The 112789-nt window shown below is 66.3% G+C and carries 106 protein-coding genes, 2 tRNA genes, 1 other RNA gene and 4 pseudogenes (1 of these 113 cut by a window edge); 24 read left to right on the forward strand and 89 right to left on the reverse strand.

Translation table 11 applies throughout. From position 1 onward, the window contains the following. Positions 1-202: 202 nt before the first annotated feature. The 3 genes from HTY53_RS13290 to HTY53_RS13300 all read right to left on the reverse strand — a co-directional run bounded on the left by HTY53_RS13290 (position 203) and on the right by HTY53_RS13300 (position 3572). Positions 203-1726: a fumarate hydratase gene (locus HTY53_RS13290; protein ID WP_174107005.1), complete on the reverse strand. Its 1524-nt coding sequence runs from the start codon at positions 1724-1726 to the stop codon at positions 203-205. A 218-nt stretch (positions 1727-1944) separates the two neighbouring features. Then, positions 1945-2493 (reverse strand): TIGR00645 family protein, encoded by a 549-nt coding sequence (locus HTY53_RS13295; RefSeq protein ID WP_174107006.1) that lies wholly within the window; start codon positions 2491-2493, stop codon positions 1945-1947. Between the two features lie 98 nt (positions 2494-2591). Further along, positions 2592-3572, reverse strand: coding sequence for a DMT family transporter (locus HTY53_RS13300; protein ID WP_368040992.1), 981 nt, complete (start codon positions 3570-3572; stop codon positions 2592-2594). Between the two features lie 338 nt (positions 3573-3910). Between HTY53_RS13300 and acs the strand changes: the two genes are divergently transcribed. Continuing rightward, positions 3911-5893 carry an acetate--CoA ligase gene (gene acs / locus HTY53_RS13305; protein WP_174107007.1) on the forward strand — a complete coding sequence of 661 codons (1983 nt, stop codon included), beginning with the start codon at positions 3911-3913 and terminating at the stop codon, positions 5891-5893. A 96-nt stretch (positions 5894-5989) separates the two neighbouring features. After that, positions 5990-8041, forward strand: a complete 2052-nt coding sequence (locus tag HTY53_RS13310) for a VC_2705 family sodium/solute symporter (RefSeq protein ID WP_174107008.1) — start codon at positions 5990-5992, stop codon at positions 8039-8041. On the opposite strand, the gene HTY53_RS13315 is transcribed toward HTY53_RS13310, so the two are convergent. The 9 genes and pseudogenes from HTY53_RS13315 to HTY53_RS13355 all read right to left on the reverse strand — a co-directional run bounded on the left by HTY53_RS13315 (position 8038) and on the right by HTY53_RS13355 (position 25148). Further along, a complete protein-coding gene (locus HTY53_RS13315; protein ID WP_174107009.1) occupies positions 8038-9210 on the reverse strand; it encodes an HlyD family efflux transporter periplasmic adaptor subunit in 1173 nt (390 codons plus the stop codon). The two genes, HTY53_RS13310 and HTY53_RS13315, sit on opposite strands and share 4 nt — an antisense overlap. A 4-nt stretch (positions 9211-9214) precedes the next feature. After that, entirely contained in the window at positions 9215-11530 is a 2316-nt protein-coding gene (locus tag HTY53_RS13320) for a type I secretion system permease/ATPase (RefSeq protein WP_174107010.1), read from the reverse strand. Beyond that, positions 11523-12875, reverse strand: a complete 1353-nt coding sequence (locus HTY53_RS13325) for a TolC family protein (protein ID WP_438820959.1) — start codon at positions 12873-12875, stop codon at positions 11523-11525. The genes HTY53_RS13320 and HTY53_RS13325 overlap by 8 nt, the downstream gene beginning before the upstream one ends. 329 nt (positions 12876-13204) lie before the next feature. Further along, positions 13205-19921, reverse strand: a complete 6717-nt coding sequence (locus HTY53_RS13330) for an Ig-like domain-containing protein (protein ID WP_174107012.1) — start codon at positions 19919-19921, stop codon at positions 13205-13207. A gap of 294 nt (positions 19922-20215) precedes the next feature. Then, positions 20216-21178 (reverse strand): AraC family transcriptional regulator, encoded by a 963-nt coding sequence (locus tag HTY53_RS13335; protein WP_174107013.1) that lies wholly within the window; start codon positions 21176-21178, stop codon positions 20216-20218. Positions 21179-21648: 470 nt separating this feature from the next. Further along, complete coding sequence (locus HTY53_RS13340; RefSeq protein ID WP_174107014.1) at positions 21649-21978, reverse strand: DMT family transporter; 330 nt, start codon at positions 21976-21978, stop codon at positions 21649-21651. 112 nt (positions 21979-22090) lie between these two features. Then, entirely contained in the window at positions 22091-22579 is a 489-nt protein-coding gene (locus tag HTY53_RS13345; protein ID WP_174107015.1) for a GFA family protein, read from the reverse strand. A gap of 197 nt (positions 22580-22776) precedes the next feature. Then, positions 22777-24015 carry an NAD(P)/FAD-dependent oxidoreductase gene (locus tag HTY53_RS13350; protein WP_174107016.1) on the reverse strand — a complete coding sequence of 413 codons (1239 nt, stop codon included), beginning with the start codon at positions 24013-24015 and terminating at the stop codon, positions 22777-22779. A gap of 213 nt (positions 24016-24228) precedes the next feature. Continuing rightward, positions 24229-25148, reverse strand: a pseudogene (locus tag HTY53_RS13355) (LysR family transcriptional regulator). Between the two features lie 189 nt (positions 25149-25337). On the opposite strand from HTY53_RS13355, the gene HTY53_RS13360 reads away from it, so the two are divergent. Together HTY53_RS13360 and HTY53_RS13365 are read left to right on the forward strand one after the other, a co-directional pair. Continuing rightward, complete coding sequence (locus tag HTY53_RS13360) at positions 25338-26330, forward strand: Bug family tripartite tricarboxylate transporter substrate binding protein (RefSeq protein ID WP_174107017.1); 993 nt, start codon at positions 25338-25340, stop codon at positions 26328-26330. Between the two features lie 6 nt (positions 26331-26336). Continuing rightward, positions 26337-27860, forward strand: coding sequence for an amidase (locus HTY53_RS13365; protein WP_174107018.1), 1524 nt, complete (start codon positions 26337-26339; stop codon positions 27858-27860). 134 nt (positions 27861-27994) lie between these two features. Here HTY53_RS13365 and HTY53_RS25045 read toward each other — a convergent pair whose 3' ends face one another. Then, positions 27995-28693, reverse strand: a complete 699-nt coding sequence (locus HTY53_RS25045; RefSeq protein ID WP_174107019.1) for a DUF4145 domain-containing protein — start codon at positions 28691-28693, stop codon at positions 27995-27997. A 233-nt stretch (positions 28694-28926) separates the two neighbouring features. Between HTY53_RS25045 and HTY53_RS13375 the strand changes: the two genes are divergently transcribed. Beyond that, on the forward strand, positions 28927-29766 hold the full coding sequence (locus tag HTY53_RS13375) for a glycosyltransferase family 2 protein (RefSeq protein ID WP_174107020.1): 840 nt from the start codon (positions 28927-28929) through the stop codon (positions 29764-29766). 21 nt (positions 29767-29787) lie between these two features. Here the strand turns inward: HTY53_RS13375 and HTY53_RS13380 are convergent. From HTY53_RS13380 to HTY53_RS13630, 51 genes and pseudogenes are all read right to left on the reverse strand, one after another. Beyond that, positions 29788-30588: pseudogene (locus HTY53_RS13380) on the reverse strand (DNA adenine methylase). Between the two features lie 162 nt (positions 30589-30750). Next, positions 30751-31044, reverse strand: coding sequence for a hypothetical protein (locus HTY53_RS13385; protein ID WP_174107021.1), 294 nt, complete (start codon positions 31042-31044; stop codon positions 30751-30753). Positions 31045-31052: 8 nt separating this feature from the next. Then, on the reverse strand, positions 31053-32345 hold the full coding sequence (locus HTY53_RS13390; protein WP_174107022.1) for a hypothetical protein: 1293 nt from the start codon (positions 32343-32345) through the stop codon (positions 31053-31055). A 2-nt stretch (positions 32346-32347) separates the two neighbouring features. Beyond that, positions 32348-32917, reverse strand: coding sequence for a YmfQ family protein (locus tag HTY53_RS13395; RefSeq protein ID WP_174107023.1), 570 nt, complete (start codon positions 32915-32917; stop codon positions 32348-32350). Further along, complete coding sequence (locus tag HTY53_RS13400) at positions 32914-33978, reverse strand: baseplate J/gp47 family protein (RefSeq protein WP_174107024.1); 1065 nt, start codon at positions 33976-33978, stop codon at positions 32914-32916. Before HTY53_RS13400 ends, HTY53_RS13395 begins: the two co-directional genes overlap by 4 nt. Next, positions 33978-34328: a phage GP46 family protein gene (locus HTY53_RS13405; protein ID WP_174107025.1), complete on the reverse strand. Its 351-nt coding sequence runs from the start codon at positions 34326-34328 to the stop codon at positions 33978-33980. Before HTY53_RS13405 ends, HTY53_RS13400 begins: the two co-directional genes overlap by 1 nt. A 50-nt stretch (positions 34329-34378) precedes the next feature. After that, the gene (locus HTY53_RS13410; protein WP_174107026.1) at positions 34379-34744 is read right to left on the reverse strand and encodes a hypothetical protein; all 366 of its coding nucleotides are present in this window, start codon (positions 34742-34744) and stop codon (positions 34379-34381) included. Between the two features lie 59 nt (positions 34745-34803). Then, positions 34804-35409 carry a phage baseplate assembly protein V gene (locus HTY53_RS13415; protein ID WP_174107027.1) on the reverse strand — a complete coding sequence of 202 codons (606 nt, stop codon included), beginning with the start codon at positions 35407-35409 and terminating at the stop codon, positions 34804-34806. After that, entirely contained in the window at positions 35399-36532 is a 1134-nt protein-coding gene (locus HTY53_RS13420; RefSeq protein WP_174107028.1) for a phage baseplate assembly protein, read from the reverse strand. Before HTY53_RS13420 ends, HTY53_RS13415 begins: the two co-directional genes overlap by 11 nt. Then, entirely contained in the window at positions 36516-37832 is a 1317-nt protein-coding gene (locus HTY53_RS13425; protein WP_174107030.1) for a DNA circularization protein, read from the reverse strand. The genes HTY53_RS13420 and HTY53_RS13425 overlap by 17 nt, the downstream gene beginning before the upstream one ends. Then, complete coding sequence (locus HTY53_RS13430) at positions 37832-39949, reverse strand: phage tail tape measure protein (RefSeq protein WP_174107032.1); 2118 nt, start codon at positions 39947-39949, stop codon at positions 37832-37834. Before HTY53_RS13430 ends, HTY53_RS13425 begins: the two co-directional genes overlap by 1 nt. Positions 39950-40080: 131 nt before the next feature. Continuing rightward, on the reverse strand, positions 40081-40461 hold the full coding sequence (locus tag HTY53_RS13435) for a hypothetical protein (RefSeq protein ID WP_174107034.1): 381 nt from the start codon (positions 40459-40461) through the stop codon (positions 40081-40083). Further along, positions 40461-40835: a phage tail protein gene (locus HTY53_RS13440; protein ID WP_174107036.1), complete on the reverse strand. Its 375-nt coding sequence runs from the start codon at positions 40833-40835 to the stop codon at positions 40461-40463. Before HTY53_RS13440 ends, HTY53_RS13435 begins: the two co-directional genes overlap by 1 nt. Before the next feature lie 27 nt (positions 40836-40862). Then, positions 40863-42296: a phage tail sheath subtilisin-like domain-containing protein gene (locus HTY53_RS13445; protein WP_254599945.1), complete on the reverse strand. Its 1434-nt coding sequence runs from the start codon at positions 42294-42296 to the stop codon at positions 40863-40865. Further along, on the reverse strand, positions 42293-42484 hold the full coding sequence (locus tag HTY53_RS13450) for a DUF2635 domain-containing protein (RefSeq protein ID WP_174107037.1): 192 nt from the start codon (positions 42482-42484) through the stop codon (positions 42293-42295). Before HTY53_RS13450 ends, HTY53_RS13445 begins: the two co-directional genes overlap by 4 nt. Continuing rightward, on the reverse strand, positions 42465-43127 hold the full coding sequence (locus tag HTY53_RS13455; RefSeq protein ID WP_174107040.1) for a DUF1834 family protein: 663 nt from the start codon (positions 43125-43127) through the stop codon (positions 42465-42467). Before HTY53_RS13455 ends, HTY53_RS13450 begins: the two co-directional genes overlap by 20 nt. Then, positions 43124-43549: a gp436 family protein gene (locus tag HTY53_RS13460; RefSeq protein ID WP_174107042.1), complete on the reverse strand. Its 426-nt coding sequence runs from the start codon at positions 43547-43549 to the stop codon at positions 43124-43126. The genes HTY53_RS13455 and HTY53_RS13460 overlap by 4 nt, the downstream gene beginning before the upstream one ends. 3 nt (positions 43550-43552) lie before the next feature. Then, positions 43553-43987, reverse strand: a complete 435-nt coding sequence (locus HTY53_RS13465) for an HI1506-related protein (protein WP_174107044.1) — start codon at positions 43985-43987, stop codon at positions 43553-43555. 120 nt (positions 43988-44107) lie between these two features. Next, on the reverse strand, positions 44108-45178 hold the full coding sequence (locus HTY53_RS13470; protein ID WP_254599946.1) for a Mu-like prophage major head subunit gpT family protein: 1071 nt from the start codon (positions 45176-45178) through the stop codon (positions 44108-44110). 37 nt (positions 45179-45215) lie between these two features. Beyond that, positions 45216-45626 (reverse strand): hypothetical protein, encoded by a 411-nt coding sequence (locus HTY53_RS13475; RefSeq protein WP_174107046.1) that lies wholly within the window; start codon positions 45624-45626, stop codon positions 45216-45218. 35 nt (positions 45627-45661) lie between these two features. Continuing rightward, positions 45662-46798 (reverse strand): phage protease, encoded by a 1137-nt coding sequence (locus HTY53_RS13480; protein ID WP_174107048.1) that lies wholly within the window; start codon positions 46796-46798, stop codon positions 45662-45664. 181 nt (positions 46799-46979) lie between these two features. Then, on the reverse strand, positions 46980-47636 hold the full coding sequence (locus HTY53_RS13485; protein ID WP_174107050.1) for a DUF4145 domain-containing protein: 657 nt from the start codon (positions 47634-47636) through the stop codon (positions 46980-46982). A 54-nt stretch (positions 47637-47690) separates the two neighbouring features. Next, positions 47691-48266, reverse strand: coding sequence for a phage virion morphogenesis protein (locus HTY53_RS13490; RefSeq protein ID WP_174107052.1), 576 nt, complete (start codon positions 48264-48266; stop codon positions 47691-47693). Positions 48267-48375: 109 nt separating this feature from the next. Further along, positions 48376-49680: a phage head morphogenesis protein gene (locus HTY53_RS13495; RefSeq protein WP_174107054.1), complete on the reverse strand. Its 1305-nt coding sequence runs from the start codon at positions 49678-49680 to the stop codon at positions 48376-48378. Then, positions 49667-51277, reverse strand: coding sequence for a DUF935 domain-containing protein (locus tag HTY53_RS13500; RefSeq protein WP_174107056.1), 1611 nt, complete (start codon positions 51275-51277; stop codon positions 49667-49669). Before HTY53_RS13500 ends, HTY53_RS13495 begins: the two co-directional genes overlap by 14 nt. 6 nt (positions 51278-51283) lie before the next feature. Continuing rightward, a complete protein-coding gene (locus tag HTY53_RS13505) occupies positions 51284-53056 on the reverse strand; it encodes a hypothetical protein (RefSeq protein WP_174107057.1) in 1773 nt (590 codons plus the stop codon). After that, entirely contained in the window at positions 53049-53549 is a 501-nt protein-coding gene (locus HTY53_RS13510; protein WP_174107059.1) for a DUF1804 family protein, read from the reverse strand. The genes HTY53_RS13505 and HTY53_RS13510 overlap by 8 nt, the downstream gene beginning before the upstream one ends. Positions 53550-53557: 8 nt before the next feature. Further along, entirely contained in the window at positions 53558-53779 is a 222-nt protein-coding gene (locus tag HTY53_RS13515) for a hypothetical protein (RefSeq protein WP_174107060.1), read from the reverse strand. Beyond that, a complete protein-coding gene (locus HTY53_RS13520) occupies positions 53776-54009 on the reverse strand; it encodes a TraR/DksA C4-type zinc finger protein (RefSeq protein WP_174107061.1) in 234 nt (77 codons plus the stop codon). Before HTY53_RS13520 ends, HTY53_RS13515 begins: the two co-directional genes overlap by 4 nt. Further along, positions 53996-54613 (reverse strand): lysis protein, encoded by a 618-nt coding sequence (locus tag HTY53_RS13525; RefSeq protein ID WP_174107063.1) that lies wholly within the window; start codon positions 54611-54613, stop codon positions 53996-53998. The genes HTY53_RS13520 and HTY53_RS13525 overlap by 14 nt, the downstream gene beginning before the upstream one ends. Beyond that, positions 54600-54833 (reverse strand): hypothetical protein, encoded by a 234-nt coding sequence (locus HTY53_RS13530; RefSeq protein ID WP_174107065.1) that lies wholly within the window; start codon positions 54831-54833, stop codon positions 54600-54602. Before HTY53_RS13530 ends, HTY53_RS13525 begins: the two co-directional genes overlap by 14 nt. Continuing rightward, complete coding sequence (locus HTY53_RS13535; protein ID WP_174107067.1) at positions 54830-55267, reverse strand: structural protein; 438 nt, start codon at positions 55265-55267, stop codon at positions 54830-54832. The genes HTY53_RS13530 and HTY53_RS13535 overlap by 4 nt, the downstream gene beginning before the upstream one ends. A gap of 133 nt (positions 55268-55400) precedes the next feature. Continuing rightward, complete coding sequence (locus HTY53_RS13540) at positions 55401-55841, reverse strand: Mor transcription activator family protein (protein ID WP_254599947.1); 441 nt, start codon at positions 55839-55841, stop codon at positions 55401-55403. Then, positions 55838-56236 carry a gp16 family protein gene (locus tag HTY53_RS13545; protein WP_174107069.1) on the reverse strand — a complete coding sequence of 133 codons (399 nt, stop codon included), beginning with the start codon at positions 56234-56236 and terminating at the stop codon, positions 55838-55840. The genes HTY53_RS13540 and HTY53_RS13545 overlap by 4 nt, the downstream gene beginning before the upstream one ends. Positions 56237-56241: 5 nt before the next feature. Beyond that, positions 56242-56544: a hypothetical protein gene (locus HTY53_RS13550; RefSeq protein WP_174107071.1), complete on the reverse strand. Its 303-nt coding sequence runs from the start codon at positions 56542-56544 to the stop codon at positions 56242-56244. A gap of 3 nt (positions 56545-56547) precedes the next feature. Continuing rightward, positions 56548-56614: hammerhead ribozyme type II (locus HTY53_RS13555), an RNA gene on the reverse strand. A 7-nt stretch (positions 56615-56621) separates the two neighbouring features. Beyond that, positions 56622-56894 carry an HU family DNA-binding protein gene (locus HTY53_RS13560; RefSeq protein ID WP_174107073.1) on the reverse strand — a complete coding sequence of 91 codons (273 nt, stop codon included), beginning with the start codon at positions 56892-56894 and terminating at the stop codon, positions 56622-56624. A gap of 48 nt (positions 56895-56942) precedes the next feature. Next, positions 56943-57386 (reverse strand): hypothetical protein, encoded by a 444-nt coding sequence (locus HTY53_RS13565; RefSeq protein ID WP_174107075.1) that lies wholly within the window; start codon positions 57384-57386, stop codon positions 56943-56945. A 16-nt stretch (positions 57387-57402) separates the two neighbouring features. Next, the gene (locus HTY53_RS13570) at positions 57403-58029 is read right to left on the reverse strand and encodes a DUF3164 family protein (RefSeq protein WP_174107077.1); all 627 of its coding nucleotides are present in this window, start codon (positions 58027-58029) and stop codon (positions 57403-57405) included. Positions 58030-58048: 19 nt separating this feature from the next. Then, positions 58049-58396 carry a hypothetical protein gene (locus tag HTY53_RS13575; protein WP_174107079.1) on the reverse strand — a complete coding sequence of 116 codons (348 nt, stop codon included), beginning with the start codon at positions 58394-58396 and terminating at the stop codon, positions 58049-58051. Further along, entirely contained in the window at positions 58393-58986 is a 594-nt protein-coding gene (locus tag HTY53_RS13580) for a hypothetical protein (protein WP_174107221.1), read from the reverse strand. Before HTY53_RS13580 ends, HTY53_RS13575 begins: the two co-directional genes overlap by 4 nt. Further along, positions 58986-59411, reverse strand: coding sequence for a hypothetical protein (locus HTY53_RS13585; RefSeq protein WP_174107081.1), 426 nt, complete (start codon positions 59409-59411; stop codon positions 58986-58988). The genes HTY53_RS13580 and HTY53_RS13585 overlap by 1 nt, the downstream gene beginning before the upstream one ends. 11 nt (positions 59412-59422) lie before the next feature. After that, positions 59423-59575, reverse strand: a complete 153-nt coding sequence (locus HTY53_RS13590) for a hypothetical protein (protein WP_174107083.1) — start codon at positions 59573-59575, stop codon at positions 59423-59425. Next, positions 59572-59898 (reverse strand): hypothetical protein, encoded by a 327-nt coding sequence (locus HTY53_RS13595; protein ID WP_174107085.1) that lies wholly within the window; start codon positions 59896-59898, stop codon positions 59572-59574. Before HTY53_RS13595 ends, HTY53_RS13590 begins: the two co-directional genes overlap by 4 nt. Continuing rightward, a complete protein-coding gene (locus tag HTY53_RS13600) occupies positions 59895-60389 on the reverse strand; it encodes a MarR family transcriptional regulator (protein WP_254599948.1) in 495 nt (164 codons plus the stop codon). Before HTY53_RS13600 ends, HTY53_RS13595 begins: the two co-directional genes overlap by 4 nt. Next, entirely contained in the window at positions 60379-61017 is a 639-nt protein-coding gene (locus HTY53_RS13605) for a hypothetical protein (RefSeq protein WP_174107087.1), read from the reverse strand. The genes HTY53_RS13600 and HTY53_RS13605 overlap by 11 nt, the downstream gene beginning before the upstream one ends. After that, positions 61007-61288, reverse strand: coding sequence for a hypothetical protein (locus tag HTY53_RS13610; protein WP_174107089.1), 282 nt, complete (start codon positions 61286-61288; stop codon positions 61007-61009). Before HTY53_RS13610 ends, HTY53_RS13605 begins: the two co-directional genes overlap by 11 nt. Then, entirely contained in the window at positions 61288-62052 is a 765-nt protein-coding gene (locus tag HTY53_RS13615; protein WP_174107091.1) for an AAA family ATPase, read from the reverse strand. The genes HTY53_RS13610 and HTY53_RS13615 overlap by 1 nt, the downstream gene beginning before the upstream one ends. Before the next feature lie 20 nt (positions 62053-62072). After that, the gene (locus HTY53_RS13620; RefSeq protein ID WP_217435610.1) at positions 62073-64241 is read right to left on the reverse strand and encodes a DDE-type integrase/transposase/recombinase; all 2169 of its coding nucleotides are present in this window, start codon (positions 64239-64241) and stop codon (positions 62073-62075) included. Positions 64242-64330: 89 nt separating this feature from the next. After that, complete coding sequence (locus HTY53_RS13625) at positions 64331-64843, reverse strand: hypothetical protein (RefSeq protein WP_174107095.1); 513 nt, start codon at positions 64841-64843, stop codon at positions 64331-64333. 27 nt (positions 64844-64870) lie between these two features. Continuing rightward, on the reverse strand, positions 64871-65236 hold the full coding sequence (locus HTY53_RS13630; protein WP_254599949.1) for a helix-turn-helix domain-containing protein: 366 nt from the start codon (positions 65234-65236) through the stop codon (positions 64871-64873). A gap of 165 nt (positions 65237-65401) precedes the next feature. Between HTY53_RS13630 and HTY53_RS25050 the strand changes: the two are divergent. From HTY53_RS25050 to HTY53_RS13640, 3 genes and pseudogenes are all read left to right on the forward strand, one after another. Further along, positions 65402-65611 (forward strand): annotated as a pseudogene (locus tag HTY53_RS25050) (helix-turn-helix domain-containing protein); the annotation flags it as partial. A gap of 15 nt (positions 65612-65626) precedes the next feature. Next, positions 65627-65854: a hypothetical protein gene (locus HTY53_RS13635; RefSeq protein WP_174107096.1), complete on the forward strand. Its 228-nt coding sequence runs from the start codon at positions 65627-65629 to the stop codon at positions 65852-65854. Positions 65855-66048: 194 nt separating this feature from the next. Next, entirely contained in the window at positions 66049-66675 is a 627-nt protein-coding gene (locus HTY53_RS13640) for a hypothetical protein (protein ID WP_174107098.1), read from the forward strand. A 284-nt stretch (positions 66676-66959) separates the two neighbouring features. Here HTY53_RS13640 and HTY53_RS13645 read toward each other — a convergent pair. Both HTY53_RS13645 and HTY53_RS13650 read right to left on the reverse strand, forming a co-directional pair. Beyond that, a tRNA-Ser gene (locus HTY53_RS13645) sits at positions 66960-67050 on the reverse strand. Positions 67051-67150: 100 nt separating this feature from the next. Further along, on the reverse strand, positions 67151-67552 hold the full coding sequence (locus tag HTY53_RS13650) for a VOC family protein (protein WP_174107100.1): 402 nt from the start codon (positions 67550-67552) through the stop codon (positions 67151-67153). A 416-nt stretch (positions 67553-67968) separates the two neighbouring features. Here HTY53_RS13650 and HTY53_RS13655 point away from each other — a divergent pair, with 416 nt between their 5' ends. Together HTY53_RS13655 and HTY53_RS13660 are read left to right on the forward strand one after the other, a co-directional pair. Further along, complete coding sequence (locus HTY53_RS13655; RefSeq protein WP_174107102.1) at positions 67969-68637, forward strand: copper resistance protein CopQ; 669 nt, start codon at positions 67969-67971, stop codon at positions 68635-68637. A 47-nt stretch (positions 68638-68684) separates the two neighbouring features. After that, positions 68685-69299, forward strand: a pseudogene (locus HTY53_RS13660) (TetR/AcrR family transcriptional regulator); the annotation flags it as partial. 121 nt (positions 69300-69420) lie between these two features. Here HTY53_RS13660 and HTY53_RS13665 read toward each other — a convergent pair. The 13 genes from HTY53_RS13665 to glpK form a co-directional block, all read right to left on the reverse strand. Further along, entirely contained in the window at positions 69421-69690 is a 270-nt protein-coding gene (locus HTY53_RS13665) for a hypothetical protein (protein WP_174107106.1), read from the reverse strand. Beyond that, positions 69687-71348, reverse strand: coding sequence for a cellulose biosynthesis protein BcsG (gene bcsG, locus HTY53_RS13670; RefSeq protein ID WP_174107108.1), 1662 nt, complete (start codon positions 71346-71348; stop codon positions 69687-69689). Before bcsG ends, HTY53_RS13665 begins: the two co-directional genes overlap by 4 nt. Positions 71349-71427: 79 nt before the next feature. After that, on the reverse strand, positions 71428-73995 hold the full coding sequence (gene bcsA / locus HTY53_RS13675; RefSeq protein WP_254599950.1) for a UDP-forming cellulose synthase catalytic subunit: 2568 nt from the start codon (positions 73993-73995) through the stop codon (positions 71428-71430). Further along, positions 73992-74813 carry a cellulose biosynthesis protein BcsQ gene (bcsQ, locus tag HTY53_RS13680; protein WP_174107110.1) on the reverse strand — a complete coding sequence of 274 codons (822 nt, stop codon included), beginning with the start codon at positions 74811-74813 and terminating at the stop codon, positions 73992-73994. The genes bcsA and bcsQ overlap by 4 nt, the downstream gene beginning before the upstream one ends. After that, positions 74810-75013, reverse strand: a complete 204-nt coding sequence (locus tag HTY53_RS13685; protein ID WP_174107112.1) for a hypothetical protein — start codon at positions 75011-75013, stop codon at positions 74810-74812. Before HTY53_RS13685 ends, bcsQ begins: the two co-directional genes overlap by 4 nt. A gap of 7 nt (positions 75014-75020) precedes the next feature. Continuing rightward, positions 75021-76973, reverse strand: a complete 1953-nt coding sequence (bcsE, locus tag HTY53_RS13690; protein WP_174107114.1) for a cellulose biosynthesis protein BcsE — start codon at positions 76971-76973, stop codon at positions 75021-75023. Positions 76974-76991: 18 nt separating this feature from the next. Continuing rightward, on the reverse strand, positions 76992-80825 hold the full coding sequence (locus HTY53_RS13695) for a cellulose synthase subunit BcsC-related outer membrane protein (protein ID WP_174107115.1): 3834 nt from the start codon (positions 80823-80825) through the stop codon (positions 76992-76994). Continuing rightward, on the reverse strand, positions 80807-82000 hold the full coding sequence (gene bcsZ / locus HTY53_RS13700; RefSeq protein ID WP_254599951.1) for a cellulose synthase complex periplasmic endoglucanase BcsZ: 1194 nt from the start codon (positions 81998-82000) through the stop codon (positions 80807-80809). Before bcsZ ends, HTY53_RS13695 begins: the two co-directional genes overlap by 19 nt. A 16-nt stretch (positions 82001-82016) precedes the next feature. Continuing rightward, the gene (bcsB, locus tag HTY53_RS13705; RefSeq protein ID WP_254599952.1) at positions 82017-84302 is read right to left on the reverse strand and encodes a cellulose biosynthesis cyclic di-GMP-binding regulatory protein BcsB; all 2286 of its coding nucleotides are present in this window, start codon (positions 84300-84302) and stop codon (positions 82017-82019) included. 638 nt (positions 84303-84940) lie between these two features. After that, positions 84941-85324 (reverse strand): hypothetical protein, encoded by a 384-nt coding sequence (locus HTY53_RS13710; protein WP_174107121.1) that lies wholly within the window; start codon positions 85322-85324, stop codon positions 84941-84943. A gap of 83 nt (positions 85325-85407) precedes the next feature. Then, positions 85408-85788: an MliC family protein gene (locus tag HTY53_RS13715; RefSeq protein WP_174107123.1), complete on the reverse strand. Its 381-nt coding sequence runs from the start codon at positions 85786-85788 to the stop codon at positions 85408-85410. Between the two features lie 57 nt (positions 85789-85845). After that, entirely contained in the window at positions 85846-87489 is a 1644-nt protein-coding gene (locus HTY53_RS13720; protein WP_174107125.1) for a glycerol-3-phosphate dehydrogenase/oxidase, read from the reverse strand. 122 nt (positions 87490-87611) lie between these two features. After that, entirely contained in the window at positions 87612-89234 is a 1623-nt protein-coding gene (gene glpK, locus HTY53_RS13725) for a glycerol kinase GlpK (RefSeq protein WP_438820960.1), read from the reverse strand. Positions 89235-89308: 74 nt separating this feature from the next. On the opposite strand from glpK, the gene HTY53_RS13730 reads away from it, so the two are divergent. Continuing rightward, positions 89309-90175 carry an NUDIX hydrolase gene (locus HTY53_RS13730; protein WP_174107225.1) on the forward strand — a complete coding sequence of 289 codons (867 nt, stop codon included), beginning with the start codon at positions 89309-89311 and terminating at the stop codon, positions 90173-90175. A gap of 72 nt (positions 90176-90247) precedes the next feature. Beyond that, positions 90248-91114: a formyltetrahydrofolate deformylase gene (gene purU / locus HTY53_RS13735; protein WP_149319792.1), complete on the forward strand. Its 867-nt coding sequence runs from the start codon at positions 90248-90250 to the stop codon at positions 91112-91114. Between the two features lie 196 nt (positions 91115-91310). Here purU and HTY53_RS13740 read toward each other — a convergent pair whose 3' ends face one another. Beyond that, positions 91311-92078, reverse strand: a complete 768-nt coding sequence (locus HTY53_RS13740; RefSeq protein WP_174107142.1) for a DeoR/GlpR family DNA-binding transcription regulator — start codon at positions 92076-92078, stop codon at positions 91311-91313. Between the two features lie 205 nt (positions 92079-92283). Between HTY53_RS13740 and HTY53_RS13745 the strand changes: the two genes are divergently transcribed. The 7 genes from HTY53_RS13745 (at position 92284) to waaC (ending at position 99721) form a co-directional block, all read left to right on the forward strand. Beyond that, complete coding sequence (locus tag HTY53_RS13745) at positions 92284-93453, forward strand: ABC transporter ATP-binding protein (protein ID WP_174107144.1); 1170 nt, start codon at positions 92284-92286, stop codon at positions 93451-93453. A gap of 4 nt (positions 93454-93457) precedes the next feature. Next, on the forward strand, positions 93458-94606 hold the full coding sequence (locus HTY53_RS13750; protein ID WP_174107145.1) for an ABC transporter ATP-binding protein: 1149 nt from the start codon (positions 93458-93460) through the stop codon (positions 94604-94606). Then, entirely contained in the window at positions 94603-95484 is an 882-nt protein-coding gene (locus HTY53_RS13755; RefSeq protein ID WP_174107147.1) for a carbohydrate ABC transporter permease, read from the forward strand. Before HTY53_RS13750 ends, HTY53_RS13755 begins: the two co-directional genes overlap by 4 nt. Then, positions 95477-96298, forward strand: a complete 822-nt coding sequence (locus HTY53_RS13760; protein ID WP_006576490.1) for a carbohydrate ABC transporter permease — start codon at positions 95477-95479, stop codon at positions 96296-96298. Before HTY53_RS13755 ends, HTY53_RS13760 begins: the two co-directional genes overlap by 8 nt. Positions 96299-96326: 28 nt before the next feature. Beyond that, on the forward strand, positions 96327-96635 hold the full coding sequence (locus HTY53_RS13765) for a DUF2160 domain-containing protein (protein ID WP_174107149.1): 309 nt from the start codon (positions 96327-96329) through the stop codon (positions 96633-96635). A 138-nt stretch (positions 96636-96773) separates the two neighbouring features. Further along, positions 96774-98525 (forward strand): ABC transporter substrate-binding protein, encoded by a 1752-nt coding sequence (locus HTY53_RS13770; protein WP_371557296.1) that lies wholly within the window; start codon positions 96774-96776, stop codon positions 98523-98525. Positions 98526-98725: 200 nt separating this feature from the next. Next, positions 98726-99721 carry a lipopolysaccharide heptosyltransferase I gene (waaC, locus tag HTY53_RS13775; protein WP_174107151.1) on the forward strand — a complete coding sequence of 332 codons (996 nt, stop codon included), beginning with the start codon at positions 98726-98728 and terminating at the stop codon, positions 99719-99721. Between the two features lie 77 nt (positions 99722-99798). Here waaC and HTY53_RS13780 read toward each other — a convergent pair whose 3' ends face one another. Beyond that, entirely contained in the window at positions 99799-100776 is a 978-nt protein-coding gene (locus HTY53_RS13780) for a tripartite tricarboxylate transporter substrate binding protein (RefSeq protein ID WP_174107153.1), read from the reverse strand. A gap of 58 nt (positions 100777-100834) precedes the next feature. Then, a complete protein-coding gene (locus HTY53_RS13785) occupies positions 100835-102037 on the reverse strand; it encodes a M20 aminoacylase family protein (protein WP_174107155.1) in 1203 nt (400 codons plus the stop codon). Positions 102038-102164: 127 nt separating this feature from the next. Here HTY53_RS13785 and HTY53_RS13790 point away from each other — a divergent pair, with 127 nt between their 5' ends. Further along, positions 102165-103091: a LysR family transcriptional regulator gene (locus HTY53_RS13790; RefSeq protein ID WP_174107157.1), complete on the forward strand. Its 927-nt coding sequence runs from the start codon at positions 102165-102167 to the stop codon at positions 103089-103091. A gap of 96 nt (positions 103092-103187) precedes the next feature. On the opposite strand, the gene HTY53_RS13795 is transcribed toward HTY53_RS13790, so the two are convergent. Next, positions 103188-103934 (reverse strand): hypothetical protein, encoded by a 747-nt coding sequence (locus tag HTY53_RS13795; protein WP_174107159.1) that lies wholly within the window; start codon positions 103932-103934, stop codon positions 103188-103190. Between the two features lie 143 nt (positions 103935-104077). After that, positions 104078-104824, reverse strand: coding sequence for a hypothetical protein (locus HTY53_RS13800; protein WP_174107160.1), 747 nt, complete (start codon positions 104822-104824; stop codon positions 104078-104080). A 232-nt stretch (positions 104825-105056) separates the two neighbouring features. On the opposite strand from HTY53_RS13800, the gene HTY53_RS13805 reads away from it, so the two are divergent. Next, positions 105057-105569, forward strand: coding sequence for a DUF1801 domain-containing protein (locus HTY53_RS13805; protein WP_217435611.1), 513 nt, complete (start codon positions 105057-105059; stop codon positions 105567-105569). A 27-nt stretch (positions 105570-105596) separates the two neighbouring features. On the opposite strand, the gene HTY53_RS13810 is transcribed toward HTY53_RS13805, so the two are convergent. Next, entirely contained in the window at positions 105597-106532 is a 936-nt protein-coding gene (locus tag HTY53_RS13810) for a LysR family transcriptional regulator (protein ID WP_174107162.1), read from the reverse strand. Positions 106533-106642: 110 nt separating this feature from the next. On the opposite strand from HTY53_RS13810, the gene HTY53_RS13815 reads away from it, so the two are divergent. Beyond that, positions 106643-107809, forward strand: a complete 1167-nt coding sequence (locus tag HTY53_RS13815) for a mandelate racemase/muconate lactonizing enzyme family protein (protein ID WP_174107164.1) — start codon at positions 106643-106645, stop codon at positions 107807-107809. A 251-nt stretch (positions 107810-108060) separates the two neighbouring features. Here the strand turns inward: HTY53_RS13815 and HTY53_RS13820 are convergent. The 4 genes from HTY53_RS13820 to HTY53_RS13835 all read right to left on the reverse strand — a co-directional run bounded on the left by HTY53_RS13820 (position 108061) and on the right by HTY53_RS13835 (position 110387). Next, positions 108061-108135: transfer RNA gene (locus tag HTY53_RS13820), tRNA-Val, on the reverse strand. A gap of 125 nt (positions 108136-108260) precedes the next feature. Next, a complete protein-coding gene (gene dnaQ / locus HTY53_RS13825; protein ID WP_174107166.1) occupies positions 108261-108986 on the reverse strand; it encodes a DNA polymerase III subunit epsilon in 726 nt (241 codons plus the stop codon). Positions 108987-108996: 10 nt separating this feature from the next. Then, a complete protein-coding gene (gene rnhA, locus HTY53_RS13830; RefSeq protein ID WP_174107168.1) occupies positions 108997-109446 on the reverse strand; it encodes a ribonuclease HI in 450 nt (149 codons plus the stop codon). A 137-nt stretch (positions 109447-109583) separates the two neighbouring features. Next, complete coding sequence (locus tag HTY53_RS13835) at positions 109584-110387, reverse strand: class I SAM-dependent methyltransferase (protein ID WP_174107170.1); 804 nt, start codon at positions 110385-110387, stop codon at positions 109584-109586. 10 nt (positions 110388-110397) lie between these two features. On the opposite strand from HTY53_RS13835, the gene gloB reads away from it, so the two are divergent. Both gloB and HTY53_RS13845 read left to right on the forward strand, forming a co-directional pair. After that, a complete protein-coding gene (gloB, locus tag HTY53_RS13840; protein WP_174107172.1) occupies positions 110398-111198 on the forward strand; it encodes a hydroxyacylglutathione hydrolase in 801 nt (266 codons plus the stop codon). 204 nt (positions 111199-111402) lie between these two features. After that, positions 111403-112789, forward strand: the 5' portion of a protein-coding gene (locus HTY53_RS13845) for a transglycosylase SLT domain-containing protein (protein WP_174107174.1). It continues 299 nt past the right edge of the window; 1387 of the gene's 1686 nt are visible here — the first part of the coding sequence; the start codon lies at positions 111403-111405; its stop codon lies off the right edge, out of view.

Genomic DNA, 112789 nt, shown 5'->3' on the forward strand with positions numbered 1-112789 from the left:
GCGCAGAAGAGGGGGGATGCGGGGTTTGCCCTATCCCCAACCCTCTCCCGCCAGCGAGAGAGGGAGCACGCCCTGGCAGTCGATAGACCGATCGGTTTGCTCCCCTCGCCCGCTTGCGGGAGAGGGGCCGGGGAGAGGGCCAGGGCCAGGGGCCAGGGCGGTCGCCTGCACCACAGCGACTTCCCTGCAGGACAAACGCTGCTTAAACCGCCGCGACCGGAATCTTGCCGATCTTGGCCTGCCATTCCGCCGGGCCGGTCTTGTGCACCGACGTACCGCTGCTGTCGACCGCCACCGTCACCGGCATGTCCTTGACGTCGAACTCGTAGATCGCTTCCATGCCGAGGTCTTCGAACGCCAGCACCTTGGCGCCGCGGATCGCCTTCGACACCAGGTAGGCCGCGCCGCCGACCGCCATCAGGTAGGCCGACTTGTGCTTCTGGATCGCCTCGATCGCCACCGGGCCGCGCTCGGCCTTGCCGATCATCGCGATCAGGCCCGTCTGCGACAGCATGGTCTCGGTGAACTTGTCCATCCGCGTGGCGGTGGTGGGGCCGGCCGGGCCGACCACTTCGTCACGCACCGGATCGACCGGGCCGACGTAGTAGATCACGCGGTTGGTGAAGTCGATCGGCAGCTTCTCGCCCTTGGCCAGCATGTCGGCGATACGCTTGTGCGCGGCGTCGCGGCCGGTCAGCATCTTGCCGTTCAGCAGCAGCGTCTGGCCGGGCTTCCACGAGGCGACTTCCTCGGGCGTCAGCGTGTTCAGATCGACGCGCTTCGACGTCTCCGTGTTCGGCGCCCACTCGACCTGCGGCCACTGCGACAGGTCCGGCGCTTCCAGCCTGGCCGGGCCGCTGCCGTCCAGCGTGAAATGCACGTGGCGGGTGGCGGCGCAGTTCGGGATCATCGCCACCGGCTTGGACGCGGCGTGCGTCGGCGCGGCCATGATCTTGACGTCGAGCACGGTGGCCAGGCCGCCCAGGCCCTGCGCGCCGATGCCCAGCGCATTGACCTTCTCGTACAGCTCGACGCGCAGTTCCTCGATCCAGTCCTTCGGACCGCGGGCGATGATGTCCTGGATGTCGATCGATTCCATCAACGATTCCTTGGCCATCACCATCGCCTTCTCGGCGGTGCCGCCGATGCCGATGCCCAGCATGCCGGGCGGGCACCAGCCCGCGCCCATGGTCGGCACGGTCTTGAGCACCCAGTCGACGATCGAGTCGGACGGGTTCAGCATCACGAACTTGGACTTGTTCTCCGAGCCGCCGCCCTTGGCCGCGACCTGGATGTCGACCTTGTCGCCCGGGACGATCTCGTAGTGGATCACCGCGGGCGTGTTGTCCTTGGTGTTCTTGCGGCCGCCTTCGGGCGGATCGACGATCGAGGCGCGCAGCACGTTGTCGGGATGGGTATAGCCCCGGCGCACGCCCTCATTGATCATGTCGGTCAGGCTCATGGTGGCGCCGTCCCAGCGCACATCCATGCCGACCTTGACGAAGACGGTCACGATGCCGGTGTCCTGGCAGATCGGGCGCTTGCCTTCGGCGCACATGCGGCTGTTGGTCAGAATCTGCGCGATCGCGTCCTTGGCCGCCGGACTCTGTTCCAGCTCGTAGGCACGGCCCAGGCTGGTGATGTAGTCCATCGGGTGGTAGTAGCTGATGTACTGCAGGGAGTCGGCGACGCTCTGGATCAGGTCTTCTTGCTTGATGACGGTCATGTCTTGTGGGGGAGGGCAGTCGGACAAAAGCGGACGAAAATTCCGCCCGAATCATACACCCCCTCGCCAAACGCGTCCCGGACGCCGGGCGGCTGCCTGCCATTAAAAGTGGCGTTAATTCCACATCGTGCGCGAATAGCGGACAAACGGCCGACGACCGCGGCGCAATAAAAAACCGCGGCGCCGGGCCGCGGTTTCTGCTCCAGTCGCAGTCCGGGTTACAGCCCCCGATCCTGCAGCGCCGGATGCGAATGCGTGATCAGCTTGTCGACCCACGCCATCGCGATCGCCGAGAACAGGAAGGCGACATGGATCACCACCTGCCACAGGATCGTATGGGTGTCGCGCTGCGGCGCGTCGATGAAGGTCTTGAGCAGATGGATCGACGAGATGCCGATCAGCGCCATCGACAGCTTGACCTTCAGCACGCCGGCATTGACGTGGTCCAGCCATTCGGGCTCGTCAGGATGGTTGTCGATGCCCAGCCGCGACACGAAGGTCTCGTAGCCGCCCACGATCACCATGATCAGCAGATTGGAGATCATCACCACGTCGATCAGGCCCAGCACCACCAGCATGATCTTGTTCTCGTCGTACTCGGTGACGTGGGCCAGCAGGTGCCAGACCTCCATCAGGAAGTGATAGACGTAGACGCCTTGCGCGACGATCAGGCCCAGGTACAGCGGCAGCTGCAGCCAGCGCGAGGCGAAGATCAGACGGGGAATCGGGCGCATCCGATGCGGCTCCGGCGATAAGTTCGATGCCATGGTCCTTGCTTGATGGTTGCGTTGGGGTTTGCGTTGCTTGGGTGCGCGATACGCAGGGGGCGATGCGCCGTCCGGCGTCCCGATGAGGCGCGCGCCGGTCAGCGGCCGCGGGATTGTACCGTGGCGCCAGGCTCGGGCTCGATGCCCGCGGTCTCGTCTGTGCCGGCGCCTCGTTTTGCCGCGGCACGCGCCAGCTTTCCTGGCCAGCTCGCCAGCGCGATGCCCGCCAGCACGCACACCAGCGCGACGCCGTGGGCCCAGCCCGGCGTCTCGCCGAGGAACACGATCCCATAGAGCGCCGCCGCGATCGGCAGCACCGAGGTGAACACGCCGGCCAGCTGCGCCGGCACATGGCGGATGCCCTTCATCCACAGCCAGAACGAGAACACGCTGGCCGACAGCGCGTACCACAGCACCATGGCCCAGACATGCAGCGGCACGGCGCTCGCGTCGAAGTGGAACAGCGGCACCACTCCGAGCGGCAGCATCAGCAGGCCGCCGATCAGATGCGTATAGGCGCAGATCTCGATCGCGGCCAGCGTCTGCGCCAGCCGCTTGGACAGGATCACGTAGATCGATTCGCAGACCACCGCGCCCATCACCATCAGGTTGCCGAGCAGCGCATCGCCGCCGCCGCTGCCCTGCTGGCCGCTGCGCGCGATATTGAGCACCGCGATGCCGGCCACCGCCAGCAGCACCGACAGCACGGTCCGGCGCGACAGCCGTTCGCGCAGCACCAGCCAGGACAGGATCGCCACGGTGGCCGGGATGGTGCTGGTGATGACGCCGGCGGACATCGCGCTGGTCAGACGCACGCCGCCGAGCATCAGCAGCGTGAACAGAAAGGTTCCGAAGAAGGCCTGCAGGAACAGGTTCCACCATTCGTGGCGGGTCACGCGGCGCATGCGCGCGGGCCGATACCAGGGCGACAGGCAGACGATGGCGATCACGAAGCGCAGCAGCGCGAACAGCAGGATCGGCACATGGGCCACGATCGCCTTGCCGAGGCCGACATTGCTGCCGACCAGCGCCATCGAGGCGGCCAGCAGCAGGGCATTGAGGGGAACGGAAGGGGGCACGGGTTCGTTGATCGGTGGCACGCCGCGCGATGGAGGCGATGGACGCGATGGACGCGATCGGAGCGCAATCGCAGCGCAATCGGCGCGCCATCGCACGCGCCGGGCGATTATAGCTGTGCTAGCCTTAAGGCTTAGGCTTCACATGCAAACGCTGCGCGCGCCATGCGCTGGCGCCACCATTGCTGCAATGCAATGCGCCTTCCGCCCAACGGCGCGCGTGCGGATCGCATGCCGATGCGCGTGACGATGCCAGGACACCGTCAGGTTGCAGTAAGCCGCGCAGCGTAGCGTTGCGGCCAAAGTATCGAAGCCATATCCGGCCTTTCAGGAGACGAGCTATGTCCGCCATCGAATCGGTGATGCAAGAGCATCGCGTATTCCCCCCACCCGAATCGTTCGCCAAGAGCGCCGCCATTTCCGGCATGGACGCCTACCGCGCGCTGTGCGAAGAGGCCGAGCGCGACTACGAAGGCTTCTGGGCGCGCCATGCCCGCGAGCAGCTGGTCTGGGCCAAGCCCTTCACCAAGGTCCTGAACGAGAGCAACGCACCGTTCTACAAATGGTTCGAGGACGGCCAGCTCAACGCCTCGTACAACTGCCTGGAGCGCAATCTCGAGAACGGCAACGCCGACAAGGTCGCGATCGTGTTCGAGGCCGACGACGGCACGGTGACCAGGGTCACCTATCGCGAACTGCATGCGCGCGTGTGCCAGCTGGCCAATGGCCTGAAGGCGCTCGGCATCAAGAAGGGCGATCGCGTCGTCATCTATATGCCGATGTCGATCGAGGGCGTCTGCGCGATGCAGGCCTGCGCCCGCATCGGTGCTACCCATTCGGTCGTGTTCGGCGGCTTCTCCGCCAAGTCGCTGCAGGAGCGGCTGGTCGACGTCGGCGCGGTGGCGCTGCTGACCGCCGACGAGCAGATGCGCGGCGGCAAGGCCCTGCCGCTGAAGGCGATCGCCGACGAGGCGCTGGCGCTGGGCGGCTGCGAGGCGGTCAAGCACGTGGTGGTCTATCGCCGCACCGGCGGCAACGTCAACTGGGTCGAAGGCCGCGACCGGTGGCTCGACGAGGTCTGCGCGGGCCAGCCCGAGACCTGCGAGGCCGAGCCGGTCGATGCCGAGCATCCGCTGTTCGTGCTTTACACCTCGGGCTCGACCGGCAAGCCCAAGGGCGTGCAGCACAGCACCGGCGGTTATCTGCTGTGGGCGCTGATGACGATGAAGTGGACTTTCGACATCAAGCCCGACGACCTGTACTGGTGTACCGCCGACATCGGCTGGGTCACCGGCCATACCTATATCGCCTACGGCCCGCTGGCGGCCGGGGCGACCCAGCTGATGTTCGAGGGCATCCCGACCTATCCGAACGCCGGCCGCTTCTGGGACATGATCGCCCGCCACAAGGTCAGCGTGTTCTACACCGCGCCGACCGCGATCCGCTCGCTGATCAAGGCGGCCGAGGCCGACCAGGCCGTGCATCCGAAGCAGTACGACCTGTCGAGCCTGCGCCTGCTCGGCACCGTCGGCGAGCCGATCAACCCCGAGGCGTGGATGTGGTACCACGAGAATATCGGCCGCGGCCGCTGCCCGATCGTCGATACCTTCTGGCAGACCGAGACCGGCGGCCACATGATCACGCCGCTGCCGGGCGCGACGCCGCTGGTGCCGGGCTCGTGCACGCTGCCGCTGCCGGGCATCATGGCCGCGGTGGTCGACGAGACCGGCCAGGACGTGCCCAACGGCAGCGGCGGCATCCTGGTGGTCAAGCGCCCTTGGCCGGCGATGATCCGCACCATCTGGGGCGATCCGGAGCGCTTCAAGAAAAGCTATTTCCCGGCCGACCTCGGCGGCAAGCTCTATCTGGCCGGCGACGGTGCGGTGCGCGACAAGGAGACCGGCTACTTCACCATCATGGGTCGCATCGACGATGTGCTGAACGTGTCGGGCCACCGCATGGGCACGATGGAGATCGAGTCGGCGCTGGTGGCCAACCCGATCGTCGCCGAGGCCGCCGTGGTCGGCCGACCTGACGACACCACCGGCGAGGCGATCTGCGCCTTCGTGGTGCTCAAGCGTGCGCGGCCGACCGACGAAGAGGCCGTGCAGATCGCCAACGAGCTGCGCAACTGGGTCGCCAGGGAGATCGGGCCGATCGCCAAGCCGAAGGACATCCGCTTTGGCGACAACCTGCCGAAGACGCGCTCGGGCAAGATCATGCGCCGTCTGCTGCGGTCGCTGGCCAGGAATGAGGAAATCACGCAGGACACCTCCACGCTGGAGAACCCCGCCATCCTCGAACAGCTGCGCCAGCCCAAGTAAGAGCCGCCGCGCGAAGCGGGCGCCGCTGTCACGGCGCCCGCTTGCGTTTCGCCGCCGCGCGTCGGTTCGCTTTCCGTTCCTTCCACGCCCCCGCCCATGGCCCAAGCCCAGTCGCGCTTTCGCCGCCGGCTGCTGCTGTACTACGGCCTGTTCACGCTCGGACTGTTCGGCTTCATCGGCATGATGGGGCTGCTCGAGCGTTCCAACGCCGATGCGCTCTGGCTCGGCTACGTCTTCCTGTTCATCACGATCGCGATCTACGCCTGCATCGGGTTGATCTGCCGCACCGCGGATCTGCACGAATACTATGTCGCGGGCCGGCGCGTGCCCGCGATGTTCAACGGCATGGCGATCGCCGCCGACTGGATGAGCGCGGCATCGTTCATCGGGCTGGCCGGCATCCTGTTCGCCTCGGGCTACGAGGGGCTGGCCTATGTGATGGGCTGGACCGGCGGCTACTGCCTGGTGGCCTTCCTGCTCGCACCGTATCTGCGCAAGTACGGCGGCTACACCATCCCGGACTTTCTTGCCGCGCGCTACGGCAACGGCAAGCCGGGCGGCAATCTGCCGGTGCGCGGCATCGCGGTGCTGGCCGCATCGCTCTGTTCCTTCGTCTATCTGGTCGCGCAGATCCAGGGCGTGGGCCTGGTGGTCACGCGCTTCATCGGCGTCGACTTCGCCGTCGGCGTGTTCTTCGGCCTGGCCGGCATCCTGGTCTGCTCCTTCCTTGGCGGCATGCGTGCGGTGACCTGGACCCAGGTCGCGCAGTACATCGTGATGATCGTGGCCTTTCTGGTCACGGTGTCGATGATCGCGTGGAAGCATCACGGCGAGGCGGTGCCGCAGCTCGGCTACGGCACGGTGCTGACCGATATCGGGCAGCGCGAGCGCGAGCTGCTGCGCGATCCGGCAGAGCTCGCTGTGCGCGAGCATTACCGGCAGCAGGCGATCGAGCTGCAGGAGCGCATTGCGCGGTTGCCGCAGTCGTTCGACGAGGTGCGCGACCAGCTCAATGCACGGCTGCTCGAGCTGCGCGCCCGCAACGCGCCGTTGCGCGAGATGAAGGCCGTGGAGCGCGAGCGCACCGAGTATCCGGCCGACCCGGCCGCGGCGCTGCAGCAATGGACGCAGCAGCGCGAGGAGGCGCTGGCGCGCAGCCAGCCGCCGGTGCCCGCCACCGAGCCCTATCCGTCGCCGTCGGAGGCCGAGCGCAAGACCGAGCGGCTGAACTTCGTGCTGCTGACCTTCTGCCTGATGCTGGGCACCGCGAGCCTGCCGCATATCCTGACGCGGCTCTACACCACGCCGTCGGTCAAGGAGAGCCGCAATTCGGTGGCCTGGGCGGTGTTCTTCATCGCGCTGCTGTACGTCAGCGCGCCCACGCTGGCGGCGCTGGTCAAATACCAGTTCCTGCATCATCTGGTAGGCACGCCCTATACCGATCTGCCGGCCTGGGTCACGCAATGGCGGCGCATCGATCCGCCGGTGTTCGGCATCCGCGATGTCAATGGCGACGGCATCGTGCAGTGGGCCGAGATCATGATCCAGCCGGACATGATCGTGCTGGCCGCGCCGGAGATCGCAGGGCTGCCGTACGTGATCTCGGGCCTGGTCGCCGCCGGCGCGCTGGCCGCCGCGCTGTCGACCGCCGACGGGCTGCTGCTGACGATCGCCAACGCGCTGTCGCACGACGTCTTCTATCACATGGTCGATCGCGGCGCGAGCCAGCAGCGGCGCGTGACCACCGCCAAGATCCTGCTGCTGGGCGTGGCGCTGTTCGCCGCGTACGTGACGTCGCTGCGGCCCGGCAACATCCTGTTCCTGGTCGGCGCGGCGTTCTCGCTGGCGGCGTCGAGCTTCTTCCCGGTGCTGGTGCTGGCGATCTTCTGGAAGCGCACCACCGCGGCCGGCGCATTCGCCGGCATGCTGGCCGGGCTGTCGGTGTCGATCTACTACATCTTCGTCAACTACCCCTTCTTCACGCGGATGACCGGCATTTTCGGCGACCGCTGGTTCGGCGTCGATCCGATCGCCTCGGGTGCGTTTGGCGTGCCGGCCGGGTTTGCCGTGGCCATCCTGGTCAGCCTGATGACCCCGCGCAATGCGCCGGTGATCGATCGGCTGGTGACCTATCTGCGCAAGGGCTAGCGTTCGCGCAGGGCCTCCGCCGCGCGGTTCAGCGGCTTGATCAAATAGTCCATCACGGTTCGGCGTCCCGTGCGAATCTCCGCCGTCGCCACCATGCCGGGCAGGATCGGATGGCGCTTGCCCTCCTTCGTTTCCAGATACGCGTGCTCGGTCAGCACATAGACGCGGTAGTAGTAGATGCGCCGATCGACCTGGTCCTCGATGGTGTCGGGCGAGATGCGGTCGACCCTGGCCGGCAGCGTTCCGTAGATCGACGGCTCGAACGCGGTGATCTTGACCGTGGCCTCCTGGTCCGGATGGATGAAGGCGATGTCGCGAGGCGACAGCCGCGCCTCGATCAGCAGTTGGTCGCCCAGCGGCACGATCTCCATCAGCACGCCGCCCGGCGTGATCACGCCGCCGATGGTGGAGACGCGGATGTCCTTGACGATGCCGCGCGCCGGGGACGTGATCGCGGTGCGCCGCAGCTGGTCGGCGCGTCCCTCGCGCACCTTCAGCAGCGGGCCCAGGTCCGCCATCGTCTTGGCGTAGTCCGCCTTCAGTGCGACGTAGTACTCGCTCTGCGTCGAGTCGAGCTTGGTCGCGAACTCCGCCACCTTCTGCCGCAGCCGCAGGATCTCCACTTCGTTGGTGGCGCCGGTGCGCAGCAAGGGCAGGGCGATCTGCAGTTCCTGCTCGGCCAGGCGCAGCTGCTGGCGCAGATTGGCCAGGTTCTCGCGGAAGGCGCGGCGGTTGGCGACGAACAGCTGCCTCTCCCGTTCGACCACGGCGGTATCGCGCGCCAGCTCGGCGGGGAAGTTGACCGAGTCGGCATCGTTCATCTCGGCATGCAGCCGCGCCGCCCGCGCCTGCAGCGCGGCGATGCGCTCCAGCGTTTCCTCCATCGACGAGCGCGCCTGCACCGGGTCCAGCGTGGCCAGCTGCTGGCCGGCCTCGACCACATCGCCCTCGCGCACCGCCAGTTCGGCCAGGATGCCGCCCTCCAGGCTCTGGATGATTTGGCCCTTGGAGGCGGGCGTCACCTTGCCCTCGCCGACAGCGACTTCATCCAGGCTGGCGAAGGCCGACCACAGCAGGAAGGCGGCGATCGCACCGATGCCCAGCCACAGCAGCAGCCGCGCACCGCCGGCGCCGTCTTCGAATCGTGCACGCATCGAGAACTTGTCCATGGGGCTACTCCGCGGCCGGAGCCGCATGGGCGGACGCCCGTGACGATGGTTGCGCGGAGGGTTGTGTCGACGCTTGTGCCGATGCCTGTGCCGACGGATTCGCGGAAGTCTGCGATGCCGCCGGCCGCGGCGCCGCCGTGCGCTTGAGCGCGGCCAGCACCTCTTCCTTCGGCCCGTCGCGCACGATGCGCCCGCGATCGACCACGATGATGCGATCGACCAGCGACAGCACCGGATAGCGGTGCGTGGCGACGATCAGCGTGCGGCGGCCCATCCATTGGCGCATCCGCTCGATCACCGCCAGCTCGGTGCCTTCGTCCAGCGATGCGGTCGGTTCGTCGAGCAGCAGGATCTGCGGATCGCGCAGGAAGGTCCGCGCCAGAATCAGCACCTGCTTCTGGCCGCCGGAAAGACCGAGGCCGTTTTCGCGGATGCGCAGGTCCAGCCCGTGCGGCTGGTTCAGCAGCAGCTGGTCGGCGCAGGCGATGCGCAGCGCGCGCAGCAGCTGTTCGTCGGTGGCCAGCGGATTGGCGATCAACAGGTTGTCGCGCAGCGTGCCGTAGAAGGGGCTCGATTCCTGCAGCACGCTGCCGATGTCGCGCCGGAGGTCGGCGACATCGATCAATGCCATCGGCGTGTCGTCGAGCACGATGCGTCCCTGCGTCGGCGTGGCCAGCCCGCCGGCGAGCCGCAGCAGCGTCGACTTGCCCGCGCCGACGCGCCCCAGGATCGCGATGCGCTCGCCCGGCACGATGCGCAGCTGCGGAATCGTCAGCACCGGCTTTTCCTGCGCATCGAAGCTGAAGGCGACGTTCTCGAAGCGATAGCCGCCGCGCAGCACCGGCTTGTGATAGGTGTCCTTGTCGGGATCGTGGTCCACCGGCAACCGCAGCAGTTCGTCCAGCGCCTTCTTGCCGACGCGCGCGTTCTGGATGCGTCCGAGTACCGCGGGAATCTGCGCTAATGGCGCGATGGTGCGGCTGGTCAGGATCGAGCAGGCCAGCACCGCGCCGAACGACAGATTGCCGTCGAGGATGCCGTAGACGCCGGCGATCACCACGCCGACATAGGCGATCTGCTGCACCGTCTGCGAGACGTTGACCAGCAGCCCCGCGATAAAGCGCTGCTTCAGCCCGATCGCGCCATTGACCTCGTTGGCGTGGTCCCACAGCCCGCGGAAGCGCGGCTCGGCCTGCAGCGACTTGATGTCTTCGGCGCGGTAGATCGACTCCATCAGGATCGCGTTGCGCAGTGCGGCCTCGGCCATCCCTTCGCGCGACAGCCTGGCCAGCGGAATCTGCGCCAGCAGCCCCGGCAGGATCAGCAGCGGAATCGCCGCCAGCGGAATCATCACCAGCCAGCCACCCAGTACCCAGATGATGAACAGGAAGGCGGCCACGAACGGCAGGTCGATCAGCACGCCCAGCGTGCTCGAGGTCAGCAGCTCGCGCAGCTGTTCGAGGTCGCGCAGCTGCGCGATCAGCGTGCCGGGCGAGCGCGGCCGCGCATCGTTGCGAATGTCGAGCACGCGCGCGAAGAACATGGCCGACAGCTTCATGTCGACGCGTTTGCCGAAGTGGTCGGTGATTGAGACGCGCGCGGTGCGGATCAGCAGTTCCAGCGCCAGCGCGAGCGCCACGCCCGAGGCCAGCACCCACAGCGTATGCAGCGAGCGCGCCGGCACCACGCGGTCCCACACCTGCATCGCGAACAGCGAGGTGCCCACCGCCAGCAGATTGCCGAACAGCGAGCCCAGACCCAGGTCGAGCAGCGTGCGCCAATGCGTGGTGAAGATGCCGCTCAGCCAGGAAGCGGGCGCCGCGCGCAGATAGGCGTCGAGCCGATCGCCGCGCCGGGTTGCGCGTGCCTGTACCAGCAGCAGCCGGCCGCTCGCTTCGCGCGACAGCGTGTCGAGCGTCATGCTGCGCTCGACCGGCTTGCCGTCGAGCGGCAGCAGCAGGGTCGCCACGCCGTTGATGACGGCGATCACCATGCCGACCTGCCGGCCGAGCGGCACCAGCACCGGCAGCATCACGGGCGACAGCGATGCCGCCGGCAGATCGACGAATTGCGCAGCGAGACCACCGGACGCTGCCAGCTCGACGATGGCGGACTCGGAAGCCTGCTTGCCGGCCTCGGCCCACGCGGCGGCATTGCGCAACTGCTCCGGCGAACTCTGCACGTTCAATTGCCGCGCCGCCATCAACACGGCATCGATCCACGGCTGCAGCGCCGCATCGGCCGGCGCGGGATCGCCGGCTGCGCGGGCCGGCGCTTGCTCCGCCTGTGCCAGCGCGCTCAATGGAGTGGGGTCATTCATCGCGTGTCCCTTCCTGCTGCCGCAGCAGCTCCACGAACTTGCCGACTGCCGCGTACGCCTTGATGCGGGCGCGAATGCCGTCGGCCATGGCGTTGATCCATTCTTCCTCGGCCAGGAAGATCTCGCGGTCGCGGGTGATGACCTCGGTCAGCGAGCGCTTGTTCAGCATGTATTCCTGCCAGTAGAGATTGCGCGACGAGCGCGACAGCTCGATCACGTTGCGGTAGCTGGCCAGCCGCGCGGCCGCGCCCTCGGCCTCGGTCTGCGCGGCATACAGCGCGGTGCGCGTGCGCAGGCGCTGGTTGTCCAGCGCATCGGCGGCGGCGCGTTCCTGCGCCTGCGCGGCGGCGATGCGATGCTGGGCGAGCCGGCCCAGCGAGAAGTCGCCGCGGATCGACAGGCCGACCCAGGTGTCGTCGTTGGCGTTGGCGCGCCCGGTGGACAGCGAACGGCTGACGCCGACGCTGACCGATGGATAGCGTTCGGCCTTGGCGAGATCGACATTGGCGGCTGCGGCTTCGACGGCGGCGCGGGCGGCCAGCACCGATGGCGTCTCGTCGATCTGCTCGTCGCGTCCGCCGCCGCCGTCGCGCGTGATCCGCTCGATCACGCCGCCGGTGTTGGCCAGGTCCGCCACCTGCTGCGGACGCGTGCCGATCAGTTCGGCCAGTTTGGTGGCGGCCACATCGAAGCGGTTGCGTGCCTTCAGCACTTCGGCATTGGCACGCAGCGTCGCGACCTCGGCCAGGTCACGGTCGGACGACACCGACAGGCCGGCGCGCACCCGCTCGCCGATGCGCGCGCGGGTTTCCTCCATCGATGCCACCTGGCGTTGCGCGGCGGCGATCACGGCCTGGCTCGCGGCCAGTTCGACAAAGGTATCCGCGGTATTGGCGGCCACCGTCTCGACGGTGTCGGCGAGTTGATGCTGGCTCTTGCCCAGATTGGCGTCGGCCGCGGAGATCTTGCTGCGTGTGCGGCCGAAGTCGTAGAGCAGTTGGCTCGCGCCGACCGAGGCGCGCGAGCCGAGATCGTTGCCGCCGCTGCCGAAGCTGCCGCCATAGCCGGGCTGCACGCCGTACTCGATCTTCGGATACCAGGCGGCCTTGGCCACGGAGATCTCGGACAGGTTCTGCGTGACCACCGCGTTGGCGCGGCTGATGTCGGGATGGCGCGCGATCGCGATGCCGACCGCGTTGCGCAGCGTCAGGCCGTCGAGGGCGATGCGTTGGGGAGCCGATGGGCCGGGCAGGCCGGCGGCGCTCGCCGGGGCCGGGGAAGCGGTATAAGGTGCGGCCGATGCCGTCCCGGGGTAGGGCGCCGCAAGCAATGCCAGTGCGGTCAATGCGGACAGCGTCGCCGATGGCGGCAGGGTTCGCAGCGTGTGCCCGGCGGGATGCCGGGAAGGGAGCGGGCGCTGCCGGGTCCGCGCTCCGTTTGAAAAGAGGGCCACGATGGATCTCAACGATGTCGGTTTCACGGAATCACCACGGTCCGCGGTGAAGGCTTTTGACATGTGGCCGCGCATCGGTCGCGAGGCAGCGTCGCGGCCGACGGGGTAGTGCAAGGTATTGAACGGCGGTCGATGCAGTCTGGCCGGACTCCTTGTGGCAGGTGAGGTGAAAAAGTCCGGCGAAGCGGGCGGCGGGACGGGGAACCCGCCGCCCGCTTCGCTCAGACGAGAACCTGGCGATTGGCCAGCAGCGTTTCCAGATCGGTGTTGACGTTGTTCAGCGTGACCAGCGTTTCCATGCCGAAGGCGGTGCCGGCGCCGTCGCGGTCGATGTGGATGACCGTGTTGGTGCCGTCGCTGGTGGCATCCAGGAATTGCTTGATGCTGTCGCCGTCGTCGACCTTTGCCACGCCGTCGACGTAATGCGCCGGGCCATCGCCGTCGCCGGTGTAGCCGACCAGCAGGCTCGACAGGTCGATCACGTCGGAGCCGGCTTGCCCCGGCGCCGTCCCGACCGTGAAGTCGGTGATGATGTCGCTGCCGTTGCCGCCGGTGCCGTCGTTGGCCACGACTTCGTACAGGAACACATCGCTGCCGGCGCCGCCCGTCATCGTGTCGTTGCCGGCACCGCCGATCAGCAGGTCGTTGCCCGCGCCGCCGCGCATCGTGTCGTTGCCCGCGCCGCCGCGCATCGTGTCGTTGCCCGCGCCGCCGCGCAGCAGGTCATTGCCGTCGCCGCCGTCGAGCGTGTCGTCGCCCGCGTAGCCGTAGAGCCGGTCGCTGCCGCTGGTGCCGGTGCGCGTATCGGAGCCCGACGTGCCTTCGATGATCGCGCTGGACTGGCTCGATCCCAGCAGACCGGCGAGCACCTCGGCGCTGGCGAGCTGGGCTGCGTTGGCGGTATCGCTCAACCCGGTGGTGTCGGTCGCGGTGATCGTGAAGTTCGACAGCAGGTCCAGGCTGACGCCCAGCAGGCCGCCTTCGATCGTCACCGAGCCGAGCAGCTCGTTGAGCCGCAGCGTATCGATCGGTCCGCCGTCGGCCGACGTGATGGTCAGCGTGGACGAAGCCGCGATAATGCCCCCAATGCCACTGTTGTGATTCGGCACGACGGTAATACCGAGCTCCGCGGCAAGGTCGGCGTTGTATCCCAACCGCTGCAGCGGCAGGCCGAGCAGGCCGCCGTAGCGCAGCACCACCTGCTGGATGTTGTTGTTGTAGTCGCTCGCCCCGAACACCTGCTGCGAGCTCAGGTCGATCAGCCCGAGCACATTGGCGTCGACGATGCCGAGCAGCCCACCCGAGTCCTGCGCCGATACCTCCGGCGCGACGTTGGTTGAGATCGTGAAGGCCTGCGTGTCGCTGGTACCGAGATTGCCGGCCGCGTCGATCACACGCACCGTCACCGAGTGGCTGCCGTCGGCGAACTGATGATTGCTTGCCGACCATGACCACGTCGTGCCGTCGACGGTCGCCTGGGTCCAGGTATTGCCGCCGTCGTAGCTGACTTCGACCCGGTCGCCGGCGGCCAGCGGGGCGCCGAGTGTGCCGGAGAAGGTCGGCGTGGTGTCGCCGGTGATCCAGTCTCCAGCGGCGCCGGTATCGTCGGTGACGCCGGTGATGGTCACCGTGGCGGTCGGCGCCGCGGTATCGACGGTCAGGTTGAAGGCCGCACTGGCCGGGCTGGCATTGCCGGCCGCATCGGTCGCAATCGCCGTCAGCGCATAGCCGCCGTCCGTCAGCGGCGTGGTCGGCGTGAAGGTCCAGTTGCCAGTGCCGTCGGCGGTTGCCGTGCCGATCAGCGTGGTGCCGTTGAAGATTCGCACCGTGCTGTTGGCCTCGGCCGTGCCGGCGATCGTCGGCGTGCTGTCGTTGGTGCTGCCGCCCGAGGTCAAGGCGCCGCTGGCCGGATCGACATCGTCGGTCACGCTGACGATGACCGGCGCGGTCGGCGCCACGGCGTCGACCGTCGCGCTGCCCGGGGCGCTGGTGTTGCCAGCGGCGTCGGTCGCGGTGGCGCTGACGACGGTGCCGTCGGCCAGCGGGGTCGTGGGCGTATAGGTCCAGCTGCCGCTGCCGTCCGCGGTGACGGTGGCGTCGGGCGTGCCGTCGCCATTGGTGTCGATCGCGATCGTGCTGTTGGCCTCGGCGGTGCCTTCGATCACCGTGCCGTTGGTCGGCGCGATGACCGGCGCGGCCGGCGGCACGGCATCCACGGTCGCGGTGGCCGGCGCGCTGGTGTTGCCCACGGCATCGCGCGCCGTGACGCTGACGACGGTGCCGTCAGGCAGCGGCGTGGCCGGCGTATGGGACCAGTTGCCGCTGCCGTCGGCGGTGACCGTGGCATCGGGCGTGCCGTCGCCATTGGTGTCGATGTCGACGGTGCTGTTGGCCTCGGCGGTGCCCTCGAGCAGCGTGCCGTCGGTCGGCGCGATGGTCGGCATGGCCGGCGGCAGCGCATCGACCGTGGTGGTCGCCGGAGCGCTGACGTTGCCGGCGGCATCGCTCGCGGTGACGTTGACGACGGTGCCATCGGCCAGCGGCGTCGTGGGCGTATAGGTCCAGTTGCCGGTGCCGTCGGCGGTCACGGTGGCGTCGGGTGTGCCGTCGCCGTTGGTGTCGATATTGACCGTGCTGTTCGCGTCCGCGGTGCCCTGCAGCAGCGTGCCGTCGGTTGGCTGGATCGTCGGCGTGCCCGGCGCCACCGCGTCGACGGTGGCGCTGGCCGGTGTGCTGGTGTTGCCGGCAGCATCGGTCGCGGTGACGTTGACGACGGTGCCGTCGGCCAGCGGCGTGGTGGGCGTGTAGGTCCAGTTGCCGGTGCCATCGGCGGTGACCGTGGCATCGGGCGTGCCGTCGCCGTTGGTGTCGATATTGACGGTGCTGTTGGCCTCGGCGGTGCCTTCGAGCAGCGTGCCGTTGGTCGGCGCGATGGTTGGCGCGGCCGGCGGGACCGAATCGATGACGATCGTCGCCGGTGCACTGGCGTTGCCGGCGGCATCGGCCGCCGTCACGCTGATGGTCGTGCCATCGGCGATCGGCGACGTGGGCGCGTAGGTCCAATTGCCGCTGCCGTCGGCGGTCACGGTGGCATCCGGCGTGCCGTCGCCATCGGTGTCGATGGCGATGCTGCTGTTGGCTTCGGCGGTGCCGGCGATCGTGCCGCCATTGGCCTCGGTGATAACCGGGGCGGCCGGCGCAGCGGTGTCGACCGTGAAGTCGAATCCGCCGCTGACCGGGCTGGTGTTGCCGGCCGCGTCGGTCGCGGTGGCCGTCAGCGAGTAGCTGCCGTCGGTCAGCGGCGTGGTCGGCGAGAAGGTCCAGTTGCCGCTGCCATCGGCGACGACGGTGCCCAGCAGCGTGGTGCCGTTGAAGACCTGGATCGTGCTGTTGGCTTCCGCGGTGCCGGCGATCGTCGGCGTGGCGTCGTTGGTGCTGTCGCCGGAGGTCAGCGGCGCCGAGACCGGATCGACATCGTCGACGACCGACGTGATGGCCGGTGCGGCGGGGGCCGCGGCATCGACCGTGGCGCTGGCCGGTGCGCTGGTGTTGCCGGCGGCATCGGTCGCGGTGACGTTGACGACGGTGCCGTCGGCCAGCGGCGTGGTGGGCGTGTAGATCCAGTTGCCGGTGCCATCGGCGGTGACCGTGGCATCGGGCGTGCCGTCGCCATTCGTGTCGATATTGACGGTGCTGTTGGCCTCGGCGGTGCCTTCGATCACCGAGCCGTTGGTTGGCTCGATCGTCGGCGCGGCCGGTGCGGCGGCATCGACGGTGGCGGTGGCCGGTGCGCTGGTATTGCCCGCGGCATCGGTGGCCGTGACGCTGACGACCGTGCCGTCGGCCAGCGGGGTCGTGGGCGTGTAGGTCCAGTTGCCGGCGCCATCGGCGGTGACCGTGGCGTCGGCAGTGCCGTCGCCGTTGGTATCGATACGGACGGTGCTGTTGGCTTCGGCGGTGCCCTCGAGCAGCGTGCCGTTGGTCGGTGCGATGGTCGGTGCGCCAGGGGGCAGGGCATCGACCGTGGCGGTGGCCGGGGTGCTGACGTTGCCGGCGGCATCGGTCGCCGTCACGCTGACTGCCGTGCCGTCGGCGAGCGGGACACCCGGCGAGAAGCTCCACACGCCGCTGCCATCGGCGGTCACGGTGCCGTCCGGCGTGCCGTCGCCATTGGTGTCGATGGCGATGCTGCTGAACGGGTCGGCCGTGCCTGTGATGGTGTCGGCGCTGGCCTGCAGGATGACCGGCACGGCGGGCGCGGCGGTATCGACGGTGAAGTCGAAGGCGGCGCTGGCCGGGCAGGTGTTGCCGGCGGCGTCGGTGGCAACGGCGGTCAGCGAATAGCTGCCGTCGGCCAGTGGCGTGGCCGGCGAGAAGGTCCAGTTGCCGCTGCCGTCGGCGGTCGCCGTGCCCAGCAGCGCGGTGCCGTTGAAGATCTGCACGGTGCTGTTGGCTTCCGCGGAGCCGGCGATCGTCGGCGTGGCGTCGTTGGTGCTGTCGCCGGAAGTCAGCGGCGCGGAGACCGGATCGACGTCATCGACCACCGTGGTGATGACGGGCGCGGCCGGCGCGGCGGCATCGACGGTGGCGTTGGCCGGCGCGCTGACGTTGCCGGCGGCATCGGTCGCGGTGACCTCGACGACGGTGCCGTCGGCCAGCGGCGTGGTCGGCGTATAGGTCCAGTTGCCGGAGCCGTCGGCGGTCACCGTGGCGTCGGCGCTGCCGTCGCCGTTGGTGTCGATATTGACGGTGCTGTTGGCCTCGGCGGTGCCCTGGAGCAGCGTGCCGTTGGTCGGCGCGATCGTCGGCAGGCCCGGCGGCACGGCGTCGATCGTGGCCGTGGCCGGGGCGCTGGCGTTGCCGGCGGGATCGGTGGCGGTGACGCTGACCGTCGCACCGTCGGGCAGCGGCGTAGCCGGCGTATAGGTCCAGTTGCCCGAGCCGTCGGCGGTGACCGTGGCATCGGGCGTGCCGTCGCCATTGGTATCGATCGCGATGGTGCTGTTCGCGTCCGCGGTCCCCGCGATCGTGTTGCCATTGGCCTGGACGATGACCGGGACTGCCGGCGGCGCGGTATCGACCGTCAGCTCGAACGCCGTGCTGGCCGGGCTGGTGTTGCCGGCGGCATCGGTCGCGGTGGCCGTCAGCGAGTAACTGCCGTCGGCCAGCGGCGTGCTCGGCGTGAAGCTCCAGTTGCCGGTGCCGTCGGCAATCGCCGTGCCCAGCAGCGTGGTGCCGTTGAAGATCTGCACGGTGCTGTTCGCCTCCGCGGTACCGGCGATCGTCGGCGTGGCGTCGTTGGTGCTGCCGCCCGAGGTCAGCGGGCCACTGACCGGGTCCATATCGTCGGTGACGCTGGCGATCGCCGGTGCGACGGGCGCAACCGAGTCGATGGTGGCGGTGACCGGCCCGCTGCTGTTGCCCGCGGCATCGACCGCGGTCACGCTGACCGTGGTGCCGTCGGTCAGCGGCGTGGTGGGGGTATAGCTCCAGTTGCCGCTGCCATCGGCGATGACGGTGGCATCCGCCGTGCCGTCGCCGTTCAGATCGATCGCGATGGTGCTGCCGGCTTCGGCCGTGCCGGCCAGCGTGGTGCCGGTGGCCTGCGTAATGGCCGGGGCGGCAGGGGCGGCGGTATCGACGGTGATGACGAAGGCGGTGCCGGGTCCGCTGACATTGCCGACCGCGTCGGTGGCCGTCGCCGTCAGCGAATAGGTGCCGTCGGCAAGCGGCGTGGCCGGCGTGAAGGTCCAGTTGCCGCTGCCGTCGGCGACGACGGTGCCCAGCAGCGTGGTGCCGTTGAAGATCTGGACCGTGCTGTTCGCTTCCGCGGTGCCGGCGATCGTCGGCGTGGTGTCGTTGGTGCTGCCGCCCGACGTCAGCGGGCCGCTGACCGGATCGGTGTCGTCGGTGACGCCGGAAATCGCCGGCGCGGCGGGCGCGGCCGCGTCGACGGTCGTCGTCGCGGGGCCGCTGGTATTGCCTGCAGGGTCGGTCGCGGTGACGGTGACCGTGGTGCCGTCGGGCAGCGGCGAGGTCGGCGTGTAGGTCCAGTTGCCGTTGCCGTCGGCGATGACGGTCGCCTCGGGCGTGCCGTCGCCGTTCAGGTCGATGCCGACCGTGCTGCCGGCCTCGGCGGTGCCGCTCAGGGTCGCGCCATTGCTGGGATTCAGCGTCGGCGTGGCGGGCGCCGTGGTGTCGATCGCCACGTCGATCACCGTGGGCTCGCTGGTCTTGCCATCGGTGCCGGTCTGCGTGACGACGATCTGATGCTGGCCAGCGGCGAGCGCCGGCGGCGTGTAGCTCCAGTTGCCGTTGCCGTCGGCGTTGACGGTCACCGGCGGCTGGCCGTCGATCGAGATGTGGATGCGGCCGTTCGGTACGGCGCCCGTGCCCTGCAGTGTCGGCGTGGCGTCGTTGGTTGCGCTGCCGTTGGCGATCGTTCCCGTACCCGGCGCCTGGTCGTCCAGCAGGCTGACGGTCGGCCTTCCGGGCGCCGGGCGGCTGTCACCGCCGCCGCCACCACCGCCGCCGCCGGCCGCTGCGGCGATTACGCCGGCACCTGCCGCAACACCCAGGATGCCGAGCAGCGCCGCGCTGCTGCCGTCGGCGATCGGTTCGTAGACCACCGCCGATTCGAGGACGTTGTCGCCGCCTGCCATCAGCGCCTGGTCGAAGGTGGCCAGCCAGCGCGACTCGCCCTCGACGAACACCAGATTGTTGAAGTTCACGCCATTGGCGAAGAAGCCCTGGATGCGCAACGTTTGCCCATCCTTGAACTCGATCAGCAGGTCATTGCCTTCGCGCGCATAGTTGGCGACGTTGTCCTTGTTGCCGGCGACCAGGAAGTTGGCGGCACCCTCCGGTGCCGCGACGGTACTGGTCCCCGCGGGCACCGCGACATCGATGTGGTTTTGCAGAACAGCTGACGAGGCCATGCCTATCTCCTTGGATCGATCGGGACTACTGCTCACTATTGGAAATGCAGGGTATAAGTGATTTCCAAGTGGCGGTATGGCTTCGTCTGTGCGGTAAGCGATATAGTGCGTGCGATTGATATGGCTTGCGTTTTTTTGATAATGATTCGCTGAAAAGCCATTAATGCCGGTAGGTACTTTAAAAGAAAAAAACCCCTACGCCGGTAGGCGCAGGGGTATTGATTTTCCGACTGGATTAATTCTGATCTGAGCGATATTTATTTCATTGCCGGCAATTCAGTTGGACAATGCCGGTCAATCGCCGCGACGGGTCTCGGAAGGCGTTTCGCCAAACGCCATGCGATAGTCCCTGGCGAATTGTCCGAGATGGCTGAAGCCCCAGCGCCGTGCGATCTCGGCGATCGACTGCTCCGCGCCAGCGGTACGCAGGTCGGCGTGGGCGCCCTCCAGGCGCACCCGTTTCACATACCCCATCGGCGTGAAGCCCTTGAACTTGGCGAAGCCGGCCTGCAGCGTGCGGATGCTGACGCGGGCGGCGGTCGCGATGTCGGCCAGTCCGAGCGCCGCGGTGGCGTTGGCATGGATGTATTCGATCGCCCGGCGCACATGCCGCGGCGAAGGGCCGCTATGCCGGCGCGCCATATAGACCGAGTAGTTGTGCGGGATCTCCTTGAGCATGGCGAAGATCACGGCGTCCTGCACGCTCTGCACGATGTCCGGGGCGATGGCGTGCGGGCCGCCATCCGCGTTGAAATAGCGCCGCGCCGCCCGCACCAGTTCGCCCGCGAAGCGCACGCCGGAAGGCACGCCGCTGCCGGGCGAGAACTTCACGCGGTGCGTCACCGGGCGTTCGATCGACTGCGATAGCCGGCCGTGCAGGCGCGCCGCATCGATCCGGATGATTTCGTAGCGGCCGGGGCCGAATCCCCACGCGGTAACGCGCCTGGCGTCGGCGATGGTGGTGCCTGGCGGCAAGGGCCGCAGTCCGTCCTGCTCGGTCGCGAGCGACAGCTGACCTTCGGCGTGGGTGACCAGCAGATAGCCGTCGTGCTGACAAGGCAGCCGCAGGCAGAGCGTGGTGTCGGTGGCCAGCGTATGCACGGCCATGCCGTCGAGATAGTCGATCTGGATATCGAGCCTGGGCCGGCTGCCATCGGCCTCGATCGTGATGCCGGGATAGTGGCGGCCAAGCCAATCCTGCGCCTGCGTGACGCTGGACGCGACGATTGCGTCCGTTCCAATGCGGGTTTGTGCCATACGCCAGATTCCGTCCTGCCAAAAAACGAGCGCACGCCTGGCCGGCTAACGCTACAGGCGATCCCACAAAGGGCCGCGGCAAACACCGCGGCAAAACGGGTTGGCTGAATCAGGCGATGGCAACAGACCGCGACAATGACCCTCGATATTCCATGGCAATGGAATATCCATCAATTGGCATGGGCTGTGCCCGGATGCCCCCCCGGAATGCTTCGGTCAAAATTGGCACCGGAATGCGATCGTGTACCGCTGCAATGGAATGCGTCGCTTCGTCGAATTACCGTTTGCCAGTTGGTTGACTTTAGTTTTGTTTATATCGATATTGAATAATGTCTTAATCGATTGTTATTAGCGTACTGCATTTTTTACAAATGGTGGAAGCTTCCAACGCACTTTTTAAAGCGCTTACATTTGTTTGCAGTTGGTAGGGTGTCGGTAGGGGTAGCGTACGAGGCGGCGGTGTCGCCGATTCAATGCGTGACCGACTTCGACCACAGATTGATAACCAGCACGCCGGCCATGATCAGCGCGATGCCGATCAGCGCCGGCAGATCCAGCCGCTGGCCGAACAGCAGCCACGCCGCCACCGACACCAGCACGATGCCGACGCCGGACCAGATCGCGTAGGCGATACCGATCGGCACGCTGCGCAGCGTCAGCGACAGGCAGAAGAAGGCAATCGCATAACCGGTCACGACGACCAGCGAGGGGAGGGGACGGGTAAAGCCGGCGGCGGCCTTGAGCGCGGTAGTGGCGATGACTTCGGCGACGATGGCGATGGACAGGTAGATCCAGTGCATGGGATGGCGCGGTCTCGTATGTCGACGGAGGCCGAAGAATAACAGGCGTGTCGATGCCGCTCTCGCTTCGCGGCGCGGGCCGCGGCGGCGATCCATCCCGTGCGACAACGGCTCAGCGCTGCTCGAGGCCGTGTCGCTGATGCCATTGCGCCAGCGATTCCTCGGGCCACTGCGCGCAGTGCACATGCCCCTTGCCGCCTGGCACCTCGACCCACGGCGCCGCGGAGTCGAGCTCCGCTTCGACGATCTCCGGCGGGCGCGGCAGCGGCGTATCGATGGCCGAGGCATGCGGATAGACGCGCTCCGGTTCGTCCGGATTGCGTATCCATAGCGCACTGCCGCATTGGATGCAGAAATGCCGCTCCATCGGCGAACGCCTCGCGCGCTTGCCCGGCTCGCGTATCACCGCGTGATAGATGCCGATGTGCTGGCGGCCGCGTACGCGCAAGGTGTCGTTCAATGCGCCGATATTGGCCGCGTATCCGCCGGCGCCGGCGGTCTTGCGGCAGATCGAGCAGTAGCAATGCAGATAGGGATAGGGCCAGGGCGATTCCACGCTGAAGCGGACCGCGCCGCAGTGGCAGGAGCCTTCGAGATGCATGCGACCTCCGATAGGTTGGCGCGAGCGTCGCCGACGCGTCGCTCGCCGTGGCTGCCATCGGATTTTGCATGACATCGGAGCGAGGTGGCAGGCCCCGGCGTCACAGGATCGCGCCCTTGCATGCCTTGCTTCCAGGCGTTGCCAGGGGGCTCGTTCGGGCCCTGGTTTGAGCCGTCTTTCGAGTCCCGATTCGCGCCTTATTCGAATCGCGCAGGATCGTAGGGCTGCGGATCGACGTAAGGCGTCTCGCCGTCGATCAGCTCGGCGAGCAACCGCGCGGTCGCAGGGCCCAGCGTGAAGCCCTGATGCGCATGCCCGAAATGGAACCACAGGCCGCGATGGCGCGGGGCGCGGCCGACCACGGGCCGCATGTCGGCCACGCACGGCCGCGCGCCAATCCAGGGGTTCGCTTCGACCGCCGCGCCGAGGTCGACGAGGTCGCGTGCGTAGCGCTCGGCCGCCGCCAATTGCACCGGCGTCGGCGGCGCATCGTGGTGAGCGAATTCCGCGCCCGTGGTCAAGCGAAGACCGCGGCGCATCGGTGCCAGCACGAAGCCGCGCTCCGCGTCGAGCAGCGGCAGCGTCGGCATATGCGCGCTGGCGTAGTGCCGGTGGTAGCCGCGCTTGATGAAAAGCGGCAGCCGATACCCCAGCGGCCGCGTCAGCGCCGACGCCCACGGCCCCAGCGCAATGACGGCCTGCGCGGCAGACAGTGGACCGGCCTCGGTCATCACGCGCCAGCCGCTGCCGTCGGGCTGCAGCGTCGTGGCATCGCCACGGCGCACGATGCCGCCTTGCCGCTCGAACAGCGCGGCGTAGCGCTGCACCAGTTCGCCGGGATCGCTGACTGTCCACGGGTCGCGCCAATGGATCGCCCCCGCGAGGCCGCCACGCAGCGCGGGCTCGGCGGCGCGCAGCGCGGCTTCGTCGAGGACGGCGCAATCGAGTCCATGCTCGCGCGCCACGATCGTCGCGGTGCGCACCGTGTCGTCGAACGCGCGTCGGCTGCGGTATGCCTCGAGCCATCCCGCCTTGCTGACGAGGTCCTCCGCGCCGGCGGCGGCGATCAGCTTTTCATGTTCGCTGACGCAGTGCCTGACCAGTGCCGCATAGGCGGCGATCGTGCCGGTGTAGCGGTCCGGCGCCGATTCGCGCCAGTAACGGGCCAGCACGGGCAACAGGCGCAGCATCGCACCGGGGTGGTAATGCACGTCGTTGCCCCGGCGGGCGATCACACGCAGGATCGTTTTCCAGTCGCGCGGGAACGCATACGGCTGCACCGCCTCGCGCTGGATGAAGCCTGCATTGCCGTAGGACGTTTCGGAGCCCGGTGCGGCGCGATCGACGAGGACGACCTGGTGCCCGCGATGACGCAGCGCGAGGGCGGTGCTGACACCGACCATGCCGGCGCCGAGAACGAGGATTTGCTGTGACATGAAGGCAGCGGTTCGCGCGAAAGGTGGATCAGGTGGATCAGGTGGATCAGGTGGATCAGGTGGATCAGGTGGATCAGGTGGATCAGACCGGGATTGCGATTTTCGCCGCGCCGCGCCTGGGCGGGGGCATGCGATGCGCGCAATATTCCGAACGCTCGATTGCCTATTCGGCAATCACGAATGCGGTAATCGCGAAAGCGGCAATCACGACAATCACGAATGCGGAAGCTCGATCAGGCCCTGCCGTAGATGCTCGACGAAGGCGCGCGCCGCAGGCGGCAGCTTGCGGTTGGCCAGCGTCTGCACCTCGATCTGCCGCTCGTTCATCTCGCGATCGCGCAGCGGCACCGCGGCGATGGTGCCCGCCTTGAGCCTGCCGCGGATCGATACCTCGCCGTAGAAGCAGATCGCTCCGCCGCCGGCCGCCGCGAAGCTGACCAGCGAATCGAGCTGATTGCTCGAGAACACGGTCTGATAGCGCAGGCCTTGCCGGCTGCAGCCGGCGTCGAGCAATTGCCGCACGGAGCTGTCCTTCGGCGGCAGCGCCAGCGGATAGGTGGCGACCTGCGCCAGCGACAGTTGCCGATGCCGCGCCAGCGGATGGTCCGGCGCCATCACGGCCAGCACCGGAGCGGGGTGCCGCAGCTCGACGTGGATTTCCGGCTCGGGCAACCACGCCAGCGTGATGCCGATATCCGCCTCGCCATCGCGGATACGTCGCGCGATATCGCCTTGCGGACAAACCTCCAGTTCGAAGTGAATGCCCGCATGGGTCTCGCGAAAACTGGCGGCAAGGTTCGGCAGGAACTCGTGCGCGATGCCTTCCACGGCCGCCAGCCGCACGCGCCCGACACGCAGCCCACGCAACGCCTGGATATCGCCGGCCACGCGCTCGATGTCCTGCTGCGAACGCTTGGCGAAAGCGGCCAGCAACTCGCCCGCCGCATTCGGTACCAGACCGCGCGCGCGTCGATCGAAGGCAGCGTGTCGAGCTCGCTTTCCAGCTTGGCGATCTGCCGGCTGACGGCCGACGGTGCGACGTTCAGCTTGATCGCCGCATCCTTGACCGAACCGGTGCGGACCACTTCGAGGAAGTAGCGCACCGCGGTCTCCTGCAGGGCTCGATAGGACATGGAATATCGACGTCAACGTGGCCGAGCGACTTGGGGAAAACCCGCTCCGGGATTGCGCGGATGATTGCCGTTTCGGCAATCGAGTGTTCGAAACATTGCGACGATTCTATGCGAAGTTTGACATTAGGATGACATCGAGCCGATGCACTTCCACCGGCATCGCCTTGGATTCTTACGAGAGAGCATTCCATGCGTCCTTCCGCCTCACCCGTCCGTTTCCTGTTTGCCGCCACCGGCCTGGCGCTCGTTGCGATGGCGCCGTCGGCGGCCTTTGCGCAGGACAGCTTCCCCGCCAAGCCGATCCAGCTGGTGCTGCCATTTCCGCCCGGCGGCGCTACCGATGTGGTCGGGCGCATCGTCGCGCAAAAGCTCGGCGAGCGGCTCGGCAAGACCGTCGTGGTCGAGAACCGGGCGGGCGCAGGTACCGTCGTCGGCGCCAGCTACGTCGCCAAGGCCGCGCCGGACGGCTACACGCTGCTGGCCAGTTCCGGCACGACGTTCACGGTCAATCCCGCGGTCTATCCGAAGCTGCCGTACGACCCGCAGAAGAACTTCGAACCGATCGGCCTGATCGGCGTGACCGGCCTGATCCTGCTGGCCAATCGCGATGTGCCGGTGAACAACCTGAAGGAGTTCGTGGCCGCGGCGAAGAACGAGCCGGGCAAGTACTCGTACGGTTCGTTCGGCGCCGGTACCACCGCGCATTTCGCCGGCGAGCAATTGCTCAATCTGACGGGCGCCAGGCTGCTGCACGTGCCGTACAAGGGCAGTGCACCTGCGATGACCGACCTGATCGGCGGCCAGATCCCGTTCAGCATCGACACCGTGGCCGCGGCGCTGCCGCAGGTGCGCGCCGGCAAGGTCAAGGCCATCGCGGTGACGACGGCGAAGCGCTCATCGCTGCTGCCCAATGTGCCGACCGTCGCGGAGGGCGGCTATCCCGGCATGGATGCCAGCACGTGGATCGCGCTGGTCGCGCCGCGCGGCCTGCCGGCCGACGTGCATGCCAAGCTCGAGAAGGCGCTGGCCGATACGATCGCCGATCCCGACACGCGCAAGAAGCTCGCCGACAACGGCATCGAGCCGTCGTTCGCATCGGGCAAGCAGGTCAGCGCGCTGATCGAGAAGGAAATTCCGCAGATGCGGGCCATCGCGCAGCGCGCCAACATCAAGCTCGACTGACCCGCCATGTCCGACCACAACGCACTGACTTCGCTGTCCGCCGTCGAACTGCGCCGCCTGATCGGCGCCCGGCAGATATCGCCAGTGGAACTGCTGGAGGCCTGCATCGCGCGGATCGAGCGCTACAACCCGCTGATCAACGCGATCACGGCCACCTGCTATGAGCGCGCACGTGCGGAGGCGAGGGCGGCCGAACAAGCCGTGATGCGCGGCGAGTCGCTCGGCCTGCTGCATGGCCTGCCGCTCGGGGTAAAGGACCTGGAGGCGACAGCCGGCCTGCTGACGACCTACGGCTCGCCGCTGTACCGAAGCAATGTGCCCGCGCAGGACAACACACTGGTCGCGCGGTTGCGGCAGGCCGGCGCGGTGGTCGTCGGCAAGACCAATATTCCCGAGATGGGCGCGGGCGCGAATTCGCGCAACGCCGTGTGGGGTGCCACCGGCAATCCGTTCAATCCGAATCTGAATGCGGGCGGATCGTCGGGCGGGTCGGCTGCCGCGCTGGCAGCGGACTTTCTGCCGGTCTGCACGGGCTCCGATACGGGCGGGTCGTTGCGCATTCCCGCCGCGAAATGCGGGGTGGTCGGCTTTCGCCCGTCGCCAGGCCTGGTGCCGAACTCGCGCAAGCTGCTGGGATGGACGCCGATCTCGGTGGTCGGCCCGATGGGACGCACGGTCGCCGATGCCTGTTTGCAGCTGGCCGCGTCGGCTGGAGAATCGGCGGGCGATCCGCTCAGCCACACGGTCGATCCGCTGTCGTTCCTGACGCCGTCGCGCGTCGATCTGTCCGGACTGCGCGTGGGCTGGACCGAGGACTTCGGCAGCTGCGCGGTCGATCCCGATATCCGTCGCGTCTTTCGCGCGCGCATCGCCGCGATGCGGCATCTGTTCAAGTCCTGCGAGGAAGTCGCGTTCGACCTAGGCGACGTGCATCGCTGCTTCGACGTGCTGCGCGCCGAGAGCTTCGTGGCCTCGCTGCGCGACACCTACGAGCGCGATCCCGACAGCCTCGGTCCCAATACACGCGCCAACTACGAGATCGGCGCCCGCATGTCGCTGGTCGACAGCGCGTGGGCGCAGGCCGAACAGACCCGCATCCTGCAGCGCTTCCAGCAGGCCTTCCGCGAGTACGACGTGATCCTGTCGCCGACCACGCCGGTGTCGCCGTTCCCGTGGACCACGCTCTACGCCGACGTCGTGGAGGGTGTCCAACAGGAGAACTACTACCGGTGGCTGGCGCTGACCTATGTGGTGACCTTGACCACCCATCCCTGCATCGCCTTGCCCTGCGGCCTCGACGAGGCGGGCATGCCGTTCGGCCTGCAGATCACCGGCCCGTTCCGCGGCGATATGCTGACGCTGGGCGTGGCGCAGGCGATGGAATCGGCGTTTGCGTCGATGCCTGGCTTGTCGCGTCCCAGACCGGACCTCGACAGGCTGACGCCGGCCGAACCGGACTTGCGGTCGATTGTTACGGCGCCGCCGGAGTTGTTGGGGGAGGCGGCCCCAGCGCAAGTCTCGGCGGTGTAGGCGAACGGAACACCACCGGGCTCGGGGGCGGAATGCCCCCGATAGTCAAAAAAAAGCGGACCGCTGTAACGTCGCGGCGCGCTTGGCACGTTTTTGCACGTCCTTTGGCGTATTGCCTGACGTGCAAAAACACCTTAAGGGTCTTCGTCTGAGCCCTTTTTCGACTTAGCCGTGCTGGGGGGCCTGGGTGGCACCCTCTCCGCCATGCGTTTTACCTCGGGCTCGTGGATGTAGAGGGATTCGATGACGTGCTCCATGATGTCGACGAGGGTCGTCAAATCGGACTCGCTTGGGGTATGTCCCCGGTGGATCGTCGCGCTCCCAACATCCAGGACCGATTCAAGCCTTTGGCGCATGAGCAGGGAGACGTGTCCTTGGTTGTAGAGCTCGTTCAGATTGCTCGAAAAGGAGCGACGATCGCCGCCGATCTTGTCGATCATTGCCTGCTCCAGCACTGCTCTGACACCCATGGCCGCTAGGTGCGGTTGGTTGTTCTGAAGTGCTCGATACACCTCTTTGCATATCATGAGTGTGGGGTTGCCAAATAGCGGCGACTGCAGCCACCACTTGGCCATCCAGCTAGGTTCTTTCCGAAATGACGGCGGAGGGTAATAGGTAATCGCATCGGCGCCGTGGCCGCTTGCATACCAGTCCTCGCGCAACTTAACACTGTGACATCCACCGCATTGCAAGGTGTAGTACGTCGTCGTCTCGACGTAATGGTCCTCTTCGTCCTCGTACCGTTGCGTGGCTATATGAAGGACGTGGTGCCACTTCTCCGGACCACAACTGTTGCAGAACGCCGTGACCTTTTGGCCAATTTGCAGCCCCATACGCCCCCCGATATCTAAGTCTTGCGCTCCATCGCAAACCGCTGGCGCATTGCGCGGGCGATGGCAGCACAATCCGTGGTGCAGGCCCACAGCTGTCTGGCGATGGAGCCAACGCGCCGGCCATGTACAATATGGCCCGCCAGCGGCCTGGTCAGCCGCTCTTTAGCGAACCTCATGCATTGGTTAAGAACCGATGATGGCCCGAATCTTACTCAAAAAAGAGAGCCGTCCCGATGCCAACCGTATCAATCGTTGTTCCATGCTTTAACCAGGAACGATTCATTGCGGAGTGCCTTGAATCCGTTCTGTCGCAAACGTATCCCGATTGGGAGTGCATCGTTGTAGACGACGGCTCGACAGACGGCTCCGGCCGCGTAATTGAAGCCTTCGTGAAGCGCGACGCGCGATTCACCTATGTCCGCAAAGAAAACGGCGGCGTTGCTTCGGCCAGAAACACAGGCTTTGCCAAAGCAATCGGCGAGTACTTTCTTCCGCTGGACGGTGACGACAAGCTGCATCCCCAGTATCTGTCCAGCGTGATGGACTGCTTCGTCAGATATCCTGAAACGACGCTTGTCCACTGCAGGACAAAGCTTTTCGGGGCCAAGAACAAAGTTTGGCGTCTTCCGTCCTACAGCTACGAAAGGCTGCTCTGGAGGAACATGCTGGTCAACTCCTCGGTGTTCCGCCGTGCCGCCTTTGAGCGCTCCGGCGGATATTCCGAGGAGATGGTCCATGGCTTCGAAGATTGGGAGTTCTTCATCAGACTCCTCGACCGTGACTCGGTAGTGAAGGAGGTTAAACGGCCGCTCTTTTACTACCGCGTTAGCGAGAAGTCCCGGACCAATGAGCAGATCCAGTCGGGAAAAATCGAACAGTCCATGCGGCTGATCTACGCTCGCAATGTGCCGATCTACGAAAGCCATTTCGCCAATCCGCTGCAGAGCTTTTCGAGAATGCTGGACGAATTTGCGCCGACGTACACCGGTCGCTACAAGCGACAGCTTGCCATCGTCCATAGCTCTTATATCGCGGCGCTAACCCTGCTGGGAGCGGCCCTTCTGTTTAGGTGAGCCAGAGGGGCCGCGCCGCCGTTAGAAGAGCTGCCCAAGGGCCTCGGGCGTCCAATTCATGATCACCAGTTCCTTGCTGATCTCCGGGCGTCCGTAGGCGTTTGCAACGCTGTACTTGATGTCCAGCTCCATCATGTGGTGCCCGTCAAAAGCCGCTCGGATGTCTGGGTGGTCATTGATGGAGACCATGACGCGCCCTTTACAGGTGCGCATCATTTCGCACATCTCCACATAGTTTTCGAACTCAAACGGCACGCCATATCCCTCCGTCTGCCAGTACGGCGGATCAAGGTAGAAGAGGGTGTGCGCTCGGTCGTAGCGTCGCATGCATTCTTGCCAAGGTAGATTCTCGACGTTAGTGCCGGCGAGACGCAGGTGCGCTGCGGATAGATTTTCCTCAATGCGACAAAGGTTGATCATCGGCGCGGTGGTCGCCGTACCGTAAGTCTGGCCGTCGACCTTTCCGCCAAAGGCGTGATGCTAAAGGTAGAAGAACCGAGCAGCCCGCTGAATATCGGTGAGGGTTTCGACCCGTGCCATCTGCGCCCACTTAAACACCTGCCGACTCGATAGCGCCCACTTGAACTGGTGGACGAACTCTTCCATATGGTGCTGCACGACGCGATACAGGTTGACCAAGTCGCCGTTGATGTCGTTGATCACTTCCACTGGCGCAGGAATTTGCCGCAGGAAATACAGCGCCGCGCCGCCACAGAAAACCTCGACATAGCATTCGTGAGCAGGGAAAAGAGGGAGCAGCTTGTCAGCCAAACGGCGTTTGCCGCCAAGCCATGGAATGATGGGGTTGGGACTGCCAATCATGGGTAATGCGCAAGCCTTTTCTTAACGGTTAAACACTGGTAGGCTTTGCCCCGCTGCGTCGACGCGGTCGGGGGCTTGGCCTTGGCTTGCAGGCTGGTTCTGCGGGCCCGGGATGCGGCGGGATGCGCCAACATCCCGCCGTAACCCCGTTATTTGCGATGGCTATCCAGCCTGGATCATCTCGGCGACATCGGGATTGGCCGCAAGAAACGCGCGCAGCTTCTCCATAGGGTCGATTGGCGAGTCGTTTGATGGCGGCGGCACGTAGTCGCCTATGGCGCCAAAATCGCCTGCAATCAATCGCTCGAAGATTTCGCGTCCATGGACCTCCGAGTCGTCGGGCGACGCATTGAAATCCAGCACACGGTCCAGGTGAACGAACTTGACCTTGCACTGGATCATCGTTTTCTCGGCGTTGATCCAGCGCGGTTCAGTGACTTCTGTGTATTTCAGCATGGTGGTCCTTATGCAATGCGACAGAGCAAACGCACAAGCATCCCTCCGCCAGCGTTCACAGTGCCCCGGTCCTCCCACGATCCCGGTCCAACGGGCGGGTTGTTCGCGGAGTTGTCCAAGCGGTACGAACCAACGCCGTTGTTTTGCATGACGGACAGCGGCGCCTTTCCGGCCATCGCACCATTGAGGTTGCCGACAGCCGTGTTGAGGCTTCCGATGGAGCCCCAAATCCATCCTCGGCCAGCACAATGAATGTCGCCGTCTCCCTGAAACCGGAACACTTCGACACCTGGTGTCATCAGCACCATCGAGGAGCCGTCACCCGCCTCAACCAAGCGCCATTCGAAGTCTTGGTTCGCGTAGCGCTTGAAGTCGACAAAGGCGCCTTCCGGTCTACATAGCTCCATCGTGCCGGACTGGGTCGCAAGGACGAAGTTGTTCGCGTTGTCCTTGCCCGTGCGGAGATCGCCTCGAATGGCCAGGCCACCATCATCGTAGAAGCTCATGACGATGAGCTGGTACGCGTTGTTGACCATCTCGAAACCAGAATTGCCACCTCGGAGCCAAGCACGGCCACCGTTGGTGGTCTTAAGGGCGATCTGCCCGTATGTCCCCGCGGCCGATGGCGCGATGAGCAGATCTCCGGTCATCGTGTCGCCAGTGCGGTTGACCTTGTTGGCCGCGCCCTCGACGTCGGCAACGGTCCGCCACGTATTCCACGCCGCGGCGACTCGCGTCCGGAAGACCAAGTTCTCCGCATTTGCGGACAGCTGAACGGCGGTCACACCGGCCCCGAAACGCCGCTCAATATGGAGCATCACCGAGGTGCCGTTCGGGACGTTCTTCGTGCCCACCAACGTATAGATGCCTGTGATATTGGCGTCGTTCGCATCGTTCGACGCGATGAGATCGGCAAACTGCGCCGCCGTTGCCAACCCGCCTCCGATGCCGAATCGCAACAGCTTCTTGAAGACGTGCTCGGTGTTGGCGATCGCAGTACTGTTGCTCTCCACCGCGGCCGTCGGCGCCTTCGGGGTACCTGTCAGTTCGGGCGATTCAAGATTGGCCTTCTTGGCCAGCGCGTTGGCCAGGAGAGTCTTGATCTGGTCCTCTTTGGCCGGATCGATCTGACCTCCCAGGCCGGTGATGAGGTTGATCAGCTCGCCTTGCACCGAACGGACCGCATCTTGAACAGCGTTCAGCCACAAGGCTTTGACGATGGTTCCGAGCGTCCCGTCCACGGGATTGCCATCGTGAAATTTGCCGTCCGGGGATTCGATCGGCTCCAACTTGTCGAGCATTGCTATGCCTCCTGATAGGCGAAATAGACAAAGGTGTGCGCCGGCTTCAGATCCTGGAACATCCCCTCGATCACTGGATCACCAAACACCGACAGCGGCTCACCCGCCGATGACTGGCCGGCGCGGAAACGGTAGAGCCGGAGCTGACCGCTCTTAACAACCACCTGCCACACCCAGATGATGTCTTCCGCCCAGAGGCGATCGCCTGCGCGATTCACGCCCGCACGAAAGGGCTGCGGCTCATTGATCGAGATTTCATAGCCGAGCCCTGCGGCCAGCCGTTTGAAGTACGGGATGGATAAGCCGCCCACCTCCGCCAGCTTGGCCAGGACAATCTGCAGCCGCTGCTGATAGGACGCGCCGGCCGCGGGCGTGATGCCGCAGACCCGCTCCCAATCCGGCAACAGCTGCTCAGCGAAGAATGGCGTGATCGCGCCCTCGATGCGGCGCACAGCGGCCATGGCCTGGTCGAGCGCCTTGCCCTCGACAGCCAACTCCACTGCGAGCGCTGGCTCACGGGGCGCATAGCTCTCCGGTGGCAACAGACGCCCCAACAGGGTCGCGTGCATCATGGCATCTTCCTGACCGTTACGGCTCCGAGGCGCAGCCATTCCACCTTTGTGGCGTCGACCACCGGCACGACGTTACTTGCAGGCGTCGGTAGGGACCGGTCAACGACGCCTGGGATGTCGGAGATAAGCGCTTCCATCCGACTTCTGTATGCAGTCTCCCCGGGTATCAACGCACCGAAGTAGAAGCCCAACGCGGATTCGATCTGCGCCTTGGCGGCTGCCTCGTTGACACCGTCCAGCTTCACCGCCGTATCGACCGCCACAACCTTCTCGGTGGGGGCTAGCACTAGGCTGTTCTTCGCCGTAACCGGGCGTACATCGTCAATGTGGGCCTGCACCCTTGCGATCGTTTCCGCTGAAGGCAGGGCGCCACTGGACGTGATGACCACGTCGACGGTTCCGAGGCCGCGCCGCAACGGATAGACATATGCCGCAGATACGCCGGGCACCTCCATCGCCCAACGCCGGTAGTCGTAACGATTTCCGCCAGCGGGCGGACGGCGGATCAGCTCAAGCAGTCGCAGAAGCAGCTCGGCATCAGTTTCCTTGTCGACGCCGCCTGTCATCGTCACGACGGAGATCTCTGTCGCGATTCCAGGGGGCGGCGCCATCAGCGTCCCCGATGTTCCGGCAGGGGCGTTGCCTGCGACGCCGGCAATGACGGCCATGGCAGCGACTTGCCCCATTCCATCTGCGCCAATGGCTCCGGGCTCGGTCGTAACGTACTGGCGATCGCCGATCTTGCCGGCCAAGCCGGCGGCGACTGCGGAGCCAGGGGTCCCGCGAACTGCGAATTGACCTCGCGATGCAACAGCCGGCTTATGACTCAGGCCGCGCACGCGGGCATGCAGCGCCAGGTACTCCGAATCAGCGGTGTCAGGGAAGATCTGCTTAACGACCCATGCCTGGTGCTCGTACAGTCCTTCAATGGCGCTAGCAATCGAGCTGTAGCGCACGTAGTAGTCGCTATCGACGCTCGTGTCTGCTGTCGGACGGAGCGACTTCAGGTCACGCAGGAGATCGTCGCGGATCTGAGTGAAGCCTGGAATGACTTGCGGCATCAGATGACCCTCACAGGATGCGTGAAGTGACGGTCCTCGCCGGAGGCTTGCGTGACGGTGATATGAAGTAGCAGCCAGCCGGAGCGCGGCCGGGACGTGCGGACGGTGATGGCGGTGGCCCGCCCATCATCGAGCAGCGGTTGCAGTGCTTGCTCCGCGTACTGGCGCGCAAGCACTGCGACGCGGGCCACGTCCTTTTCGCGCTTTAGTTCGTGAAGGCGGGAACCCAGAGTTGGATCGGCCCACCAGCTGCCAAGCGGGGTGGCTAGACGCAGATACACCGCATTGGCCAGCGTGTCTGTTTGCCGGCCGGTGTAATCGCCAGTGGTGGGGTGGAGAAGCGCGTCCATGCCCCGATTCTCGGGGCATGCGCGTTATGGTGTGATGGTGAGATGTGTCACTACTCGTCGTACTCGCGGCCAATCAGCTCGAGGCCATTTGGCGCAAGTGCGATGTTGAAGCGCTTAAAGTGCTTAAAGAATTCGCTAATGGACAAATCCAAATCCACGGATTCAAGAGGAAGCTTTCTCTCGGGGTGTTGCAAAGCCTCCTCGAATTCATCTGCACGGTGGCCGCGGACAACAAGAGCCGAGATGCTAATGAAGTTCTCCCCACCCGCATAGAACGTTACACCAACCACGGTATCGCCGTCCTTGATTAGTCCTGATTCCCGGACATAGTCTCGAATGCCCGCCAGGTCTGCATCGTCGGCAGCAACTTGCCCCCGCCAGTCGTCATACTGCACCCCCGCCGAAAAGTATGCCATTTTGGCCTCCGTTGTTAAGGAGCCTTGATGGTACGCCATTCGAATCTCGCCAGTGGCGACTATGGCCGCGGCGGGTCCGTAATGGTCCCATTCTCGACGTGCCTATGGTTCACAAGACTGACGTTACTCGCAGTGACGTCGACTGTTGCATGCAGTGAGCCATTTACCTTGGTGCCGTCCCCTCCCGAAACCTCGAGCCCGCCTTTCCCTGTCATTTTCCCCTCGGCCAGTACTTCCTTAGCGGCGCGCACCTTGGGAGTATTGAAGTCGACCATCGTACTGGCATTAACGCGGAAGATGTCTGTGGTCACCTCGACGACACGGCCTCGTCTTAGATGCACGGCATCTCCCTCGTCGGTATAGAGCGCGACCTCGCCGCTCTTCAAGCCCTTGAGCCGATACTGGCCGTGCTCGGTGGCGATGATGATGCCGTGGCTGGTCTTCCCGCCCACCGGCACGATGACAGCCATCGTGCCAGGCGGCGGGTTCGAGGTCAGGCCATAGTGCTGCATCAGTTCATTGTCCTGCAGTGCTTCGCCAGCCAATCCTTCTGCCTGGACCAATTGCACCGCAGGCGAGCTGTTCACGCGACCAATCACGCCGCGGAACGTCTGACGGATCGCCCCGACGGCTCGCTTGATCCGTGCATCGACGTCACGCCACATCGATGATCTCCAGCTCTTCGCCGCTCTTGGTCCGGGCACGGCCGCGCTTCTTGGCACGCTTGTGCGGATGCGCGTCCAATATCCAGACACCGTCTTCTTTGAGCGTCAGCGCTGTCGTCGTGCCGCGGCCACGGCCTCCCGTGAACTTGCGGGCCATCAAAAAGAACACCGCGTCGATCTCATGGGGTTCGCTCAGTACATGGACTCGCTGTCCAGGCGACCACAGCACACCGCCACTGGTGCGATGCCCCCGCACGGTGGCCGTCAACGTGCGGCCACGCAGGCGTGCGTCGGACAACAACTTGCGGGCGCGGGACCTCGCGATCGCTGTATTATCAGCATCGTGGTCGATATAGACCCGTGGTCGGTAGATGCCGCGGTTGGCCAGCGCCGCATCACGGACTGAAGCTCGCAAGGCATTGCGACCGACCTCCACGCTGGTGCCATGAGCCTGGCCAAGTACCGTGATGTCTGAGTACCGGTCTGCGATCGATCGGACATGCTGTAGCGATTCCACGTTGTTGCCTTTGCCATCTCGACGCATCACCAGCGAAGCGACGGGCGGCGCGGCATAGTCCGGGCCTCCGACCACCAGCGTTCCATCAGGCTCGAACCATGGCCACAGACCGTTTGCCTCTGCCGCGTGTACCAGTGCATCCCATGCGGACTCGCCTGGCTCGACGTTGACCTTCTCGCGGGTGGCGACGGCTGCGGCATCAATCCGGATGCGGGAGATTCCCAGCGGCTTAACGACATTGGCAACGATGTCCTGCAGCGACGCCTGTTTCGAGACAAAGATCGGCGCGGAACAGTCCACCAGGATGGCGGCACCGTCGCGGCCGCTCAGGGACAGCGTATGCCCGCCTCTCGAGACGCGGTGTGCGATCTCGTCGATACGACCAGTCATGACCTTGTCCTGGCCAATGCGCACTTCGACGCGTTCCCCTTCCGTCACGATGGGCGGGAATTCGCCTCGAGGCAGACCCAGCTCCACCTGCCAGGCGTCGGCTGGAATCAGGAGATCCGAGTCGATGTCGTAGCTGCTCCAGGTGCTGTGGACCTTCCCGCCAATGAGAAGGCTCACCTGTTCGTCGACGCGCGAGTGGTCATCGTGCGTAGGCATTGAGCAGATCTCCGGGTTCGAGGAAATTCGGATTGCGTAGTGCCGGGTTCAAGCGCAGCAGTTCCCCCGCTCGGCGGTAGTCCCCGTACCAGCGGAAAGCGACCAGATGTAGGTTTCCTGCTACCTCGACGTTTCGCCGGATCAGCGGCGGCCGGACGTCGATCACGGCGATCGCCGCCTCCTGGACGCCATGCGCAGCGTCCCGCAGCGCTTCGATCACCGGCCGCGCGGTTTCGATGGGGTAGATCTCGCGATGGATGTCGATCGCATCCTGGATGGCCGTGCGGGCATCGCTTGCGATCAGTTCGACGTCGACGGGCGACAGGCTCGGTTCGTCGGCCTGGCCAGCAAGGATCTCCCCGGCCGTGGCAGCCTTGACCGTGGCCACCGCGGTCTTCACCAATGCCGTTACCACGGCGACATCCTCGGGCCGCGCCGGGATCGGCTTAAGCGCGGCCACGACGCCAGGGTTGCCGGAGCCATCGCCTGGCGCACCGCCGGGAGTACCGGGCGCCGAGCCCCCTAGGTCAGCGCTGGATGCCGTGCCGGCCGCGACGCGCGCCGGCAGCTCCACGATCTGCCCAAGCTGCCGATCCAAGTCCTTCCAGTCGCTGAGCAACGAAGCGCGGTCGAACGAACGCAGGTCCACCAGGTGATGCAGCATGCCAACTACGTCGGCGACGAATGCCCGCGGAAAGTCGATCAGGTCCATCGTCGTGCCGGTGAAGCCCTGCACCACGCTGCGAAGCCCCCCCAGCGTTCCTGTCAGGACCGAGCGCAGATTGTTCAAGCGCGTCAGGTTCGTCTTGACCGTCTTGACGCCTTCCAGGGCCGTCGCGAAGATGCTGGTGCCAGACTCCTGCGCCACCTCAGCCAGTTGCGTGGCTGCGGTGGCTGCCTGCGCCGGCAGCTGCTGCACAAAGAACGGATTGCCAGGCGTGGCTTCCTTGAAGGTCAGATCGACGGTACAGAAGTCGGGAGCCTCGGCGTCATGCACGACCTGGTAGTCGAGCACTTGCACGCTCGGGATGCTGCCGTAGATGGGATGCACCAGCTCGGCCGGCCCCCGCTCATCGCAAGCCTTCAGAAACGCTTGCAGCCGCGCTTCGTAGTCCTCGCCGAAGAACACGGCGCTGATGGCGAACCGGCGCGCCTTACGGCCGAGGTCCTCTGTGTCTTCGCCGTCGACGTAAGGGTACTCGTGTCCGGCCACATCGCGCGGGACGTCGTCTTGCGTGCGCCGGCAGTCGAATCGCACGCCCCGGAAGGACGCCTCCTGCAAAGTATCAGACCAAGCCATCAGTTTCTCCTTGCCGCGACGGCGTTCGTCTGGTTGACGGCTTCGGCGACCTGCCGGCCGTCGATCGTCAGCGTGCTGTGCACCGTAATGGGCTGCGGTTGCTTGGCGGCTTCGGCCTTGAACAAGGCATCGCCGAGCAGCTTGCCTAGCTTATCGCCGCCGAGCTGGCCCAGGATGCCACCGGCGATCGCACCGATCGCGGTCCCGATGCCGGGCACTACCGAGCCAGCGGCCGCGCCCGCGGCGGCGCCGGCGATCGCGCCGCCGGCGCCGCCAGCTACGCGGGTGTATTCGCTGCGCTTCTGCGCGTCCGACAACATCTGGTTGTTGCTGACTGAGTACGCCTCCAGCCCAGCGCCGGCCAGCGCGAGGGCGCCGCCGAACCGAGCGGCACGGGTTGCCGCCGCCGCTGCGCCGACGCGGCCCGTCGCTTCGCTGGCCAGGCGGGCCGATCCCGCCCCGCCCATGCGGCCCGTCAGTACGCTGGCCAGGCTCCCGGCCATCGCTGCCGCCGCCAGCGCCTTTATGGCCGTGGTGGCGCCGACGAGCGACGCCGTCAGACCGGGATACTGAGCGCCGTACTCGGCCAGTTTGCTCGCTACGTCTCCGACCGCGCTGTTCAAGCCGCCCAGCGCGTCGTACTGACCCTTCTCCCATGCGTTCTGTCCCTGTTGGAACTTGAACGCAGCTTGCTCGCGGATAAATGCCTGGTTGACGTTGAGCGTGCTTTCATCGCCCTGCAGAATCCCGGCCTTCAGGTCGGTGTACTGCTTGGGGTTAAACAGCATCGGCAGCAGCGCCAGCATGGCTTGGCGGTCCTGGATTGTCTTGCCGACGCCGCGGGACTGCAGGATGTCGGCCATGCTGCCGTACATCGCCGACTTTTCCTTATCGTCGCCGCTGGCTGCCGCCATCTTCTGCAGCCGGACGAACTCCTTGTCCGCCTCTGCGACTCGGCGCACCAGGCGCGTGAAGGCTTCGATGGGGTCGACACCTTCGCTGCGCGCCTGCGCGAGCGTGCCGTACAGATCGATGCCAGCCTCGCCCTTGCGCTTGTCGCCCATGGTGCGCGACGACAGCTTGGCAAAGTCCTTGGCCGTATCGGCCGAGGTGATCTTCTGCAGGAAGTTGACGACATTGTTGCCGGCGTCGTCGCTGCTGCCAGCGGCCGTCATGGCCAGTTGGCTCGCGGCCAGGATCGACGCCATGCCGTCGGTTCCGCGCAGGCCGGGCAGCCCGCCCATAGCCAGCATCTTGGGCAGCCAGGTGGCCATGTCCTTCAGCTCGAAACCGCCGAGCTGGCCGGCGCGCAGCGCCATGCCCAGCGCCTTCGGGATCTGCTCGATCGGAATCTTGGCGTTCTGGACTGCCGCCATGACCACACCGGTCATCTCCTGGGCACTGGAGCCGGCGGCGGTCGCCGCCTTGGTGATCATCGGCAGCAGCTGGCCAGCCTCGTCCGGAGAGAAGATCCCGCGCGCGATGAGCATGTCCAGGGCGCCGGCCGCGTCCTCGCGCGTGCCGCCTTGCGCCGTGGCGTTGGTGATGTAGCTTTCGAGCTGCGCCTTGCCGGCCCGCCGGCGGGCAAGCTGCTCTTCCTCCGTCAGACGCCGGCCGTTCTCCTCAGTGTCCGAGAAGGCGGTGTTGGCCATCTGCGCCAAGCGCATGTCGTAGCTGGCGACTTGCCCCATCGGTCGGGCCATCATGGCGGTACCCGTGCCAACTGCAGCGCCGACAAGAGGCAAACCACGCGCGCCGGCGACCATGCCACGCTGGAGCTGGTTGACGCCGGCCATTTCGCGTCGCAGCTCCGCCACGCGGGTGCGCATGGCATCGTAAGCTCGGGACTGCTCGCGGGCGGACATCGTGCCGGCGTTGGCCAGGCGCCGGTATGCTGCCTCCGTTTGCCGGATTTCGCGCTGGATCGTCTGCTCGGCCCGCACGCCGAGCACTGCGCGGGCGTCGCTCATCCGGCGGGACTCGCGGGCGAGCCCAGACATCGAGCGTTCGGCACGCTCGCTTCCGGCGGCGACTTCGGTGAAGACCCGCGTCATCGCGCGCGTCGCCTCATCGGCTCTAGCCCGTACCCGCAGGCCGACTTCCATCTCGGTCGCCATGGCTTACTTTCGCTTCCTATTGCGCTTGCTGACGATACGACGCTGGGTGACGCCGCCTTCCGGCGGCGCCGACTTACCGCCGCCGTGCAGGCGGAGGATGGCGGTCAAATAACCCTCCAGCTCCTGGGCCGTCAGCTGGCGGACGCCGGACTCGGGAAAGCCGTATCGCCCAAGGAGGACGACGGCTGCCCGGTAGTCGGAGAGGTAGCGCTCGCGCGCCTCCGCTTTTTTTTGAGCGCCTCCCGCTTCTCGACCAGGACGTCGTAGTCCTCGTCCACCAGCCCGCCTACCAGCTTGGCCGTGATCGCTTCGGCCGGGATATCACCCAAGCGCACCAGGCACCGCGCGAGCATCGCAACGTTAAGGCGCAGCGTCGACGTCGCGCCCACCTCGTCAATCGCGGCGATGTTGTCGTCGATCGTCGGCAGGCGCAGCTCGAAGTCATAGTGCAACTGGCCCGAGCCCGCCGGATACTCGGCGCCGTACAGCAGTTCTCCGGTTTCGGTCAGCATCACTCGATCACCTCACGCAGAGCCGCCATACGGATATCGCGGCGGGCTTCGTTGTCGACGCTGTACTTCGCACCCACTTCGGTGGTGAAGCAGTCGTAGTAGCTGGTCCGCTGGCCGACGCCTTCCAGCGGGTGAACAGTGACCTTGGCGCCCTCGATCTTCGACCAGGCCGGCTCCCCCGATTCCGGGATGGCGACCGTCACGGTCAGGTCGATCTCAGAGATACCCCGGGCGAAGCCCTTCGCCCGGCCGGTACGGTTCATGGTCTTGACCAGTTTGCGGCCGGTCTTCGTGGACACGTTCAGATCGAGGACCTCCACCTCTTGGCCGTCGATCTCAAGCACGATCGCGCCCGCGTATTCTTCCAATGCCATATGGCTCTCCTAGCGTTGTCCTTAGCGTTACAGCAGCAGGTCGATCCGGCCGGCGAACACGTGCAGGCCATTGACGACGTCGCACGGGATCTTGGCGTTCAGGCGGTTGACGTCCTGGCTGTCGTCTTCCACGATCAGGCCGTCCTTGTTGGCCTCGACGTTTTCGACGATCTCCAACTCTTCGAGCTTCGTCAGCACGTCGAGCAGCTCGCTGCGCACGCGCGGCGCGGTTCGCCGTGACTTCTTGTCACGTGGGAACCGCAGCGCGATCCGCTCCCGGCATGCCTTGCGCACGTAATCGAGCGTCCCGATCGTGGTGATGTCGAGCAGCGAGACGTCATCGACGCCTTGCGGGTCCTTGATGTAGGTGGAGATCGCTCGCACGATCTGGACCTTGTCGCCAGGGCCAATCTCGAACGGCGACAGGCCGTTGTAGAGCGCGTTCTCCTGCTCGGTGCGGCCGGGCCGGTCTTCCGGGTCCGTGACGTCCAAGCCCTCCAGGGGCAGCGTGTTCAGGGGCCGCGCCGGGTCTTCCTCGCTTGCGATGACTGCCGCATACGCTGCGGCAATCTCGCACGGCAGCTTGCGCGATCCGGGATGCCAGCCCATCGTGACGCGGCCACCATTGATGGCCTTGGCCAGCGTCGAGGCGGCGGCCAGCGTGCCAGGATGGCCGGCGGCACCGCGGGCGCCGCGCATTTCCATCGGGCCGGACACGGCGTCGAGATGGGCGCGAAGCGCCGTAAGCGCAGTGGCCGTCGTGAACGGCGACGCGATGATGTTGTGGCCCGCGGCGAAGACCGCCGCCAACGCGGGCGCGAGGTCCGGGTCGTTGAGACCGCCGGCCATCGGGACGACCGTAGCCGTCACACCGTTGCCGGTCGACGTCGCGCGCAGCTTGATCCCATTGCCGGCTTCGCCCTTGTTCCGTGCCGTCAGCACCACCTTGGTCTTGTCGTTGACGTCCAGGGCGGCGACAACTGGTAGGTCGGGCTGCTTGCCGAACTGCTCAACCAGGTTCGCTGCCAACGCTTCGGCCGTATCGTTGGCTGCGAAGGCGATATCGACGCGGGTGTCACCGATCCGAACCGTCAGACCACCACTACCGCTAGCCGGTCCGGCAAGCGCCACGGAGCCCGCCGCCGCCACGCCGGCTTCCGCATCGTCGACTGCGATCATGGTCAGTTGCACGTAGCGGTTTGCCGTGATGGCAGCTGTCGCCATCAGGTGAGCATACGAGCCACGCCCAAACAGGTCCGCGGCTTCCTGGTCGCTGAACACGTCGACGGGGACGAGCGCCGGATGGGCGCCGGACGCCAGGCGTTGGCCAACCAGCAGCACTTTCTGCAGATTGGTCGGCAGGGTGCGCACCGCCAGCTTGGTGTTGTACTCGAAGTACTTGCCGGGCTTGCGGATGCTCGACGGGATCGAATCGAAGCTGATATTGGGGCTGGCCATCATTTGCCTCCGGTGGCCCGCTTGCGGGCGTTGGGTTCGTTGACCTCGACCAGGTCGCCGTCGCGCAAACGACGCAGGTAGTACGCGGTGCGATCGACGGTCTGGGCCTCGGCGTCCGAGATGTATTGGCGCGGGTTGTGTTCCTTGGGAACCAGCACGGCGGGCGCCGCTTTAACGCGGATCTGTTCCATGGGTGATTTCGTCCTTTGCGTCCGGCTCCGACTGGCCCGGATGCAGGTGGTAATTCAGCGTGGTACGCAGGAGATCAGGAGTCGGTGGGTCGAGCTGGCCGTCGTAGTCCTCGAACACGCGGTCCGGGTGATCCGTTCCGACCGGCTCCGGGAAGGCTCCGAGCGGCAATACTTCCTCGGTCCAAGCGGTGTGGAACTCCAGCGCAAAGCAGGAGAACGATTCCCTGGACACGATGATGTGGCGCAGGGTGCGGACCCGGCCCGGTACCAATTCCCGAATGGGCAATCCGAGATCCTGCTGCGCCAGCAAGCGCCGGACGGCGTAGATCAGCTGGTTGGTGCCGACCTCGTGCTTGCTGGCACCGCCGTGGCGCGCAGCCTGCTCATTGCGCAGGCTGCGCGCACCGACCATGACGGCAAACAGCGCTTCGTCTTTCCATGCCTGTTTGCTGGTGCCGGTCCAGCGGGCCTCACGGACACCGCCGAAGGTCACCCAGGCGGCAGGAAAGCGACGGACCACCTCGCCGATCTCGTCGTCCAGCTCCCCGCCATAGGTTTCGACCGAACTGACCATGCGACCGAGGCCACGACGCAAGCGGTCGACCAGGGCTAGCTCGACAGCCGTGATGATGGGCACGCTCACATGTTGCTCCAGCCGCGGCGAAACACCTTCTCGCCTGCGTTAAACATCACCGGGTTGTCGGCCGCCGGCACCTGGCCAGTGGCAGGCGCTGGACCGATCGACACCGCGCCGCTGGCGACCTTCTCCAGGAAGCGCACCGCGTTCTTGTAGCGGTCGTTGATCTCCTCGGTCGTGCGCATGCCCGTGCCGCAGAGCCGGTACCGGGCGATGTCACAGCACAGGCCCGCCAGGAACCGCGGGGCCTGCGCAAGCGGAACGGCATAGCGGCCGGCCAGATAGGAATCGATCTCAGCGCTGGCGTCTGCCAGTCCAGACTCCAGCACGGCCACGTCGATCTGTCCGGCGCGCTCACGGTCGGTCAGCTCGATCAGCTCGTCTTCACCGAAGCGGGCCGCCATGTCGCTCTGCGTTGCGTAGGCCATGGCTTACTTGCCGTTGCGCGCCTTTGCGGGCGTGCCGGTCTGGCCGGAGGCGGCTTCTTTCGCGACCAGGGCCGCTTCGCGGTCTGCCACGGCGCGCTCGGCGGCTGCCACGGCTTCCTCGCGGTCCTTGATCTCGCTTTCGCGCATGTCCAGGTCATTGGCGCGGTCGTTCAGCTCGGCCGCCCACTGGCGCAGGCGCGCTTCGGCACCGTCGATCGTGGCCTGCGGCACGTCGACCACGCTGCCGTCTTCGCCGATCACGACTTCAGCTTCGACAGCGACCAGACTCGGGTCGCCCTTGATCGCGGCCAGTTGTGCCGCAGAAAGCTGTTCCAGCGGGATATTTTTCGGCTCGGCACCGAACTCGAATCCAGCGCGGCGAAAGGTGTGCTTGCGGCTGACGACGCGGAGCACCTTCACATTCTTGGTGGCCATCATGGCTCTCCATGCAATCGGTTTAACCTGCCGGAACCCAGTCACTACTGCCGAAGGTTCCGGGTTGCCTTCCTCCGTGCTTACGGCGTTGCGCGGCAGTGTCTCGGTGGGAGTGCTATCCCGTCAGCCCAGCCAGGGCGTGTTCAGCAGCTGAGCGGTGTTGCGGTAAATGTTGGTCGCGCCGTTGGCGTTCTTTTCGGCCTGCAGGATCTCCAACGCCTTGCCTTCCAGCGACGGGGGCACCACCAGGAGCGACGGCCGCACACCCAGGGGCTTGCCGTTGTCGCCCTTCATTTCCATCAGCTTGGCGCGCGCGGCGCCGTAGGTCTCGGCCGTCAGCTCTTCCTTGGAGGCGTAGGCCAGCTGCCACAGACCGAAGCCGACGTTGGAGCGCGCGTCCACGCCGTAGCGGAACTTCTTGCTGGTGAAGACCTGCTCGTCCGTCTCCTGGTCCATCGCCACGAACTTGTAGTCCTTGCGCACCTGGTAGATCAGCGGCTTGACCATCTTCGAGGTGTCGAGCAGGTACCAGGCCGTGCCGGAGCCGCCTTGGAAGTTGGAGACCGAGGCAGTCTTGCCGTCGGCGCCCAGCACCGGGTGATCGGTATCGAAGAAGTACTGGCCGTCGTAGCAGGGGTTGGAGAAGCCACTGGCCAGCAAGCCGAAGACCAGTTCGTCGGGATGCTGCTTCGCGTCCTGGCCCAGCTGGGAGATCATCGGTCCGTAGACGTTGTAGGTGTCGTCCTCGATCTCGTCGCGGTCGATGGTGATCGTGTTTTCCCACGGCTTGTTCTTGATGGTGAAGTCGTGGACCATCAGGTTCTGCAGCACGCGATCGCCGATCCATTCCCGGAAGCGCGTGGTCTGGCCCAGCCAGGGATATACCTCCTTCGAGGTGGTCGACGGCACCCGCATGGCGATCTTGTCCCAATCGCTCGGTACGCCCTCGAAGGCTTTCTGGAACAGGACCTTGTAGCCCTGGAACAGGGCTTGCAGGTTGCCGCGGTTGACCACCAGGCCGGCCACGCCCACGCCCATCAGGCGCTGGTCCACATCGGCGAACTGCAGCGGAACTGCAGCCGCCACCACAGCGGCGGGCATCTCGGCGAAGGCGTAGTTGGCGATCAGCAAAGCCACCGTCGCTACCGCCACCGCGACCGCCACGATGTGCCACTTGTTTCGGATGAATTTCATTGAAGTCTCCGGGTTGGGAAAAAGGGAATGGCGTGGGTCAGAACTCGACCCAAACGCCGGTTGCGTCGACGTCGCGGACCTTGCCTGCGACGGCGCGCGTGTCGGTGCCGTTGGTCTTGGCCACGGTCTGGTCGTCGACCAGGTAGCAGTCGGCGCCCACATCGGCGAGGGTCAGCTGATCGGCGCCGCCGGAGTTGGCAACGTGCCAGACGCCGCGGCGGACCTTGACGCGGTTCGCGCCGTCCGGCTGCCCGGTGTTGTCGACTTGCTCCTGCGCAATGCCAACGGCGCGAAGCGTGGCGGCGGTCGCCCCCTTGGTGGCCAAGCCAGTGGCCGAGTCGATCGCGACGATGGCGCCCGCGAAAATCTTGGTGTTGGCGGTCACCGGAAATTCGAAGTCGGTTCCGGCGCGGAAGGTGGTGTTGCGATCGGCGGTCAGCGCGGTCATGCGGATCTCCAAACGTTAAGAAAGGCGGGTACGCGTCAGGCGACGGCCTGGCCGGCCTGCGCGTATTCGCTCGGATCGATGCCCAGCGCGCTGCAGATCGCCAGCGCGTTACCGTCGTGGGCACCAGGCGCTTGCTGGGTGTTCACGGCCGGCTTCACAACCACGGTTTGCGTGGTGCGCAAGGCGGCGATCGGCGGCGTGTTGTCGACGTAGCTCTTGAGGGCCGCGAAATTCGACTTGCCCAAGTCGCGCGCCCATTGCTCTTGCGCCGGCAGCAGTCGACCATCGCTGAGTGCCTCCTGGACCAGCGCCTCGACGGATTGCTGGCCAGACTGGGCCTGCGCCTCGGCCAGTTGGGCCGTCAGCGCGGCCACTTGCTCGCGCAGGCCATTGCTGACCTCGATCGGCACGAACCTGGCCAGATCCACCTGATTGGCGCTCAGGGCGGCGATCTGCTGTTGGTTCTGTTCCAGCAGCTCGGCGAGATTGACGGACGCGGCCGCGGTGCCTTGCCCGCCGGACAGCTGGTCGATCAGCTTCTGCAGTTGCGCCTTGATCTCGTCGGCAGTGGCGCCAACGGGCATGTTCAGCAGCCAACGCAACTGCTCCAGCAACGCTTCGATATCCATGGGGTTTTCCTTCAGTGGAGCGACGGCCGATGGGGTGGCCGGGTTGATCAGCTCGATCAGCAGCTGCGAAGCGGCGGCGATGGTCACTTCGTCCATGCCATCGAGCGCGGGATTGTTGGTCAGGCCGGCGTGGAGCAACTGCTCGACCTGGCCGGTCTTCTGGTCGTAGCTGAACACCGGCGAGATGAACCGGTATTCCTTGGCAGCGATCATTGCCGCGGCCCGGTCGGTCCACTCGACGTCGACGGCGTACAGACCGTCGCCTTCGACCCATTCGACTTTGGAAAACCAGCCGGCGGCAGGCGCCGGCAGGCCGTTCTTCGCGGCGGCCAGCGTCTGATGCTCGTAGTCGATGACATAGGGCGTTTGCCGCGCCTCGGCCTGGTCGGCGATCAGCGCGGCGATGGCGGCGTCGATGTGCCAGTGGGCACATTCCTTGGGCCGGCCGTCGCGGGCACGGAAGGTCCCCGCCGGCAGGAGCTGCAGGCGGTTGTGGGAGGTCGGGATCTCGACCGAGAGGCTTGCGATGCCACGAATCGTCATGCCGCCATCTTGGGGATGTGGCGGGCTGACGTATCGGTGGAAGGGTGTCACCGGGCGGGTGTTCGCCCTGGCGGGAGGGATAGGCCAGCGGCGTTGCCGCTGTGAGCCGTTTTAACGGGGGCTTAACGCGGGGGAAGGCGGGACGGCGCTACCGTCACCGCTTCCTAAGGGAAAAATCGAGCTACGGGGCAAATCCTTGCCCGTCGTGCATCGGCCGGGGCCTGTACTCCACGGGCTGTGTTTCGTTCTCATTGCCACGACTTGCGCGTCCTCGCTGTACGCGCGCAGGTAGTTCGAAGAGAATTTCCGCAAGCGCCTCGGCGAATTTCAGCTGTCGGTCAGCATCCTCGCGCGTTGGGTCGGGCTCATCCATGTCCGCGTGGCGCTCGGCATTGGCACCAAGCCGGACCTCGTGAGCCCAGTCCCTCATGTCCTGGGTAATGACGTGGTCGGACGCGGCTTTCTCTATTCGTCTGAAGAGACTTCCCTCCACATAGCCTTTAAGCTTCAGCATCCAGTCGATAGCGGCGGCAGAGCAGACGATGCTGGGCGAAGGGTAACCTAGCGTTTCCCGTGCCTCCACCAGCTTCCTCCGTACTCTTTCGGGTATGTCCGTCGAGTACGACTTAGCCTGGGGCCAGACCCCAACCGCTACGTCAGCTTTTAGCTGCACCATGGTGCAGTGGTCGCAGGTCTGGCATTGCAGCAACAGGTAGCGCTCTTGGTTAAACGTACCCACTTCCGCTTCGGCCGCGTATCGTAGGTTTGGCGCTGCAATCCCGCACTGCGGGCATCGGTCAATATTGCACTGTTCAGCGAGCGAGGCCCGGTTCGGCACGGTGGTATCCCCTTGATTCCCGTTAAATCGGCAAGGATAGCCCAAAGCCACCCCCTATTTCAGCAGGTTGGCCAGGTAGTCCGAGACCGTCCGTTCGATGCTGTCCGCGTCCACCTGGGTCAGCGCCAGAAACGGCCGCGCAGGGATCTTCGTCTTCCAGCCGTCGCTGGTGTACTGAACCTTCCTGGCGCGCTTGTGGGAGTCCTTGGCGAACACCGCCAAGCGGGCGCCGCGGCCCTGGCCGCCTTGGCGCAGCAAGTTCCCCCGGGCGTCCGTCCGAAGTCGGACCCAGCCGGAATGGGCCGCCCTGGTGATTTCCCCCCCGAATTGGTGGATGGCAGCGTACCGGACGTTGGTGCCAACCACAGCCGAGTCGGCATCGGCCCGGGCAACGATCGAGCTGGCCAGCCGGCCGGAATCCTGCAGGATCTTGCCGTCGCCGCGCCGTTTCTTGGTCGCCGGCGCCAGGCCGAGCCATTGCGGGCGGCCCTGCTGCTCGAAGTTTTCCTCGACGGCATCGGCCAAGATGCCGGCGATCGCCCGCATCAGCGGGCGCTTGCTCCGTTCGAAGCCCGCCAGGCGGCCCATCGCCGCGGTGACGTTGCGGTAGTCGACCTCGATGTCGATCATGGCTTATACTGTCCCCCAAGCCTCGGAAACACGGTGAATCTCCCGGCCGTAGGACGCCCAGCAACGGGCGGACCGCGTGAGGGGAAATGGGAGTCCCTCCCGAGGCTTCTTAACTCCCAAGCAGTTCATCCCGGACTACCTGTCCGCGCCGCGCAGCCCGTTTGGCGGCTGCAACATTGCTCTCTCGGAACGACGTCAGAAACAGCGCCTTGCCGCTCCTGGTTGCCTTGATCACGGCGTGGTACAGCCTATCTTGCTGTCGCACGAACACCAGGCTTTGATCGCCATCGCGGATCACCAGCTGGGCCTGCTCGATGACATCCTGGACGCGCCAGTAGTCGGCCAGCCCGATCGACTGCCGCTCGCGGTTCACCAGCTGCTTGACCAGGGTATCGTCCGACAGCCACACCGTCTGCGTTTCGACGCCGAGCGCCGTCCGGTCAGCTGCGCTAAGGATCGCCACGGGATAGCGCTGACCATGCACCAGTCGCGGCTGCAGCGCAGCGCGCAGTGCCTCGTTACCCAGCTCCGGCGCCTGGCGTCGCGCCTCGGCGACGGCTGCCTCCGTCTGCCGATACCATCGCTCGAACCCAGGGCCGGTCAACTCGCCCTTAACGTACTGGCGGGCCGTGCCCATGGCGTACTTGTCCAGCTCGGGCTGGAAGGCGGCGCGCCCTGGATTGAAGCCGAACCCTGGGTCGGTGGTGAAGTTCTTACCCGTGATCGGGTCGCGATACGCCACCGTAGGCCGCGTCTCGCCGTCGCGGTTGATGAGCTGGTCGACCTCCGATAGCCGCCCCTCGCTGCTCGCCACGGGCAGCGCCTGGTCCTCGACGTCTGCCTGGCTCCGTGCACGCACTCGGCATCGGCAACGGTAGCCGTTGGGCGGATAGAACATGCGCCAGAACGGATCGTCGTAGCGCAGAACCCGGCCGTGCAGGACGCGATGTGCCGGCCGGGTGCGGTTGTCCATCACTGCCACATATTGCAAGTACGGCCGGTCGGCCGCGTTCTCCAGCTGCGTCGCGAAGCGGCCAGCCATGTAGGCCGACTGCATGTTGGTCTCGAAGATGGTGCGAAGCCGGCGCGGCCCGAGGCGCTTGCCCTCGATCTCCCCGGTATCGGCGTCGACGCGGTATCCCTTGCCCAGCCAGCCCTTGCGCTCGAGCAGGGGTCGCATCTCCTTCTGGAACTCGGCCAGCGTCCCGCCTTCGCGCAGGGACTTGTCCAGAGAGCTGCGGATGTCCTGCAGGACGTCCAGCTTCATCACGCCTGCGACGGTGAACGCTTTCGCATTCGCTTCGGCCCAAACGTCCTGCCACCTGAATCCGACCGCGTAGCCCTTGCTCTGGAAGTATTCGATCGCCTTGTCGGGCGGCAGACCGATCGCGTACGCCAGGTCAGCTGTCGCCATTCAGCCGTCCCCAGACATCGGCCACGAAGATGGCGCGTGCCAGCAGCTCCTGGAGCGCGCTGTCGTCCATTTCTGGGTAGGCAGTGACCAATGCCTCGATGGCATCCTCGGGACTGCCGCCACTGCGTACAGCTTCGATGGCTGGCGCGAGCAGTTTGGCCGCCTCCACGTCCAACGCCTGGCCAGGCAGATTTTCGGTAGCCAGGTCGATTGCCTGCTGGTCGGGATAGACGATCTCGCCGTCTTTGTTGGTCAGCACCGCCCGATAGGTCATGGCGGCAGTGCGGGGTTGCTTCGGAGCCGGCGCAGGTTGTGGCCGCAGTTCCGGGGGGACCGCCATCTCCGGCCTGGCCACTTCCAACACGGCTTCGTCCTCTTTGGGCCTAGGGATTGCGAGCTTGTCATGCGCCCAGTTCACCGGCACCTTCAAGCCAATACCGACGAGCTTCGGCAGTGCCTCGGCGTACAACTTCAGGTCTTCCGGCGCGCGGGTGTCGAACTTGAACGATGGCGTGCGGCGCCGGTCCGTCACGCCGAAGTTAAGCGCGCAGATTGGGTACAGCACGTCGCGCCTGATCGTGCCTTCCAGTTGCCGAGCGTCCGCGACCTTCAAGTCGTGGCGGACCTCGTTATGGACGTTGCCAAGGGCGTTGGTCGACGATTTCCCATCCGCCTGGCTGGTCAGCGTGCCGCCGAGGATTGCCTTCGACTGCGTCCGCTCGCACCAGTCCATCATGGCCTCGTGCGGATCTTGGCTGCCCTGCGCCGCGGACTGGAAGTCGATCGCCATGCTGTCGGGGATGATCCCGGCGGCATTGTGGCCGATCTCGGTGACCGCGCGCAGCAGCGCCAGCTTCTCGTCCTTGCTCGCACCAGGCGAGTATTTGCCGACCCGCAACGGCAAACCATAGATCTCCAGGAACTCTGCAAGATCCCGAACGCTGTAGTTCTTGAACAGGTACGGCCAGGCCAGCACCCGGTGCAAGCCGCTGCGGGTGATGTAGCCGGACTTGGCTTTGTGCCGATGCACCACCCATCCGAACGGCCACAGTTCGATCCCTTCGGCGGCATTGCCGCGCAGACGCAGGTCGTTCTGCCTAGCGTACGGTGTCATAAACCAGCGCTGAGGACGATGGTCAAACACGGCCGGCAGCCAAAGACCCTCGGTACGTTCCCAGGTGATCTCCATGGCGGAAAAGCCGTGTCCGATCGCATCGAGCAGGTCGAGCAGGAAATCATCAGTGTCCGGCAGATCCCGGAACCACTCCTGCAGCATCTGCGCCTGGCGCTTCTCCTCCGCCGTCGCATTGGGCGGCGGCTCGATCGACCAGTCCAGCGTCAGCAGCGCGCGCTTGCGCTTGGACATCTCGGAATAGATATGACCGTCCTTTTCCTCCATGTCCTGGAACAGGTCCGCCTGTGCCATCAGGTCGCCTTGCTCGGCCAGCTCCAGAATGCGCGCCAGCTTCGGCGGCGTTAGGCCGCGCGATGGGTGCTCCGCATACTCGTTGCGCAGCGAATGGAGATGGGAGGACTGCGGCTCCTCCAATACCGTCCGCTCAATGGGGCGGCCGAACTGGTCAACGATTTTTGCCATGATTTCCTACCAGCCGCCGCGGTCGATGCTGAACAGCTCGTCTCCGCGCCCGGCGTCTTGCGCGTGCTTTGGCACGGGGGTATAGCCTTCGCTGGCGCCGTGCGCCCGCGTCGACGCGATCACCCACAAGATGTGGAGTGCGGTCAGGCCGTCATAGTGGTGATGCGACTGCTTCTCGGGCCAGGTATCCAACTCGTCCAGGAGCTGGCGTAGCTCGGCATGCAGGAGGATGCTGGGCGACAGCCGATCGGTGACGAACGGCTCCAGCGAGTCAATGCGCACCTCGGCCGGCACCGTGGCCGTCACGCCGACCAGCGGCAGTGGCACGCCTTTACGCATGCCGGCCTGGATAAACGTCTGGCGCGAGTGCTCGTAGGCGTTGTTGTTCTCGAACCCGATGGCGCGGCACTTGAACTCGCGCTGCATGGCAATCAGATCGGCTTCCAACTTGGACGGTACCCTGCGCTTGATCTCGGCGTGGATGACATGCAGCCTGCCGTTCCAGGTATCGAAGCCGCCGACGAGCAGCGCCGAGGGGTCAGACTTCTCATTGGCGCCCATGGACGGGTCGCAGGCACCAAACATCATCCAATGCTGCAGGCGCTGCACCCAGTACGTAATGTTGCCGAAGGTCTTGTCCTCGTCGGTACGCGGGTCACCCTGCAGCTCGGTGTTGAATGCCTTCGGGGCCTTCGCGCGCTGGCGCATTAGCCAAAACAGCGGCCGCACCGACGGCCACGAGATCCGAGCGCCCGCATCCATCGCTTCCCGGTGTGCGAGATAGAACCGGTAGGACGGCAGCTCGTCTTCCGGCACCACGCGACCTTCGCGCGATGCCTGATCGACCACCGCCCGGTCCCGGTTGCGCATCAGCTCCTCGCACTCGGCCCACAGGTCCATGTTGGTCGGCATCTGCTCGATCGCACGGAAGTGATGCACGACATGGCCGATGGTCTTCTTGGCGCGCGAGATCGGGTCGTCCTTGTCCAGCACGGTGCCGACGCCCGCGTACTTAACGCTGCCGTCCGGCGGGCCGAGATAGTCGATCGCCTTCGTCAACCAGTTCCAGCGGTTTTGCCGCTCGGTCGGGCTCTTGGCCTCAGCGTCCGTAATGAGGTCATCGCCCATCAGCAGCTTCGGTCGGCTCGACCCGTGGAAGGTGCCGCGGATCGCCTGGTCCGCACCGAACGATTCCAGCTTCACGTTGGTGCGAAACACCGCCTCGCCGATTCGCCAGAGGCTGGTGCTGCCGCACGCTTCCGGGAAGTCCAGCAGCAGCATGGCGTTGGCCGTCAGCTCCGTCTTGACGACCTCGATCAGCTTGGCCGGGAGCTTCGTTTCGGCGCCGAGCAGGATGACGTAGTCGATAAACGGCGGCAGCGGTCCCTCCCAGCCAACTTCCTGCTGGATCTCCGGCCGCTGCAGCAAGCCACGCACCACGCAGTACGCCGGGCCGATCTTGGTGGCCAGCGACGACTTAGCCTCGCCCCGCGGTGCCACCCACCATTCCAGCGCGCCGCGCGGCTGCTCCAGCAGCCGAGGGAATCGTTGGCAGAAATGAGCCTGGAAGCTCGACGGCGTGCCGCGGATGTGGTGCGGGAAGTAGGTGTAGGCGAAGAACTGGAAGTCTCCGTCCTTAAGCACCCGGCGACGCCGCTCTGCGATGGCGGCGGGACTCGCGTCCAGCCCGGATTGGTGAGCCTCGATATCGCGAAGGAGCTGCGCAGACAGCTCTGCCAGCTCCTTCTTGAACTCGTGCTCGGTAAGAGTCTCAGCCATACGCTTTGCTCAGCTCCGCCCCGAAGGGCTCCAAGATCTCGACGAAAGCCTTGATGTGCTGGGGATGGCGATCCTTGACGAACGCCGCCAGACGCTGCAGCACCTCCATGGCGGTGGCCAGCTCCGAGGTCTCCGGGAGAATCCGCTTGCTGGCCGAGATCGTCTTGTTGTAGGCGTCGGCCAGGCTCGATAGCATCTGCACCTTCGCGCCAGGCTTAAGGTCTGCGTCGTTGGTGATGGCGTCCATCGAAGCCTGGTACTGCAGGACCAGCCCGGCGAGCATCTGCCGAGCGATGTCCTCGATCGTGCCGCCCGCCATCAGCTGCGCGGCCTGGGCCTTATCCCAGTCGTCGCCGGCAGCGCGCGCATCCGTCTTCCACCGCCTGGCGGTCCCATAGGACACGCCGGCCTTCATGGCCGCTACCTCAAGGGTGAGGCGGTCGAACACGAATGCGCTGCGTACCTTGTCGCGCGTTGCCTTGTCGTGGGCCATGCCGCCCCTTACAGACCGAACTTGGCCCGGATTGCAGAGACCCCGGCCGATGTCAGCAGCGAAGCGAGCGTGCCGGCGATCGCGCCGGTGGTGGCGGCCTTGACCTCGACAGCGCGCAAGCGGCCGTCCAGCTCCTCGAGCTTGTCGTCCTGCCGCTTCTGGTTCTGCAGCATCATGTCCATCTTGCCCTCGATGCGGCCCAGGGCCTGGAACTGTTCCTGTTCGTTCATCCAAATCTCCGGGGGGAGTGTTGCTCCAGGCGAGCCTGGCATTCAATGCAGTAGCGGCAGCCGGGCACCGCCAACTGGCGTGCCTCGGGAATCGGCTCCCCACATGCTTCGTCCTGGCAGTACTGGGCCGAGGTGCCAGTCGAAAGCCGGGCGCGAACCCGTGCGATCGAGGCGACACGCTCGGCTTGTTCCAGCTGGCTCGCTTCGTCCAGGGCTTTATTGCTCAGCATCGTGACCCTCCTCGTAGTCGATCAGGCGGTTCAGTTGCTCCTCGAGCTGCCGGCATCGCCCGCCGTATTGGATATGGTGGGAGAGGATGTCAGCGGGGCCGATATCGGCGGGGAGTAGCTCGTCCTCGGCTGCAAGGGCTTGACCGGCTCCGGGCGCTTCAACAGGTGGGCCGGAGGTTTGGCCGGCGGGGGGCACTGGAGCGCCGATGGCGGCGTTGTAATCGCGCAGCCAGCCACGAGTGAAGATGCAGTGAGGAAGAGGCTGCAGCGCGGCGCCAGGCGCCTCACGATAGACGGTCGTAACACGTTCCACCCGTTTGGAGAGTTGCTCGGTGAGATCATCGATCCGGCTCTCGGCTTTCAGCAGCGCCGCGCTGAGCCGGTTGCCACGGTCGGCTTCGCTGGCCAGCTTTTGCGCTGCGGCCGACGCCGCTGTCGCGGCCTGCTCCGCATACTGGCGGCGCAGCTCGGACACCTTCGCATTGCCCAGCGCGGTGCCGTGCCGATCGCCGAGGACCATGCCGCCGACCCCGCCGACCAGGACGCCTACCAGCAGCGCGACGACGGCCCATACGATCGCTTCAGCGCGGTTAAGCGGCGTCATCGACCTTCCTCCGGCGCACTGCTTGCGCAAGGCGCATCACGCAGGTATAGCCGCCGACGCAGGCCAGGTAGGCCCACCAGACCTCGACAGTGAGCTGATCCTTCCAACCAAGGCGGATAAACAGGATGGTGGCGACCGCGTTGGCGATGTTCGGCCACAGCTTCGTGTGGGAAAGGCGCCCGGTCTGCTCGTCGGAGACCAGCTCCAGAAGGCGCTTCATTCGATGCCCGCCATCCGCATGGCCTGGTCAATCAGGGACGCGCTGTAGGGCTGGACGCCGTTCTCGTGGCGAATGATGGCGACGACCAACACGCGCATGACTGCCGGGTCGGAGGTATCGATGTGGTCGTTCGGATCGACATCGAGCGCACGGGCGACCGACCGGATATAGGCTTCCGTATCGTTCTCGTTCGGGGGCGCCCAGCGGCTGATGATTTCGCGGACCGTATCGATACGCGGCTGGCCAACGCCGGGAATGCCTTCCTTGCTGCCGTAGTTCAGCAGTATTCGGCAAATTGCCCGGATGCCGTATGTAGGCTCGGTGAACTGGCAGAACGCCTTGTCGGTGCGCATGTGAGGCGCGACCAGCCCTTGCCAGCCGTCGCCCCAGCGGATGTTGCCGGGATTGTTGTTGCGGATGCCGCGTGGTTGCACGTGTGCCCCTACAGTGTCTCTTGATGTAGGTGCCAGTCTGCTGACCCACGCGCGAGGCGATAACCTCAATCGATGTCAGGTGGAGGAAAAGCAAAGCCCCGCACAGGGCGGGGCTTAACGGTCTTTGCGGCGGTTAGAACAGTGTAGCCTGCGTTGCGGTCGGTGGTCCATCCCGGTCCGTCTGGTTGAGAATTCGCCAGACCTGGCGGTCGGACACGCGGTATCGGACCGCGAGCGTTGCCACGGCATGCAGGGCGCTATGCTCGCGCGTGATCTGGTCGAACTCGGAGCGGATCTGGCGATCGCGCAGCTCTCGCAGCGCCGCCGAGCACAGGGGGATGTAAATCTCCTGCCCGCCCAGCATCTTGACCAGGCGGGTCGCCGCATCCTCGCCAACCGCCTCCGCCAGGATCTGGTACCGGATTTCGCCGGCGGTGTTCTTGCGCATCGGCACCGGGAACGTCGAGCCGCCGAAATGCTCCACCAGCTTGAGCGCGGCCGGCACGCCGATGGCTTGGACGACCGCCTGGACCAGCGCTGGCAACAGGTTCTTCACGTCAGCCAGATTCATCATGCCCTCCCGTGACGCTTGGCGTCTTTCTGGAGCGCTGCGGTGATGCGCCACAGCTGGTCGACGTCGCACCAGTCGACCTTCTCGATGCCGAACATGTGCTTGGCCATGGCGTCGACGTACGACCACGGGCGTTTGGCCTCGGCCAGCAGCGCCTCGATCTTGCCGACCAGTGCGTTCTTGTCGCGCGTCGGGCGCGGGCGTCGACCAACCTGGCGCAGTGGCTTGAAGCCACAGCGCTCCAGGTGGCTCATGACCTTGGCTGCGCCGATTGGAGACAGGTCCTTGGCGGACTCAACGCCGCCGATGCTTCGCAGCATGGCGCGGTAGTCCTCGTCTTCCATTGCGAGCTGCTTCTTGGCAATGTGGATCTTGGCTAAAGTCGCCGTGGATACCATGGCTTTCACCTCCACTCGCTTGCTTGCTGGACAGCGGTGCCGACGGCGACGACATCGACATCGCGAGATGGGCACCACATCAGCGCGCCAAGCCAAGCTGCGAGTTCGCTCTTCTTTGCTTCCACCGTGAGGGCGTCGGCGACGCCTGGGATGTACAGGCCCTTACCGTCAGGGCCATCCTCGGCCGTCGCCTCGATTAGAGAAACGACAGCGCGCGACAGTCCGCGTGCGAGGGCCACGGCCCCATATGGCACGCTCATTCCGAAGTGAACCCGGCCGGTCGGCCAGCAGTATGCGTAGATCATCATTTGTTGTGGCTGCTCGTCAGTGCCAGGCCGCCACGCCTGGCAGACACCCGCATGGGCGGGTGTTTCGCATCGATCCGTCAGGCGACAGCGGCCTTCAGGTTGCTACCGACCTTGAACTTCGGCACGCGCGTCGCCGGGACGGCGATGGTCTCGCCGGTTTTTGGATTCCGGGACACGCGGGCCGCGCGGTCGACCACCGCGAAGGCACCGAAGCCGGTAATCGCAACGGTTCCTCCGGCGGCGAGCGTGTTCGTCACGCCGCTGATAACAGCATTCAGCGCGCGTTCCGCGTCAATCTTGCTGAGCTTCGCCTCGGTGGCAATGTGGGCGATCAGGTCTGCTTTATTCATTGGTCATTCCTTAACGTTTGGCTTCAGATCCGGCGGTCGTAGCGCCGGTTACTGCGGGTTGGCCGGGATGGCCGGAGCCGGTACACCGACGCTCAGTACGGCAATTCGTTCGTTGGTCTTGCAGAAGTGGCGGAGCATCGAACGCGGCGACCGCCAGTTCGGCAAGTAGAGGACCATCTTCTCGTCCAGCTTGGGGAAGACCTTGGCGGCTTGCCGCTTGCCGAATGCCTTGACAATCTCGGCCTTGCGCTTCGGCGTGTACAGGCTCCGTGCCGTGGGACACATGAACCGCCGCGCCTCCTCGCACTGGCCCTTGACCCATTCCCCTCGCCACTCACCGTTGACATAGACGGTCAGCAAGTACGAGAGCTTCCGGTAGGGCTCCACGCGGATCGCAACGCGGTAGCCGTCACAGTCGAGATCCACCATGCCGTACGGCACGGACAGCTCGCGCTCGATGCGTTCGATGGATTCCTTCGATAGCGTTCCCATTGCGCTCTCCCAGTGCTCAGACGGTGGCGATGTCCAGGGAGATCGGCTGGTACTTCTCGGTGTCGCCGATCCGCTCATAGAAGCGAACGTAGGTCTTCGTTCCGACGACCTGCACGCTGTCGCTGATCGCAAACATGGCTTGCTTCCAGCGCGCGTCCTGAATATCGAGTCGGCGCAGCGAGAGGATGCGACCCGTGTTCAGGTTGCCTTCCTTGTCGGTGTCGAATGCGTTTTGGATGATGGCCTGGATCTCCGGTCGCGAGTCGGCCGTCCACTCGGCCACCAGCTCATCGATCATCGCTTTGGCGGCTTGCAGCCGCTCATCGAACGTGATGTTGTCCGCGCGTGCGATCTGGACCTTGTAGCGGCCATCGAAGCTGTAGAGCGTCACGTTGCCTTTGGCGCCACCGACCTTCGCGCCGTATTCTTCGGCGGACATCGAGATGAACGCCTCGACATCGCCAAAGACGCGCTTCTTGAGGTCGGCAAGGACGCGGCTCTGCGCCTTCGCCATGGCTATCAGCTCGCCCACGACTTGGTCGCGGGCACGGTCGATCGGCTTAACCATGCTCTCTGGCACTAGCCGGCCGTGGGCATCCTGCATGTAGCCGGCCGGGAGTTCGGTCTGTGCTGCTTGGGTCATCATTTTCTCCGAGGGTTCTTCAGTGGCAGGTCGCAGTGGGCGTGGCTTCCGTCGTCCTCACCGGCACAACGACGACCTGGCCAGCCCAGCGCTGATAGACCTGCCGGCGGACTGCCAATGCGTTGCTGCTGAGCCGCTCGTAGGCGTCGGTTGACAGCCAGCCAACGGCCCGCGCGTACGCGATGAGTCCGCGGGCCATGGCGAAGCCTTCCGCCACCGTCATGGGGTCCTCGGCGTCCATCGCGCAGCGCTGGAAGGTCAGGTATCCGTCCGCCAGCTCGGTGACCTCGGCGGTCCAGTTGATGCGCTCAGCGGCGATCGCCTCGAAGGTGGCGCGCACCTGCTCGATTCGCTTGTCGGTATTCATTTGTGGTCTCCAATGGCGTCCGCACGACGGCTACCAGCCGCGCGCAGGATTTCTTTACGAAGGTCGTCAGGGATAGCGGCACGTGCTGCTGGCTCCGCGACGGTCACCGGCTGCATCCTTGAGGCCGGGGTGCCGGCCCCGGCGTGGCCGGCCCGCTGCGCTTCGATGTGACGTTCCGCCACGGCGTCCTTGCGATCGGACAGGCCCGCGACGACGGCACAGAGATAGCCGTGCGACTTAAGCGGAAGCCGCAGAGACCCGGCGTCGCGCTGTGCCAGCATCTGGTCGAAGCCTTGGCACCAGTAGTCCATCGGGGCTGGCCACTCGCGGCCATGGACGTCCTTAACGGTGCCGGCCTGGATCATCGGCACCAGCTCAGCCAGGATGGCCGCGACCCGCTCGTACCGCATCTCGGTCTTGGCCGGTGCGAACAGTCCGACATATCCCAACAGGGGACGGAGCAGCTTGCTTGCGGCCGGATGGGCGTTGATCAGCTGCAGAATCGCCTCGCGCACGCCGTCGTGGGCAAACACGACGTCCAGCGTCAGCGTGTTTCGGCATACCGGGCAACGAAAGCTCGGGAGCGGCATCAAGCAACCCCCGCGGCTTTCATGACCTGGTCCACATTGATGCGGTCCAGATAGGCGATCAGGTCCGACGTCTGCTCGGGCGAGAGTTGGACCGTCCGCTGGCCGTCAGAGATGCGCAGGTCGCCGCGCGACGACAATGCGGCGCTGAATCCTGCGCTGTCGCCAGACGTTGCACCTCGCACCTTGACGACGCGCTGTCGCGGATTGAGCGTTTCGTCCGGTGGATTCTCCGGATTGATGCGGTATGCGTTCACAGGCCGGCCGACGCCCTCCGACTGGACCTTCTCGACAAGCACTTCGCCGCGATCGATCTCGCCGACGATGTAATTGCCAGGGTTTTCAATGCCGGTTTCGTCGACGATCTCCGGCGTCCGAATGCCCGGTCGCGACTTGATCAGCGCGATGATGGTTTGCTTATTGGTCATGGCGTTGCCTTTCAGGTGAGGAGTCGCTGGCACGCCTGGATGACGGGCCGCGATTGGTTGGACATTTGCCCCGCCTCGTAGGCAAGCATGGCCACGATGAGCGTCCACAGCAGTATTCCGAGGCGGGTATGCAGGAAGGCGCGGAAGCTGAAGCGATTCTTCATGGCGCCACCCTGCCGAGCGCATGCAGGCGGGCGTTGAGTGCCTTACGTCGGTCGCGGTATTCGCGCTCAAGCCATGCGAGGTTCCGCTCCTGGTTGACCAGCTCGTCCCTCAGCCAATTCACCTCGCGGACTGCCCGTGCTTCCTCGCGGTCGATGCTGCGCAGTTCCCGATGGACCTTCACTCGTGCGACCATGCGCCGGACTTCGGCAGCCACGGCCGAGAGGCCGGCGCGGATTTCCTGTGCGACCGGCCCGTCCAGGCGGTGACGGGGAGTCGTGAGGGCGGCGCCACGATGGCGCGACAGTTGGATCGATCGGGTCATGCGTTTTCCTCCGGTGTGGGGTTGATCTGCGGACCGCCAACCTCCGGCAGCGGCATCGTCCTGGTATCCAGCACGGCCATCGGAACGTCGGCGGACGCCCGCGCGGCGCGACGCGGTTTCGCGGGCTTCTCCAGGGGTGCGGGCTTGTACTGGCAGACCTGGCAAGCCTTCCAGTGTTCGAGCTGCATCGGGTTGTGTGTCGGTGCGGTACGGAGCGCGACAGAGCGGCAGTGGTCGACGCCGACTTGCTGTCCCGTGTGGGGGCAAGTCAACTGCTCGAAGGCTCGCCGGTAGCGCAGTTCCATCCGATCGGGCTTGGCGCCGCCGTTGCCGTACTCGCCCTTGCCGTGCAGGAAGATGCAAAGGGTTACGCGCGAAACGCCCATGCGCTGGGCCACCGCGGTTTGCGTGCTGGCTTTAACCTCACGGACAAGCGCCTGGAACCAGTCCGCGTCCATGTAGGCTGGGCTCGCCTTCAGGTCATTGGTCATCTTCGAAGCCTTTCGTGTCGGTCCACATGACACGGTTCTGATTGGGGTCGAACACCGCCTTGGTCCGCTGCACCATCGGCGCCCGCGGGCCGGTGTACATGGCAGGGATCAGGACGTACCGTGCGAGTGCCGGATTCCGGCCCACTACAGCCGGCTTCGTGCATTTGAGGTAGCCGGCTGCAGCGAGGGCATGGACGTACGACTTCGCGGTTTCCTCGCTGACGCGATTGGCCGGCGTGCTGGCGAATGCAGCCAGCTCGCGGAAGTTGAAGTCCTTCCGCTCGAACATGCGGCGCATGGTTCCCCACATGGCTTCGTTGCCTGCGCCCTGGACGACAAGCTCGCCGTTCTTGCGAACGCGCGGAGCCTCAACACCGTTATCTCGGAGGAGACGGTAGGTCCTGCGCACAGCGACCCCGCGGCCCACCGGCTCTTCCGCGATAACGGTGATGATTTCGGCCCTGAGCAGGCAGCGGACGTAACACTGGATGATGCTTTCCAGCCCACCGACGGCTTCGGCCAAGGATTCCTGTGTGAACGCCTTCTTCTGCGCGCGCATGGCTTCCCACACGCGCTGGCGAGGGGACTTTCCTCCCTTCATTTCGAGGGATGCGGGCTTACGCGCCATGGGTATCCCCTTTGATGTTGCGGAGCATGGCGCGCATCGCCTGCAGCTGGTGGACCAGTCCATCGATATCGCCGGCCATGAGCGGAATGCTTGCCATGACGCGCTGGTGCCGGCGCGTACCGGTCAAGGTCACATCGAGCAGGACGCAATCCTGGTCTTCCGACAGCGTGGTTTGAATCACGCCACGTGCCTTGATTTCCGGCGCGTCGGTACGGCCGATCTGGTAGTGGCAGTTTTCGAAGCTGGAAAACGTCAGCGTGCCGGCGTTCATCACAGCCTCCGTTCCGGCGACCGGCCGGTGTAGATGGCGACCTTTTCCAGCTCGGCGGCGGTGCACGCCTCGATGCCGAAGGTCATGCAATGCTCGTGGATCTGAGTCAGGTTGACCGATACGCGCCGGACGGACCCATTGGACAGCTCGACCAGGCGATGCAGGACGTCGGGGGCGATCTCGACGCCAGGCGCATAGATGGCGGCAAGCTGGACAGCGTCGTCGACGCTGACGCGTTGAGCCGGCGCCCACGTCAAGACGCGCGAGTGGAAGCGTTCCCAGCGCTCCAGCTTCTTGGGCAGCAGTTCTTCGCCGACCAGCAGCAGAGAACCCTGGGAGCCTTCGTAAATGTCGCGTGCCAGCTCGATCAAGCTGTCCGATTTGGTCGCGTAATCGAACTCATCCAGGATCAGCGTGCGACGCGAGGCGCTCAGCTGCTCGCACACGAGGTCGAGCAGGGCCGGTACCGTCGCCTTGGCGTGCTTAACGCCCATCTCGAAGAGAATCTTTTCCAGCAGCGTCTTGCTACGCCAGGCGCTGCGCATCTGGACGTAGTAGGCCCGGTTTTCGATGGCTAGGACGTTGGTGGCAAACGTCTTGCCCCAGCCGGCCGGGCCGTATAGGACGGCCATCCCCGGCAAGCCGGAGCGGCGGGTGTCCAGGCGTTCGAGCGTCGCCGAGACCAGGTCGAGCGTGCCGATATTGGCGATGCCGCCGGCCGCTCGGGGAGTCGCAGGTTTGCCTGCGTTGGTGTTTTTCGACATAATGAGTTTCCCGATGAGGGTTACTTAAAGGCGAGCCGCACGGCTGCAACCGTGCCGCCGCCACCGGACGCCGCCTGGGTTGCCTCCAGGTGGCGTTTTTTCATGGACGCGTGCTCAGGCGTCTGCGGGTACGTGCCGTACCAGCGAATCAGGCGGGGGTCATCGATCGCTCCTCCGTTAGCGACGATTTCGTCCAGCTCCAGCCACTTCCGGAAGCGAAGCTGCGGGGTTTCCGGGATGACATGGACGTTGGTAACCGGCGGTGGCACAGCCGCCGGGGTGGATTCGGCCCGCTTGCGGGCTTCGAGGATCTGTTGCAGGTCGGCCGGAACCGGCGCGGCAACGGTGCGACCGGACAGCGCGCGATGCGCGGCGCCGGCTGCGGCCAGGGCGCTGGTCTCGTGAGGGACAGTGGGGTTCGGCAGCGTGGCCAGCTTGCCGGCTGCTTCTGCGCGGCTCCGGAGCAGCGATTCCAGCGCCTGGTCGGGATTGACCTTGATGGACTTCGCAGCCTTGCGCTGTTCCTGGACGTTGGCGCGCTGCAGTTCGCGGGCATGGGCGGCGATTTCCTTCCGCGACACACCGGCGCGCTCCGGGCAGACAGCGACGCACACAAACTCGCCGTCGTGGTAGACCACCAGTTCGCCCAGGTCTTCGCCTTGGCGCACCGAGACATCGCGGCCGACGTACAACGCCAGCTCTGGTGCGATGTAGTTGGCACCCTCGATCGTCAGGCCCTTCTTGGTGACCACATAGGTGCCCTTGCCAGCCGGCTGAGCCAGCAGGATGTCGAGGGCACGTTGGTCTGCAATGCGACGGATTTCGCCACGGTAGGATGCGGCGACCGCGAACGGCGTCGCGTCCAGCCCGCCATGCTCGCGGTGCTCATACGTGCCGGCCAGCCAGTCGTTGATCAGCGCCTGCAGCTTCGCGGCCGGCAGCGCCAGTTCGACGACCTGGTCTTTCTTGAACAGGCGTTCGGCGAAGGTGCGGCGAGCCTCGATTGCCGAGCGCTCGGCGACGTTATGGCCGACGAAGGCGGATAGCGCTTCCAGGTTGGAGTGCAGGAGCGTCTGGATACCCCGCTCGACGTGGGGCTTCTCCCATGGCGAGAACGGATTCGTGGTGACGTGCCGGATCTGCAGTTGGCGCAGCGTCTCCTGGAAGTCGATGCTCTGGTAGTCCTTACCGTTATCGGTGACGATTTCCTCAGGCACGCCCCAGGCCAGCAGCGCTTGGCGCAAGGCGAACTTGTGCGTTTCGGTCTTCGGCGTCGGCGCTAGCACCGCGATCATGCGGCGGCTGAACACGTCGATAACGACCGAGGCGGTGTAGCGACGCTGGCGACCGTCGTTATCGGTCAGCATCCAATCCGCCGGCGTGGCGTCCATTTCCCAACGCTGGTTAAGGCGCGCAATGCCGGCCGAGGCATCGCCGAACGCGACCATATGGCTGTTCTTCCACCGGTCCGGATTGGTTGCGGCGGTAAGCAGCTCGGCGTTCTTCGCCTTCCAAGCCTTCAGGAAGCGGTACGCCTGGTGATAGGTCGGTACGTTAAACAGCAGAGCGCCGGTCTTCGGGTCTTTGGCGGACGCCTCGATCAAGTCCAGCAGGTTCTGCACGCCGAGGTGCGGGCGCTCGATCAGCAATGCGATCGTGACCTTCTCCAGCATCGGCTGGGTGGTGAACACGTTGACGTCCTTGCGAAGACGCCCGTCGTTCTCGTCGATGAGACCGGCCAAGCCGTCACGCTCGAAGTCCAGCACCCAGCGCTGGACGGAGCGGGCAGACACCTTCGGAAAAACGACGATCACTTCGTGGGCGACCTGCAGCTCGCGGGCGTTGTACGCTTGGGAGTAAGCCTCCCAGCTCACCGACCGAGTCATCGGCTGGTTGGCAGCAAACCATTGCTCCCAGCTCCGGACGATGGCGAAACGGCCGTCCAGGCGCGCCTTAACACCTTCGCTCATGGAGTCCAGAAGCTTCTTGAGGTTGGCCTCGCCCTGGAGGCGGCGCAGCTCGGCTTTCTCGGCCGCGGTTTGGCGAACACGGGCGATGGCGGCATCTACTGCAGCCGCCTCTGCGGCGTTCCGGTCTAGGCGAACGTACCGCTCCACCTTGCGGCCAATATCCAAAGGCAGATCAGCGACCGCAAACAGCTTCTTGTATCCGCCCCGTACAGGCTCCAAGTCATAGCGCCAGCCGTTCCGCTGGGCCTGTTTCTCAACCGCCCGCTTACTTACGTTAAGAGCGGCGGCGATTCGGTCGAGTCCTACCCTCACAGGCGTCCCCCGATTCGCTTGGCCTCTTCCTCCGCAACCCGGTCCAGCACAGACTTTGGCAGCGAGCGGCGTTTCTCGGCGAGCCGCTCGGCTACTAGCTTTTGCTGCATCGTCAACATGCCGATCTCAGCCAGCATGGCCTCCTCGCCGCGATACACCTTGCATCCGCAGGCGGCGGCGATGATCTCAAGCAATCGATACTGGCCAGTGGCAACCACGAGGGCGGGGATGGCCTCAGCAGGGAAACGCCAGCCCTCTGCGCTCGGAGCGCAGTAGCGGTCCAACATGTTTTTTGTGAGGTCGTGGTTGGAGAGGCGGGACACCTTCGCTGCGACGTCGTGGCGATCCATGCCGCTGCTCGTAGCGGCAGCCAGCGTGTCGACCAGCGCTTCGCGGATAGCCATGGCGATGTCCAAGCTGCCGGCTTCGTTCTTGGGTTGAGGAGGCACTTCGAAAAAGGACAGTTCAAGCTGATTGGCCGCCTTTGCCTGATTTGCTCGCCGTTTCATATGTCAAATCCTTGGGACGGGACGTGGTTAAGCCGCCACCGCGTTTTCAACATTGCGGTGGTTAAGTGCGCTGATAGACTTACGGGTAGACCAGCGGCCGATGCCGCGCTGATTGCGCCCACTCTTTGGATTGCCATCGGCGTCGTACCGGCTGGGCCAGATCTCGGCCGGGGCAACGCCGATGGCGGCGGCGATGATTCGCTCCGCACTTGGCCACGGCGTATCGAGCGCAGCTTTGAGCGAGCCAGGCGCATAGCCGTGCTGCAGGCTGAGCTGGCGCAAGGAATAACCAGCCTTCTCAAGGGCGGCTTTAATGTCGACCCGATGCCAGTCCTTAGGGGCGGCGATGGCTGGTTTTTTTGAGGTGTTTAACTTGCCCATGGCCTCAAACATAGCACAACTAGTTGTGGCTTAACAAGCGGATACTTGTGTTCGCACTTCGCGTTGTTGCGCATGTTGCCACTAAGACTTGTATCTATCTGATTTTGCTAGCTTTTTTGCAAAGCGCGTACGTGGCCGGAAAAGTGCGAACAGGTGGGCGCACTTCGGGGAACAGAAATGACAGAAAGCGCGAACAGGCACCAGGATGAGATTGGCGAAAGATTGAGGGCCTTCAGAACACATCTAGGTGTGTCACAAGATCGCCTCGGGGAGATGGTCGGCGGGACAAAGAGGGGGATACAAGAAAATGAGGGCGGGCGAAGCGCTCCCCAAGCAAAGGTGATGGCTCGCCTTGTGGAGCTTGGTCTGAACGCCAATTGGCTGCTTACTGGAGCCGGTCCCATGCTGCTGAAGGACTTAGAGGCAGGTGCGCAGGCCCCTGCTAGTGCGCTGGATGTCGAGCTTCTGGAAGTGGTGCTAGACAGGTTGGAGGCCAAGATCGCTGCGACCGGCAAGCGCGTAGCCGCAAAGAAGAAGGCCGAGCTTGCGGCGTTGCTCTACGACTACATCGTGGAAACAGGTAAGGCAGAAGGCCCGAGCGTCGAGCGGATCCTTCGGCTGGTGGCCTAATGCGTCGCACTTCGGGGCGGTCCGGCGGGGGCAATGTATTCGCCTAAGCCGTTGACTACAAAGACTTTCCTAGGGAGTGCGACGTAGCGGCGAAAGTGCGACGCGTGTGTCGCGCTTCAAGAAAAACAACTGGCCCTTCCATATTGCGGCCGGTGGAAGGTGCCACACTCCTGGCTGCGGCCGCTCAGGAGGTAATGCAGGTGGTAGTAGAAGAAAAAGGGCGCCGGTTCGCCGACGCCTGGGCCAGTTTGGTCGGGGAAAATCAAGGGTCAGCGCTCGAAGAGGCGCCAAGACAGGTCATCCCAAATGTCACCGTCAGCGGTGGCACTGTATTTGTGGGCAACGGAAACGTGCACAACGTTTTCAACATCCGCCCGAAGGTCACCGTCGTGCAGACAGGTAATGGCGTCCTGGATGCGGCACAGAAGCGGCGGCTCCTGGAGCTGCGCGACCAAATCGTAGGCGTATCTAAGGTTCTGGACGGACAGCAGGTGACGCCGGCAACCGTCATGCGCCGGCTTAACGCGCATATGAATGTCAATTCGTATGCCGAGATTCCCTCCGGGCTGTTCGACCGCGCCGAGAATTACTTGGTCCGTTGGCGCGGCCGGCTGGAAGGAATGCCAGGCGCAACCAAGTCACCCGGGTGGCGCGACCGTCGAATCCAGGCAATCCACGCCAGGTGCAAAGAGCTGAACTGCGACCGCTGGCGGCTCAATTACATGCGAAAGGTGTTCGGGAAAACTTCCCTGATCGACCTATCGAACGACGAGGTTGGGAAGCTCTACCGCGCTGTCATGGACCGAAAGCGGGAGGCGTGATGCTGAACGTGAGTGGTTCTGTGCCAAAGCTTGCGCAATCGCAGCCTATGAAGGGCTCGGTTTCTGTCGATTTTGTGCCAAATCGCCCGATGGCCCGGCATGCCCGCAATCCCTTGTGGATATTGGCTTTTCTCGACTTTGGGGCCGATTTTGCTTTGTGCCAAACCACTCACCCCCCCACAACCGCATTGCGGTCCGCTTTTTGGTATGGGGTAAGCCGAGAGGAACAATCGTCAACTGTTCAACGCACCGATGTCTCAGCGCTCCCGACTCAAAAAACTCTTTGGCGGAGAGAGGGGGATTCGAACCCCCGATGGGCTATTAACCCATACACGCTTTCCAGGCGTGCGACTTAAACCACTCATCCATCTCTCCGGAAGCCCGCGATTATATCAGAGTCCCCTTCGGACGCCACAGTTTCGTTACGCAGAAGAGGAGGAAATGGCGGGCTCAGTCTGTCTCCGTCCTTGCCTGATCACCAACTGACCACCACCGCCTCCGCCGACCGCTGGTGTGGCCCGTGGTAGACGGCCTCCACGTTGTTCCCGTCCGGATCCAGCAGGAACGCCGCGTAGTAGCCGGGGTGATAGTCGCGCTCGCCGGGGCTGCCGTTGTCGCGGCCGTCGGCGGCGAGGCCGGCCTTGTAGAAAGCGTCGACCGTGTCGCGGTCGTTGGCCTGGAAGGCGAAGTGGGCGTGGGTGATCTGGCCGGGCGTGCCTTCGTCGACCCACAGTTCGTCGGCGTAGAAGTAGCCATCGCCGTCGGTGATCTCGATGCCTAGCACGCCGAGTACCGCGCCGTAGAAGCGGCGCGAGGCGGCGAGGTCGCGGACTTTCAGGTGGAGGTGGTCGATCAGGCGGCCGCGTTGGATCTGCATGGAGGTCTCCTCGTCAAGGCAGGGAATCCGCGGTCCGATCCGAGGCCCCTTCGGCCTGGATGCGCTCGATACAGCCCTGAGGCACTCGGAGTGGACCGCGCTAAGTGCATTTTCCGGCGCCCCGCAAAGGGCCGTCCAGTATCGAAGCATTATGGGCGCCAGCGACCTTGACTGACGCGCTCGAAAAAACTCCTTGACTATCTACCTAGTAGTAGATAAATTACGACTCATGGATGCGGCGCCGCAGCGAAGAAGAAGTGAAGCGGCCCTCAAGTCCACGCAACAACCCCGGGAATCCGGGTTTTTTTCGAGTCAGGTTATCTATCTACTAGTAGATTCGATTCGTAGGTTCGACAACCGGATTCCACATTGACCGATTCGATCCGCCAGGCGCGGGTCCCTGAAAGGAGCTGATCATGACCAACCGTACCTTCGCCAAGACCTTGTTGACCGCCGCCACCCTTGCCGCCGCCTTCGTCGCCGGCACCGCCCAGGCCGCCACCGTTCCCGCCGACAAGTACGGCTACGAATTCCGCGCCGGCGAGCGCAGCACCTATGTCGACGGCGCCCGCGGCGGCGATCGCAATACCTTTGTTGACGGCGCCCGCAGCGGCAAGGCGGACCCGTACACCGACGGCGCTCGCACCGGCAAGGCCGATCCGTACACCGACGGCGCGCGTATCGTTGCCGGCCTGGACCGTACCGGCGTGTCGGCCACCCCGGGCCGCAGCGTGAATCAGTTCACCGACGGCGCTCGTGGCGGCAAGTTCGACCCGTACACCGACGGCGCACGCATCGTCGCCGGCCTGGATCGCACCGGTGTGTCGGCCGAGCCGTCGCGCAGCCCGTACACGGACGGCGCGCGCCAGGGCCGCTTCGACGTCTTCACCGAAGGCGCTCGCCAGGGCCAGTTCGACGTGTTCACCGAAGGTGCGCTCGTCGCCGGCCTGGATCGCACCGGAGTCTCGGCCGAGCCGTCGCGCAGCCCGTACACCGACGGTGCACGCCAGGGCCGCTTCGATGTCTTCACCGAAGGCGCACGTCAGGGCAAGTTCGACGTCTTCACCGAAGGTGCCAACGTTTGAAGGGCAATACCGCAACGGCCGCTCGTGGTAGCGGGGGAGGGCATGTCATGAAAGACGCTTCGACTTCCCGCTCCGCCGGCCGGGCCCAGGCCTCCGGCGCGAGCTCGACGGTGCGCGACCGGCTGCTCGAACACACGCTCGACCTGATCCGCACGCGGGGCTTCAACGGCTTCAGCTATCGCGATCTGGCCGAGCGCGTCGGCGTCAAGACGTCGAGCATTCATTACTACTTCCCGACCAAGGAAGACCTCGCGCTGGAAGCGGTGAACGCCTACAGCGCTCGCGTCGCCCGCTATCTGGATGGCATCGACGCGACGCTGCCGCCGCTGCAGCAGGCCGAGCGCTATCTGGCCTCGTGGCGGCGCGAATGCGGCGGGCAGCAGGTATGCCTGGCAGGCATGCTGTCGACGGAAGCCTTGTGCCTGCCGCCGGCGGTGCATCAAGCGCTGCAGGAATTCCATCGGATTCACGAGAGCTGGCTGACGGCGCTGCTGGAGCGAGCACGCGCGCAGAACGGCGGCGATGCGCAGCCGGCGATCGGCTCGGCGGCGCTGGCGCAGGTGTTGTTCGCCGCACTGCAGAACAGCCTGGTGTCCGTGCGGCTGTTCAATCAGACCGAGCGGCTGGAGCCGGCGGCGAATCTGCTGCTGGCCGCGGTGGCGGAACCGGAGGGAGCGGCACGGGCGTCGTCGGCTTCAACGCGGGCGATCGAGCCGACCAACGTACCCGACCACGCGCCGAACAACGCGCCAACCAGCGCGCCGACCAACGACCCGCAAGCGCTCAACGCCGCGTCGGCCTGAGCCCCGGCGCGTCGGCGACGGCCTGGCTCTGCGCCTCGCCGTCTTCCCCATAGATCAGCCATCCCGCCAGCCGCGGCCAGCGTGTCGCGGCGGCGCGGGCCGCCTGGGCTTCCTGCTCGTCGACATAGCGATGCGCAGCGAAGCCCGGCACCTTCATCGCCAGCGCCTCGATATCGTTGTTGGGCCGCGGTGCGTGCCGCGCGCGCATGCCGCGCCGCAGCCGGCCGGGCTTGCGCTCGCCGTCGCTCATTTGCCGTCCACCCATACGCCGTCGGGCGTGCGGACCACGTAGCCGGTCCCGCGCTTCATCATCACGGTGGCCTCGTTCTCCCCGACCATGCGCGTCTGCGGCAGGTCCGCGGCATATTGCGAGGGGGCCGGCGCGCCTTGCCGGAACGGACTGTCGGCGACCAGATTGGACAACAGCTGCGACAGCGCCAGATAGCTGCTCGGGGCGTGAACCGTCACCGGCCCGCCGGCGCCATTGCCGTTGCCCTGCGCATTGCCTGCCGCATTGCCGCCCGCAATACCGCCCGCAATACCGCCAACCTCGCCGCCCGCATTGCCGCCCTGCAAGCCGATCAGCTTGACTCCCACCGGCACATGCACGATCCGCGGCGTCGGAATCTCGCGCATGCCGGCGATCTGGTTGGCATCGCCACGCAGCGCCGCGCCGTGCTCCGGCACGAACACCACCACCGCCTTGCGGCCCGACTGCGAAATCAGCGCGATCAGCTTGTCGATATCGTCGAGCAGCCGCGTCAGCCGCAGCGGATACGACTGGATGCTGGTCAGCTTCGAATCCGGCAGCCGGTTGCCGTCATGCAGCGTGACCGTGTTGTAGTACAGCGCGAGCGGCCCGCTGTTCTGCGCCAGCCGCGACTTGTACCACTTCTCGAGGACCGCGTAGTCGCCCAGGATCGGCGAATTGTCGAAGGCCCGCATCGCCGGCGGCACGCCGTCGACAGGCACGTGCGTGACGTTCGGTACGCCGATTTCCTTGTCGACGAAGCCGCGGAAATTGTCGAAGCGGCCATCGTGGTTCATCAGCACGCGCGTATCGAAGCCGGCCTGCGCCAACGCTTCGAACAGATGGCATTGCGCCTGTGCGGGCGAGTACAGCGCCTGATGCGGCTGCTGGCCGCAAGTCGCGCGCAGCAACCGGATGGCCGCCGGCCCGCTGTAGCTGGCCGCCGAGCTGAACTCGGTGAACAGATAGTCGAAGCGCGACAGCAGCGGATGATTGCGCGCCTTGGCGACATCGAGGTCGTCCCAGGACAGCGAGCAGACATGCAGCACGATGATGTCGAACTGACTGTCGGGCGAGGCGCTCAACGGCGTGAAGGCGACCTGACGGGTGGCTTCCTGCGCGCGGAAGGCGTTCAGCTGCGCTTCGTTGTCGCCGACTTCGGCCGGGCTGTCGATCCGCATCGTCGGGGCCGGCCGCTGCGCGGCCCGTGTGGCAGCGGGCCCTGTCGCCGCGGTACCGGTCGACACGGTGCCGGCACCTTGCCACAGCGGCACCACGATCAGCGCAAGCAGCACGAAGGTGGTGACGCGCACCCAGCGGTTGATCACCAGATACGCCAGCGTGACCACGATCGCGCCCAGCACCATTTGCGGGCTGACGAAGCGCTGCAGCAGTTCGAGCAGATAGGCCGGCGTGAAGGCGCTGAGGTTCGAGAACTGCGACACCACGCGCGCGAACGGCGGCAGGTTCGATTCGTGGTACAGCAGCGCCACGCCGACGACCACGGCCAGCACCTGGCGCAGCACGCGCAGGCCGCGGTGTTCCAGCGGCAGCACCAGCCACAGCGCGAACAGCAGGTTCAGCAGCCAGCGCGGCTGCACCTGCCCGATCGCGAACAGGTACAGCTTGGCGGCGAAGTAGAGGTTCCAGATTCCCATATGGATCGCAGGGTTTGCAGTTCGGGCTTTGCGGTTCGGCCTTGGGGCGGGCTTGTGGTTTATCGAGACGGCGGCCGGGTCATGTCTGCCGCGTCCGCCGCCGTGCCAGCGCGGCCTCGAGCATGTCGATCGCCGCGTCGTACAGCCGCAGGAAGCCTTGATAACCCATCTCGATGACTTCCTTGAGCCCGCGCAGCGGTGCATCGCGTGGCTGATCGTCGAGCCAGTCGATCCACGCGTCGGCGCGTCCGAAGGTGCACTGGATCAGCTGCGTCTCGGCCTCCGGGCTCAGGTCCTGCATGCGCACGCCCAGGTGACGGTTGACGTTGCGGGCCACCGTGGCGGCGAAATGGTATTCGCGCGCGCCCCGCGACAGGCAGACGCCGACGCGTTCGCCCTCGTTCAGCGTCACGTCGATCGGCAGCAGCAGGCCCAGGCCGCCCAGCGAATAGTTCTCGGTCTTGCATGCCAGCGTGGTGCCATCCGGCAGCAGCAGCGTGGCCGGGACGCGCATCGGAATCCGGTGGGACACGCGCACCTGGCGCGCCTCCTTGGCGACGCCGATCGCGGCGCCCAGCATCAGCAGATTGACGCTGGCCCACACCATGTTCATCACCACCGTGCCGGGCTCGGTGGTGGTCCCCATCAGCAGCCGGCCCACGCCCATGCCGAGTCCCGCAATGTTCAGCGCGAGCAGCAGCAGATAGGGTTTGGAAATGGTCCAGTCCAGATAGTCGTCTTCGATGCGGCCGCCCTTGGCCGTCACGTTGAACTTGCCCAGGCGCGGGTTGATGAAGGCCATCGTGGTCGGCAGCACGATGTACCACGCCAGCACCGACTCGTAGACCTCGGCCCAGAACGAATGCCGGTACTTGCCCTGGATGCGCGAGTTGGTGATGTTGGCGATCACCAGATAGGGCAGCACGTAGGCCGCGATCATCGCCGCGGAGGTGTTGATCACATGCATGCCGAACACCAGATAGGCGAGCGGCATCGTCAGGAAGATCAGCCGCGGGATGCCGTAGAAGAAGTGCAGCATCGCGTTCGAGTAGCACAGCCGCTGGAACAGCTTCAGCCCCTTGCCGAGCAGCGGATTGTCGATGCGGAAGATCTGCGCCATGCCGCGCGCCCAGCGGATGCGCTGGCCGATATGGCTGGCCAGGCTTTCGGTGGCCAGGCCCGCTGCCTGCACCGTGCGCAGGTACGCCGTGTTGTAGCCGCGCCGGTGCAGCTTGAGCGCCGTGTGCGCGTCCTCGGTCACGGTCTCGACTGCGATGCCGCCGATCTCGGTCAGCGGCGCGCGCTTGATCACCGCGCACGAGCCGCAGAAGAAGGCCGCGTTCCACAGGTCGTTGCCGTCCTGGATCAGCCCGTAGAACAGGCTGCCCTCGTTGGGCACGCGCCGGAAGGTATCGAAGTTGCGCTCGAACGGATCGGGCGAGAAGAAGTGGTGGGGCGTCTGCACCATCGCGCAGCGCGGATCGGCGATGAACTCGCCCATCGTCATCTGCAGGAAGGAGCGCGTCGGGATGTGGTCGCAGTCGAAGATCGCGATGTAGTCGCCCTGGGTGACGGACAGCGCGTGGTTGATGTTGCCCGCCTTGGCGTGGCGATTGTCGCTGCGCGTCAGGTAGTGCACGCCGGCCTGCTCGGCGAAGGCCTGCATCTGCGGCCGGCGGCCGTCGTCGAGCAGATAGATGTTCAGCTTGCCGCTGGGCCAGTCGAGGCTGCGCGCGGCGTAGACCGTCGGCTGCACCACCGACAGCGGTTCGTTGTAGGTCGGGATATAGACGTCGACGGTCGGCCATTGCGCGGTGTCGGCGGGCATCGGCTTGGGCCGGCGCGACAGCGGCCAGGCAGTCTGCACATAGCCAAGGATCAGCACCAGCCAGGTGTAGGCCTCGGCGGCGAACAGCAGATAGCCGATGGTGACCTCCATCGGCGTGGCCAGGTCCAGCGTCTCGGTGGCGCGCCACCAGATATAGCGCAGCGTCATCAGCAGCGACAGCGCCATCATCGTCAGCGTGGGGAAGCGCCCGGGGATCTTGCGCAGCACCATCACCGCGATCCAGACCAGCGCGAATACGGTCAGCTGTCCGCCCAGCGGCAGCGGGGTGGTGCACAGCACCAGGCCCGTCAGCGCCGCGAGCACCAGCATCGTGGGCGCGAGCCCGCGCACGCGATGCACCAGCGCTGCCACGTGCGCCAGGCCGCTGCCGGCGCGCATCCAATCCACGCGCGGCAGCCGCGCCGCCAGGCGGCGCCGTTTGCGCGCGACGTAGCGGTAGGCCGGCTCCAGCCGCTGATCGAGCCAGCGGCGCAGCGCCGATTGCGATGGCGCCTGCTCCGGCACGCTGCGTCGGCGCGTTGGCGCGGCCAGGCGCCGCCGCGGGCGAGGGGGGCGCACGAACAAGCGCCATATCCGACGTGGCAGGCTGTGCCGCGGATCGATGCCAAGACGCTCCGCGCCGCGGCGCGATAGCCAGGACGCGAACTCGGCCGGCCAGTCGCGCTTGCCGGACCGGGGCGGGCGGAAGAACAGGCGCACCAGCCAGTCCGCGAGCGTCGGCTGTCCGGCAAGACCGAGCGCTTGCGCCAGCGTGGCGCGCAGCCGCAGCGTCAGGTCGAGCAGCACGCCGAGGATCATGACCGTGCCCTCGCATCGTCGGCGGACGAGCCGATTGATGCCGCGATCCATTGCGACAGCCAGGCCGCAACGCCCTGCAGATCGTGCGCGGCCTGCGAATGCGGCATCGCCCGACAGAAGTTCTCGCCGCGGGCCAGCGCTTCGGGCAAGCCGTGATCCAGATGCACCTGATAGGGCAGCAGCCGTTCCCCAAGACGGGCCCGCAGCAGCGCGAGCACATCGCCATGCAGCTGGCGCGCCGGCTGCACTCTGGTCGCAACGACGCGATAGGGCAGGCCGAGCTGTTCGAGCGCACTCTGCATGCGCGGCAGCGTGGCGCAAACTTCGGGCTCGGGCGGTGCCAGCATCAGCGCCAGATCCGCGGCGGCCAGCGCCTGCGCGGCATGGGAGCCGGGCCAGGCCGGTGTATCGATCAGCACCACGCCGTCGTCGGGCAGGTCGACCTGCGACAGCAGGCCGCGCAGCCACTGCGGTTGCTCCAGCAGGGTTCGCGTAGCGATGGCCTCGGCGTCGACATCATCGTCGCCGCCCTTGCCGCGAGGCATGCCATCGGCCTGACCCCACGGCACCAGCAGCACGTCGTCGTCGCTGCGCAGGGCCGCGGCCGCCCAGTCGTTGGCGGACGGCCGCAGGGCGGCGTCGACCAGCCCGCGCCCCACAGGCTCGCGCAGACCAAAATGCAGGCCGAGCAGATTGCGCGGATCGCACTCCAGAACCAGCACATCATGCCCACGCCCCGCGAGCAGCGAGGCCAGTGCGGCGGTCATTGTGCTGCGGCCCGCGCCGCCGACGGGCGCGACGATGGCGATCGTCCTCATCGCGCGCCGTCCTTCGGCGCCTGCCACCGCTTGCCGCGGATCACGATGCCTTCGAGCTGCGGCGGCAGCCGCACCGCGCGTCGCTGCCGCGGCTGGAACCAGCGGGGCATCACGCGCATCAGGTCCAGCTTCCAGATCAGCCAGGCGACGGGGGCGGCCAGTATCAGGCCCCAGATGAAATATCCGATAAACACGCGCATGGCGATGCTATTCCCTGGTTTTGAGCGGCACCGCGGCGGGCGCCGGCGCAGTGCGGGGTTTGGGACGCGAGCCGGCGTGTGCCGATGCGGAGGGCCGCAGCGCGTCGAGCGGGGATAGCAGCGGCAGTGCGGGTCGGGCGCGATCCCCTGGCGGCGTACTGGCCGTGGCCTGCGGGCCCGTGCTTGCCGACCCCGCAGTCGGCGCCGTAGTCGGCATCGCAGCCGGTGTCGCAGCCGGTGTCGCAGCTGGTGTCGCGGGGAGGGCGGCGCCTTCCCCCATCGTCGCCTCGCTCGCTTGCTCCCGTGCCTGCAGCCACCCGCTGTAATCGGGCAGCGCCCGCTCCGCGGCCTGCTGCGCGAACGCGTTCAGCGCGGCCTCGATGGTCGGGGCATCGCCGCAGCGCAGCTCCCCCGAGAACAGCGCCTCCAGCGGCCGCTGGAACACGCGCCGGCAGACCGCATCGGCGTCGTCGAGACGGCAGGCGAAGAAGAACACATAGACGCTGTCGGCGTCCGCACTGCAGATATCGCCGGTGCGGTTCATCCGGCAGGCGCGCAGCGCATCGATATGCGCGACCTCAGGCAGCAGCGTCAGGCGCAGCAGCACGTGCGGCAGCCGGATGGTGCGGCCCTGTTCGACCGCGCCGCGCACCGTGTCGATGAACTCGGCGGGCGGCACGTAGCCGATCGCCGAACCGGTCAGCACCGCCGACAGGGCGGTGCGGTAGTCCGCCGGCAGCGGGCGCGAGAACACCTGCCCCTGCACGCCTTCGAGCATCGCCTGCACACGCGCGAACGGCGTGCGTCGCGCAATCACGAGATTGGCGCCGAGATTGAGCAGCAGCAGCTCGTAGTGCTGCCGCATCGCTTCCTGGTCCTCGCGCACGACGATCTTGAGCGCGCTGCCGCGCGTGCGGCGCAGCCGGTGCACCTGTTCGGCCAGCGCCTCGAAGGCGCGGTTGCCGTGGTAATGCAGCAGCACGGTGGCCGCCACCGCGCCGCTGGCGCTCGCTACCGCGGCCTCGTTGCTGTCGACCAACTGCCAGGACTCCGGCACCCAGCGTTCGTGCGCGACGGCATCGCGGCAGACCACCACGCGATGTTCGTCGGGCGCCAGCAGGCCGGCCGACGCCGGATCGCCGCCTTCGCCTTCGATGCCCGCTCCGCTGACCATCAGGCGGTGCTCGTCGGGTGCGAAGCGCAGCGGCAGCGAGCGGCTGGCGAGCACCGCCTCGTGATCGCGCCAGAACGCCACCTCCCAGGTGTACTGGCCCTGCACCTGCGCCAGATGCGCGGCTCCGGCAAAGCGCGCATGCAGGCTGCCGAGATCGGCCGGCCGCCGGGTGTCGTCGATATCGTCCATCGGCGGGGCCAGCACCAGCAGCAGCGACAGACGTTCGCGGGCGCACCACGCCGCCAGCCGCGCGCCTTCGCGCGACAGGCGCGCGCCGTCGTGCCAGGAGAAGCAGGCTTCCGCGCCTTCGACCATCACCGCGCTATTGCGGGCCGCGCATTGGTCGGCCAGCGCCTGCAGGGCGTCGAGCAGCGTGTCGATGTCGGCGCCGCGATGGCCGTTGTCGCTGCCGACGCGCAGCCCGCACAGATTGGCACGATGATGCAGCGCGCCGCCCACGTCGATATCGAGCCCGTGTTCGCGCAGCGCCTGCGCGATGCCGTCGGCCGGACGCGCGGACAGCACCGTCGCCGGTCCGCGCAGCGCGGTGGCGGCGGTCTGCCAGAACAACGCGTCGCGCGCCGGCGACGGCTCGGCATAGACGATATGCACGTGCCCCGGCGCCAGCGTCGCCAGTTCGGACGGCAGGCCGTCGATCGCCAGCGCAGGCCGGGCCTGCAGCCGCGCGAACAGCGCCGAGCGCGGCAGCGCCGGCGCGCTCGATGCGGCGGATGCCGCGGAGTCCGGGGTCAGGGAAGTGGCGGCAGGCCTCGTCGATGGGCTCATGATTCGCGTCGGTCCGATCTAGTACGAGGAATACGGCCGCACCGGCTCGGGCGGGAAGGGCACCGGTCCGCGTTGCGGTTCGAAGTGATAGCGCAGATAGGCGATCGCCCGATTGGGCGCATAGTCGCGCGAGCGGTCGATCTGCAGCGCCATGCCCGCCACCCACTTCGGGGCGAAGCGGTACTCGACTGCGGCCAGCGCGGTATAGCTGAAGCCGCCGCCGTTGCCGCCGCGGAAGGTGCGATTGTTCGCCAGGGCCTGCAGGTCCGGCCGCGTCGGATAGAAGGGCATGTCCTTCTCGTACGTATCCGACCAGCCCGCCGAGCCGCCCAGCCGCCACGACCACAGACCGCGCCGGCCGGTCCATTCGAGCGGCACCGCCAGCGACAGATAGCGCTGCGGGCTGTAGTAACCGCCGTGGCCGAAGCTGTAGTAGCGCAGGTTCTCCTGATAGCGCCAGTAGTTGACCACCAGGCCGCTGCTGACGCGCTGGTTGCGTGCATCGAGCAGCGGCCAGTCGAAGCCGGTGCGCACCGTGATTTCGCGGTTGGTGCGCACGTTGTGTCCGGTCAGCACGCCGGCGCCGACCGTAGCGAACACGCTGCCGCGGCCGACATCATGCGAATAGCCGAGCGTGATGCCGTTGCGCACCACGCCGCCCCAACGTTCGTTGCTGGCCGGGTCGATGGCGCCCGCGTACGAGATCAGGCTGCTGGTCACCGGGCGGCGCGACAGGTCGATGGTGGCAGCGGAGCGGCGCAGTTCGGCGCGGTAGCGCAGCCCGCCAACCATGCTTTGCTCGACGAAGCCGAGCGGGGTGGTGCCGAGGTCGGCGCGCCAGCTGCCATAGGCGCCGTTGTACGCATACCCGGCGGCGAGCGCCATCCCCTTGTCGTTTTGCCCGCGCGACGCGAGCCCCGCAGTGCCGCGTGCGGCGATCTGGCCGAACTCTTCGGCGCTGTCGGCGTCGGGATGCAGCGTGCCGGCATCGAGCAACACCGTATCGGCGTGGAAGAACACATGACCGGTGTAGCCATGCGGAATCCGCACGTAGAGCGGAATCTCGGTGGCGCTCAGCTCCGAGATGCCGCTGTCGCCGGACTTGCGCGAGAACAGCGTGGCGGTGGCGACCTGCCCATCGCGCCGCGCGTCGAGATCCTGCAGCGCGCGCTGCGCAGCGGTGCCGCCGACCGCGGGCGCCGACGCTTCGGCCTGCTCCAGCGTGCGGGCCTGCCGGTACAGCGAAGCCGCATCGTCGAACTGTCCGCGCGACTGCGCGATGCGTCCCTGCTGCACGACGATGTCCGCGCGCTGCGGATAGCGCTGACGCAGGGCGTCGACCACGGCGGCCGCTTCGCCGTCGCGCCGCAGCGCAGTCAGGCGCCGCGCCGCCGACAGCCGCGTATCGATGTCGTCCTCGGCGGTGGTGGCCAGCACCTCGCGCACGATGCGCAGCGCCTGGTTGTCGCGCCCGGCGCGTTCGGCGAGCCGCGCCAGCGTCAAACGGGCGTCGGCATCGCCAGGGTTGCGCGCCAGCACCGCCCGGGCCGCGGCCGCCGCGCCGCCGAGATCGCCTTGCCGCTCGCGCACGTCGGCCAGTGCCAGCGACCAGCGCCGGTCCCGCTGCTGCTCGGCAGGCACCGCGGCCAGCACGCGCAACGCGCTGGCGGGATCGTCCGCATCGAGATGACGGTCGGTGTCGCGCAGCGCGAGCCGCAGCGACTGATCGTCGAGCGCGGCACGTTGCTCGGGTTCGAAGGCGCCCCGTTGGCCGCGCGTTTGCGCATCGCGCGCACGCAAGTCGTCGAGCCAGCCGCGCAGCGCATCATCGCGGCCTGCGGCGGCCAGCAGCTCGCCGTAGCGCAGCCGCACGCCGATGGCGGGATCGTCGGGATGAGCGGCCAGCCACTGTTGCACCAGCCCGAGCCCGTAGTCGGATTCGCCCAGCGCGATCGCTTCGCGCCCGACGGTGGCCAGCATCTGCGGGTCCGCCTGCGTTGCGTCCGCGGCCTGCCGCAGCAACGCGCGCGCCTCGTCGGTGCGGCCGGCGGCAAGCGCGAGGCGGCCCTGACGCAGCCACTGTTGCGCACGCAGATTGCCGCCGAGTTCGCGCATGCCTTCGGTGCGCTCGCCTTCGGGGATCTGCGCCAGCAGCGAGGCCGCGGCGTCGGGATCGTCGACCGAGTTCAGGAACAGCGCGGTGGCATAGCGCATGTCGGCGCTCGGCGCGAGACGCAGACCTTCCTCCATGGTCTCGCGGCCCAGGGCCGGCAGTCCGAGATCGCGATAGGCCCGTGCCAACGTGTAGCGCGTCCATGGCGCGTCGGGCGTCAGCCGCAGCGCATCCTCCAGCCTGGCGATGGCGGGGCTCGCGCGTCGCTCGGCCAGCAGCTGGTCGGCCTGGCGCGTCAGCAGTTCGGCGCGCAGCTGGCGCAGCGTGTCCGCATTGGCCGGCGATTTTTCCAGGCGAGCCTCGGTGGCGGCCAGCAGCGGACCGATCTCGGCGTGGCGGCCGTTGTTCTGCAGCAGCGCCACCAGCCTGCGCAGCGCGCCAGGATCCGGCGTGCGGCCGGCCAACTGCTGGCGCAGCAGCGTCTCGGCTTCGGCCTCGCGCCGTTGCGCCACCAGCGCGTCGGCGAGGATGGCAAGCGCATCGGCGTTGTCGGGTTGGCGCGCCAGCGCCTGCCGGGCCAGCGTTTCGGCCTCGCCCGGCTTGCCCTGCGTGCCGGCCAGCCGGGCGCGTGCCAGCGTGCCCCAGAAGGTGGCGGTGTCCAGCAGGCTGCGCCACTTGTTGCGCTGCTCGGGATCGAGCTGCAGCGCGCGGGCGAACAGCGTGCGCGCTTCGTCGTGTCGGCCCTCGCGCAGCCGCACCAGGCCCAGGCCACCGACCACCTCGGCATCGTTGCCGCGCGTGCGCATGGCCTGCTCGAAGGCGGCCTGGGCTTCGGCGAGATTGCCGCGCTCCAGTTGCCGCAGACCGCGCTCGCGCGCCTGGTAGGCAGGATCGGCCAGCATGCGCCGATGCGCTTCGCGCTTTCTGTCGAGTTCGGCGAGGGTTTGCCGCGCGATGTCGTCGTCCGGCACTTCCTTCAGATAGCGCTCGAACCAGATCGCGTAGGCCGGATCGTCGTTGACGCGATACAGCGTGCGGCGCCAGATGTCGAGCGCGGTCTTGCGATCGGCGTCGGTGCGCTGGCTCAGCCGATACAGCAGGTCGAGGCCTTCGGCGCGCGTGGCGGGGCGGTCGGTCAGCAAATCGCCCAGTGCCAGCGCGAGGCGCGCATCGTCGGGCTGCTGCCGCAACAGCTTGCGCAGCGCCGCGATCGCACGCGGCCGGCCGGCGTCCGTGCCTGCCAGGATGCGGTAGTAGTCGATCGCCAGCTCGCCCTGCGGCGGCCCATCGGGAAACAGCTGCTGCAGGCGGTCGAGCGCTTCCTTTTCGTTGCCGCCGCGCGCCAGCATGCGCACCGTTGCCATCTCGCGCTTGTCCTGCGTGGCGAGACGGTAGGTGTCCTCGAGTTCGCGCGTGGCCGGGTGTTTCGGATGGTGCTGGCGCAGGCGCTGCAGGATGCGTTGGGCCTCGGCCGGACGATTCGAACGCAGTTCGATCTGCGCCAGCAACAGCAGCGCGTCGGGCTGCTGCGGATCGATCGTCAGGATCTTGTCGAGCGCGCCGCGTGCCAGATCGGCGCGATTCTTCGCGTCCCACATGCGGGCCGACGACAGCAGGCGCGCCAGTTCCGCGTTGGCCGCCGGCGCGGCGGAGGGCTGCGCGGCGGGGGTCTGCGCTGCCGCCGGCATCGCCGGAACGATCAGCACCGCGGCGGCGGCGATCAGCGGCGAGCGGGACATGTCGCGGTCCAGGCCGGCGTCAGCGCGCCGTCGGCTTCGAAACGGTACAGGCCATCGAGATGGCCGAGGGCGAACAGCGCCAGCACCTGGCTGTAATAGCCCAGCGGCTGTTCGGCGGCCAGCTTGCGCATCCGCTCGACCTGGCCCTGCGCCGCGCCGGTCTCGCCTAGCGCGGCAAGATACGGCGCCACCGCGGCCGAAAAGCCGGCGTTGCCCGAATTCGGCCCGACGGCGCCCGAGCGCGTGTCGACGCGCTCGGGCGGATGGCCGTGCGCGATGGTGTAGTCGGCCATCGGGCGATAGGTCTTCAGCAGCGGCGCGCGCAACGGATCCTGCTGCGCCAGCATGCCGGCCCACAGATAGACGCGGATCGCGTTGTAGGCGCCTTCCGCCTGCGTCTGCTGGTCGGGACGAAAGCCTGCTTTGGCACCGCCGTGGTATTCGACCCAGTCGGGCGAGAAGCCGCGCGGTGCCGTATCGAGCAGCAGCCGCGCCGAGCTGGTCAGCAGCTGCGCCCATTCGGGCTGTTGCGGCCAGAGCGTCGCGAAGCGGCGCATCAGCTGCGGCGGCACATAGCTCGGATTGAGCCGCCACATCGTCGGCGAAGGATGAAAGCCCATCGGCCCGGGCAGCAGCGTGCGGCCCAGCCCCGGCAGCAGCGCGGTCTCCTGGCGCACCACCTGGCGCGCGATCACGGTGCCGAGCGCGGTGTAGCGGCGTTCCTGCCAAAGGCGGCCGGCCTCGAGCAGCGCGTAGGCGATCCACAGATCGGCGTCGGAGGCGGGGTTGCTGTCGAGCACGCCCCAGCTTTCCGGCTTGCCGTCGGCGGCCTCGCGCTTGCCCCAGATCCACGCGGGCAGGCGCGAAGCGAGATCGCCCTCGGCAAGGTTGTTCTCGGTCCAGGCCAGCAGCCGCTCGAAGGTGGGCCGGTCGTTGGCGACCAGCGCGAAGAACAGCGCATAGGCCTGGCCCTCGGAGACCGTGGTCTGCTGCGGCGTGCTGGCGTCGATCACGCGGCCGTCGGCGCTGATGGTGTCGCGCTTGAAGCTGTCCCACGCAGGCCAGGGGCACGACGCCGCGGCGCAGCCGAGCGACGCGGTCAGCAGCGCGGCGCCGAGCAGCGCCCGCGATGCCGCCGCGAGCCGGCCGACGTTATCGCGCAGGCGAGCGACCATCTGCAACGCCGCCATCTCAGCCCCCGTTGCGCCGGGCGGCCAGCCGGGACAGCGCCCAGAACGCGCTCAGCGCCACCGCGAGGCCCGCCAGGATGCCGGCGAGGCCGAGGAAGACCGGGTGCGAGGACACCCGCACCCAGACCCGCGCATACCAGGGGAAGTCGCCGACGAAATAGCGCTCGCCGAGCCGCAGGCCTTCCACCTCCCTGGCGCGCACCACGGTCAGGTCGCCGCGGATCTGCGCGACCTTCGACGGATCGTCCAGGGCATCGAGCACGTCGCCGAGCCGCTCGGCCTCGGTGGCGGTCACCGCCACCACGCTGTGGCGCTCGCGATAGGGCGATTCGAAGCCGACCAGCGCGGCCAGCGGGCCGTCGGCCGACAGGATCGCGCGCCCGGCCGGCGTCATCGCTTCGGGCTCGCTGTCGCTGAGCCAGTTCGACCAGGCGCTGGCGCGCTGGTCTCGCAAAGCCATCTCGGTCTTGCCGCGCGCGATCATCAACGGCAGCGACTTGCCCCAGCGCGCCAGCAGCTCGCCGGCGCTGCCGTTGCCGACGATCAGCAGATTGCGCTGGCTGACCGATTCGACGTCTTTGGCCGGCACCACGGCGACGCGCAGCGCCGGCAGTCCGGTCCAGCGGCCCATATGGCCCAGCAGCGTCAGCAGCGCTTCCTGGTCGATCGCGCGCGGCGCGTCGGGCAGCACCACCGCGGTATCGGCCAGATCGGCCAGCCGCGTGAATGGATAGCCGCTGTTGGCGAAGAAGGCCAGGTTCGGCATCGCCGCGTAGTGGGCGAAGCCGCTGAAGTCGATGGTCGAGTCCGGATCGATCGCGGCGCGCGCGACCTTGGCCGGCGTCGACGCGCACAGGCCGGTCTTCTGCGAGTCCAGATGGAAGCGGAACTGCATCTGGTTGTCGCTGCCCACGCGGAAGGCCGGCACGCGGATCTCGTTGGAGATCACCGCATCGCTGCCCGACAGCAGCGGCACGCTGACCAGATTCTCGTCGTCGTGCCCCGACACCGGACGCAGCCGATACGAGCGCACCAGCTGCTCGTTGATATCGACGTTCAGCACCGAGTCGTTGTAGGTGGACGGCGCGGTATAGCGGTATTTCAGGTTCAGCGGCACGCTGCGCTGATTCCAGCCGTACAGGTCGGCCGGCACGCGCAGATTGACGCGGATCGCCTGCGGGTCGTTGCCCGAGACCTGCAGCTGCTGCGGATCGGTGACCAGCTCGCGAAACAGCACCGGACGATCGACCGGCGCCCAGTTGGGCGCGTCATACGGCGCGCGCGGCGGTCCCAGGTCGACGGTTTGAATCAATGCCTGGCGGCCGGCCATCGCCGCCTTGCCGAGCACCAGCGCATTGGCCGCCGTCTGCAATTCCTCGGCATTGCGGCCGGCGATCACCAGCAGCTTGTGGTCGGGGCTGCTCGGATTGGGCATCACCGTGACCGAGGGACCGGCGATCTCGCGCAGTCCCAGCGCGGCCGCGGCGGGGCCCGGCAGCGTCAGCATGATCGCGTGCTGGCCCGCCGGCGCGCTGCGCGCCACGGGGAAGCGCGCGCCGCGATAGTCGGCCAGCGCGCCCAGCCACGACGCCACCACGCCGGCCGCGCGCAGCGTCGCCATGTCGGCGTTGTCGGCCAGCACGAACGGCACGGTGACGCGGCGATTGTCGCGGCGGTCGAAGAAGGGCAGCGGCAGCAGCGCCAGGTTGTCAGGCAGGCGCAGCGCGGCGGTGGTCAGAGTCAGCGCGCTGTTGGCGCTGATATCGGTCCACAGCGCCGAATGCGCGGCGTCCTCGCAGTGGTCCACGGTGTAGTGGCCGATGAATTCGATCGCCAGGCGATTGAAATCGGTAAACAGCCGCGGCTCCAGCGGGATATCGCGGGTGACCTGCTGGCCGGCGCGATTGGCCTCCAGCGGCAGCGTGGCGACGACTTCGTCGTTCAGCTTGATCTTCAGATGCGACAGCGGATAGATCAGCGAGGGCGAATACGTGTAGTGCAGCCGCAGCGTGGCGCTGGTCACGACCTCGTCGGCACGGATGCCGACATTGAGCACGCGTTCGGGATCCAGTCCGCGCAGCGCGATCGGGCCATAGGCGCCCATCTCGGCGACCGTCAGCGTCTGGCGGCGCACCGGCGTACCGGCCGGCGTCGCGGGCACGCCGGCGGCAGGCGTGGCGGCGCCGCCGTTGCTGCTCGGGCCATCGACTGCCGTAGCGGGGGAAGCGGGTTGGGAGTAGGCCGGCGGCAACGCCATCGCGGCCAGAAGGCATGCCGTGGTCAGCATGGCGCCACGCCGGCGCGGCGTGGCGGCAGTCAAATCGATCCTCGTCATCAATGCCAAATAAACGATGAACGCCCGTTGTGCGTCCGTCTGGCCAGGTTCCCCTCGATAGCAGCGGCGGGGGCGGCGCTCTGTGGCAATACGATGCGCCTTGTCCGGCGGAGTCTACACGAATGTCCACGCAGGACCGCTGCGGCGCGATGGCAAGGCGCAATAAAAACGTCCGCCTACGGGCGGACGTTGGATCGTTGCCACATGGTGCATGGGCCGACGGCGGGAAGGTCGCGAAGGCCGCCGGCCACGCGCGGGGGATCAGTGCGCGAACAGCCAGATCAGGACCAGCACGAAGGCCGGTACACCCAGCAACCAGGCGAGGATATAAGGCATGGTTTCGCTCCTTGTCGTGAACTCCATGGCTTCACTATAGGGAGCGCGGGCCGGGCCTACTGTCGGGACCGCTCCGCTAGGCTTGTAGGACTGGGCCGACCGGATGTCCGAGGGGCTGCCGGCATTGCAGGCGGGGATCGGTGCGCTGCATCAATGCAGGACTCGGGCCATTTCGGGCCCGTATTCCGCCTGTTTTCCGCCTGTTTTCCGCCTGTTTTCCGCTTGTTTTCGGCCTGTTTGCGGCTTGTTTGCGCTCAATCCTCGTCATCCTCGCTGTCGAGGAAATCGCGCCGGATCATCCAGTTGCGGATGGCCTCGTCGCAGACATTCTTCAGTTTCTGGCGGTCCGGCAGCTTGTCGAACAGCTGGAAATTGACCAGCGCCATGCCGGCATCGGTGATGTAGAACAGGCGGGCGGGATCGTCGTAGTGGACGATGCGGCCATCGATGCCGGACTCGTCGCTCTCGGCGGGCATGTCCTCGAGCTCGACCACGCGGCAGGTGAAGCGCGGACTGCGGGTATGGGTCAGATACTCGAATTCGTCGTGCATCACTTCGCCCCCCTTGCCGGTGGCGATGGCGAAGCCCCAGATGAAGCGGGGCATCGGCAGATCGGACAGATCGTCTATCTCGTCCATGGTGTTCTCCCTGATTCGATGACCCGCATTATCGCTCGGACACCATGGTCGCGCCCACCCTTTGCGTGTCTGGCGCGGCAGGGCTATCGCTGCGCGTGGCAATTGGCGTAGGTCGGCGGCGCGTGCTCGCCCTGCGTGATGTCCTGCAGCATCGCGTCGTCGCCCTTGGTCCACCACACATATTGGCCATGCGCGTAGCGCGCGCCGGACGCACTGAGGACGGTGACGAACAACAGCGGCTTGCCGTCCAGACGCAGGATCGCGATCTGGTTGTCGGGGCTGTTGAAATAGCGTGCAGTCAGCTGTTTGCCTTCATCGCAGCGGTAATGCACGGTGATCGGCGTGCCGAAGCGCACGCCGTCGATGCCGGGACGGGCCTGTGCCGGGGCGCTGTAGGCGGTGGCGGCAAGCAGCGCGACGCCAACGATGACGGCGGTCAAGGGGGAGAGGAAGGGGATAGCCATATCGATTTGCAGGGGAGCGGTCGAGGGGCAAAGGCGGATGATGTCGGCGCAGGACGCTCAACGCCCGACGCCATGGTCGTCACGGCGATGGCCCCGATGGTGGTCCACGTCGAGCCGATAGCTGGCCGCCAGCGTGCGCAGGCTGTCAATCTCCGCCTGCTGCCAGGCGGCGTCGTGACCGAGCTCTTCCGCGAGGATCGCGGCCACGCGCGGCGCTGCGGCTTCGGCCGCGCGGGCATCGAGAAACAGCAGGCGGTTGCGGCGCGCGACCACGTCCTCGACCTTGCGCGCCAGTTCATAGCGCGCGGCGAAGCGGACATGCGCCTCGGTCAGGCCCGATTCCGGCGCGATCACGTTGTCTGCGCCGGGCAGGCTGCGCAACAGCCCGAGATCGCCGCCATAGTAGCGGTCGGGGGCGTTCAGGTTGGCCTGCTGGCCAGCCCACGCGCCGGCGCCATGCAGCGGCAGATCGGCGGTCACGCAAGGCGCGGCGCGCAGCATCTGGCGGCGAATCGCGGTATTGACCACGTCCTCGGCCATCTTGCGATAGGTGGTCCATTTGCCGCCGGTCACCGTGATCAGGCCCGCCTTCGATACCACGATCGTGTGTTCGCGCGACAGCGAGGCGGTCGAGCTCTCGCCGGTCGCCTTGACCAGCGGCCGCAGTCCGGCCCAGACGCTGGTGACGTCGGCGCGCGTCGGATCGCGCGACAGATAGCGCGCCGCAGTCTCGAGGATGAAGTCGACATCGTCGTCCTCGGCGCGCGGCTCCAGCGGCAGGTCGCGTCGCGGCGTGTCGGTGGTGCCGACGATCGTGTGCCCGTTCCAGGGCACCAGGAACAGCACGCGGCCGTCGTCGGTCTTGGGCACCAGAATCGCCCGATCGCCCGGCAGGAAGCTGCGCGGCAGCGTCAGGTGCACGCCCTGGCTGGGCGCCACCATCATCTGCGCGCGCTCGTCCTCCATGCGCCGCACCGCGTCGACCCAGACGCCGGTGGCATTGATCACGCATTCGGCATGCAGCGTCAGTTCGGCGTCGCCCAGCGCGTCGCGCACGGTGACGCCGCCGACCACGCCGGCCTGCATGACAAGGCCGGTCACGCGGGCATAGTTCAGCGCGATGCCGCCGAGATCGAACAACGTGCGCATCAGCGCGATCGCCAGGCGCGCGTCGTCGAACTGCCCGTCGAAATACAGATTCGCGCCGCGCAACGGGCGGCCACCGACATGCTCGGCCAGCGTCGGCGCCGCTGCCAGCGTCTCCTCGTGGTTCAGCCAGCGGCTGTCCATCAGGTTGCGGCTGCCGGCGAGCATGTCGTAGACCTTCAGTCCGATGCCGTAGAAGGGCTGGTCGAACAGCTGATAGGCGGGCACCACGAAGCCGAGCGGCCACACCAGATGCGGCGCGTTGCGCGCCAGCATGCCGCGCTCCTGCAGGGCCTCGCGCACCAGGCCGATATTGCCCTGGGCCAAATAGCGCACGCCGCCGTGCACCAGCTTGGTGGCTTTGCTGGAGGTGCCCTTGGCGAAGTCGGCTGCCTCCAGCAGCAGCGTGCGATAGCCGCGCGAGGCGGCATCGACCGCGGTGCCGAGGCCGGTCGCGCCGCCACCGATCACGATCACGTCCCAGCGGCGCTCGCGCTCCAGCGTGGCGAGCAGCGTCGCGCGATCGGGGGGCAGGGTAGGGTTGGGTGTCTGCATGTCGAAGGAGAGCGGTGCGAATCGGATCGATGGTGGCGGTGGCGGTGGCGGTTCTGCGGCGCGTCGGCCGATCGTCGGATCGTCGGTGATTGGCGGTTATCTGGTAGTTCGAGCGAACGCGTTCAGCTGGTCGCCGAGGCAGTGGCGGATGCGGGATCATCGCGCGCCCAATCCCGCGCGCGGTCCACCGCGCGATGCCAGCGCGCGAGCTGGCTCTCGCGCGCGTCGGCCGACAGCCGCGGCTCGAAACGCTGTTCGATCTGCCATTGACTGGCCAGTTCCTGCTGGTCGCGCCAGAAGCCGCAGGCAAGGCCCGCGAGATAGGCGGCGCCCAGCGCGGTGGTTTCGGTCACGCGCGGACGCACGACCGCGGTGCCGAGCAGGTCGGCCTGCATCTGCATCAGCAGGTCGCTGCGCGAGGCGCCGCCATCGACCCGCAGTTCGGCCAGCGCAATGCCGGCGTCCTTCTGCATCGCGTCCAGCACGTCGACGCTCTGCAGCGCGATCGCCTCGAGCGCGGCGCGCGCGATCTGCGGTCTGCCCGTGCCGCGGGTGATGCCGATCAGCGTGCCGCGGGCAAACGCGTCCCAGTGCGGCGCGCCCAGCCCCGCGAACGCGGGGACGAGCACCACGCCGCCGGTGTCCTCGCATTGCCGCGCCAGCGGTTCGACCTCGGGCGCGCTCTGAATGATCTGCAGGCCGTCGCGCAGCCACTGGATCGTGGCGCCGCCCATGAAGACGCCGCCTTCGAGGCAGTATTGCGTGTTGGCGTGCGTCGCGGCTTGCGTCGCGGCTTGCGTCGTGCCTTGCGCCGAGCCGCCGCTGGCGCCCGAGCCCAGCTGCCAGCCGATCGTCGTCAGCAGCCGGTTCTGCGAGACCACCGGGGAAGACCCGGTATTCATCAGCAGGAAGCAGCCCGTGCCATAGGTGTTCTTCGCCATGCCGGGCGAGAGGCAGGCCTGGCCGAACGTGGCCGCCTGCTGGTCGCCCGCGATGCCGGCGATCGGCAGCTCGGCGCCGAACACGCGCTGCGAGGTGCGTGCCACCTCGCCGCTGGAAGGCACCACGTCGGGCAGCAGGCTGCGCGGAATATCGAGCAGCGCCAGCAGTTCGTCGTCCCAGCGGAATTCGTGGATATTGAACAGCATCGTCCGCGACGCGTTGGAGACGTCGGTGACGTGGCGATTTCCGTCGGTCAGCTGCCAGATCAGCCAGCTGTCGACCGTGCCGAAGGCCAGCTCTCCGCGTGCCGCGCGTTCGCGCGCGCCGTCGTAGTGGTCGAGCATCCAGCGCAGCTTGGTGCCGGAGAAATAGGCGTCGATGACCAGGCCCGTCTTCGCGCGGAAGCGCTCGCCATGGCCGTCGCGCTGCAGCGCCTCGCACATCGGCGCGGTACGACGGTCCTGCCAAACGAGGGCGCGGCCGACGGGCTCGCCGGTGCGGCGGTCCCACAGCACCGCGGTCTCGCGCTGATTGGTGATGCCGATTGCGCGGATCTGGCGCGGCGACACGCCCGCGGCGTTCAGCACCTCGTGCGCGACCGCCAGCTGCGATTGCCAGATCTCGTAGGGGTCGTGCTCGACGTGGCCGGGCTGCGGGTAATATTGCCGGAACTCGCGCTGGGCGATCCGCACCACATTGCCGGCATGATCGAACAGGATTGCCCGCGAACTGCTGGTGCCCTGGTCGAGCGCCAGGATGTATTCGCCGCGTGCTGGCGTCGTGCTGTCGGTCATGGCTGCCATCCTGCTGATACCGTTGTTGCGTACGTAACGTCGTACCTTGATTCGTTGGGAGAACGCCCGTGCCGGGCGCCACTATGTCGATATCCGATCCCCGGGACCTTGCCTGCCGCATCGCCGCCAATCTGGCCGCGCGCTCGCGTTTCGATCCGGCGCAGCATCTGCGGCTGACCGTCGAGGACCGGCAGGTCGGCTGGCTGCCGCGCCGGCATGCGCAGACGCTGCGCGAACTGGAAGGGGTCGAGGGCATCGACTTTGCCGTGCTCGGGCCGGAGCGCGAGGGCCAGGTCGTGCTGTTGCCCGACGTGGACGACTTTGACGTCCGCAGCGCGGCGCTGGCCGCGCTGGCCCGCCGTCTGGCCGCGCACAACCTGCTGCGCGGCTGGCGCGATGAAGCGTTCGCCGTCACGCCGGCGCTGGCGCATCCGGCCTTCGCGACGATCGAACGCGCCGCCGCCCGCTATCTTGGACTGCTGACCTTTGCCTCGCACATGAACGGCATCGTGGCGGGGCAGCGCGCACTGTGGATCGCGCGGCGAAGCGAGAGCAAGGCCGTCGATCCCGGCATGTGGGACAACCTGGTCGCCGGCGGCATGCCCCATGGCAGCGATCCGCTGGCCACGCTGGTGCGCGAGTGCGACGAGGAATCGGGCATTCCGCCATGGCTCGCGGGCCAGGCGCAGGCCCACGGCGCGGTCGAGGTGCTGCGCGAAATCGACGAGGGCGTGCAGTGGGAGATGGTCTATCTGTACGACCTGGAATTGCCCGCCGACTTCGTGCCGCACAACCGCGACGGCGAAGTCGCCGAGCACCGGCTGGTGGGGCCGGAGGCAGCCCTTGCTATCATGGCGGATGGCGCGATGACGCTCGATGCCACGCTGGTGACGCTCTCTGCGCTGCACCGGCGCGGCTGGGCACCGCCGGTACCGGGCTTCGCCGACTAGCGCAGTCTCGCTGTACCGCGCCCTGCACGGCGGCCGGCCCGCCCGGCGCGCCCCCTCCAGAGAACCCCAACGATGAGCAATCCAGGCTTTATTCTGACCATTTCGTGCCCCGATCAGCCGGGCATCGTGCACGCCGTTTCGGGACTGTTGTTCCAGCACGGCTGCAATATCGTCGATTCGGACCAGTACGGTGACGAGTACACCGGTCGCTTTTTCATGCGCGTGCATTTCACCGCGGCCCCGGGCGGCCCCGAGCTCGGTACGCTCAAGAGCGCGTTCGCGCCGGTCGGCGAGCAGTTCTCGATGCAATGGGAGCTGTTCGATGCCGCGATCAAGCCGCGCGTGATGATCATGGTGTCGCGCATCGGCCATTGCCTGAACGATCTGCTGTTCCGCGCCAAGAGCGGGCAGCTGCCGGTCGAGATCGCGGCCATCGTGTCGAACCACCGCGACTTCTACCAGCTGGCCGCGTCCTACGACATTCCGTTCTTCCATCTGCCGCTGATGAACGCGTCGGCCGAGCAGAAGGCCGCGCAGGAGGCCAAGGTCTTCGAAGTGGTGCAGGACCAGAAGATCGACCTGGTCGTGCTCGCCCGCTACATGCAGGTGCTGTCGAACGACCTGTGCCGCAAGCTCGAGGGCCGCGCGATCAATATCCACCATTCGTTCCTGCCCAGCTTCAAGGGCGCCAAGCCCTACTACCAGGCGCACGATCGCGGCGTCAAGCTGATCGGCGCGACGGCGCACTACGTGACCGCCGATCTCGACGAGGGCCCGATCATCGAGCAGGAGATCGAACGCGTCGACCACAGCATGGACCCGGACCAGCTGACCGCGGTCGGCCGCGATGTCGAATGCGTGGCGCTGGCCCGCGCGGTCAAGTGGCATGCCGAACATCGCATTCTGCTGAACGGGCACAAGACGGTCGTGTTCAAGTAACGCGCGCTCTTGCCCTCTCTCCCGCCCCTCTCCCGCCTCTCCCGCATGCAGGAGAGGGGAGAACACCGCCGGCACGGGCGGACTTTCTTTCTCCATCGCCCCTGCGGCAGCCTCTGCGAATACCGGCAGCACGCGCACACCGATTTTCCCTCTCCCGCGAGCGGGAGAGGGACAGGGGAGAGGGCAGCGCCGCGCCTTAATCTCCCGCCACCACACACTTCACCCCGCTGTCCGCAACGATTTGCTCGAACGGCGCCCGCAAGGGCTCGTCGGTGAAGAGCCGGTCGATCTGCGACAGGTGCGCCAGCTCGACCATCGCCTGCCGGTTGAATTTGGTCGCATCGGCGGCCAGCCACACCTCGCGCGAATGCTCGATGATCGTGCGCGCGACCTTGACCTCGCGGAAATCGAAATCGCGCAGCGTGCCGTCGGCCTCGATGCCGGAGATGCCGATCAACCCGATATCGACCTTGAACTGGCGGATGAACTCGACCGTGGCCTCGCCGATGATGCCGCGGTCGCGCGATCGCAGCACGCCGCCGGCGACGATGACCTCGCAGTCCTGGTTGTCGGCCAGGATGTTCGCCACGTGCAGATTGTTGGTGATCACGCGCAGGCCGCGGTGATGCATCAGCGCCCGGGCGATTTCCTCGACCGTGGTGCCGATGTTCATGATCAGCGAGCACCCCTGGGGCACTGCGGCGGCCACCGCCCGCGCAATGCGCGCCTTGCCTTCGGCATTGAGCAACTGGCGCTGGCGATAGGCGATGTTCTCGGTGGTCGAGCCATCCATCCGCACGCCGCCGTGAAAGCGCGCCAGCATGCCGTTCTCCGCCAGCAGATTGACGTCGCGCCGGACCGTTTGCAGGGTCACGCCGAACTTGCGTGCTAGCTCTTCGATGGAAGCGAAACCCTGGCTGCGGACTTCTTCCAGAAGAGCGGTCTGGCGGGGATTGAGCGTCATGCCGGGATTCTAGTTCAAACAAAAACGAAAACAAATGATGCATCGCACTATTGTTTTTTGTTCGCTTCTTTACTAAAACGAGCAAGCAAGCAATCGATGCGCGCCGGTGTTCCTTTGCGTCCCGCCCTGTGTCCGCTGATCCCGCGACCTGTCTTCGGGCCCGACCATGCCGCGCGCCGGGCAGCAGAACCCTGACGGAGACCGGATGCAGCTCAGACTGGAAGGCATCGCGCAGCAGGCAGGTTCGCAGGTCCATCTCTATCCGATGTCGCTGGCGCCGGTGCCTGGCGCGGTGACGATCCTGCTCGGGGCGACCCAGGCGGGCAAGACGTCGCTGATGCGCGTCATGGCTGGGCTCGACCGCCCCAGCGCCGGCCGCGTGCTGGTCGACGACGCCGACGTGACCGGCATGCCGGTACGCCAGCGCAATGTGTCGATGGTCTACCAGCAGTTCATCAATTACCCGTCGCTGACCGTGTTCGACAATATCGCCTCGCCGCTGCGGCTGCGCGGCGCCGACGAGATCGACCGGCACGTTCGCACGCTGGCGGCGCGCCTGCATATCGACCATCTGCTCGAGCGCCATCCCGCCGAACTGTCCGGCGGCCAGCAGCAGCGCGTCGCGCTGGCACGGGCGCTGGCCAAGGGCGCACCGCTGATGCTGCTGGACGAGCCGCTGGTCAATCTGGACTACAAGCTCAGGGAGGAACTGCGCGAGGAACTGGCCCAGCTGTTCGCGCAGGGCGACGCCACCGTGATCTACGCGACCACGGAGCCGGCCGAGGCGCTGCTGCTCGGCGGCCATACCGCGGTGCTCGATGCCGGCGAGCTGCTGCAATACGGGCCCACGGCCGAGGTCTTCCACTATCCCGACTCGCTGCGCGTGGCACGCGCCTTCAGCGACCCGCCGATGAACCTGATCGCCGGCGAGTGGCGCGACGCCGCCGTGCATCTGCCCGACGGCATCGAGATCGCGCTGCGGCCTGATGATGGCGCGGCGGCCGGCATCCGCGATGCCCTGCAAGGCTATGCCGGCCCGGTCACCGCGGGCGTGCGCGCTGGCACGCTGTGGCTCGATGGCGTGTCGGACCGGCACGACGAACTGGCCGTCGGCGTGCCACGTGCGCGCGAAGGCGTGCCGTTGCCGGGCCGGGTCGCGCTGGCCGAGTTGTCGGGCTCCGATACCTTCGTGCACGTCGATACCGCGGTCGGCAATCTGGTTGCTCAGGTGCCGGGCGTGCTGGAGCTTGCGCTGGGCGAGACGGTGACGCTGCGGCTCGATCCGTCCCAGCTCTATCTGTTCGATGCGCAGGGCCGCTGCATCCGCGCGCCGCGCCGCGCGCATCTGCAGCCCGGCAACGGGCTGGGGAACTGAAGCCATGGCCCGTATCGATCTGGACCTGGCCCATGCCTACGGTCCCAATCCGCGCCGCGACGAGGACTATGCGCTGCTGCCGCTGCGCTTCACCTTCGACGACGGCGGCGCCTATGCGCTGCTGGGGCCGTCCGGCTGCGGCAAGACCACGCTGCTGAACTGCATCTCGGGACTGCTGCGGCCGTCGCAGGGCACCGTGTCGTTCGACGGGCGCGATGTCACCGGCGAATCGCCGCAGGCACGCAATATCGCGCAGGTGTTCCAGTTCCCGGTGATCTACGACACCATGACAGTCGGCCAGAACCTGGCCTTTCCGCTGCGAAACCGCGGCGTGCCGGCGGCGCAGGTGCGCGAGCGGGTGGGGCAGGTCGCCGAGATGCTGGACCTCTCCGCCGTGCTTGATCGCCAGGCCAGCGGCCTGTCTGCCGACGCCAAGCAGAAGATCTCGCTGGGACGCGGACTGGTGCGCCACGATGTCGCCGCGATCCTGTTCGACGAACCGTTGACGGTGATCGACCCGCACCTGAAATGGCAGCTGCGGCGCAAGCTCAAAGAGATCCACCGCGAATTCCATCTGACGCTGATCTATGTCACACATGACCAGACCGAGGCGCTGACGTTTGCCGATCAGGTGGTGGTGATGTCGCGCGGCAAGGCGGTGCAGGTCGGTACCGCCGATGCGCTGTTCGAGCGGCCCGCGCATACGTTCGTCGGCCATTTCATCGGCTCGCCCGGCATGAACTTCCTGCCGGCGCGCTGGCGCGACGGCTGGATCGAACTGGCGGGACGACGCTATGCGCCGCCCGCGGACGAGGCCATTACGCAGCGGCTGCAGGCGGCCGGCACGTTCAAGATCGGCGTGCGGCCCGAATACCTGCGGCTGGCGCGGCCCGACGACGAACAGGCGGTGCCCGCGGTGATCGAGCGCGCGCAGGACATCGGCACCTACTGGATCGCCGCCGCGCGGCTGCAGGACAACGCTGGCGGTGCGGGCACCGATGGCACCGATGGCACCGCTGGCGCCGCCGGTGCGCCGCCGCTGCGCGCCCGGCTCGGCGACGAGGCCGCCGCGCTGCGCCCCGGCGACACCGCGTGGTTCTCGGTCTTTCACCGCCATACCTGCTATTACGTCGACGAGGAGCTGGTCCGATGAAGCCGATCAACCAGAAGGCGTGGCTGCTGGTGTTGCCGGTGGTGATCTGCGTCGCGTTCTCGGCGATCCTGCCCTTGATGACCATCGTCAACTACTCGGTGCAGGACATCATTTCGCCCGAGCGGCGCGTGTTCGTCGGCACCGAATGGTTCCGCGCGGTGCTGCGCGACGGCGAGCTGCACGATGCGCTGCTGCGGCAGCTCGGCTTCTCGCTGGCGGTGCTGCTGGTCGAGATTCCGCTCGGCATCCTGTTGGCGCTGTCGATGCCGGCGCGCGGCTGGAAGGCGTCGGCGGTGCTGGTGATCGTCGCGCTGTCGCTGCTGATCCCCTGGAACGTGGTCGGCACCATCTGGCAGATCTTCGGCCGCACCGACATCGGCCTGCTTGGCGCCGCGCTGGCGGGGCTCGGCTTCGACTACAACTACACCGGCAACGCGCTGGACGCGTGGCTGACGGTGCTGGTGATGGACGTCTGGCACTGGACGCCGCTGGTCGGGCTGCTGTGCTACGCCGGCCTGCGCGCGATTCCCGATGCCTACTACCAGGCCGCGCAGATCGACGGCGCCTCGCGCTGGGCGGTGTTTCGCCATATCCAGCTGCCCAAGCTGCGCGGCGTGCTGATGATCGCTGTGCTGCTGCGCTTCATGGACAGCTTCATGATCTACACCGAGCCCTTCGTGCTGACCGGCGGCGGGCCGGGCAACGCCACCACGTTCCTGTCGCAGTACCTGACGCAGAAAGCCGTGGGGCAGTTCGACCTGGGCCCGGCCGCGGCATTCTCGATCGTCTATTTCCTGATCATCCTGCTGCTGTGTTTCGTGCTCTACAACTGGATGCAGCGCGCCGGCACCGTCGCCGAGGAGGTTCCCCATGCATGACCCGGCCTCGCGCGGCGGCTGGTGGCGCGCCGCCTTCCTGCTGGTCTATCTGGTCTTTGCGATCCTGCCGATCTACTGGATGCTCAACATGTCGTTCAAGACCAACGACGAGATCCTGTCGACGCTGTCGCTGTGGCCCGCGCAATTCACGCTGGAGCACTACCGCACGATCTTCACCGACTCGTCCTGGTATTCGGGCTACATCAATTCGTTGATCTATGTCGCGCTGAACACCGTGATTTCAGTGACCGTCGCGCTGCCCGCCGCCTATGCGTTCTCGCGCTACCAGTTCATCGGCGACAAGCATGTGTTCTTCTGGCTGCTGACCAACCGCATGACTCCACCGGCGGTATTCCTGCTGCCGTTCTTCCAGCTCTATACCAGCGTCGGCCTGATGGACACGCACCTGGGCGTCGCGCTCGCGCACCTGGTGTTCAACGTGCCCCTGGCGGTGTGGATCCTGGAGGGCTTCATGTCGGGCGTGCCGCGCGAGATCGACGAGACCGCCTATGTCGACGGCTATTCGTTCCCGCGCTTCTTCCTGACGATCTTTCTGCCGCTGATCAAGGCGGGCGTCGGCGTCGCGGCGTTCTTCTGCTTCATGTTCAGCTGGGTCGAGCTGCTGCTGGCGCGCACGCTGACTTCGGTCGATGCCAAACCCATCGTGGCAACGATGACGCGCACGGTGTCGGCTTCGGGCATGGACTGGGGTGTGCTGGCCGCCGCTGGCGTGCTGACGATCGTGCCCGGCGGCATCGTGATCTGGTTCGTGCGGCACTACATCGCGAAGGGATTCGCGATGGGCCGCGTCTGAGCGGGGGGTGGCGATGGAAACGACGGCCATGTTCGGCTGGATGGTATGGACCACGCCGGTCGCGGTGTTCTTCGTTTGCGTGGTGCTGATGCTGATCGGCATGACGATCTGGGAGCTGCGCTCGCCGACGCGCTTGCGCAAGGGCTGGCTGCCGATCGCCACCACGCGCGGCGACCGGCTGTTTATCGGGCTGATGTGCGCCGCGTGGATCAACCTCGCCTGGGTTGGGCTGGGCGAGGCGATGATGAACTGGTTCTCCCTGCCGGAAGAGCCGTCGGTGTGGATCAGCTTCGTGCTGTCGATGGCGGTACTGGCACTGGTGATGCGCAAGGGCTGATGGTTGGGCAATTTTGCGGCTGTTTTGCTTTGGTTCGGACGTGCGTTCGAATCCGTTTGATTGACAGGTAGCGCGGCTCAATCCTTCCCCGGCCGCGACCCGCAACGCTATCGGGAAGGACCATTCGAGGAGACATCGATGACAGCGCTGAAGCAACAGGCAAGGCTGGCGGTGAAGCTGGCGGCGGTGGCCGCCGCGCTCGCCTGCGGCCACGCCGCCTGGGCGGGAGAAGCCGAGGCGAAGAAGTGGATCGACAACGAGTTCCAGCCGTCCTCGCTGGCCAAGGACAAGCAGCTGGCCGAGATGAAGTGGTTCATCGACGCGGCCGCCAAGCTCAAGGCCAAGGGCGTGACCCAGGTCAATGTGGTGTCCGAGACGATCACCACGCACGAGTACGAGGCCAAGACGCTGGCGCGTGCCTTCGAGGAAATCACCGGCATCAAGGTCAATCACGATCTGATCCAGGAAGGCGACGTGGTCGAGAAGCTGCAGACCTCGATGCAGTCGGGCAAGTCGATCTACGACGGCTGGATTTCCGATTCGGACCTGATCGGCACGCACTATCGCTATGGCGCGATCCTGCCGCTGACCGACTACATGAACGGGGCCGGCAAGGAATTCACCAATCCGGACCTCGACATCAAGGACTTCATCGGCACCAAGTTCACCACCGCGCCGGACGGCAAGCTGTATCAGCTGCCCGACCAGCAGTTCGCGAACCTCTACTGGTTCCGCGCCGACTGGTTCGCGCGCAAGGACCTGCAGGAGAAATTCAAGGCCAAGTACGGCTATGACCTTGGCGTGCCGACCAACTGGTCGGCCTACGAGGACATCGCCAACTTCTTCACCAACGACGTCAAGGAGATCGACGGCAAGAAGGTCTATGGCCATATGGACTATGGCAAGAAAGACCCGTCGCTCGGCTGGCGCTTCACCGATGCCTGGCTGTCGATGGCCGGCACCGCGGACAAGGGGCTGCCCAACGGCATGCCCGTCGACGAATGGGGCATCCGCGTGGCGGCGGACAAGTGCACGCCGGTCGGCGCCTCGGTCTCGCGCGGCGGCGCCACCAACAGCCCGGCAGCGGTCTACGCGCTGACCAAGTACGTCGACTGGATGAAGAAGTACGCGCCGCCGCAGGCAATGGGCATGACCTTCTCCGAAGCGGGCCCGGTGCCGGCGCAAGGGCAGGTCGCGCAGCAGATCTTCTGGTACACCGCGTTCACCGCGGACATGACCAAGAAGGGGCTGCCGGTGGTCAACGCCGACGGCTCGCCGAAGTGGCGCATGGCGCCGTCGCCGTATGGCCCGTACTGGAAGCAGGGCATGCAGAACGGCTACCAGGACGTCGGCTCGTGGACCTTCTTCAAGAAGACCGATCCGAACCGGCTGGCGGGCGCGTGGCTGTACGCGCAGTTCGTGACCTCGAAGACCGTGTCGCTGAAGAAGTCGCTGACCGGGCTGACCTTCATCCGCGACAGCGACATCAACCACGAGTATCTGACCAAGAACGCGGCCAGGTACGGCGGGCTGATCGAGTTCTACCGCAGCCCGGCCCGGGTTGCGTGGACGCCGACCGGCACCAACGTGCCCGACTATCCGAAGCTCGCGCAGCTGTGGTGGAAGAACGTGGCCACCGCGGTGACCGGCGAGAAGACCCCGCAGGCCGCGATGGACAGCCTGGCCGAGGAGATGGACCAGGTGATGGCGCGGCTGCAGCGCGCCGGCATGGCGACCTGCGCGCCGAAGCTCAACCCGAAGGGCGATGCGGCCAAGTGGCTGTCCGACGAGCACGCGCCTTGGAAGAAGCTGGCCAACGAGAAGCCGAAGGGCGAGACCATCGCTTACGAGAAGCTGCTGCAGGCCTGGAAGGAGGGCAGGGTGCGGTGATGGCCTGAGCCGGCTGACCGGCCCACAGCAGTTCTCCCCTCTCCCGCGCGCGGGAGAGGGGCCGCGGGAAAGGGCAATCACCGCACGCCCGGCTCCCAACTTCCCCCGTTACCTCCGGAAACGTCCGCGGCCCATCCTCTGGTGCATACTACGGCCTTCGCAAAAATTCAGCCCCGCGGCAAAGGCCCGTTCCTGCACCCATGAAGCGCATCCTGGTTATCAAGATCACCTCCCTCGGCGATATGGCGCACACCCTGCCGCTGATCTGGGATCTGCGGCATGCCTATCCCGATGCCAAGATCGACTGGGTCGCCGATGCCTCCTGCGCCGATATCCCCCGCTGGACGGTCGGCGTCGACCGTGTGATCGCGCCCCCGCTGCGCGGCTACAAGAAGTCGAAGCAATGGAAGGACCTGCGCGCGATCCTCGCCGCCGTGCGCGAACTGCGCCGTGAAAAGTACGACGTGGTGCTGGACGTGCACGGCGTCTACAAGAGCGCCATTGTCGGCTGGCTGGCCCGCACGCGCCGCCGCTTCGGTTACGCCGCCAAACACCTGGGAGAAGCGCGCGCCGAGATGTTCTACACCGACATCTTTTCGCCTCACGGCGATGCCACCGCCCGACACAAGATGCGCCTGGTCGCCGCCAAGGCGCTCGGCTACGAGCTCGATCCCAAGGAGCACTACGAACTGCGCATCCCCACCCCGGCGACGCCGCTCAATACCGACGGTGTGCCCCGCGCGATGCTGTTCCACGCGACCTCGCTCGAAATCAAGAAATGGCCGCCCGAACGCTGGATCGCGGTCGGCCGTGAACTGAACGCCCGCGGCTATCGCGTGCAGCTGCCCTGGGGCTCGCCGGCGGAAAAGGAGCAATCCGAAGTGCTGGCGCGCGGCATCCCGGACGCCGAGGTACTGCCGAAGATGACGATTACCGAATGCGCGCAACGCGTTGCCGCGGCGGATCTGGTGATCGGCACCGACACCGGCTTCGTCCACCTCGCCCATGCGTTGGGCAAGCCCTCGGTGATGCTGTTCACCGCGACGTCGCGCGAGCACTTCGGTATTTCGGAGCCGGGCCGGGCCGTGTCGATCGGCAATGAAGGCGTGGTGCCGGATGTGCCGGAGGTGATCGGGGCGATTGATCAGGTGACGCGCAGGGTAGCGGTAGGCGCGCCGGCGGCCGCTGGGGCGTAGTGCAAGCCCGCCGCGGGCGCGGCCCCGGGTGAGGGCCAGCTTTCCGCGCGACCCGGCCCTTTTCGCGCGACTGCCTTCTACTCTGCGGTAGCACCGGATTGCCGGATGACGGCCGCCCACTTGGTGACTTCCTGCTCGACATGCCTGCGCATGGCTTCCGGCGTGCCGCCCTCCGGGCTGGCACCGAGCGTGGCGAGCTGGTCGCGCATCGACCGGTCCTGCAAGGCGGCATTGACCTGCTGATTCAGCGCCTGCACGACGGCCGGCGGCGTGTCGGCGGGCGCGAACAGGCCATACCACGATTTCACTTCGAAGCCGGGCAGCCCGGCGCCTGCGATCGTCGGCAGTTGCGGCGCGAACGGCTGTGGCTGTGCGCTCGTCACCGCGATGGCGCGCAGCTTGCCGCTGCGGATGAACCGCAGCACCGACGGCGCATTGTCGAACATCACCTGAACCTGTCCCGCCATCAGATCGGTGAGCGCCGGAGCGCTGCCCTTGTACTGAATGTGCTCCATCTTGATGCCCGCCATCGACTTGAACATTTCGGCCGACAGGTGTGTGGACGAGCCGATTCCGGACGAGGCAAAGTTCACGGCGCCGGGATGTGCCTTGGCATAGGCGATGAACTCGCCCACCGTCTTCACCGGCATCGACGGATTGACCACCATTACGTTCGGAAAGCTGGTGATCAGCGCGACCGGGGCAAAGTCCTTGCGGATGTCGAACGGCAGCTTCTTGTACAGCGTCGCGTTGATGGCATTGGCGTTCGATCCGAGGAACAGCGTGTAGCCATCCGGGGCCGAGCGCGCCACGCCGCTTGCCGCGATGCTGCTGGCGGCGCCGGGGCGATTCTCCACGACGAACGGTTGTTTCATCCGGACTGAAAGCTGGTTCGCCAGCAGCCGTGCGGCGGCATCGGCCGAGCCGCCGGGCGCATAGCCAACCACGATCTTGACGGGTTTGAGGGGGTAGGCGGGCTCGGCGGTGGCGACGAGCGGGGTAGCCAGCGCCAGGGAGGTCAGGGCGGTCAGCGCGATAGGGGCAAGGGACTTCATACGTCGATCTTCCGAATGAAATGAGGGGATGGAACGGGAACGGCGCGTCGGCCCCGGCTCAGTCTGCCGCCAGATAGCGCTGAACCAGCCGGGCCCAGAAGGCCGCGCCGACCGGCAGCGTCGCGTCGTTGAAGTCATAGCGCGGGTTATGCACCATGCAGCCGCCTTGGCCAATGCCTTCACCGACGCCATTGCCGAGCCGCAGGAAACATCCCGGCCGTTGCTGCAACAGGAAGGCAAAGTCCTCGCTGGCCATCACGGGTTCGAAGTCCGGATCCACGTTCTCGCTGCCGACCAGTTCGCGGGCCACCTTGATGGCGAAGGCGGTCTCGCGCTCGGTGTTGACGACCACCGGATAGCCGAGGACGTAGTCGATCTCGGCGGTCGCGCCGTAGCTCTGCGCCTGCGCCTGGACCAGCGCTTCGATGCGCGCGCGCAGCAGTTCCCGCACCCTGGGGTCGAATGCGCGGACGCTGAGCTCGAGCGTCGCCGACGCGGGAATCACGTTGTTCGCCGTGCCAGCCTGCATCACCCCCACCGTGACCACCGCTGCCGCAGCGGGATCGACATTGCGGGAGACGATCGTCTGCAAGGCCATGACGATGCTCGACGCCACCACAATCGGATCCACGCTGAGGTGCGGCCGCGCCGCATGACTGCCCTTGCCCAATATGGTGATGGTGACTTTGTCGCCGGAGGCCATGAACGGTCCGCTGCGGAACAGGAACTTGCCGGCCGGCTGGCCGGGATGGTTGTGCAGCCCGAACACCGCATCGCAGGGAAACCGTTCGAACAGGCCTTCGGCGATCATCCGCTGCGCACCGCTGCCGACTCCGGCTTCTTCGGCAGGCTGGAAGTAGAGGCGGACCGTGCCGTCGAAGCGACGATGCCTGGCCAGGTACTGGGCCGCGCCGAGCAGGATCGCCGTGTGGCCATCGTGCCCGCACGCATGCATGACGCCGGAAATCCGGCTCGCGTACGGCAGGCCCGTGGCCTCCTGGATCGGCAATGCGTCCATGTCGGCGCGGATGCCGATGCTCCGGTCGCTGCTACCGACCTTCAGGCTGGCGACCACTCCCGTGCCAGCAATTCCGGTTGCCACTTGATAACCCCATTCGGTCAGCAATTGCGCGACCAGTGAAGCGGTGGCGTGTTCCGCGTAGGCGAGTTCGGGGTGTTGGTGGATGCGTCGCCGGATATCGGCCAACGCCTCGGCCTGTGCGGTCAGGTGTTCGACCTGACAGAGGTCCGCTGTCGACATGGTGGCTCCTGTTCTGTGTGGCCCGATCAGGAAGCAATACTGGCCGCCGCTCTTTGTTCGATCAATGTATGATTTCGGCGAATATCGTTGCCTTCAAGTCAACGATTGGGGGAGTCGGGAGATCGGCATGAGCAAGTTGGGCGACAAGTTGGGCGACAAGCGGCTGGGATATTTTTACGAAGCGGCGACCTGCGGGTCGGTGCGCGGCGCGGCGGACCGGCTCAACGTCGAACCGTCCGTGGTGAGCCGGCAGATCCAGCAACTGGAGCAGGAGCTCGGCGTGGCCTTGTTCGAGCGCAAGGGAAGGGGCATCGTGCCGACCGATGCCGCGGCCCTGGTGCTCGAGCACTGCCGCAACCGGCTCGCCAGCGAAGAGGCCCTGCGCGAGCGGATCGACGAGCTGGCGGGCCTGCGGCGCGGCACGCTGCGGCTGCTGGTGGGCGAGGGATATGTCGACCTGCTGATGAATGGCGTGCTCGACGTCTTCTGCAGGCAATACCCCGGGGTGCAGGTCGCCGTCGAACTGGCCAGTGCGGCCGACGCCGTGGCCGGGATCGCCACGGACGAGGCGCATATCGGCGTGGTGATGAACGCGCCCGCACAGGCGGACATCGAAGTCGTTGGCGAATGCAGCCAGCCGGTCTGCATCGTGACCTGGCCCGGCCATCCGCTGACGAAACTTGGCGGCACTCCTTCGCTGCGCGAGGCCGCCGATTACCCGGTTGCCATCATGGCGCCCGGGTTCGGACTGCATCAGTTGATCCGCCTGGGCGAGTTCGCCGAAGGCATCCAGCTGGAGCCGGCATTCACTTCCGGCTCGATCGCCTTGCTCAAGCGTTTCGTGATGAAGCGGCTCGGCGTGACCTTTCTGTCGAGCAGCGCCGTGGCCGAGGAGCTCGCGCGCGGAGAGCTGGTGGCCATCCGCAGCGGCAATACGGCGCTGGAGGCGGCGAAGACGCGCGTCATCGTCAGGAAGGGGCGCGTGCTGACCGAAGCGGCGCGCCGCATGCTGGGATTGCTGGAAGGGGCCTTTCGCCAGCAGCAGATCCGGTAAAGCCTGCCTGGATACGCCGTGGCCGCGCACGCCAGCGCGAGGCGCCATGCCGCCGGGGTGCCGGCGGCATGGCGTTGCTACCGGTGTCGTTGCGCGTTATCGGGTGCCGACGAACAGCACGCCTGCCGACCGGTCCGAAGTCGTGCCCGCCGCGATCAGACCGCGATCCTCCGCGCTGTAGTAGGCGACGCCGCTCATCTTCTGCCCTGCGCGGACGCAAGGCGACGGACCGAAGGTCACGGTGATGTCGTAGGCGTTGCCACGCGCGCGCGGCTTGGCCACGCCGTCGATGCGGCAGCCGGACGCGCCCGCGCCGGTGATCGCGCCCGAAGCGGCCACCGTGATGGTCGCCGACTCGCCGCCTTCCGGAATCACCGAGGTACCGTTGTAGGTGCCGGCCAGCGTCGAGAGGGACGGCGTCACCTCGTAGTTCTTGTCGTACGTGCTGGTGAACGTGGCGGTCTGCCCGGTCCCCGGATAGCGGACCGTGCCGTTCAGATGCCCCTTGCTGGCATAGGTGCCGTTGACGGTCACGTCGAAAATCCCGCGCGAAGTCACGCTGAAGTCCTTGCCGTCGTTCGAGCTGAACGTGCCGTTGACGGCGTTCAGCTTGCCCTGGACCACGCCCAGGGAAATGGGGGCCATCGACGTGTAGATCATGTAGTAGGTGCCATCGTCGAGCACGAGGCCGGCGATGTCCTGGTTCGCCGAAGTCTTGCCCGTGTACAGGCCTTCGGCGGGCGAGGTCGCCGGTTGCGGAGCGGGTCCGTCGTCGTCGCCGCCACCACCGCCGCATGCGGCGAGGGCCAGTGCCATGGAAGCAATCAGCAGGGTCTTGTTCATGGATTTCTCGAAGGGTTGTCTTTGTTCTTCTATTGGGAGGCGCCCCGGCCTTGCACCGGGGCGGGGCAATCTTAGAGCCTGGCCGCAGACCTTGCCACTACCGGATGGTGGGGTGTGGACCGGCCTGGGTCGCCGGCCCGACGTCAGCGGCTTTGCCGCATGCCCCTGAACACCACGCCTTCCGAGCGATCACCGTTCATGCCGGTGACGAACAAGGTGCGATCCTGCGCGTGGTAGTACGCGATGCCGCTCAGCCGTCGCGCCGGGGTGGCGCATGGTGACGGACCGTAGACCACCGTGATGTCGTACAGATTGCCGCGGCGGCGGGGGCTCGCGACGCCGGTGAACTTGCAGCCCGAGGCCCCCGTGCCGCTGATGGCGCCGTTGGCTGCGATGCGGATTGCCATTGACTCGAGCACGTGGAGCGTGATGGCGTTGCCCTCATAGCTGCCAGCGAGGGTGGCCAGGGTCGGCGTGCGCTCGTCGTCCTTGTCGTAGCTGCTGGTGAAGGTCACGGTCTGGCCCGTGGCCGGGTAACGCACCGTGCCGTTCAGATGTCCCCTGGTTGCATAGGTCCCGTCAACCGACACGTCGAAGATCTCGCGAAACGTCTCGCTGTAATCCTTGCCGTTGGACGAGGTGAAGCGGCCGTGCGCGGCGTGCATCGTGCCCTGCAATACGCCGCTCGAATAGGGCAGTGCCTGGTAGGCGATGTAGTAGGTGCCATCGTCGAGCACGAACGCGGTGATGTCCTGGTTCGCGGAGGTCTTTCCCCGGTAGAGGCCCTCGGCGGGGAAGGTGATGGGGTGAGGGTGGGGCAAGTCGTCTTCGTCGCCCCCACATGCCGCGAACGCCAGCGCGACGGAGGCGGCAATCAAGGCCTTGTTCATGATTCACCTGATCGGGTTCGATCATCGGCTCCATCGAAGCGGATTGCCTCGACGTGAAGCACGAGGACGGGCCCATCCTGATCGAGCGGGGCTCGACTGCCTTTCCGGAAATCGAGTGGCGTTCCACATTTGGCTTGCGGCCCGGCATGGGCGCGGCATAGGATCGAACCCGTTCAGGACTGGCCACCCGGGCGGTCCGTCAGACTCCTGCATCGACACCGAGGTGAACGCCATGGCCAATGCGACATCCGCCAAGACCGCCAAGACCGCCAAAGCCGCCAAAGCCGCCAGGACGCCCGTGAAAAAAGCCGCCAGGAAACCTCTTCCCGAGCCGGCCGACGGCAAGCCGGTTCTTCTTTCGGGGGGCAACCCGCAAATCCCGAAGGGGGACGGCGATGCGCCCGTGCAGGCCTACATCGAGGCCATGCCGGACTGGAAGCGCGAGGTCGGGCGCCGGCTGGACGCGCTGATCGTGGAAACCGTGCCGGACGTCCGCAAGGCGGTGAAGTGGAATTCGCCGTTCTACGGCGTCGAGGGCAAGGGCTGGTTCCTCAGCTTCCATTGCTTCACCCGGTACGTGAAGGTCGCGTTCTTCAAGGGATCGTCGCTGCGCCCCCTGCCGCCCGGCGAATCGAAGGACCCGAATACCCGATATCTCGACATTTACGAAGCCGACCGGATCGACGAAGACCAGGTAGGGGACTGGATACGGCAGGCGGCGGAATTGCCGGGTTGGGTGCCGTAACGCGACGATTTGGGGCGATCCCGGGGCTTAGGCCGAAGCCTGTACTGCAGGTTGCCCCGACCGTTCGGGCGACTTCTGAAACCTGGCTACCAGGAAATCAATGAAAGCACGCGCGCGCGCCGTCTGGTTACGACGCTGCGAATAGTAGACAAAGAGGTCGGCCGAAGGCAGCTTGAACTGCGGCAAGACGACTCGCAAGCGGCCGCTTTCCAGATACTTCGCGAGGTCCCATTCGGAACGGATCAGGATGCCGTGCCCATCGAGCGCCCAGCCGAGCACGATATCCCCGTCATTGCTGGACAGCGCCCCGGCGACCTTCACGCTTTCTTGATGTCCGTCCTGTTCGAAGCGCCAGATGGCGTGGGCTTCGTCGTTCTGTCTGTGAATGATGCAGCGATGCTTGTGAAGATCGGACAATGATTCCGGCGCGCCGAATCTTTCCAGATAGGCCGGGGACGCGCACAGAAAGCGGCGGTTCGACATGATCCGCCTTGCGCTTAACCGCTTATCGGGCAGCGTCCCGAACCGGATAGCGAGGTCGACCCCGCTTTCGACCAGATCGACAGGGCGATCCGTGACCTCCAGCTGGACCTCCACCTGCGTATAGCGCTTGGCAAATTCGGAAACCAGCGGGGCAATCGCGGTTCGTCCAAAGCCGAGCGTTGCATTGACGCGCAGCAGTCCGCGCGGTTCGGCGCCGCTGCTCGCCACGACGCTTTCCATCTCCCTCAGGTCGGCCAGGATCCTTTGCGCATAGGCCAGGTATGTCTCGCCTTCGTTCGTCAGGCTGATGCGCCGCGTGGTGCGATTGACGAGACGCACACCCAGGCGGCTTTCCATCAGCGCCAGCCGCTTTGTCGCGGCGGGCGGTGTCAGGTCCAGTTCGCGCGCCGCGGCCGCCAACGAGCCGTGCCGGGCGATCAGGACGAAGAACTCCAGTTCGGACGCGATCTCAGTCTTCACTTTAGGAGAATAATGAAATGAAACTGGTTCAATTGTAGTAGCCCATTCCGCGCCTAAGCTACGGACTCCGACGCCCCAGGCGTTCCAGCATCCGAGTCAGGAGTCACGCTGTGAGAATCGTAGAAATCCGCGAAAAAACCTTCCCGATCAGTTCCCCCATCCGCAACGCCTATATCGATTTCAGCAAGATGACGCTGAGCCTGGTCGCCGTGATCACCGACGTGATCCGCGATGGCAAGCCCGTCGTCGGCTACGGCTTCAATTCCAACGGTCGCTATGGCCAGGGAACCCTGATGCGGGAGCGCTTCATTCCGCGCATTCTGGAAGCCGATCCCGAATCGCTCGTCGACGCCACCGGCAACAACCTGGATCCGCACAAGATCTGGGACACGATGTTCAAGAACGAGAAGCCGGGCGGTCATGGCGAACGCTCGGTGGCCATCGGCACCATCGACATGGCGGTCTGGGATGCTGTCGCCAAGATCGAAGGCAAGCCGCTGTTCCAATTGCTGGCCGACCGCTACGGCAACGGGCAGCCCGACCGCAAGGTGTTCGTCTACGCCGCCGGCGGCTATTACTACCCCGGCCAGGACCACGGCAAGCTGAAGGACGAGATGCGCAGCTACATTGACCGAGGCTACACCGTGGTCAAGAAGAAGATCGGCGGCGCCTCGCTGGACGAGGATCTGCGCCGCATCGACTCGGTCCTGAGCGTGCTGCAGGATGGCCAGAAGCTCGCCGTCGATGCGAACGGGCGCTTCGATCTCGACACCGCCATCCAGTACGCCAAGGCGCTGTCCCAATACGATCTGTTCTGGTACGAGGAGCCGGGCGATCCGCTGGACTTCGAACTGCAGGCCACGCTGCGCAACTACTACGACAAGCCGATGGCCACCGGCGAAGACCTGTTCTCGATGCAGGACGCCCGCAACCTGATTCGCTACGGCGGCATGCGCCCGGATCGCGACTACCTGCAATTCGACTGCGCGCTCAGCTACGGCTTGGTGGAATACCTGCGGACGCTGGACATGCTCAAGCAGCATGGCTGGTCCGCAAGACGCTGCATTCCGCACGGCGGTCATCAGATGTCGCTGAACATTGCCGCGGGCCTGGGCCTGGGCGGCAATGAAAGCTATCCGGATCTGTTCCAGCCGTTCGGCGGCTTTCCCGATGGCGTCAAGGTCGAGCAGGGGTATCTCACGATGCCGGACCTGCCCGGAATTGGCTTCGAGGGCAAGTCGGACCTGTATCGCGTGATGCAGCAACTGTCGGCTTGAGCCGCAGCTTCGAAACCATAAAAGCCGGAGTGAATGCATGGCGCTGCCGGCAGCGCGGTGCCGCCGCATTTCCTTGCGAGGTCGATCGGCCAAACGGGGATCGGGTTCAGGTCGCGATGACAAATTGCGGCATCGGACCGATTGCAGGGGAGGGGGCAGAAGGAGGGGCAGAACGGGGCAGAAATCGGAGGGCGGATGTGCCCCGACCCCGGAAATGAGAAAAGCCAGCGCGAGGCTGGCTTTTCGTATTCTGGTGGGTGGTACAGGGATTGAACCTGTGACCCCTGCCGTGTGAAGGCAGTGCTCTACCGCTGAGCTAACCACCCCTGCCGCTGCGCTTGAACTGCCGTGCAGCAGAGAAAGCGAGATTATGTCAGTGCCGTTGTATCTTGTAAAGCCCTTCGGCGAATTTTTTGCCTCCGGACGCTGACCTCCGACTCGCGGCCAGGCGTCATGCCGCCTCTTCCAGCGGTGGCGCTTCCTGCCACACCGTCTTGCCGCCGCTGGCCTTGTCGAGGTCCTTCAGCACCGCGGCGTGGGCCGCCAATTCGTCTTCGGTCGGTTCCAGCACCGGCAGGCGCAGCGCCGACAAGTCGGTCGCCGCGACGGCGGCCGGACCGGCGCCCGCGCTGGCGTCCATCATGTCGATCACCAGCGAGTTCTGACCGCGCGTCATCGCCAGGTAGACCTCGGCCAGCAGTTCGGCGTCCAGCAGGGCGCCGTGCAGCGTCCGGTGGGCATTGCTGACGCCCAGGCGCTCGCACAGCGCATCGAGCGAGTTGCGCTTGCCGGGGAACATCTGGCGCGCTTCCAGCAGCGTATCGATCACGTTGGCGACATGCTTGCGGAAAGGCGGCAGGCCCAGCCGCTGGAATTCCATGTCGAGGAAGCCCAGGTCGAACGCGGCGTTGTGGATGATCAGCTCGGCGTCCTGGACGTAGTCGCGGATCTCGTGGACAACCTCGGCGAACTTGGGTTTGTCCGCCAGGAATTCGACCGTCAGTCCGTGCACCGCAATCGCGCCGGCGTCGATGTCGCGCTCCGGGTTGATATAGAAATGCAGGTTGCGCCCGGTGAGCCGCCGATTGACCAGCTCGACGCAGCCGATTTCGATCAGCCGGTCGCCGGTGGCGGCGTTCAGGCCCGTGGTTTCGGTGTCCAGTACGATTTGTCGCATGGCGGGCATTCTACTCAACCTGGGCGCCGGTGAGGGAGGCGACACCGCGATTCGCGAGTGCATCGGCTCGTTCGTTGCCCGGATGGCCGTTATGGCCGCGGACCCAGTGCCACGAGACATCGTGCTCGGCGGCCAGCGTGTCCAGCGTCTGCCACAGGTCGGCGTTCTTGACCGGCTTCTTCTCGGCCGTCTTCCAGCCGCGCGCCTTCCAGCCGCGGATCCATTCGGAGATGCCCTTCTGCACGTATTGGGAATCGGTCCAGACCTGCACCTTGCAGGGCCGCTTGAGCGCGCGCAGCGCCTCGATGACGGCGGTCAGCTCCATCCGGTTGTTGGTGGTATTGGCCTCGCCGCCGAACAGCTCCTTGACGTGGCCATTGGCAACCAGAACGGCGCCCCAGCCGCCGGGGCCGGGATTGCCCTTGCAGGCGCCATCGGAATAGATCGTGACTTCTTGCATCGATGAAGAGTGCGAACCGGTTCGGCGGATGTCGCCGCAGCCGGGTGTCCGCCGGGGCGGACGCGGTTGGATTCAGGCCGGACCAGGCATGGTCCGGCGGCAAGGGATGGAGCGGACGGGGCAGCTGCGCAGGCCGCTCACTTTTCTTCGTCGGGCGACTTGCCGTGCGTGCCGTTTGGCGTCGCGACGGGCGCGGCCACCGGCGCCAGCGCCGCCTTGGGCGTTTTCCAGGCGGGTCCGACCAGCCGGACGTTGCGCACGCGCTTGACCGCCGACAGCATATAGACCGCGCCGAAGATTGGCCACCACCGATCGCCCGCCTTCTCCATGAAGGCAGCGCGCTGCAGCCAGCGGTCGGTGCGGTAGGGCGGACAATAGCAGCCGAAGCGGCCGCGGATGATATCGAAGCCGAGCAGCTTGAGCCAGTCCTTGATGCGCACGAAGCCGATCGACTGGGCGTCGGTCGGCAGGAACGGGTCGGCGCCGAGCCGGTTCAGGCCCTGGCGCGCGCCCCACAGGCTCATCGGATTGAAGCAGGACACCACCACGCGGCCCTCGGGCATCAGCACGCGCGCGACCTCGCGCAGCACCTCGTGCGGGTCCTCGGAGAATTCGAGCACATGCGGCAGCGTGACCAGGTCGATGCTCTGTGTATCGAACGGGAGCTCGTCGAAGCGGCACAGCAGCTGGCTGCCGGGCGCGCTGCCCGTTTCCGCGGCACGGGGGCCGTGCGGGCCGCTGCGGGCGTCCAGCGCCAGCGCGCCGAAGGGCATGCGGTTCTCGCGCAGCGTGTCCAGCACCGGCAGCCCCAGCTGGACCGCGTGGTAGCCGAAGATATCGGCCACGGTGCGGTCGTACTGGCCTTCCTCCCAGCGCAGCATGTACTGGCCGGGCGCCGAGGCCAGCCAGTTTTCCCAATCTATAATCGGACGCTTGGACATAGGAGCACGCATGTTGAGGGTGGAGCCGATCCCCGCTTTCCAGGATAACTATATCTGGGCGATCGACGACGGCAATGCCGCCGCCGTGGTCGATCCGGGCGAGGCCGCGCCGGTACTCGCCTATCTGGCGCGGGCGGGGCTGGTCCTGGGCGCCATTGTAATCACCCACCACCATGGCGATCACCAGGGCGGCGTGGCGGAGTTGCTGGCGGCCTATCCGACGGGACCCGATGGCGAGCCGGTGCCGGTGATCGGTCCGGCCGCCGAGCGCATCGGCCATCGTACCCGTGCGGTGCGCGAGGGCGACGAGGTCGAACTGAAGGCACCGGCGCTGCGCCTGCGGGTGCTCGAGGTGCCGGGCCATACCGCCGGGCATATTGCCTACACCGGCGAATTGCCCGGCATCGGTCCGGTGGTGTTCTGCGGCGACACGATGTTTGCCAGCGGCTGCGGGCGCCTGTTCGAGGGCACGCCGGCCCAGATGCTGGCCTCGCTCGACAAGCTCGCGGCGCTGCCCGAGGCGACGCGGGTCTATTGCGCCCACGAGTATACGCGCAGCAATGTCCGCTTCGCCCGTGCGGTCGAACCCGACAACGCCGCGCTGGCGGCCTGGGATGCCCGCGTCGAGGCACTGCGCGCCGCTGGTGAACCGACCGTGCCGACCACCGTCGGCCACGAGCGCGCGGTCAACCCCTTCCTGCGTTCGCGCGAGCCGTCGGTGCGGCGGGCGCTTGCTCGGCAGGGCGCGACGGCGCAAGACGATGCCGCGGCGTTCGGCGCGCTGCGGGCCTGGAAGGATGGCTTTCGCTGACCTGACTGCCGCCGAGTTGCCGCGGGACCGCCGCCGTCGTTGCCGCCGTCGTTGCCGCCGTAGTGGCGCCGTCGTGGCGCCGTAGGGCGGCCGATCCGTGCGCGGGACCGCTCGCCCTTGGCGGAATGCGGAAAATCCGATTGACGCACGAGCCGCTTTGTCTTTAGCATCAGCCAATTTTTAGCGTCACGATCCGAGAACTTGATGAGAATTGGTCGATACCTGGCGGCCGTAGCCTGTGCGGCGCTGCTGGCGGCTTGTGCCAGCACGCCCGTCCCGCCTGATGAAGCCGGCACGGCCGGCTCGCCGACCGCCCTGGCCTCCGCCACCAAGCCCAAATCCGGCCTTCCCCCCACCGATCCGCTCAACTCGATCCACCTGCCGCCGACCATTGCGCGCGAGACCGCGCCGATCAATGTCGACGAAGACAGGATCGACTGGACGCTGGGCCAGTCGCAGGACATCTGGGTGCGCATCCGTCGCGGCTTTTCGATGCCGGACCTGGAAGGCACGCTGGTCGAGGACCGCACGCAGTGGTATGCGGCGCGGCCCGACTATATGGAGCGGATGATCGCGCGGTCGAGCAAATACCTGTACCACATCGTCGCCGAGCTCGAACGCCGCAACATGCCGACCGAGCTGGCGCTGCTGCCCTTCGTCGAGAGCGCGTTCAACCCGGAGGCGGTGTCGAGCGCGAAGGCCGCCGGCATGTGGCAGTTCATTCCGAGCACCGGCAAGCACTACAACCTGAAGCAGAACATGTTCCGCGACGAGCGCCGCGATGTGCTGGCCTCGACCGAAGCGGCGCTGGACTACCTGGGCCGGCTGCACGACATGTTCGGCGACTGGCATCTGGCGCTGGCCGCGTACAACTGGGGCGAGGGCGCGGTGTCGCGCGCGATCGCGCGCAACGAGGCGCGCGGGCTGCCGACCGACTACGCCAGCCTGACGATGCCCAACGAGACGCGCTACTACGTGCCGAAGCTGCAGGCGGTCAAGAACATCGTCAGCAACCCGGCCGCCTATGGCGTCACGCTGCCGCCGATTCCGGATCACCCGTATTTCGTCACGGTGACGACCTCGCGCGATATCGACGTGACGCTGGCCGCCAAGCTGGCCAACATGCCGCTGGAAGAATTCCGCGCGCTCAATCCCTCGTTCAACAAGCCGGTGATCCTGGGCGCGTCGAACCCGCAGATCCTGCTGCCGTTCGAGAACGCCGAGCGCTTCCAGTACAACCTGAACACCTATCGCGGCGGGCTGTCGAGCTGGACCGCGGTGACGGTGGACGGCCGCGAGCGGGTCGAATCGCTGGCGGCGCGGCTGAACGTCGATCCGGACACGCTGCGCGAGATCAACCGGATTCCGAAGGGCATGCGGCTCAAGCCCGGTTCGACCGTGATGATTCCCCGTTCGGGCCGCCACACCGAGGACATCAGCGCCAAGCTGGCGGAAAACGCGATTCTGGCGATGGAGCCCGACCTGCCCGAGGCGCGCCGGCTGGTGGTGCGCGCCGGCAAGCGGGATACGGTTGCCTCGGTGGCGCGCCGCTATGGCGTCTCGGTCAACCAGGTCCGGGCCTGGAACAAGC

It is taken from the genome of Cupriavidus gilardii (genome assembly GCF_013314895.1).
GTDB classification, from domain to species: domain Bacteria; phylum Pseudomonadota; class Gammaproteobacteria; order Burkholderiales; family Burkholderiaceae; genus Cupriavidus; species Cupriavidus gilardii_C.

Coding starts and splice junctions, on each gene's coding strand:
- HTY53_RS13615 (WP_174107091.1), bottom strand. CDS start 62,052: ATGTCGAAAAACACCAACGCAGGCAAACCTGCGACTCCCCGAGCGGCC.
- HTY53_RS13480 (WP_174107048.1), bottom strand. CDS start 46,798: ATGACGATTCGTGGCATCGCAAGCCTCTCGGTCGAGATCCCGACCTCC.
- HTY53_RS13520 (WP_174107061.1), bottom strand. CDS start 54,009: ATGCTGAGCAATAAAGCCCTGGACGAAGCGAGCCAGCTGGAACAAGCC.
- bcsG (WP_174107108.1), bottom strand. CDS start 71,348: ATGGGAATCTGGAACCTCTACTTCGCCGCCAAGCTGTACCTGTTCGCG.
- HTY53_RS13310 (WP_174107008.1), top strand. CDS start 5,990: ATGGCCCAAGCCCAGTCGCGCTTTCGCCGCCGGCTGCTGCTGTACTAC.
- HTY53_RS13800 (WP_174107160.1), bottom strand. CDS start 104,824: ATGAACAAGGCCTTGATTGCCGCCTCCGTCGCGCTGGCGTTCGCGGCA.
- HTY53_RS13525 (WP_174107063.1), bottom strand. CDS start 54,613: ATGACGCCGCTTAACCGCGCTGAAGCGATCGTATGGGCCGTCGTCGCG.
- HTY53_RS13450 (WP_174107037.1), bottom strand. CDS start 42,484: ATGGAACAGATCCGCGTTAAAGCGGCGCCCGCCGTGCTGGTTCCCAAG.
- acs (WP_174107007.1), top strand. CDS start 3,911: ATGTCCGCCATCGAATCGGTGATGCAAGAGCATCGCGTATTCCCCCCA.
- HTY53_RS13625 (WP_174107095.1), bottom strand. CDS start 64,843: ATGAAACGGCGAGCAAATCAGGCAAAGGCGGCCAATCAGCTTGAACTG.
- HTY53_RS13595 (WP_174107085.1), bottom strand. CDS start 59,898: ATGACCCGATCGATCCAACTGTCGCGCCATCGTGGCGCCGCCCTCACG.
- HTY53_RS13430 (WP_174107032.1), bottom strand. CDS start 39,949: ATGGCGACCGAGATGGAAGTCGGCCTGCGGGTACGGGCTAGAGCCGAT.
- HTY53_RS13425 (WP_174107030.1), bottom strand. CDS start 37,832: ATGGCTTGGTCTGATACTTTGCAGGAGGCGTCCTTCCGGGGCGTGCGA.
- HTY53_RS13345 (WP_174107015.1), bottom strand. CDS start 22,579: ATGCATCTCGAAGGCTCCTGCCACTGCGGCGCGGTCCGCTTCAGCGTG.
- rnhA (WP_174107168.1), bottom strand. CDS start 109,446: ATGCAAGAAGTCACGATCTATTCCGATGGCGCCTGCAAGGGCAATCCC.
- HTY53_RS13695 (WP_174107115.1), bottom strand. CDS start 80,825: ATGTCCCGCTCGCCGCTGATCGCCGCCGCCGCGGTGCTGATCGTTCCG.
- HTY53_RS13560 (WP_174107073.1), bottom strand. CDS start 56,894: ATGAATAAAGCAGACCTGATCGCCCACATTGCCACCGAGGCGAAGCTC.
- HTY53_RS13635 (WP_174107096.1), top strand. CDS start 65,627: ATGCTGCTGAAGGACTTAGAGGCAGGTGCGCAGGCCCCTGCTAGTGCG.
- glpK (WP_438820960.1), bottom strand. CDS start 89,234: ATGGCAGCCATGACCGACAGCACGACGCCAGCACGCGGCGAATACATC.
- HTY53_RS13550 (WP_174107071.1), bottom strand. CDS start 56,544: ATGATGATCTACGCATACTGCTGGCCGACCGGCCGGGTTCACTTCGGA.
- HTY53_RS13445 (WP_254599945.1), bottom strand. CDS start 42,296: ATGATGGCCAGCCCCAATATCAGCTTCGATTCGATCCCGTCGAGCATC.
- HTY53_RS13510 (WP_174107059.1), bottom strand. CDS start 53,549: ATGGCCCACGACAAGGCAACGCGCGACAAGGTACGCAGCGCATTCGTG.
- HTY53_RS13590 (WP_174107083.1), bottom strand. CDS start 59,575: ATGAAGAATCGCTTCAGCTTCCGCGCCTTCCTGCATACCCGCCTCGGA.
- HTY53_RS13780 (WP_174107153.1), bottom strand. CDS start 100,776: ATGAAGTCCCTTGCCCCTATCGCGCTGACCGCCCTGACCTCCCTGGCG.
- HTY53_RS13375 (WP_174107020.1), top strand. CDS start 28,927: ATGCCAACCGTATCAATCGTTGTTCCATGCTTTAACCAGGAACGATTC.
- HTY53_RS13335 (WP_174107013.1), bottom strand. CDS start 21,178: ATGGCACAAACCCGCATTGGAACGGACGCAATCGTCGCGTCCAGCGTC.
- HTY53_RS13530 (WP_174107065.1), bottom strand. CDS start 54,833: ATGAAGCGCCTTCTGGAGCTGGTCTCCGACGAGCAGACCGGGCGCCTT.
- HTY53_RS13585 (WP_174107081.1), bottom strand. CDS start 59,411: ATGACCAATAAGCAAACCATCATCGCGCTGATCAAGTCGCGACCGGGC.
- HTY53_RS13505 (WP_174107057.1), bottom strand. CDS start 53,056: ATGGCTGAGACTCTTACCGAGCACGAGTTCAAGAAGGAGCTGGCAGAG.
- HTY53_RS13500 (WP_174107056.1), bottom strand. CDS start 51,277: ATGGCAAAAATCGTTGACCAGTTCGGCCGCCCCATTGAGCGGACGGTA.
- HTY53_RS13580 (WP_174107221.1), bottom strand. CDS start 58,986: ATGCCGCTCCCGAGCTTTCGTTGCCCGGTATGCCGAAACACGCTGACG.
- HTY53_RS13685 (WP_174107112.1), bottom strand. CDS start 75,013: ATGCGCGTGTTTATCGGATATTTCATCTGGGGCCTGATACTGGCCGCC.
- HTY53_RS13420 (WP_174107028.1), bottom strand. CDS start 36,532: ATGCCTACGCACGATGACCACTCGCGCGTCGACGAACAGGTGAGCCTT.
- HTY53_RS13795 (WP_174107159.1), bottom strand. CDS start 103,934: ATGAACAAGACCCTGCTGATTGCTTCCATGGCACTGGCCCTCGCCGCA.
- bcsB (WP_254599952.1), bottom strand. CDS start 84,302: ATGCTGACCACGGCATGCCTTCTGGCCGCGATGGCGTTGCCGCCGGCC.
- HTY53_RS13320 (WP_174107010.1), bottom strand. CDS start 11,530: ATGAATGACCCCACTCCATTGAGCGCGCTGGCACAGGCGGAGCAAGCG.
- HTY53_RS13740 (WP_174107142.1), bottom strand. CDS start 92,078: ATGACGCTCAATCCCCGCCAGACCGCTCTTCTGGAAGAAGTCCGCAGC.
- HTY53_RS13490 (WP_174107052.1), bottom strand. CDS start 48,266: ATGATCGACATCGAGGTCGACTACCGCAACGTCACCGCGGCGATGGGC.
- HTY53_RS13570 (WP_174107077.1), bottom strand. CDS start 58,029: ATGACCCAAGCAGCACAGACCGAACTCCCGGCCGGCTACATGCAGGAT.
- HTY53_RS13790 (WP_174107157.1), top strand. CDS start 102,165: ATGAGCAAGTTGGGCGACAAGTTGGGCGACAAGCGGCTGGGATATTTT.
- HTY53_RS13770 (WP_371557296.1), top strand. CDS start 96,774: ATGACAGCGCTGAAGCAACAGGCAAGGCTGGCGGTGAAGCTGGCGGCG.
- HTY53_RS13295 (WP_174107006.1), bottom strand. CDS start 2,493: ATGGCATCGAACTTATCGCCGGAGCCGCATCGGATGCGCCCGATTCCC.
- HTY53_RS13385 (WP_174107021.1), bottom strand. CDS start 31,044: ATGCTGAAATACACAGAAGTCACTGAACCGCGCTGGATCAACGCCGAG.
- HTY53_RS13610 (WP_174107089.1), bottom strand. CDS start 61,288: ATGAACGCCGGCACGCTGACGTTTTCCAGCTTCGAAAACTGCCACTAC.
- HTY53_RS13665 (WP_174107106.1), bottom strand. CDS start 69,690: ATGAGCGACGGCGAGCGCAAGCCCGGCCGGCTGCGGCGCGGCATGCGC.
- HTY53_RS13350 (WP_174107016.1), bottom strand. CDS start 24,015: ATGTCACAGCAAATCCTCGTTCTCGGCGCCGGCATGGTCGGTGTCAGC.
- HTY53_RS13395 (WP_174107023.1), bottom strand. CDS start 32,917: ATGATGCACGCGACCCTGTTGGGGCGTCTGTTGCCACCGGAGAGCTAT.
- HTY53_RS13835 (WP_174107170.1), bottom strand. CDS start 110,387: ATGTCCAAGCGTCCGATTATAGATTGGGAAAACTGGCTGGCCTCGGCG.
- HTY53_RS13545 (WP_174107069.1), bottom strand. CDS start 56,236: ATGGTATCCACGGCGACTTTAGCCAAGATCCACATTGCCAAGAAGCAG.
- HTY53_RS13315 (WP_174107009.1), bottom strand. CDS start 9,210: ATGGACAAGTTCTCGATGCGTGCACGATTCGAAGACGGCGCCGGCGGT.
- HTY53_RS13655 (WP_174107102.1), top strand. CDS start 67,969: ATGACCAACCGTACCTTCGCCAAGACCTTGTTGACCGCCGCCACCCTT.
- HTY53_RS13330 (WP_174107012.1), bottom strand. CDS start 19,921: ATGGCCTCGTCAGCTGTTCTGCAAAACCACATCGATGTCGCGGTGCCC.
- dnaQ (WP_174107166.1), bottom strand. CDS start 108,986: ATGCGACAAATCGTACTGGACACCGAAACCACGGGCCTGAACGCCGCC.
- HTY53_RS13805 (WP_217435611.1), top strand. CDS start 105,057: ATGGCCAATGCGACATCCGCCAAGACCGCCAAGACCGCCAAAGCCGCC.
- HTY53_RS13745 (WP_174107144.1), top strand. CDS start 92,284: ATGCAGCTCAGACTGGAAGGCATCGCGCAGCAGGCAGGTTCGCAGGTC.
- purU (WP_149319792.1), top strand. CDS start 90,248: ATGAGCAATCCAGGCTTTATTCTGACCATTTCGTGCCCCGATCAGCCG.
- HTY53_RS13785 (WP_174107155.1), bottom strand. CDS start 102,037: ATGTCGACAGCGGACCTCTGTCAGGTCGAACACCTGACCGCACAGGCC.
- HTY53_RS13755 (WP_174107147.1), top strand. CDS start 94,603: ATGAAGCCGATCAACCAGAAGGCGTGGCTGCTGGTGTTGCCGGTGGTG.
- HTY53_RS13405 (WP_174107025.1), bottom strand. CDS start 34,328: ATGGACGCGCTTCTCCACCCCACCACTGGCGATTACACCGGCCGGCAA.
- HTY53_RS13750 (WP_174107145.1), top strand. CDS start 93,458: ATGGCCCGTATCGATCTGGACCTGGCCCATGCCTACGGTCCCAATCCG.
- HTY53_RS13640 (WP_174107098.1), top strand. CDS start 66,049: ATGCAGGTGGTAGTAGAAGAAAAAGGGCGCCGGTTCGCCGACGCCTGG.
- bcsA (WP_254599950.1), bottom strand. CDS start 73,995: ATGATCCTCGGCGTGCTGCTCGACCTGACGCTGCGGCTGCGCGCCACG.
- HTY53_RS13365 (WP_174107018.1), top strand. CDS start 26,337: ATGTCCGACCACAACGCACTGACTTCGCTGTCCGCCGTCGAACTGCGC.
- HTY53_RS13400 (WP_174107024.1), bottom strand. CDS start 33,978: ATGCCGCAAGTCATTCCAGGCTTCACTCAGATCCGCGACGATCTCCTG.
- HTY53_RS13730 (WP_174107225.1), top strand. CDS start 89,309: ATGTCGATATCCGATCCCCGGGACCTTGCCTGCCGCATCGCCGCCAAT.
- HTY53_RS13360 (WP_174107017.1), top strand. CDS start 25,338: ATGCGTCCTTCCGCCTCACCCGTCCGTTTCCTGTTTGCCGCCACCGGC.
- HTY53_RS13630 (WP_254599949.1), bottom strand. CDS start 65,236: ATGTTTGAGGCCATGGGCAAGTTAAACACCTCAAAAAAACCAGCCATC.
- HTY53_RS13565 (WP_174107075.1), bottom strand. CDS start 57,386: ATGGGAACGCTATCGAAGGAATCCATCGAACGCATCGAGCGCGAGCTG.
- HTY53_RS13465 (WP_174107044.1), bottom strand. CDS start 43,987: ATGATGGCCACCAAGAATGTGAAGGTGCTCCGCGTCGTCAGCCGCAAG.
- HTY53_RS13495 (WP_174107054.1), bottom strand. CDS start 49,680: ATGGCGACAGCTGACCTGGCGTACGCGATCGGTCTGCCGCCCGACAAG.
- HTY53_RS13650 (WP_174107100.1), bottom strand. CDS start 67,552: ATGCAGATCCAACGCGGCCGCCTGATCGACCACCTCCACCTGAAAGTC.
- HTY53_RS13575 (WP_174107079.1), bottom strand. CDS start 58,396: ATGAATACCGACAAGCGAATCGAGCAGGTGCGCGCCACCTTCGAGGCG.
- HTY53_RS13470 (WP_254599946.1), bottom strand. CDS start 45,178: ATGAAATTCATCCGAAACAAGTGGCACATCGTGGCGGTCGCGGTGGCG.
- HTY53_RS13765 (WP_174107149.1), top strand. CDS start 96,327: ATGTTCGGCTGGATGGTATGGACCACGCCGGTCGCGGTGTTCTTCGTT.
- HTY53_RS25045 (WP_174107019.1), bottom strand. CDS start 28,693: ATGGGGCTGCAAATTGGCCAAAAGGTCACGGCGTTCTGCAACAGTTGT.
- HTY53_RS13410 (WP_174107026.1), bottom strand. CDS start 34,744: ATGGCATACTTTTCGGCGGGGGTGCAGTATGACGACTGGCGGGGGCAA.
- HTY53_RS13715 (WP_174107123.1), bottom strand. CDS start 85,788: ATGGCTATCCCCTTCCTCTCCCCCTTGACCGCCGTCATCGTTGGCGTC.
- waaC (WP_174107151.1), top strand. CDS start 98,726: ATGAAGCGCATCCTGGTTATCAAGATCACCTCCCTCGGCGATATGGCG.
- HTY53_RS13290 (WP_174107005.1), bottom strand. CDS start 1,726: ATGACCGTCATCAAGCAAGAAGACCTGATCCAGAGCGTCGCCGACTCC.
- HTY53_RS13515 (WP_174107060.1), bottom strand. CDS start 53,779: ATGAACGAACAGGAACAGTTCCAGGCCCTGGGCCGCATCGAGGGCAAG.
- HTY53_RS13340 (WP_174107014.1), bottom strand. CDS start 21,978: ATGCACTGGATCTACCTGTCCATCGCCATCGTCGCCGAAGTCATCGCC.
- HTY53_RS13540 (WP_254599947.1), bottom strand. CDS start 55,841: ATGATGAATCTGGCTGACGTGAAGAACCTGTTGCCAGCGCTGGTCCAG.
- HTY53_RS13415 (WP_174107027.1), bottom strand. CDS start 35,409: ATGTGGCGTGACGTCGATGCACGGATCAAGCGAGCCGTCGGGGCGATC.
- gloB (WP_174107172.1), top strand. CDS start 110,398: ATGTTGAGGGTGGAGCCGATCCCCGCTTTCCAGGATAACTATATCTGG.
- HTY53_RS13710 (WP_174107121.1), bottom strand. CDS start 85,324: ATGGACGAGATAGACGATCTGTCCGATCTGCCGATGCCCCGCTTCATC.
- HTY53_RS13390 (WP_174107022.1), bottom strand. CDS start 32,345: ATGCTCGACAAGTTGGAGCCGATCGAATCCCCGGACGGCAAATTTCAC.
- HTY53_RS13435 (WP_174107034.1), bottom strand. CDS start 40,461: ATGCTGACCGAAACCGGAGAACTGCTGTACGGCGCCGAGTATCCGGCG.
- HTY53_RS13720 (WP_174107125.1), bottom strand. CDS start 87,489: ATGCAGACACCCAACCCTACCCTGCCCCCCGATCGCGCGACGCTGCTC.
- bcsE (WP_174107114.1), bottom strand. CDS start 76,973: ATGAGCCCATCGACGAGGCCTGCCGCCACTTCCCTGACCCCGGACTCC.
- HTY53_RS13600 (WP_254599948.1), bottom strand. CDS start 60,389: ATGACCAATGACCTGAAGGCGAGCCCAGCCTACATGGACGCGGACTGG.
- HTY53_RS13475 (WP_174107046.1), bottom strand. CDS start 45,626: ATGACCGCGCTGACCGCCGATCGCAACACCACCTTCCGCGCCGGAACC.
- bcsQ (WP_174107110.1), bottom strand. CDS start 74,813: ATGAGGACGATCGCCATCGTCGCGCCCGTCGGCGGCGCGGGCCGCAGC.
- bcsZ (WP_254599951.1), bottom strand. CDS start 82,000: ATGGTCGCTCGCCTGCGCGATAACGTCGGCCGGCTCGCGGCGGCATCG.
- HTY53_RS13760 (WP_006576490.1), top strand. CDS start 95,477: ATGCATGACCCGGCCTCGCGCGGCGGCTGGTGGCGCGCCGCCTTCCTG.
- HTY53_RS13460 (WP_174107042.1), bottom strand. CDS start 43,549: ATGGCCTACGCAACGCAGAGCGACATGGCGGCCCGCTTCGGTGAAGAC.
- HTY53_RS13605 (WP_174107087.1), bottom strand. CDS start 61,017: ATGGCGCGTAAGCCCGCATCCCTCGAAATGAAGGGAGGAAAGTCCCCT.
- HTY53_RS13440 (WP_174107036.1), bottom strand. CDS start 40,835: ATGGCATTGGAAGAATACGCGGGCGCGATCGTGCTTGAGATCGACGGC.